Source organism: Vibrio parahaemolyticus (genome assembly GCF_900460535.1).
GTDB lineage: Bacteria > Pseudomonadota > Gammaproteobacteria > Enterobacterales > Vibrionaceae > Vibrio > Vibrio parahaemolyticus.
Map to the genome: position 1 here is coordinate 1,093,896 of NZ_UHIL01000002.1, position 115,343 is coordinate 1,209,238.

The 115,343-nt window shown below is 45.6% G+C and carries 101 protein-coding genes (2 of these 101 cut by a window edge); 45 read left to right on the forward strand and 56 right to left on the reverse strand.

Annotation, left to right across the window (positions count from 1 at the left end; genetic code table 11):
* The 3 genes in view from DYB02_RS22030 to DYB02_RS22040 are tightly spaced (at most 30 nt apart) and all read right to left on the reverse strand, a layout consistent with a single transcriptional unit that may run on beyond the window.
* A protein-coding gene (locus DYB02_RS22030) for an ABC transporter permease (RefSeq protein WP_025525367.1) crosses the window boundary here: on the reverse strand, nucleotides 1–612 show its 5' portion. The gene continues 288 nt to the left of window position 1, outside the view; the window shows 612 of its 900 coding nt (coding positions 1–612); it begins with the start codon at nucleotides 610–612; its stop codon lies off the left edge, out of view.
* Nucleotides 609–1,433: an alkaline phosphatase family protein gene (locus tag DYB02_RS22035; RefSeq protein ID WP_020841822.1), complete on the reverse strand. Its 825-nt coding sequence runs from the start codon at nucleotides 1,431–1,433 to the stop codon at nucleotides 609–611. The genes DYB02_RS22030 and DYB02_RS22035 overlap by 4 nt, the downstream gene beginning before the upstream one ends.
* Before the next feature lie 30 nt (nucleotides 1,434–1,463).
* Nucleotides 1,464–2,546: an ABC transporter substrate-binding protein gene (locus DYB02_RS22040; protein WP_029803761.1), complete on the reverse strand. Its 1,083-nt coding sequence runs from the start codon at nucleotides 2,544–2,546 to the stop codon at nucleotides 1,464–1,466.
* Between the two features lie 209 nt (nucleotides 2,547–2,755).
* Here DYB02_RS22040 and DYB02_RS22045 point away from each other — a divergent pair, with 209 nt between their 5' ends.
* Nucleotides 2,756–3,484 carry a UTRA domain-containing protein gene (locus tag DYB02_RS22045; protein WP_029803760.1) on the forward strand — a complete coding sequence of 243 codons (729 nt, stop codon included), beginning with the start codon at nucleotides 2,756–2,758 and terminating at the stop codon, nucleotides 3,482–3,484.
* A 69-nt stretch (nucleotides 3,485–3,553) separates the two neighbouring features.
* Here DYB02_RS22045 and DYB02_RS22050 read toward each other — a convergent pair whose 3' ends face one another.
* The gene (locus DYB02_RS22050; protein ID WP_005483978.1) at nucleotides 3,554–5,137 is read right to left on the reverse strand and encodes a BCCT family transporter; all 1,584 of its coding nucleotides are present in this window, start codon (nucleotides 5,135–5,137) and stop codon (nucleotides 3,554–3,556) included.
* Between the two features lie 304 nt (nucleotides 5,138–5,441).
* On the opposite strand from DYB02_RS22050, the gene DYB02_RS22055 reads away from it, so the two are divergent.
* Entirely contained in the window at nucleotides 5,442–7,850 is a 2,409-nt protein-coding gene (locus tag DYB02_RS22055; protein ID WP_029803759.1) for a beta-mannosidase, read from the forward strand.
* Between the two features lie 52 nt (nucleotides 7,851–7,902).
* Here DYB02_RS22055 and DYB02_RS22060 read toward each other — a convergent pair whose 3' ends face one another.
* From DYB02_RS22060 to DYB02_RS22095, 8 genes are all read right to left on the reverse strand, one after another.
* Nucleotides 7,903–8,556, reverse strand: coding sequence for a LuxR C-terminal-related transcriptional regulator (locus tag DYB02_RS22060; RefSeq protein WP_029803758.1), 654 nt, complete (start codon nucleotides 8,554–8,556; stop codon nucleotides 7,903–7,905).
* The gene (locus tag DYB02_RS22065; RefSeq protein WP_005479824.1) at nucleotides 8,556–9,371 is read right to left on the reverse strand and encodes a helix-turn-helix domain-containing protein; all 816 of its coding nucleotides are present in this window, start codon (nucleotides 9,369–9,371) and stop codon (nucleotides 8,556–8,558) included. The genes DYB02_RS22060 and DYB02_RS22065 overlap by 1 nt, the downstream gene beginning before the upstream one ends.
* Before the next feature lie 65 nt (nucleotides 9,372–9,436).
* Nucleotides 9,437–10,453, reverse strand: a complete 1,017-nt coding sequence (locus tag DYB02_RS22070; protein ID WP_017447948.1) for a GGDEF domain-containing protein — start codon at nucleotides 10,451–10,453, stop codon at nucleotides 9,437–9,439.
* Between the two features lie 371 nt (nucleotides 10,454–10,824).
* Complete coding sequence (locus tag DYB02_RS22075) at nucleotides 10,825–11,079, reverse strand: hypothetical protein (RefSeq protein ID WP_011106259.1); 255 nt, start codon at nucleotides 11,077–11,079, stop codon at nucleotides 10,825–10,827.
* Between the two features lie 185 nt (nucleotides 11,080–11,264).
* On the reverse strand, nucleotides 11,265–12,767 hold the full coding sequence (locus tag DYB02_RS22080) for an efflux transporter outer membrane subunit (RefSeq protein ID WP_029861963.1): 1,503 nt from the start codon (nucleotides 12,765–12,767) through the stop codon (nucleotides 11,265–11,267).
* The gene (locus DYB02_RS22085) at nucleotides 12,764–15,826 is read right to left on the reverse strand and encodes an efflux RND transporter permease subunit (protein WP_029803753.1); all 3,063 of its coding nucleotides are present in this window, start codon (nucleotides 15,824–15,826) and stop codon (nucleotides 12,764–12,766) included. The genes DYB02_RS22080 and DYB02_RS22085 overlap by 4 nt, the downstream gene beginning before the upstream one ends.
* Nucleotides 15,827–15,836: 10 nt before the next feature.
* Nucleotides 15,837–16,919 (reverse strand): efflux RND transporter periplasmic adaptor subunit, encoded by a 1,083-nt coding sequence (locus tag DYB02_RS22090; RefSeq protein ID WP_029803751.1) that lies wholly within the window; start codon nucleotides 16,917–16,919, stop codon nucleotides 15,837–15,839.
* Nucleotides 16,920–17,023: 104 nt separating this feature from the next.
* Nucleotides 17,024–17,905 carry a LysR family transcriptional regulator gene (locus DYB02_RS22095; protein ID WP_005479816.1) on the reverse strand — a complete coding sequence of 294 codons (882 nt, stop codon included), beginning with the start codon at nucleotides 17,903–17,905 and terminating at the stop codon, nucleotides 17,024–17,026.
* A 112-nt stretch (nucleotides 17,906–18,017) separates the two neighbouring features.
* Between DYB02_RS22095 and DYB02_RS22100 the strand changes: the two genes are divergently transcribed.
* Together DYB02_RS22100 and DYB02_RS22105 are read left to right on the forward strand one after the other, a co-directional pair.
* A complete protein-coding gene (locus tag DYB02_RS22100) occupies nucleotides 18,018–18,377 on the forward strand; it encodes a DUF6559 family protein (protein WP_029803749.1) in 360 nt (119 codons plus the stop codon).
* A gap of 137 nt (nucleotides 18,378–18,514) precedes the next feature.
* Nucleotides 18,515–19,549 (forward strand): ABC transporter substrate-binding protein, encoded by a 1,035-nt coding sequence (locus DYB02_RS22105; protein WP_005373831.1) that lies wholly within the window; start codon nucleotides 18,515–18,517, stop codon nucleotides 19,547–19,549.
* Nucleotides 19,550–19,655: 106 nt separating this feature from the next.
* On the opposite strand, the gene tyrS is transcribed toward DYB02_RS22105, so the two are convergent.
* From tyrS to ppsA, 4 genes are all read right to left on the reverse strand, one after another.
* Nucleotides 19,656–20,915 (reverse strand): tyrosine--tRNA ligase, encoded by a 1,260-nt coding sequence (gene tyrS / locus DYB02_RS22110; protein WP_025442548.1) that lies wholly within the window; start codon nucleotides 20,913–20,915, stop codon nucleotides 19,656–19,658.
* An 82-nt stretch (nucleotides 20,916–20,997) separates the two neighbouring features.
* Nucleotides 20,998–21,804, reverse strand: coding sequence for a helix-turn-helix domain-containing protein (locus DYB02_RS22115; protein ID WP_029803747.1), 807 nt, complete (start codon nucleotides 21,802–21,804; stop codon nucleotides 20,998–21,000).
* 224 nt (nucleotides 21,805–22,028) lie between these two features.
* Complete coding sequence (locus DYB02_RS22120) at nucleotides 22,029–22,808, reverse strand: lipid-binding SYLF domain-containing protein (RefSeq protein WP_029803745.1); 780 nt, start codon at nucleotides 22,806–22,808, stop codon at nucleotides 22,029–22,031.
* A gap of 219 nt (nucleotides 22,809–23,027) precedes the next feature.
* Nucleotides 23,028–25,397 carry a phosphoenolpyruvate synthase gene (ppsA, locus tag DYB02_RS22130; protein ID WP_005479906.1) on the reverse strand — a complete coding sequence of 790 codons (2,370 nt, stop codon included), beginning with the start codon at nucleotides 25,395–25,397 and terminating at the stop codon, nucleotides 23,028–23,030.
* Between the two features lie 216 nt (nucleotides 25,398–25,613).
* Here ppsA and ppsR point away from each other — a divergent pair, with 216 nt between their 5' ends.
* Nucleotides 25,614–26,450 carry a posphoenolpyruvate synthetase regulatory kinase/phosphorylase PpsR gene (gene ppsR / locus DYB02_RS22135; RefSeq protein WP_005464081.1) on the forward strand — a complete coding sequence of 279 codons (837 nt, stop codon included), beginning with the start codon at nucleotides 25,614–25,616 and terminating at the stop codon, nucleotides 26,448–26,450.
* An 81-nt stretch (nucleotides 26,451–26,531) separates the two neighbouring features.
* Here ppsR and ansB read toward each other — a convergent pair whose 3' ends face one another.
* Both ansB and DYB02_RS22145 read right to left on the reverse strand, forming a co-directional pair.
* Nucleotides 26,532–27,596, reverse strand: a complete 1,065-nt coding sequence (gene ansB / locus DYB02_RS22140) for an L-asparaginase 2 (protein WP_005483970.1) — start codon at nucleotides 27,594–27,596, stop codon at nucleotides 26,532–26,534.
* A gap of 413 nt (nucleotides 27,597–28,009) precedes the next feature.
* Nucleotides 28,010–29,266: an adenylosuccinate synthase gene (locus DYB02_RS22145; protein WP_005464135.1), complete on the reverse strand. Its 1,257-nt coding sequence runs from the start codon at nucleotides 29,264–29,266 to the stop codon at nucleotides 28,010–28,012.
* A 105-nt stretch (nucleotides 29,267–29,371) separates the two neighbouring features.
* On the opposite strand from DYB02_RS22145, the gene DYB02_RS22150 reads away from it, so the two are divergent.
* From DYB02_RS22150 to DYB02_RS22160, 3 genes are all read left to right on the forward strand, one after another.
* Entirely contained in the window at nucleotides 29,372–30,241 is an 870-nt protein-coding gene (locus tag DYB02_RS22150; RefSeq protein ID WP_029803744.1) for a LysR family transcriptional regulator, read from the forward strand.
* 4 nt (nucleotides 30,242–30,245) lie between these two features.
* Nucleotides 30,246–30,653: a ribosome recycling factor family protein gene (locus DYB02_RS22155; RefSeq protein ID WP_020834961.1), complete on the forward strand. Its 408-nt coding sequence runs from the start codon at nucleotides 30,246–30,248 to the stop codon at nucleotides 30,651–30,653.
* Between the two features lie 77 nt (nucleotides 30,654–30,730).
* Complete coding sequence (locus DYB02_RS22160) at nucleotides 30,731–31,345, forward strand: LysE family translocator (RefSeq protein ID WP_023583973.1); 615 nt, start codon at nucleotides 30,731–30,733, stop codon at nucleotides 31,343–31,345.
* Nucleotides 31,346–31,536: 191 nt separating this feature from the next.
* Here the strand turns inward: DYB02_RS22160 and DYB02_RS22165 are convergent, their stop codons facing one another.
* The 3 genes from DYB02_RS22165 to DYB02_RS22180 all read right to left on the reverse strand — a co-directional run bounded on the left by DYB02_RS22165 (nucleotide 31,537) and on the right by DYB02_RS22180 (nucleotide 34,420).
* Nucleotides 31,537–32,331, reverse strand: coding sequence for a hypothetical protein (locus tag DYB02_RS22165; RefSeq protein WP_025500342.1), 795 nt, complete (start codon nucleotides 32,329–32,331; stop codon nucleotides 31,537–31,539).
* 427 nt (nucleotides 32,332–32,758) lie between these two features.
* A complete protein-coding gene (locus DYB02_RS22170; RefSeq protein WP_021449383.1) occupies nucleotides 32,759–33,280 on the reverse strand; it encodes a DUF2058 domain-containing protein in 522 nt (173 codons plus the stop codon).
* A 135-nt stretch (nucleotides 33,281–33,415) separates the two neighbouring features.
* Nucleotides 33,416–34,420 carry a helix-turn-helix transcriptional regulator gene (locus tag DYB02_RS22180; protein WP_029803743.1) on the reverse strand — a complete coding sequence of 335 codons (1,005 nt, stop codon included), beginning with the start codon at nucleotides 34,418–34,420 and terminating at the stop codon, nucleotides 33,416–33,418.
* 131 nt (nucleotides 34,421–34,551) lie between these two features.
* Between DYB02_RS22180 and DYB02_RS22185 the strand changes: the two genes are divergently transcribed.
* Genes DYB02_RS22185 through DYB02_RS22195 form a run of 3 tightly spaced genes read left to right on the forward strand, consistent with a single transcriptional unit; the run spans nucleotide 34,552 to nucleotide 36,929 of the window.
* Nucleotides 34,552–35,313, forward strand: a complete 762-nt coding sequence (locus DYB02_RS22185; RefSeq protein ID WP_029803741.1) for an SDR family NAD(P)-dependent oxidoreductase — start codon at nucleotides 34,552–34,554, stop codon at nucleotides 35,311–35,313.
* Between the two features lie 40 nt (nucleotides 35,314–35,353).
* Nucleotides 35,354–35,866 (forward strand): 2,4'-dihydroxyacetophenone dioxygenase family protein, encoded by a 513-nt coding sequence (locus DYB02_RS22190; protein ID WP_025509742.1) that lies wholly within the window; start codon nucleotides 35,354–35,356, stop codon nucleotides 35,864–35,866.
* Nucleotides 35,867–35,870: 4 nt separating this feature from the next.
* Nucleotides 35,871–36,929 (forward strand): zinc-binding dehydrogenase, encoded by a 1,059-nt coding sequence (locus DYB02_RS22195; protein WP_029803739.1) that lies wholly within the window; start codon nucleotides 35,871–35,873, stop codon nucleotides 36,927–36,929.
* An 83-nt stretch (nucleotides 36,930–37,012) separates the two neighbouring features.
* Here DYB02_RS22195 and DYB02_RS22200 read toward each other — a convergent pair whose 3' ends face one another.
* Together DYB02_RS22200 and grxB are read right to left on the reverse strand one after the other, a co-directional pair.
* A complete protein-coding gene (locus DYB02_RS22200; RefSeq protein WP_005483963.1) occupies nucleotides 37,013–38,137 on the reverse strand; it encodes an alkene reductase in 1,125 nt (374 codons plus the stop codon).
* A 10-nt stretch (nucleotides 38,138–38,147) separates the two neighbouring features.
* Nucleotides 38,148–38,777: a glutaredoxin 2 gene (grxB, locus tag DYB02_RS22205; protein WP_029862377.1), complete on the reverse strand. Its 630-nt coding sequence runs from the start codon at nucleotides 38,775–38,777 to the stop codon at nucleotides 38,148–38,150.
* A gap of 199 nt (nucleotides 38,778–38,976) precedes the next feature.
* Between grxB and DYB02_RS22210 the strand changes: the two genes are divergently transcribed.
* Nucleotides 38,977–39,912, forward strand: coding sequence for a LysR family transcriptional regulator (locus tag DYB02_RS22210; protein ID WP_029805866.1), 936 nt, complete (start codon nucleotides 38,977–38,979; stop codon nucleotides 39,910–39,912).
* Here the strand turns inward: DYB02_RS22210 and DYB02_RS22215 are convergent.
* Nucleotides 39,865–40,776 (reverse strand): LysR family transcriptional regulator, encoded by a 912-nt coding sequence (locus tag DYB02_RS22215; protein ID WP_029805864.1) that lies wholly within the window; start codon nucleotides 40,774–40,776, stop codon nucleotides 39,865–39,867. The genes DYB02_RS22210 and DYB02_RS22215 overlap by 48 nt on opposite strands.
* Nucleotides 40,777–40,996: 220 nt before the next feature.
* Here DYB02_RS22215 and DYB02_RS22220 point away from each other — a divergent pair, with 220 nt between their 5' ends.
* Nucleotides 40,997–43,876, forward strand: coding sequence for an MGH1-like glycoside hydrolase domain-containing protein (locus DYB02_RS22220; RefSeq protein ID WP_029862379.1), 2,880 nt, complete (start codon nucleotides 40,997–40,999; stop codon nucleotides 43,874–43,876).
* A gap of 104 nt (nucleotides 43,877–43,980) precedes the next feature.
* Here DYB02_RS22220 and DYB02_RS22225 read toward each other — a convergent pair whose 3' ends face one another.
* Nucleotides 43,981–45,549: a DEAD/DEAH box helicase gene (locus DYB02_RS22225; protein WP_025508887.1), complete on the reverse strand. Its 1,569-nt coding sequence runs from the start codon at nucleotides 45,547–45,549 to the stop codon at nucleotides 43,981–43,983.
* 235 nt (nucleotides 45,550–45,784) lie between these two features.
* Between DYB02_RS22225 and DYB02_RS22230 the strand changes: the two genes are divergently transcribed.
* The 4 genes from DYB02_RS22230 to DYB02_RS22245 all read left to right on the forward strand — a co-directional run bounded on the left by DYB02_RS22230 (nucleotide 45,785) and on the right by DYB02_RS22245 (nucleotide 50,480).
* Complete coding sequence (locus tag DYB02_RS22230; protein WP_023624755.1) at nucleotides 45,785–46,213, forward strand: VOC family protein; 429 nt, start codon at nucleotides 45,785–45,787, stop codon at nucleotides 46,211–46,213.
* 569 nt (nucleotides 46,214–46,782) lie between these two features.
* Nucleotides 46,783–48,138 (forward strand): TackOD1 domain-containing metal-binding protein, encoded by a 1,356-nt coding sequence (locus tag DYB02_RS22235; protein WP_005498149.1) that lies wholly within the window; start codon nucleotides 46,783–46,785, stop codon nucleotides 48,136–48,138.
* Nucleotides 48,125–49,441 (forward strand): glycosyltransferase family 2 protein, encoded by a 1,317-nt coding sequence (locus tag DYB02_RS22240; protein WP_024703083.1) that lies wholly within the window; start codon nucleotides 48,125–48,127, stop codon nucleotides 49,439–49,441. The genes DYB02_RS22235 and DYB02_RS22240 overlap by 14 nt, the downstream gene beginning before the upstream one ends.
* A 1-nt stretch (nucleotide 49,442) precedes the next feature.
* On the forward strand, nucleotides 49,443–50,480 hold the full coding sequence (locus tag DYB02_RS22245) for an HlyD family secretion protein (RefSeq protein WP_025508475.1): 1,038 nt from the start codon (nucleotides 49,443–49,445) through the stop codon (nucleotides 50,478–50,480).
* 49 nt (nucleotides 50,481–50,529) lie between these two features.
* Here DYB02_RS22245 and DYB02_RS22250 read toward each other — a convergent pair whose 3' ends face one another.
* Entirely contained in the window at nucleotides 50,530–51,240 is a 711-nt protein-coding gene (locus tag DYB02_RS22250; RefSeq protein ID WP_029805486.1) for a lipoate--protein ligase family protein, read from the reverse strand.
* A gap of 225 nt (nucleotides 51,241–51,465) precedes the next feature.
* On the opposite strand from DYB02_RS22250, the gene DYB02_RS22255 reads away from it, so the two are divergent.
* A complete protein-coding gene (locus DYB02_RS22255) occupies nucleotides 51,466–51,792 on the forward strand; it encodes a DUF4156 domain-containing protein (RefSeq protein WP_020834976.1) in 327 nt (108 codons plus the stop codon).
* Between the two features lie 95 nt (nucleotides 51,793–51,887).
* Here DYB02_RS22255 and DYB02_RS22260 read toward each other — a convergent pair whose 3' ends face one another.
* Complete coding sequence (locus tag DYB02_RS22260; RefSeq protein ID WP_029805489.1) at nucleotides 51,888–52,916, reverse strand: hypothetical protein; 1,029 nt, start codon at nucleotides 52,914–52,916, stop codon at nucleotides 51,888–51,890.
* Between the two features lie 414 nt (nucleotides 52,917–53,330).
* On the reverse strand, nucleotides 53,331–54,479 hold the full coding sequence (locus tag DYB02_RS22270; RefSeq protein ID WP_021821404.1) for an aminotransferase-like domain-containing protein: 1,149 nt from the start codon (nucleotides 54,477–54,479) through the stop codon (nucleotides 53,331–53,333).
* Between the two features lie 125 nt (nucleotides 54,480–54,604).
* Between DYB02_RS22270 and DYB02_RS22275 the strand changes: the two genes are divergently transcribed.
* Nucleotides 54,605–55,474, forward strand: a complete 870-nt coding sequence (locus DYB02_RS22275) for an AraC family transcriptional regulator (protein WP_021484368.1) — start codon at nucleotides 54,605–54,607, stop codon at nucleotides 55,472–55,474.
* Between the two features lie 107 nt (nucleotides 55,475–55,581).
* On the opposite strand, the gene DYB02_RS22280 is transcribed toward DYB02_RS22275, so the two are convergent.
* Complete coding sequence (locus tag DYB02_RS22280) at nucleotides 55,582–56,619, reverse strand: DUF4382 domain-containing protein (RefSeq protein WP_025638494.1); 1,038 nt, start codon at nucleotides 56,617–56,619, stop codon at nucleotides 55,582–55,584.
* 232 nt (nucleotides 56,620–56,851) lie between these two features.
* Between DYB02_RS22280 and DYB02_RS22285 the strand changes: the two genes are divergently transcribed.
* The gene (locus tag DYB02_RS22285) at nucleotides 56,852–57,091 is read left to right on the forward strand and encodes an HP1242/YdcH family protein (RefSeq protein WP_005479911.1); all 240 of its coding nucleotides are present in this window, start codon (nucleotides 56,852–56,854) and stop codon (nucleotides 57,089–57,091) included.
* A gap of 63 nt (nucleotides 57,092–57,154) precedes the next feature.
* Here the strand turns inward: DYB02_RS22285 and DYB02_RS22290 are convergent, their stop codons facing one another.
* Nucleotides 57,155–58,063, reverse strand: a complete 909-nt coding sequence (locus DYB02_RS22290) for a DMT family transporter (protein WP_025553637.1) — start codon at nucleotides 58,061–58,063, stop codon at nucleotides 57,155–57,157.
* A gap of 98 nt (nucleotides 58,064–58,161) precedes the next feature.
* Here DYB02_RS22290 and DYB02_RS22295 point away from each other — a divergent pair, with 98 nt between their 5' ends.
* On the forward strand, nucleotides 58,162–58,950 hold the full coding sequence (locus DYB02_RS22295; protein WP_017447919.1) for an AraC family transcriptional regulator: 789 nt from the start codon (nucleotides 58,162–58,164) through the stop codon (nucleotides 58,948–58,950).
* On the opposite strand, the gene DYB02_RS22300 is transcribed toward DYB02_RS22295, so the two are convergent.
* Nucleotides 58,945–59,862, reverse strand: coding sequence for a M14 family metallopeptidase (locus DYB02_RS22300; protein WP_025580229.1), 918 nt, complete (start codon nucleotides 59,860–59,862; stop codon nucleotides 58,945–58,947). The two genes, DYB02_RS22295 and DYB02_RS22300, sit on opposite strands and share 6 nt — an antisense overlap.
* 172 nt (nucleotides 59,863–60,034) lie before the next feature.
* Between DYB02_RS22300 and DYB02_RS22305 the strand changes: the two genes are divergently transcribed.
* The gene (locus DYB02_RS22305) at nucleotides 60,035–60,940 is read left to right on the forward strand and encodes a DUF808 domain-containing protein (protein ID WP_025533645.1); all 906 of its coding nucleotides are present in this window, start codon (nucleotides 60,035–60,037) and stop codon (nucleotides 60,938–60,940) included.
* Nucleotides 60,941–61,028: 88 nt separating this feature from the next.
* Here DYB02_RS22305 and pyrC read toward each other — a convergent pair whose 3' ends face one another.
* Together pyrC and DYB02_RS22320 are read right to left on the reverse strand one after the other, a co-directional pair.
* Nucleotides 61,029–62,057 (reverse strand): dihydroorotase, encoded by a 1,029-nt coding sequence (gene pyrC, locus DYB02_RS22310; RefSeq protein WP_005480191.1) that lies wholly within the window; start codon nucleotides 62,055–62,057, stop codon nucleotides 61,029–61,031.
* Nucleotides 62,058–62,214: 157 nt separating this feature from the next.
* Nucleotides 62,215–62,379 carry a YqaE/Pmp3 family membrane protein gene (locus DYB02_RS22320; protein WP_005480188.1) on the reverse strand — a complete coding sequence of 55 codons (165 nt, stop codon included), beginning with the start codon at nucleotides 62,377–62,379 and terminating at the stop codon, nucleotides 62,215–62,217.
* 266 nt (nucleotides 62,380–62,645) lie between these two features.
* Between DYB02_RS22320 and DYB02_RS22330 the strand changes: the two genes are divergently transcribed.
* Nucleotides 62,646–64,463 (forward strand): hybrid-cluster NAD(P)-dependent oxidoreductase, encoded by a 1,818-nt coding sequence (locus DYB02_RS22330; RefSeq protein WP_029805662.1) that lies wholly within the window; start codon nucleotides 62,646–62,648, stop codon nucleotides 64,461–64,463.
* Between the two features lie 85 nt (nucleotides 64,464–64,548).
* Here the strand turns inward: DYB02_RS22330 and nadE are convergent, their stop codons facing one another.
* Nucleotides 64,549–65,379, reverse strand: a complete 831-nt coding sequence (gene nadE, locus DYB02_RS22335) for an NAD(+) synthase (protein WP_029805664.1) — start codon at nucleotides 65,377–65,379, stop codon at nucleotides 64,549–64,551.
* A gap of 226 nt (nucleotides 65,380–65,605) precedes the next feature.
* On the opposite strand from nadE, the gene DYB02_RS22340 reads away from it, so the two are divergent.
* Together DYB02_RS22340 and DYB02_RS22345 are read left to right on the forward strand one after the other, a co-directional pair.
* The gene (locus tag DYB02_RS22340; protein ID WP_025521448.1) at nucleotides 65,606–66,139 is read left to right on the forward strand and encodes a nicotinate-nicotinamide nucleotide adenylyltransferase; all 534 of its coding nucleotides are present in this window, start codon (nucleotides 65,606–65,608) and stop codon (nucleotides 66,137–66,139) included.
* Between the two features lie 13 nt (nucleotides 66,140–66,152).
* On the forward strand, nucleotides 66,153–66,635 hold the full coding sequence (locus DYB02_RS22345; RefSeq protein ID WP_029805668.1) for a hypothetical protein: 483 nt from the start codon (nucleotides 66,153–66,155) through the stop codon (nucleotides 66,633–66,635).
* A gap of 162 nt (nucleotides 66,636–66,797) precedes the next feature.
* Here the strand turns inward: DYB02_RS22345 and DYB02_RS22350 are convergent, their stop codons facing one another.
* Nucleotides 66,798–67,406, reverse strand: coding sequence for a cupin domain-containing protein (locus tag DYB02_RS22350; protein WP_021452487.1), 609 nt, complete (start codon nucleotides 67,404–67,406; stop codon nucleotides 66,798–66,800).
* Nucleotides 67,407–67,598: 192 nt separating this feature from the next.
* Here DYB02_RS22350 and DYB02_RS22360 point away from each other — a divergent pair, with 192 nt between their 5' ends.
* A complete protein-coding gene (locus tag DYB02_RS22360) occupies nucleotides 67,599–68,708 on the forward strand; it encodes a 1-acyl-sn-glycerol-3-phosphate acyltransferase (protein ID WP_005498187.1) in 1,110 nt (369 codons plus the stop codon).
* Nucleotides 68,709–68,820: 112 nt separating this feature from the next.
* On the opposite strand, the gene DYB02_RS22365 is transcribed toward DYB02_RS22360, so the two are convergent.
* The gene (locus DYB02_RS22365) at nucleotides 68,821–69,420 is read right to left on the reverse strand and encodes a hypothetical protein (protein WP_029806477.1); all 600 of its coding nucleotides are present in this window, start codon (nucleotides 69,418–69,420) and stop codon (nucleotides 68,821–68,823) included.
* Nucleotides 69,421–69,627: 207 nt separating this feature from the next.
* Here DYB02_RS22365 and DYB02_RS22370 point away from each other — a divergent pair, with 207 nt between their 5' ends.
* Nucleotides 69,628–69,900 (forward strand): YnjH family protein, encoded by a 273-nt coding sequence (locus tag DYB02_RS22370; protein WP_029806479.1) that lies wholly within the window; start codon nucleotides 69,628–69,630, stop codon nucleotides 69,898–69,900.
* 44 nt (nucleotides 69,901–69,944) lie between these two features.
* Here DYB02_RS22370 and DYB02_RS22375 read toward each other — a convergent pair whose 3' ends face one another.
* The gene (locus DYB02_RS22375; RefSeq protein WP_005488152.1) at nucleotides 69,945–70,244 is read right to left on the reverse strand and encodes a YfcZ/YiiS family protein; all 300 of its coding nucleotides are present in this window, start codon (nucleotides 70,242–70,244) and stop codon (nucleotides 69,945–69,947) included.
* 540 nt (nucleotides 70,245–70,784) lie between these two features.
* On the opposite strand from DYB02_RS22375, the gene DYB02_RS22380 reads away from it, so the two are divergent.
* The gene (locus tag DYB02_RS22380; RefSeq protein ID WP_005481342.1) at nucleotides 70,785–71,246 is read left to right on the forward strand and encodes a TetR/AcrR family transcriptional regulator; all 462 of its coding nucleotides are present in this window, start codon (nucleotides 70,785–70,787) and stop codon (nucleotides 71,244–71,246) included.
* 131 nt (nucleotides 71,247–71,377) lie between these two features.
* Here the strand turns inward: DYB02_RS22380 and DYB02_RS22385 are convergent, their stop codons facing one another.
* From DYB02_RS22385 to DYB02_RS22410, 6 genes are read right to left on the reverse strand one after another with little or no spacing between them, the layout of a single operon-like run.
* Nucleotides 71,378–72,160 (reverse strand): heme ABC transporter ATP-binding protein, encoded by a 783-nt coding sequence (locus tag DYB02_RS22385; protein ID WP_021450666.1) that lies wholly within the window; start codon nucleotides 72,158–72,160, stop codon nucleotides 71,378–71,380.
* Entirely contained in the window at nucleotides 72,160–73,197 is a 1,038-nt protein-coding gene (locus DYB02_RS22390; RefSeq protein WP_029804944.1) for a FecCD family ABC transporter permease, read from the reverse strand. The genes DYB02_RS22385 and DYB02_RS22390 overlap by 1 nt, the downstream gene beginning before the upstream one ends.
* A gap of 9 nt (nucleotides 73,198–73,206) precedes the next feature.
* Nucleotides 73,207–74,076 (reverse strand): heme/hemin ABC transporter substrate-binding protein, encoded by an 870-nt coding sequence (locus DYB02_RS22395; protein WP_029804941.1) that lies wholly within the window; start codon nucleotides 74,074–74,076, stop codon nucleotides 73,207–73,209.
* A 27-nt stretch (nucleotides 74,077–74,103) separates the two neighbouring features.
* Nucleotides 74,104–74,517 carry an ExbD/TolR family protein gene (locus DYB02_RS22400; RefSeq protein ID WP_005454456.1) on the reverse strand — a complete coding sequence of 138 codons (414 nt, stop codon included), beginning with the start codon at nucleotides 74,515–74,517 and terminating at the stop codon, nucleotides 74,104–74,106.
* Nucleotides 74,514–75,212 (reverse strand): MotA/TolQ/ExbB proton channel family protein, encoded by a 699-nt coding sequence (locus DYB02_RS22405; RefSeq protein ID WP_021487040.1) that lies wholly within the window; start codon nucleotides 75,210–75,212, stop codon nucleotides 74,514–74,516. Before DYB02_RS22405 ends, DYB02_RS22400 begins: the two co-directional genes overlap by 4 nt.
* Complete coding sequence (locus DYB02_RS22410) at nucleotides 75,212–75,955, reverse strand: energy transducer TonB (protein ID WP_021487076.1); 744 nt, start codon at nucleotides 75,953–75,955, stop codon at nucleotides 75,212–75,214. The genes DYB02_RS22405 and DYB02_RS22410 overlap by 1 nt, the downstream gene beginning before the upstream one ends.
* Nucleotides 75,956–76,117: 162 nt before the next feature.
* Between DYB02_RS22410 and hutW the strand changes: the two genes are divergently transcribed.
* The 4 genes from hutW to DYB02_RS22430 all read left to right on the forward strand — a co-directional run bounded on the left by hutW (nucleotide 76,118) and on the right by DYB02_RS22430 (nucleotide 79,285).
* A complete protein-coding gene (gene hutW / locus DYB02_RS22415; RefSeq protein WP_029804939.1) occupies nucleotides 76,118–77,488 on the forward strand; it encodes a heme anaerobic degradation radical SAM methyltransferase ChuW/HutW in 1,371 nt (456 codons plus the stop codon).
* A 33-nt stretch (nucleotides 77,489–77,521) separates the two neighbouring features.
* On the forward strand, nucleotides 77,522–78,025 hold the full coding sequence (gene hutX / locus DYB02_RS22420) for a heme utilization cystosolic carrier protein HutX (RefSeq protein WP_029804937.1): 504 nt from the start codon (nucleotides 77,522–77,524) through the stop codon (nucleotides 78,023–78,025).
* Nucleotides 78,026–78,142: 117 nt separating this feature from the next.
* The gene (gene hutZ / locus DYB02_RS22425) at nucleotides 78,143–78,673 is read left to right on the forward strand and encodes a heme utilization protein HutZ (RefSeq protein ID WP_005488117.1); all 531 of its coding nucleotides are present in this window, start codon (nucleotides 78,143–78,145) and stop codon (nucleotides 78,671–78,673) included.
* Between the two features lie 75 nt (nucleotides 78,674–78,748).
* Nucleotides 78,749–79,285 (forward strand): ATP:cob(I)alamin adenosyltransferase, encoded by a 537-nt coding sequence (locus DYB02_RS22430; RefSeq protein WP_005488170.1) that lies wholly within the window; start codon nucleotides 78,749–78,751, stop codon nucleotides 79,283–79,285.
* A gap of 140 nt (nucleotides 79,286–79,425) precedes the next feature.
* Here the strand turns inward: DYB02_RS22430 and DYB02_RS22435 are convergent, their stop codons facing one another.
* Nucleotides 79,426–80,340, reverse strand: coding sequence for a chemotaxis protein (locus tag DYB02_RS22435; protein WP_005457535.1), 915 nt, complete (start codon nucleotides 80,338–80,340; stop codon nucleotides 79,426–79,428).
* Nucleotides 80,341–80,590: 250 nt separating this feature from the next.
* On the opposite strand from DYB02_RS22435, the gene ppiC reads away from it, so the two are divergent.
* Together ppiC and DYB02_RS22445 are read left to right on the forward strand one after the other, a co-directional pair.
* The gene (gene ppiC, locus DYB02_RS22440; RefSeq protein WP_079722410.1) at nucleotides 80,591–80,884 is read left to right on the forward strand and encodes a peptidylprolyl isomerase PpiC; all 294 of its coding nucleotides are present in this window, start codon (nucleotides 80,591–80,593) and stop codon (nucleotides 80,882–80,884) included.
* A gap of 537 nt (nucleotides 80,885–81,421) precedes the next feature.
* Nucleotides 81,422–82,879, forward strand: coding sequence for a DUF3360 domain-containing protein (locus tag DYB02_RS22445; RefSeq protein ID WP_017447905.1), 1,458 nt, complete (start codon nucleotides 81,422–81,424; stop codon nucleotides 82,877–82,879).
* A 365-nt stretch (nucleotides 82,880–83,244) separates the two neighbouring features.
* Here the strand turns inward: DYB02_RS22445 and DYB02_RS22450 are convergent, their stop codons facing one another.
* Complete coding sequence (locus tag DYB02_RS22450; RefSeq protein WP_029845666.1) at nucleotides 83,245–86,763, reverse strand: AAA domain-containing protein; 3,519 nt, start codon at nucleotides 86,761–86,763, stop codon at nucleotides 83,245–83,247.
* Between the two features lie 817 nt (nucleotides 86,764–87,580).
* Between DYB02_RS22450 and DYB02_RS22455 the strand changes: the two genes are divergently transcribed.
* Nucleotides 87,581–89,485, forward strand: coding sequence for a S8 family serine peptidase (locus DYB02_RS22455; protein WP_029806319.1), 1,905 nt, complete (start codon nucleotides 87,581–87,583; stop codon nucleotides 89,483–89,485).
* 91 nt (nucleotides 89,486–89,576) lie between these two features.
* Here DYB02_RS22455 and DYB02_RS22460 read toward each other — a convergent pair whose 3' ends face one another.
* Together DYB02_RS22460 and ati1 are read right to left on the reverse strand one after the other, a co-directional pair.
* Nucleotides 89,577–91,070, reverse strand: a complete 1,494-nt coding sequence (locus DYB02_RS22460) for a VPA0450 family T3SS effector inositol phosphatase (RefSeq protein WP_029806317.1) — start codon at nucleotides 91,068–91,070, stop codon at nucleotides 89,577–89,579.
* A gap of 40 nt (nucleotides 91,071–91,110) precedes the next feature.
* On the reverse strand, nucleotides 91,111–91,560 hold the full coding sequence (ati1, locus tag DYB02_RS22465) for an Ati1 family type III secretion system chaperone (protein ID WP_029806315.1): 450 nt from the start codon (nucleotides 91,558–91,560) through the stop codon (nucleotides 91,111–91,113).
* Nucleotides 91,561–91,806: 246 nt separating this feature from the next.
* Between ati1 and DYB02_RS22470 the strand changes: the two genes are divergently transcribed.
* Nucleotides 91,807–92,337 carry a cytochrome b gene (locus tag DYB02_RS22470; RefSeq protein WP_041953148.1) on the forward strand — a complete coding sequence of 177 codons (531 nt, stop codon included), beginning with the start codon at nucleotides 91,807–91,809 and terminating at the stop codon, nucleotides 92,335–92,337.
* Between the two features lie 125 nt (nucleotides 92,338–92,462).
* Here the strand turns inward: DYB02_RS22470 and katG are convergent, their stop codons facing one another.
* The 5 genes from katG to DYB02_RS22500 all read right to left on the reverse strand — a co-directional run bounded on the left by katG (nucleotide 92,463) and on the right by DYB02_RS22500 (nucleotide 98,583).
* Complete coding sequence (gene katG / locus DYB02_RS22475) at nucleotides 92,463–94,628, reverse strand: catalase/peroxidase HPI (RefSeq protein WP_029805778.1); 2,166 nt, start codon at nucleotides 94,626–94,628, stop codon at nucleotides 92,463–92,465.
* Between the two features lie 127 nt (nucleotides 94,629–94,755).
* Nucleotides 94,756–95,226, reverse strand: a complete 471-nt coding sequence (locus tag DYB02_RS22480; protein ID WP_029805772.1) for a Dps family protein — start codon at nucleotides 95,224–95,226, stop codon at nucleotides 94,756–94,758.
* 238 nt (nucleotides 95,227–95,464) lie between these two features.
* A complete protein-coding gene (locus tag DYB02_RS22490; protein WP_029805769.1) occupies nucleotides 95,465–96,355 on the reverse strand; it encodes a hydrogen peroxide-inducible genes activator in 891 nt (296 codons plus the stop codon).
* A gap of 114 nt (nucleotides 96,356–96,469) precedes the next feature.
* Nucleotides 96,470–97,345: a hypothetical protein gene (locus DYB02_RS22495; RefSeq protein WP_029805768.1), complete on the reverse strand. Its 876-nt coding sequence runs from the start codon at nucleotides 97,343–97,345 to the stop codon at nucleotides 96,470–96,472.
* 257 nt (nucleotides 97,346–97,602) lie between these two features.
* Nucleotides 97,603–98,583, reverse strand: a complete 981-nt coding sequence (locus tag DYB02_RS22500; protein WP_029805767.1) for a hypothetical protein — start codon at nucleotides 98,581–98,583, stop codon at nucleotides 97,603–97,605.
* A 533-nt stretch (nucleotides 98,584–99,116) separates the two neighbouring features.
* On the opposite strand from DYB02_RS22500, the gene DYB02_RS22505 reads away from it, so the two are divergent.
* From DYB02_RS22505 to DYB02_RS22515, 3 genes are all read left to right on the forward strand, one after another.
* On the forward strand, nucleotides 99,117–101,567 hold the full coding sequence (locus DYB02_RS22505) for a M9 family metallopeptidase (RefSeq protein ID WP_029805766.1): 2,451 nt from the start codon (nucleotides 99,117–99,119) through the stop codon (nucleotides 101,565–101,567).
* A 286-nt stretch (nucleotides 101,568–101,853) separates the two neighbouring features.
* Nucleotides 101,854–102,084, forward strand: a complete 231-nt coding sequence (locus DYB02_RS22510; RefSeq protein ID WP_005479230.1) for a PAS factor family protein — start codon at nucleotides 101,854–101,856, stop codon at nucleotides 102,082–102,084.
* A gap of 476 nt (nucleotides 102,085–102,560) precedes the next feature.
* A complete protein-coding gene (locus tag DYB02_RS22515; RefSeq protein WP_021486949.1) occupies nucleotides 102,561–103,910 on the forward strand; it encodes an alpha-amylase family protein in 1,350 nt (449 codons plus the stop codon).
* 68 nt (nucleotides 103,911–103,978) lie between these two features.
* Here the strand turns inward: DYB02_RS22515 and DYB02_RS25785 are convergent, their stop codons facing one another.
* On the reverse strand, nucleotides 103,979–104,272 hold the full coding sequence (locus tag DYB02_RS25785; protein ID WP_005459687.1) for an ArsR/SmtB family transcription factor: 294 nt from the start codon (nucleotides 104,270–104,272) through the stop codon (nucleotides 103,979–103,981).
* A 244-nt stretch (nucleotides 104,273–104,516) separates the two neighbouring features.
* Here DYB02_RS25785 and DYB02_RS22525 point away from each other — a divergent pair, with 244 nt between their 5' ends.
* Nucleotides 104,517–104,810, forward strand: coding sequence for a hypothetical protein (locus DYB02_RS22525; RefSeq protein ID WP_005459692.1), 294 nt, complete (start codon nucleotides 104,517–104,519; stop codon nucleotides 104,808–104,810).
* A 107-nt stretch (nucleotides 104,811–104,917) separates the two neighbouring features.
* On the opposite strand, the gene DYB02_RS22530 is transcribed toward DYB02_RS22525, so the two are convergent.
* From DYB02_RS22530 to DYB02_RS22540, 3 genes are all read right to left on the reverse strand, one after another.
* Nucleotides 104,918–106,876 (reverse strand): monovalent cation:proton antiporter-2 (CPA2) family protein, encoded by a 1,959-nt coding sequence (locus DYB02_RS22530; protein WP_005479240.1) that lies wholly within the window; start codon nucleotides 106,874–106,876, stop codon nucleotides 104,918–104,920.
* On the reverse strand, nucleotides 106,873–107,490 hold the full coding sequence (locus DYB02_RS22535) for an NAD(P)H-dependent oxidoreductase (protein WP_029804080.1): 618 nt from the start codon (nucleotides 107,488–107,490) through the stop codon (nucleotides 106,873–106,875). Before DYB02_RS22535 ends, DYB02_RS22530 begins: the two co-directional genes overlap by 4 nt.
* Nucleotides 107,491–107,725: 235 nt before the next feature.
* On the reverse strand, nucleotides 107,726–108,151 hold the full coding sequence (locus tag DYB02_RS22540; protein ID WP_005459700.1) for a universal stress protein: 426 nt from the start codon (nucleotides 108,149–108,151) through the stop codon (nucleotides 107,726–107,728).
* A 445-nt stretch (nucleotides 108,152–108,596) separates the two neighbouring features.
* On the opposite strand from DYB02_RS22540, the gene DYB02_RS22545 reads away from it, so the two are divergent.
* The 5 genes from DYB02_RS22545 to vmeQ form a co-directional block, all read left to right on the forward strand.
* Nucleotides 108,597–110,168, forward strand: coding sequence for an ATP-binding cassette domain-containing protein (locus DYB02_RS22545; protein ID WP_029804079.1), 1,572 nt, complete (start codon nucleotides 108,597–108,599; stop codon nucleotides 110,166–110,168).
* Nucleotides 110,169–110,374: 206 nt separating this feature from the next.
* Nucleotides 110,375–112,534: a prolyl oligopeptidase family serine peptidase gene (locus tag DYB02_RS22550; RefSeq protein WP_029804077.1), complete on the forward strand. Its 2,160-nt coding sequence runs from the start codon at nucleotides 110,375–110,377 to the stop codon at nucleotides 112,532–112,534.
* 530 nt (nucleotides 112,535–113,064) lie between these two features.
* Entirely contained in the window at nucleotides 113,065–113,856 is a 792-nt protein-coding gene (locus DYB02_RS22555; RefSeq protein ID WP_029804075.1) for a hypothetical protein, read from the forward strand.
* A 90-nt stretch (nucleotides 113,857–113,946) separates the two neighbouring features.
* A complete protein-coding gene (gene vmeP / locus DYB02_RS22560) occupies nucleotides 113,947–115,089 on the forward strand; it encodes an efflux RND transporter periplasmic adaptor subunit VmeP (protein ID WP_029804073.1) in 1,143 nt (380 codons plus the stop codon).
* Nucleotides 115,090–115,099: 10 nt separating this feature from the next.
* On the forward strand, nucleotides 115,100–115,343 hold the beginning of the coding sequence (gene vmeQ / locus DYB02_RS22565; RefSeq protein WP_029804071.1) for an efflux RND transporter permease subunit VmeQ. It continues 2,897 nt past the right edge of the window; only the first 244 of its 3,141 coding nucleotides appear in the window; its start codon is at nucleotides 115,100–115,102; the stop codon falls past the right edge of the window.

A 115,343-nucleotide genomic window follows, 5' to 3' on the forward strand; every position in this document is an offset into this window, starting at 1 on the left:
TTGCGCAGTTCTTGCCCCCAACAGTGCAGCCGCCGCTTGCCAATCATCGCTCAGCGCATCAAAAGCGGGATAAAGCAGTAAAACCGCCAGTGGGATTTGGAAGTAGATGTAAATCGCCAGCAAGCCCCATTTGCCGTACAAGTCAAAATCACCGAGCAAACCATATTGCTTGAGCAACAACGTAATCGCGCCGTTTGTGCCTAAGATGATGATGAAGGCAAACGACAGAGGTACGCCTGCAAAGTTGCTGCTCATGTTGGTGAAGGCAATCACGGCGTCTCTTAGCTTACTGTTTACTCGGCGTAAGGAAGAAACCAACAGCGTCGCAATGGCGAGCCCGAAAATGCTCGACCAAACGGACAGCCATAAACTGTTTCCGAATGCTTGCAGCATGAACGCAGAATCGAGTACTTCGATGTAGTTATCGAGAGCGAACTCTCCATCGTAGATAAAGCTGTTAAACAGCACCCAAATCATGGGCGCGAGTTGAAATAGGTAGAAAAAAAGCGCAAAGGGAACCAGCCAGATTGCGGGTTTGATGCGCTTGAGCCAAACGCTTGTCGTTGGTTTCGCCGCGCGGCTCGCGCTTGGTGATAAAACAGAACTGCTCATAGTGCTAACAACGCTTGCGTGTAAGGTTTATTGTGGTCAAGGTTTAACAACTGACAAACCGTGCCACAAATCTCGGTTTGCTTAACGTGACACTCTTGATGTGTGAACTTGTCGCCAATCACAAACATCGGAACTTCACGCTCTTCAGGGAGAATACCGCCGTGAGAAAGATCGTTGTTCATGCCATGGTCACTGGTGACGATGATCTGATAGCCATCGGCCAACCATTGCACGATGTAATTGGAGAGAATGATGTCTGCACCACGTGCTGAGTTGCGGTATTGGCGAGAATCCAACCCGTGCTTGTGACCCATGTCATCAATGTTCATTGGGTGGATTAGCAAAAAATCAGGCTGGTGAGTGCGACGCAAATATTCCGCGTCTATGAAAAGCGCTTCATCAGGATAATGATCCCAATGATAGAAACAGCCGTGCTGAATATTCATTGTTTCATCGTTCGTAAAACGATCGCGAATCGGCTCAAATGGGGCGCGGTTATAGAGCTCGCTCACCCAGTGGTAAGCCGCCGCCGCCGTCACTTTGCCTTGCGATTTTGCCAAACTAAAGATGGAATCATGATTCGACAGACGAACGATATTGTTGTTCACAATGCCGCTTTCTACGGGGCGAACCCCAGTTAAAATGCACTCATACAGTGGACGCGACATTGAAGGGAGTTCACATTGCACGGGGTAAAGCGTGGCGCGCATTTCTGGTCGTGAATGACCATGTTCTAGTAGACCGTTTAGGTAGCCCATGCAATTGCGGGCTACCTGATAGTTCAGTCCATCTAGAACAACAAGGATAACCTTATTGCTCATGATAAATTCTCAATACTTCTTGGAGGGAGGTTACTGCTGGTGAATCAATACACTTTCTTGCCATTGACGTGGCAGCTTACGTGCTGATTTTTCCCATGCAGAGAAGTCGGTCACTGGGTGAACGTTGCTGTACTGGTCATTTGCAATCAGCTTGTTTTGCACAGATTTTGGCAGAGTAATACTGGTGCGAATTGGACGTGCGTAACCTTCTGCTAGGTTGATTTGGCCTTGGTCACTAAAGATGTACTCACGAGCCAATTTGGCTGCGTTTGGATTTTTCGCGTATTTGTTGATGATGGTTGTGTAACCAGAAATCACGGAACCATCTTGTGGAATCGTGACAGTAAAGCGCTTGCGGTCAATCTTGTCGCGGTAGTTCAGCGCGTTGAAGTCCCACATGATCGCCACTTCAACTTCGCCTTTTTCTAAGTTGGCGATGTTCGGATCGGTAAATGACAAGCGACCTTGTTTCGCCAGTTCAGCGAAGAACTTGATTGCGGGTTTAAGGTTCGATTCGTCACCACCGTTGGCAAAAGCGGCTGCCAAAACCGCGTTGTTCGCTTGCGCCGCAACGCCTACGTCTCCAACCGTCACTTTGTAGTCACCTTTGAGTAAGTCACCCCAAGTTTTTGGTGCGTCTTTGACTAGGTTGTTGTTTGAGATAAAAGAGATAGTGCCAGTGTATGCCAGCGCCCAGTGGCCATCTTTATCTTTCGCCCAATCGGGAATGTCATTCCAAGTGGTCGGTTTATACGGTTGAGTTACGCCTTTTTTCACGGCAACTCGCGCAAATGCAAAACCGACGTCACCGATATCTGCGGTCGCATTTTTCTTCTCTGCTTCGAATTTCGCGATTTCTTGTGCAGAGCTCATGTCAGTGTCTTGATGTTTCAAACCGTAGTTTGATTGCAAATCAGCCCACGTGTCTTTCCAGTTTGCCCAACTGTCTGGCATGCCCACACTGTAAATCGAGCCTTCTTTTTGAGCGGCTTTTACTAGGGATTCTACATTGGCATCCGCTGAAAAAGCAGGCGCCGATAATGTTGCTGTAATTGCGGTGGCTGCAAGCAGTTTGGCAGGCACGGCAGTGGAACGGCTAAGCAAAGTTTTCATTGTCTCTATCCTTCTGGACTAGGTCAGTAAGTTCGCTTTTTATCCTATGGGTGGAATGTGACGGTTTGGTGCAGATAATTTGACAGTTATGATTCACTTCTGTGGCGTTTGTATTTCATTTGATGAAGAAGTGAGCAGGCTGACTTGTCATATTTCTGTTACTTAAGCCTCTTATCTTGTTGAGAAAATATCTATTGGACTAGGTCAGAATGAAAACAACAGGTGCAGGCCAGTTAGGGACGCAGTTAGGAAAAATTAAAACCAGTTTGAGACAGCAAATTCACACTGGCGTGGTTTCTCAAGGGCAAAAACTGCCTTCAGAAAGAGAGTTAAGTGAGCTGTTTTCTACCACCCGAATCACGATTAAAGATGCGTTAGTCTCGTTGGAAACTGAAGGGCTGATTTATCGAGAAGAGCGCCGTGGTTGGTACGTGTCTCCTGAGCGAATCTGCTACAACCCGTTGTCGCGTTCTCACTTTCATCAAATGATTCGTGAGCAGCATCGGATTGCAGCCACCAAACTGATCAGCGTGCGCAGTGAAATGGCGGCAGGGGATTACGCAAAAGCGCTTGATGTCGAGCAGATGACGCCAATCCACATCATTGAGCGTTTGCGTTGTATTGATGGACGAGCCGTGCTGTTTGTTGAAAACGTTCTAAAAGCGAGTTTGTTTGATGGTATTTTGGCAGAGAATCTGACTATGTCGCTGACGGGCATTTACCGTGAGAAATATGGCTACGAAACAATGCGTTCTCGATTCGATGTCATTCCAACGTCAGCACCAGCACATGTGGCGAAAGCATTGAATCTGGCTGAAGGACAACCTGTACTGAAAATTTGTCGCGTGAACTACAAGCAAGATGGAGAGCTAATGGATTGCGAGTTGGAATACTGGCGACCTGACGCGGTGATGATTCGCATAGACAGCGTGGGATAAACAGCAGAATTAAAAAGAGCCCAATTAAGGGCTCTTTGCATTTTATGGGGTTGGATATCTAAACCAGACTTAAACCAAACCTTGATCCTTCGCCATTTGATTGGCAATGCCCGGTGCTTTCAAAATACTAGGTAGCAAAATGAAAGATACAGGAACTGCGGTAATCACAATGAAGGATTGCAGCGCAGTGATGCCGCCAGAACCCATAGAAATCAGCGCGATAGCCACAACGCCCATCATCAATCCCCAAAACGAGCGAATCACGGCGTTTGGCTCTGCAGAACCCGTCATTACCACACTGATGGTGTAGGTCATCGAGTCACCCGTCGTAACGATGAAGGTGGTGGTCAAAATCAAGAACAGCACCGAAATGATCATCGGAAATGGCAGTTCACCAGTGATTGCAAGCAATACGGCTGGAAGGTTGAATCCTTCAAACGCTGAAGAGATCAATCCCGGATTCGCGAGCTCGAATGCTAAACCGCTACCGCCCACAATGCTGAACCAAAAACAGGTGATCAGCGGCGCAGCAATACTGATGGACAAAATCAATTGGCGAATTGTACGGCCACGCGAAATACGTGCGATGAAGATTGCCATCATTGGCCCGTAACCAATAAACCAACCCCAGAAGAACACCGTCCACCAGCTTAACCAGCCAGTGTCACCGCGATAAAGCGCCATCGGGAAGAAGTTATCCACCATGCGGCCTACGCCTTGCACATAGCCATCAATAATAAAGCTCGTTGGGCCAAAGAACAGGATGTAACCGATCAGCAGTACCGACAGGATGATGTTGTAACGGCTCACAAGTTGGATGCCTTTGCTTACGCCACTTAGCGCCGAAAGCGTGTACATCACGATGGCAGCGACAATCACCATGCTTTGGGTAATGAAGTTATCTGGGAAACCAAATAATGAGTTCAGCGCGTAGCTGATTTGCAAACCAAGAAAGCCAATAGGGCCGATAGTACCAGCGGCAACGGCGATGATGCTGCACGCATCCGCCAGGTTACCAATCCAGCCATGAATCGCTTTGTCGCCAAAGATTGGGTAAAGCAACGTGCGTGGTTTAAGTGGCAAGCCTTTGTCGTAGTGCAGGTGCATCAAGACGATGGATGAAAGGCAACCGAGAATCGCCCAAGCCAAAAATCCCCAGTGCATAAACGACTGAGATAACGCATTGATTGCAGAAGTTTTTGGTGAAGCTTCACCATACAAAGGTGGCGCTGTAACAAAGTGAGCAATTGGCTCGGCAGCAGCCCAAAAAACACCACCACCAGCGAGTAGGGTGCACAGTACAATCGACAGCCATTTAAATGTGTCGATGTCTGGTTTCGCTAAGCCGCCCAAACGTACATACCCTGTACGACCAAACGCGAGAGCCAAACCGATAAGGAAATTGAGAAGAAGCAATACTTGCCAGTAAGCTCCGAAATATTTTGTCGCAAACCCAAAGCCTGCGTTAACCATTGCGGTTAGAGATTCGGTGTTCGTCAATGCAAGCAGAACGAACAAACTGAGGAAGCTACCACTCAACCAGAATACTGGATTGGTGAGTTCGAGGCGTTTCAGTAGGGAAGGGGGATGAATGGCAGAATAGTCTGCTTCCTGAATAGGAGTATGGGGGGCGGCATTCGTCATATTTGACATAATTACTTCGCTTTTTAGGGCTCGGAAGCCGTGCATTTCCCCTCACATCAAGTCGATGAAAAGTGTGAGGATGTTCAAAAAGCCGCTGATGGTAACATGTCGAGATAGCGAATATAACCGTAGATTTAGATTAATTTTTAACACTTTAGCCAAGCCTCTGATTTTTTTGCAGAGATTTTGACTGAAATTTTAGCGTGAAGTGCGCCGCATTTCGTTTGTAAATGACATTCCCCTTATTCTTGTAGGGACTCATCAGAATTACATTGAGCCAACCTGTTCTAATAAAAATTAAAGGTCTTACCCTATGGCTCAAATTGAACTCAACGGGACGTGGCAACTTACCTCACCACAGCGTCCAGATATCGATATTCCTATGAATTTGCCCGGCGATAATGTCTCGGCATTATTGCAAGCAGAGCTCATCCCCAATCCTTATTTTGCTGATAACGAAGCCAAAGTCCGCTGGATCGAAGCGTGTGATTGGCATATTGAACGACAGTTTGAAGTGGGCGACTCCACGCTGTGCGCTTCTCATATTTGGATGACGCTGACTCGCGTTGACACTTTGGCTCAGTTCTTTATCAATGGTGAGCGAGTACTAACTAGCAGCAATATGTTTGCCCAGCAACGTGTGGATATTAAACCGTATTTAAAACAAGGTACTAACACAATTCGGGTTGAGTTTGCTCGGGTGGATTTAGAAGGTATCGCAAGAGCAAAAAAACTGCCATTTCCGATTCCATCGGCTATGGGCAACAACCAAATTCCACACATGAATTTGATCCGCAAAACACAATGCCATTCCGGATGGGATTGGGGCATTTGTTTGATGGTATCGGGAATTTACGACCCAATCCAAATCGATGTAGTGACTGACATTTGGTTAAAAAATGTCTCAACCGAGCAACAATGGCAAGCCGATGGCAGTGTGATTTTAGACGCGCTGGTGGAAGTGCAAACCGACAACCAAAGCCATCATGTTACCGTGGAATTTGATGGCGAAGTTCAATTCATTCAAACCGAAGGAAGTGGTCACTATCACTGTCAGTTCCATGTTCAAAAGCCGCAACTCTGGTGGCCAGCAGGTTACGGCGATGCGCATCTGTACACCATTTCTGTTGGTTGTGGTGAGCAAACGCTGTCGCGCAAGATTGGACTTCGTCAGTTGAGCTTAAATAGTCAGGCAGATGAACATGGCTCTGCGATGGAATTTATCGTCAATGGCACGCCTATTAATGCCAAAGGTGCGAACTGGATTCCTGTCGATGCGATGCCGGGTCGAGAATGTGAACACCGTTATCGAGACCTATTGCAAAGTGCGGTTGATGCCAACATGAACATGATTCGAGTGTGGGGCGGCGGTCAGTACGAGAGTGAAACCTTTTATAACCTTTGTGATGAACTCGGCTTGTTGGTGTGGCAAGACATGATGTTCGCCTGCTCATTGTACCCATCAGACGACGAGTTTTTAAAAGACGTAGAAGACGAACTTCGATTCCAAATTCCGCGCCTTAAAGCGCATCCTTCCATTGCACTTTGGTGTGGCGATAACGAAGTGATTGGTGCCATTGGTTGGTATGACGAATCTAAGCACAACAAAGTAAAATACACCGTCAATTATGACCGCCTCAATCGCATGATTGAACAAGTGATTACTCAGCAAGATGATTCGCGCCGCTTTTGGCCGAGCTCTCCCTGCAATGGCGAGTTGGATTTTGGTGACGCATGGCACGATGATAGCAAAGGCGACATGCACTTTTGGGATGTATGGCATTCGGGTAAATCATTTAGCGCGTATCTAAACATTAATCCTCGTTTTTGCTCTGAATTTGGCTTCCAATCTTGGCCGTCTTTCTCGGAGGTGAAGCAGTTTGTACCCGAGCGAGACTGGAACATCACTTCACCAACGTTCGAGCAACACCAAAAGAATCCTCGTGGAAACAGCATCATCACTGAGATGTTTACTCGTTACTTCCGTTTTCCATCGGGCTTTGAGCAGATGTTGTATTTGAGCCAGGTGCAACAAGCGATCGCCATCAAAACCGCGTGTGATCACTGGCGCGCGATTTCTCCAATTTGTCGCGGGATGCTGTATTGGCAGCTCAACGACAACTGGCCCGTCAGTTCTTGGTCAAGCTTGGAGTACAGTGGCCGTTGGAAGCAGTTGCACTACCATGCGAAGCGATTTTTTGCGCCGCAGTATTTGGTGTTTTCTGAGCATACAGGCAAGTTGAGCCTGCATTTGCTCAATGATGCCAAAGAGCCCGCAAGCGTCAATGCACAGCTCAAGTGGGTAGATTGGCAAGGGGAAGAAAAGCAATGTTGGAGCTTAGAACAAACGGTCATAGCAGACAGTAATACGATTTTGTGGCAATTGGATGAATCGTTTGAGAAGGATGAACTTACGTCAGGCTTCTTCTATGTTGAAGCGCAAATCGGTGAAGACAGAATAAGCAACACATGGTTTTGCACTCATGAGCTGAAAACGTTGCCGATGGCGAAAGCCAATATTGATGTCTCGATTGAGGGGCGCCAAATTACATTGGTTGCGGATAAGCCTGCTTTCTTTGTACATGTGGAGTGTGATACCCAAGGTCGTTTCAGTGATTCCAGCCTCACTCTTCTGGTGAACCAGCCTGTAACGATTGAGTTTTTGGGAGACGATCTGGCCGCAATGTCGGCATCATTACGGGTTTACCATTTGATGCAGTAAACACAAACTCAACGTTGAAAGGGGGCTTCCATGCTCCCTTTGTTGTTTCACACTAGAGCAAATTACGTTTTGCCCACGTAATGGCCTGCATGCGGTTTTTGACTTCGAGCTTACGGAAAATACTATAGAGGTGCGATTTCACCGTGTGCTCACTGACAAAGAGCGAATCGGCAATATCAAGGTTTGAGCCACCCTGACACAGTGCAGAGAGCACTTGCATCTCACGACGGGTCAGTTCCATTTCGAGTTTCGTTTCTAGCTCACCGACGGTATTGTTTATGCTCAATAGGTGGCCAATCAGTTGATTGAGAATATCGCGAGAGAGCCAATTCTCTCCGTTCAAAATGCCTTTTAGCCCCATCATTACCTTGTCGAAATCATCCTCAAAATAGAACAAACCTTTCAAGTTTGACCAAGTGAGTAAGCTCTCGACCCTCAGATTCGGTTCTGCGTTGACCAATACAGTCGCATCTACGTGCTCTAACTTACTGAGTGTTTGTTTGACCTCTGGCAATTCAGGGAGAGAGCTATCGACTATCGCTACATAGTGTTCATCGCGGGTGCTAGGGAAATTGACGTCAGCGCCTCGGGTTAAAAGTACGGGTTTTTCTAGGTTCTGTTCAATAGCGGTTTGCAAGCCGCGACCTTGAATGTTGTTGAAGGTGAACAATAAGACGGTGTTGTTGGTTGTGTTGGTATTCATCATCAATGAACCTCCTGTCGAGACTGCATAAACTCATTTCCTACTTGATGAAAGCGATAGAGCACTAGGTCTAACAGCCCATCAAAGCAATATTTCACCATGGGGTTTCCGAAGATTTGTGTGGCGGGGGCTCTAAAGAACGTAACTCGCCGATGTTGATAGAAGTCCCGAATAAAAATGTCGAAGAGAAGTTGTTTAATCACGGGCTCATGAACCGGGAAATGGATGATCGTATTTCCCATGACTTGGAGAATGTCGGTGACTAAGTACTTCAGTATCGAGCGCCCTAAATGCCAAAAGCTGAGAATCCTAAATTCAGACCTCAGCTCTTGATAAATCAAATGGCCAACCAACATGCCTTCACAGTAGTAGAGGCGGGCCTTGCTGGGGGATTCATTGAATTGATTGAGCGTGTCTTCTATTCCGCCGGGCGTGATCAGTTGTTTGTGCACGGCGTTAATTTGCTCATACTCCGTCAAACTGATTTGGCTAAGGGCGCAATTTTTCACATCGGTTACACGGTATTCGTAAACAATGTCTTTAAAGCTCAAATAGATGCTTTTGCTTTGTGAAGCTTTGACCCGTTTGTATTCGCTGGAGGTGTATTGATACTGCTTGCCGATGTAGTGAGCGAAAGCAAGCCGCTTGAGCAAACTGGGCGTTACTTTACCGCTTTCCCACTGGCTTAGTGTGGGTTGATTTAAGCTTTCAAAAGCGCTGTAACTTCGGGCTAGCTCATCCGCTAATTGGCCTTGAGTTAACCCCCTTTCCTTTCGAATAGCAGCCACTGCATGCGAAAATTCTAACTTACTAACCATATATCTACGTCCTGAAATTATTATATTTTTGAGTGCTTCTCAGCGGCTCGGACCGAGCCAAAACTTTATGTTCTTGATCTTTTAGTGAGGTACATCATTTGGTCAGCATGTTGAATTAAGGAATCGCTACAGCTTCCTTCATGAGGAAAGCGAGCCATACCAACACTTAAACCGATGTGAACGTTTTGAAAATGGATAAAAATGGGTGCACTGCATGCGTGATGCAGCAAAGACTGAAACTGTTCTAACTCCTTGGTGTCTTCGATGTTTGGCAGGCACAGAATAAACTCATCGCCTCCGATGCGTGTCGCGAACTGGCCGTCGTCTAACAGATGCAAAATACGTTGGGCGGTGATCTGCAACACCTTATCTCCGGCGTCGTGACCAAATTCATCATTCACGGCTTTAAAGCCATCAAGATCGATGTACAACAGAGTAAACGGTTGGGCACGTTGAATCTGTTGTTCGATCAGTTGATTACCTTTAAAGCGGGAATAGCACCCAGTGAGCTCGTCGATTTCGAGCAATCGTTCAAGCTTTTCCACCTGTTCATATTGTGTTTGCCAAATGCCATGCCAATAACACTCGATAGAGCGTAGCCCTTTGTAAATAAACAGGTTGAACAAAAATAAAAACGTACTTTGAATGAAAAATTCTTTTAAAGCGTGGAGTTTAAAAGGGTCATTCCCAGCCGTTATCAAATCAATGTAAAAGCAAAAAGTCATTGATAAGGCATAGGTAAAGAACGACCAAAAAACACCGAACTCAACCATGGTCAAAAGTAGGTTGATCGTCACCAACGACGAAAAAAGAAAATGTCCGCCTAAGAAAAAGTACAGGTAAAAAGTGAGGGTGTAACCGAGGATTAGGGCAATGACGACAGATTGATGTTTTTGCTCGAGCGTGAAAGTTCGACTTGCCCAAAGGTAAGTAAAACAAGTGCTCGCGGATAACACGTAAGGAAGGTATACAACAAGATTAACCCCTCTGATTGCACAAGCGAATAGGGTAAAAATAATCCCCAAACTTGTAGAGCGCATGTAGTAGCGCGTAAAAATTTTGGTGAACTGCGTTCTGTCCATCGTTATGTCTCTTAGGAACAGCAAATAATGGGCAGTCAGGGAGAGAAGTCTGTATGGACTGAGTGTGAATGGAGGACGGGAGAAACACAGAAAGTGCGCCGTTTAGGTTGGGAAATGCTGGGCGCATATGCTTTCTCGGGCGTTGTTCTCGTCTGCATGCGACACTGCATTTCATAAAGTTGCTCGATACCTACTGCCGTTTTTATAAACTATTCTATGAGGCAGCATGGCATAAAACTATACGGTTTTCGGGAAAATGCTCCGATCTCAATATGTCCGCATAAAAAGTAGGTTAAAAGCCAATTTATTGAATAAAAGCTAAAACTTAAGTGTTAGGTAGGTTGAGATAAATGGTCTTAAAGTTAAGGTTTTTACCTAAGCTTTTGATGAACGCGGTAGCCAACAACGTAGCCAATGTAGAATAACGCAGCGAGCGTAATGAATGCTGTGACGTAGGCAAAAATGCTATTCAGCCCTAGCCCGAAAGCCAGTGTAAATGCGATGCCGTTCACTGCTTCTGCAGGCATCATGTACCAATCAGCATGAACGGAAGATCCGAATAGGAGAAATGTGCAAAGTAAAACGATCGTGCCGCCGAGCAAGCCGACCCATCTGCTGTTGTTCATGTTGTAATCTCAGGGGTTACCGAAGTAACGTAACAAAATATTTCAGAGCCGACATTATACAACCGAGAGAGGGTATAGGTGGTAGAAATATTTGCCTCACAAACTAAGAGGCCATCTAAGTGGCCTCTTTTTAACCGATTTAACGGCATCCGTTATGATGCAAAGGTGTGAGGCTTGTAAGAAACCTAACCTTTGGCATTCGTTTCGGGTTGTGCTTCTGGTTGTAGCGTCCAATCACCACCAAGTGATTTGTAGAGCGCAATCGTAGCTTGTGCGGTTTGCAACTTTGCCGCGACTTGCTGATCTTGCATCATGCGTTGCTGACGTTGCGCATCTAAAACCGATAAGTGATCAATCAAGCCTGCTCGGTACAGTGACTTGGCTTTGTTGACGGCGTTATTGGTGGCTTTCAATGCCTCATCGATTCGGCGCTGATTTTCTTGGCTGCGGCCATAAGTAAACAGCGTGGATTCGGTTTCTGCCAAAGCCGCCTCTACCGTATGTTGATAAGACAATGTCGCCGAATCAAAACGCGCTTGGTTGATGGCTTCAATTGCCTCGCCACGCCCCCCATCGAACAAGTTCCAGCTTACGCCTGCCGCGCCCATCCAACCGAAAGAATCGCTACTGAAAAGATCGTCAAAGCTTGACGCAGACAACCCCGGAGCGCCCGTCAAAAAGAACTTCGGATATTGATCAGCAACGCTTGCTGCTAACTCTTCATTGAGCGCGGCCATTTCGCGCTCGGCTAAGCGAATATCGGTACGACGTTTCAACAGATCAGAAGGTAAACCGACCGGCACCATGTCTTGCATGACAGGTACACTATGTTGCTTAGACAGACGGATTTCGACTTGCGTTAGCGGCTCACCAAGCAATATTGCTAAACGATGTTTGTGCGCTTGTTGTGCAATTTCTAACTGCGGAACGAGCGATTCCATCGCCGCAAGTGTGGCCTTCGCTTGGGCTAAATCGAGATCAGAACTGTAGCCGCTGCGCACGACTTTTCCGACGAGGTCGAGTGTGCGTCGTTGATCTTCTAAGTTCGACTTTGCCAACTCAAGGCGCTCGCTTGCGCCTTGGTATTGCAAGTAGTTGTGAATCAAATCCGCCGTGATCACCGTGTTCAAGCCGCTTTGATAAATCTGAGCTTGTTCGAGACGAATTTGCGCCGCGTTTGCTTGGCGGTCAATGCGCCCAAACAGATCAGCCTCCCAAGCGATACTCGCGCCTGCAAATACGCCATCGTGCTGATTATCCATTAGGGTGACGTTACCAATTTGAGGTGGCAGACCCGACACGGAATCACTGAGTGGATTCAATATCGGACCGAGTGAAGAGTCATTTTTACTGAACTGATAGTTCATGTAACCCGCACCGAGACTAATTGTCGGCACCTTGAATGACTCCACCATGGTTTTATAGTTGTTGGCTATTTTCACCCGCTCGGCCGCCACTTTCAGCGGAATGTTTTGGCTCTGCATGTCTTCAACCATTTGATTCAACACCGGATCGTGAAACTTAGTCCACCAAAACTCAACGTGTTGTGAATCGGTACTCAACCCTGAATTTTCGGCGTTCAAGTAGGTTTCTGCCATGCTGGTGGTCGGTGCTTGGTAGTCGGGGCCCACTGCACAACCTGCTAAACTTAGGGCTAGAACGACAGGCGTTAGAATGAATTTTTTCACGATGACGCCTCCTCTAGCTCAGCGTTGGTTTGTGTGGATGGTGCTTTTTCTTTATAAGCAAGGCGATACAGCGCAGGCATGACAAACAGTGACAATATGGTTGCGGCCGCCAAGCCTCCGATGATGGTTGCCGCCATTTGGTCAAACAGCAGATCTGACAGCAGCGGGATCATGCCGAGCGCAGTCGTTAACGCACCCATAGAAATGGCCATAGTACGGTTGACCGTGGCTTCTTTGATCGCGTCAGACAAGCTCTTGCCATTTGCGCGTTCGAGCTCAATTTGATCCATTAGTACGATGCCATTTTTGATGATCATCCCGGTCAGCGTGATGGCTCCGATCAGCGCCATAAAGCCAAATGGTTTATCGAATCCAAGCAGAGCAAACACAGCCCCTGATGCTGCCAGTGGTAGCGTTGCGAGGATGATGATTGGCTGCTTAAAGCCGTTGAACATCGCGACTAAAATGATCACCATGATCAGCATTGCTTTTGGTTGCTGCTTCATGATGTCGGTGACCGCTTTGTCTTCATCGTAATATTCGCCGCCCCATTTCATGCTGTAACCCGCCGGAAGTTGGATAGCTTCAACCTGATCTTTAATGGCATTTCTTACATTCGCTGGCGTGGAGTCTCGACTCACACCCGCTTGAACCGTGATGGTTTTCACGCGGTCGCGTCGCCAAATCATGCTCTCTTCGGTAACCAGTTCGAATCCATCCACCACTTGACCAAGCGGAACGCTGTTAAAGCCAAGTAGCGAGCGCACAGGTAGCGTTTCTAGTGACGCCATGTTTTGCGATGTGCCACGTAACTGAATTGAAATCAACTCATCATTCAGGTTCATTTGTCCAAGCGGCATGCCGTCTGATGCACGTTTTAGCGCGAAAGCGACATCGGCGCGGGTAATGCCTGCTTGACGCATTTTGTCTTGGTTTAGAATCGGCTTGAGCACTTTGCTTTCTTGGCGCCAATCATCGCGAATGTATTTTGCATCTGGGTTTGAAGCAAAAATCGCTTTCGCTTCTGCCGCTAGTTGATGTAGTACGGTTTCATCCGGACCAGAAAAACGCACCTCAACCGCGAACTTATCTTTGGTTGCCAGCTTAAGCGCTCGGAAGCGAGGTTCGGCATCCGGAAACGCCTCTTTCAGCCAATCGTCTCCACGCGTTACCAAGTGACTGATGCTCTCGTAGTCTTTGGTGTTGATCAGAATCTGACCGTAGGCAGGGTCGAGCGGCTCAGGCTCTACCGTTACCGAGAAGCGAGGTGCACTGGTGCCGACATAGCTAGAGATACTTTCCACTTCTGGTTGTGCGACCAACCATTCTTCAACTTTGCGCATGTCTGCCGAGGTTTGTTCAATCTTGGCACCATTGGGTAGCCAGTAATCGAGAAACACAATTGAGCGATCCGACTGAGGAATAAAGTTCACGGCCACATACGGGATTGCCACGGCGGTGACTAAAATCAACGGAACCAAAGCGGCTAATGCTTTACGCGGGTTGTCCACCGTCCAGAATACCAACTGTTTATAACGGCTCGGTTTAGTCTCTTCGTTGTTAGCTTTTGGCTTGATGAACATCCACGCCATTAATACCGTAAACGTCATCGCGACGATCCATGAAAGCAACAGTGATGACGCCACAATGTAGAACACAGAGCTCGCAAACTCGGCGGAGTCGGTTTTGGAGAACAACACTGGGCTTGCGCCCATAATCGCGATGACAGTTGCGCCTAAAAGTGGCACAGCGGTTTCTTTGACGGAATCAATCGCGGCGCGAGTTCGCTCGATACCTTTGTTGAGCTTGGCGATCATCATATCTGTGATCACAATGGCGTTATCCACCAACATGCCCAGTGCGAGGATAAACGTACCTAGCGAGACACGGTGCAAATCGATGCTGGCGATGTTCATGTATACAAGCGTGAGCAAAATCGTCAGGAGCAAGCTTGCGCCAACGATGGTTGCACTTTTAAAGCCCATGAAGACCAACAACACCACAAAAACAATCGCGACACTTTCAAGCAGGTTGCCAACAAAGTCGTCGATAGACTTTTGTACTTCTTCAGGTTGATAAGCAACGGTCGAGATGTCGACACCCAGCGGCAGTGATGCTTGGTAGTTAGCGACGATGTCTTGAATCGTATCGCCAAGTGACACCACGTTAATGCCTTGAACTGGGCTCACCGCCAAAGTCACAGCGGGCTCTCCGTTGTAGCGGTTTTCTGCCAATGCTGGTGTTTGATAACCCATGGTGATGTCGGCGATGTCACCAAGACGAATCAACCCCGAGCCAAACTCGCCGGTGCCACCATTGATGATTAAATTGCGAATGTCTTCTAGAGACTGAAACTCACTGGTTTGCGCAATACGAATACGCTCTGTACCTGCATCGAATTTTCCCGCTTCGAACGTGCTGTTTTGTGTGCTCAGTTGGTTCCAAACTTGTGCGATCGACAAACCATATTGAGCCAAGCGCTCGTCTGGCATATCGATATGTACAACGCGAGGTTGAATGCCGTGTAGCTCGATCTTTTTGATGCCGTCGACGGCTTTGATTTGGCGTTGCAGCTCTTCGGCGTAGCGACGCAACTCTTCTGGCGCAGCATCTGTGCTGTGGATAGAGAAAAGCATGCCGTAGACTTCAGAGAACTCGTCTTGTACTACGCTGATCTGCGCGCTGGAAGGCAGCTGCAGTTTTACATCGTCCACTTTGCGTCTCAATAAGTCCCATTCCTGCGGAAGTGCTTTGGAATTAAGGCTCTCTTTGAGGTCAACAAAGACCATAGACAAACCTGGGCGAGACAATGAGCGCAAGCGATCCAACTCCGCCATTTCCTGCAATTTGGTTTCCACGGTATCGGTGACTTGGTGCTCGACTTCTTCGGCAGACGCACCCGGATAAAGGGTCACGACTACCGCAGTTTTTACTGTAAAGCTCGGGTCTTCCAACTTGCCTAAGTCGAAGTAAGAATAGATGCCAGCGATCACGCTCAATACGATAAAGAACAGAACGAACTTACGTTGGCGAATCGCGAATTCAGCTAAATTGATCATGGATTCGCACCTACAACGTCTTGATGGTCAGGTTTGGGGCGGCATCGCCCTCGCTCAGATAATGGCTACCGCTGATCACCACATAATCGCCTTGCTCAAAACTTCCGGTCACACACGCTTGGTATGCGTCGATAGAGTCAAGGTTGACCGGCTCTGAATGAATAACCGCATCACGAACCACATTCACGTGCAGAGTTTGTTTCTCACCCAAAATTGCAGAGTAAGGAAAGCAATGGCTTGAGTGACTGGTGTTGAGCGCGGTATTAACCGTGACTGCTTTACCGTTGAATAGCGCACTGGAAATCGAATCGATGTCTAGCGTGACGGTATAGGTTTGTTTGAGCAAGTGTTTCTTCGGCGCGATTTCTGCCACGGTTGCTCGGTAGGATTGCTCCGAATCATACCAAGTCAACGATGCTGGCTGACCTAGTGCGAATTGCGTAATCATATTTTCCGGTACGTCGATGTCGACTTCCCAGCTGTCTTCTTGCTGAATTGACACAACACTGCCGCCCGGCAAGGTTTGTTCATGTGGATCAACAGAAACGTCGGCAACAATGCCAGTGAATGGTGCACGTAGAGTGGCGTAACGTAGGGCATCTTTTGCACGTTGGATGTTTTTCTCAACCACTTTGACGGCAGAGAGGCTACGTTCGTAGCTGCTGATGGCTCGGTCTAAGTTTACGCTGGCAATGGCATCATCAGAAGTCGCTTGTTTTACGCGCTTTAACTCGGCTTTCGCGAGTTTGTGGGCTGATTGCGCTTCTAACATGCGCGCTTGTAATTCTTCTAGTGAGACTTGGTAGTCGTGCTTGTCTAGCGTGGCAATGACTTGGCCTTTTTCTACCACGCTGCCTTTATTTACGAACACGCTTTCCACGGTGCCGGGTACACGAAAAGAGAGTGAGGCGGTTTCTTTTGCTTTTACGATCCCGCTGAATGATTTATTGAGTTCTTCATTCCTTTCGTTGACTTCAATCACTTGAACGGGTCTGGATGCGCTTGGCTCCTCAACCTGAGGTTGAGCTTGATTACAGCCGAGTAGAGAGAGCGCGATAGTGCTCAGCGCAGCGGTTTTGATTTGATGATTCATAAGATGGCTCCATAATTTCGGCGCCATCTTATAATTCACAGATGTTCAGATAATCATGCGTGCGCATGATTCAATGTCACAAATTTTATGACAATAAATGCAAACTACAAAAGCTTTGGGATTTTATTGCACAAATGTTCAATAAGTAACCGGCTAGCTTGGTTCAGCGTTTTCGGTTGAGGATAGAGTAACCACCCCGTTTCTTCTGTGACAGCATATTGAGACAATACTTGCACCAATGCACCGGATTCGAGCTCATTTTTTACCAACAGTTTTGGGATATAGCTGATGCCGCGGTCAAGCACTGTGGAGCTTTTAATAAAGCCGATGTTGTTGGAAATGAGTTTTGGTTTGAGCGCTACGTTTTGTTCCTGAAAATGCCAAAGGTTGTCGACATTGCCATTTGGCCAACGAAAACAAATGCACTGATGATCGCTCAACTCTTCTAATGTGGCGGGCGTGCCGTGAGTTTGAAGATAGTTCGGTGAGGCAACGACACATCGGTCTAGCGTTAAGATCTTTCTCGCGACAATGTCTGAATCAAACAGCATGCCGCCGTGCAGCGCGATGTCCAACCCCTGCTGAAACATATCAATAAAGCCATTGTTGATATTGCGAATGTCGAGTTCAACCTGCGGGTATTGATCCTGAAATTCAAACAAAATGGGTTGAAGATGTTCATAGGTTTCTGGCAGAAGGCCAAGTTTGATTTTTCCTCTGACCTCGATGCTTTCGTTACTGGCTTGCTGGTTTGCCGAATCAAGCAAGGTGAGTACTTTTTGTAGATCTTGGTAGTAGGCATCGCCTTTGTTTGTCAGCGAAAGGCTGCGAGTGGTGCGGTGAAAAAGCTGCGTTCCGAGGTAACGTTCCAGTTCTCCAATGCGTCGACTAACATTTGCTCGTGGCAAGTCCAAAGCATTGGCTGCCGCTGTAAAGCTGCCAAGTTGGACGACTTTGGTGAACAGTTTTAGATCGTCAATTTTCACTCTTGAACTCCATACTCTTTGAGTGCCGTGCTAAACCCTGACACTCTAGAGTATTGATGTGTGGTATACAAAACTTATTATTAATTATCGAAATATAAATAAGGACTTCAACATGTTGAGATTTATACAGCGTCGCCGCATTAAGAAAGTGATTAAGCTAATGAGTACCAGATTGATAGTGGGATACGGCAGTCGTGAGTACTTTTCCGTCGGTCAGGTAAAGACGAGCACCGGCGAGTTAAGCGCGTGCCAACAAAAAATTGCGTTGGCGTTGTATGCGAATCCGCAAGATCTTGATTTGGAAAATCAACCAGAGTTGCAAGCCATCCGCTCTGATGTGGCGCATGACTTCTTCTCTGGTGTCGATTATACCGCTCAAGATGTGCTTCATTTATTCGGAGCTGGTGGCTGGAAAGGCGGCCGAATGGAAGATGGAATGTCTCATCATTTTGGTATGCACAGTCATTATTAAAAACACGCGTTAATTTTATAAATTCGATAAATATTTTTGCTGTTAAAGATTAATTAAATTTTCTTTCAATTGGGTAACAATTACCTAATTATGCACCCGAATCCCAGCGCGTCGCTGGACTGGTTGGATCGCATACCATGAAATTAATCATCAAAGGATTGGGGCTGAGTGCTCTTGTGCTCAGCATGTTTGCTCATGCAGATAGCAAAACGTTGAACGTTTATGCATGGGGTGGCTATTTGCCGGAAGCATCGTTAAAAGCGTTTGAAAAACAAGAAGGCGTTACGATTAATTATTCGACCTTTGAGAATAATGAATCAATGTACACCAAGCTAAAATTGCTAAAAGGTTCTGGTTACGATGTGGTTTTTGCTTCTGCGTACTTCATTGAAAAAATGGGTCGAGAAGGGCTGCTTTCGAAAATAGATCACGCTCAAGTGCCAAACATGCAAGACACAATGGACGGCTTACTCGGCCAAGCACACGATCCGAAAAATGATTACTCATTGCCTTATATTTGGGGCATTACCGGGATCAGCTACAACGAATCCATGGTTGAGCAACCAGTGACAAAATGGGCTGACTTATGGGAGTCGCAATACGAACAACAAGTCATGCTGATTGATGACGTTCGCGATGTGTTCGGTATGGCGCTGAAGAAAAATGGCCATAGCGTGAACACAAAAGACGAAGCAGAAATCAAACAGGCTTTCGATTCTTTAGTGGCACTGAAAAATAACGTATTGCTGTACAACTCAGACGCACCTCAAGTCCCTTACGTGTCCGGTGAAACATCGGTCGGCATGCAATGGAACGGCAACGCATTCCAAGGGCAGGTTGAAATGCCTGAGCTGAAGTTCGTGATGCCGGAAGAGGGCGCGGTATTGTGGATGGACAACTTCACTATTCCGTCTGGCAGTAAAAACAAAGCATTGGCGCATAAATTTATTAACTTTATGTACCAATCAGAGAACCAAGCGGAAATCGTGACCAGTTTGGGTTATGCGTCGGCAACGAACGCTGGGCGTGACAAATTGCCAGAAGAGTTGAAAAACAACCGTACTATTTTCCCTTCATCAGAAGACATGAAAAAAGGCGAGTTTATTAATGATGTTGGCGCAGAAACGTTAGCGATTTACGAAAAGTACTGGCAACGTTTAAGAACGCAATAAGCGACGTCTTTGCCTATTTTTAGGCTTAAAATCGTTCAAATTTGGATTCCCCTCATCACGAAAGTGGTGAGGGGAATTTTTTATAGGCTTTGTACTTCGAGTGTTGCTACGCGGCACGCTTTACGAGGCAAAAGTGCTTTTTACCGCGTTGCAATAACCAGTATTGATCGAACAGTGGGAAGCTCAAACTCGGGTTATCAGCCGACACTTTTTCTCCGTTTACACTGATGGCGTTGTTGCTGATGTGTTCGCGTGCAACACGCTTCGAACTTGCTAACCCCGACTCAATCAACAGCTCAACCAAATCTTGTTGTGCGCTCTCAATGCTTGGTAAACCATCCAATTCCAATTGTTTTAATTCACCCAAACTCAGTTGTTGCACATTACCGCTGAATAAAGCTTGAGTGATGCGTTCGGCGCTAGCTAGGCCTTCTTCGCCATGAACAAACCGCGTCATTTCCTCAGCGAGAATACGTTGTGCTTGTGGCTTACCTTGGCTTGCTTGGTCTTGCGCTTCAATGCTGGCAATTTCTTCGCAGCTCAAGAATGTGTAGTAACGCAAGAAGTGGTAAACGTCGGCGTCTTCTGCGCCAAGCCAGAACTGGTAGAACGCGTAAGGAGAGGTCTTGCTAGGATCTAGCCATATTGCACCACCTTCAGTTTTGCCAAATTTGGTGCCATCGGATTTGGTGATCAGCGGCAGAGTTAAGCCAAATACTTGCTCACCATTTTGACGACGAGTTAAATCGATCCCGCTAACGATGTTCCCCCATTGGTCATTGCCACCGATTTGCAAACGGCAACCATATTGACGGTTTAGCTCGGCAAAATCGTACGATTGCAGCAGAGCGTAGCTAAATTCGGTGAAGGAGATACCTTGGTCAGGGCGTTGCAGGCGTTGTTTTACCGATTCTCGGTTGATCATAGTATTAATCGAGAAGTGCTTACCCACATCGCGGAAGAAGTCGATCACATTGATTGCTTTCATCCAGTCAGCGTTGTTCACCATGATCATTGGCTTGCTCAATTGGTGATTCATCAACTGTTGAATTTGGTTTGAGAGATCGTTAACCCAGCCTGAGACGATTTCCGCTGAGTTAAGACTGCGCTCAGTCGCTTTAAAGCTTGGGTCGCCAATCATGCCCGTTGCACCACCGATCAGAGCAACGGCTTGGTGTCCGGCATCTTGAAAGCGCTTAAGCATAATCAAAGGCACGAGGTGGCCGATGTGCAAGCTGCCTGCAGTAGGATCGAAGCCGCAGTAAACGGTTTGAGGCTGTGAGAGAAGTGTCTGAATTTCTTCCAAATCGCTGGCTTGTGCAATCAAACCACGATCTTGTAAATCTTGCAGTAATGGTGTCGTCATTCTTTTTGTCTGTTTTAGTGGTTGTTGTATTCAGACTAAAACGCGACACCTTTTGTCGATATATCCCTAAAGGGATAGTTTTCTATTTTGAGTGCATGATCAGGTGGTTGAGGAACAATTGAAACAGCTCACTCAACGATGAAACATTAAGCTGAGAATAGATGCGCTTTCGATGGTTTTTTACTGTGCCTTGAACAAGATGAAGATGCGCAGAAATTTCTTTAGTATCAAATCCTTGAGCAAGGAGGGAAGCGACTTCCTGCTCCCGTCGAGTCAGTGACTCTATGCCAAATGAGCTTAACGCCTGCTCAATGGCAACCTTCATATTGCCTGTGTAGGCGTCTGGGCGAACTACGGGCTCTGATAAGTTAAACTCGGCTTGTTTCCAATGCTGTTGGCACAGCGATTGAAGAACAGAAAAATGCGATCGCAAGCTGTTGATTTGCGCGGCAGAGAAGCGTTTACCTTCACGCAAGCAGCCAAAATAGAGAATTACCCAACGACCGGATTCGATTTCTACCAGCATGCTGAGTTCATCTTTCCAACCTGTTTGATCGTAAAACTGCTTTCGATACGTTTGATACTCGATGCCTTTTTTCGCCACATCTTTTAGGGTGAAGATGCCTTGTTGCTTGTTCTGGTTGAGGTTTTGGAAAAACGGATCGTTTTGAAATGAGTTGGTCAGGTAACGTTGAAATAGCAACTCACGTTCATTTTCAATCGAGTCATAAAGATAGATCGGATGTTTGCCTTCTCGGTAACCAAGAATGATCGCGCAATCAAAATCGAAAATTGAGTGAATCACGCTCATCAATTTTGGGGTGAAGTTAGGCGTGTTTAAAGCAAAAATTGCTTCTGCGAGTAGCGCGTTAAAGTTTTGGTTAGGCATGCGATCATCGAGTTGACATGATTTAATTTTGCGCAAGCATAACCAAAAGCAATCCAACGAGAAAGGGAAGTCACCATCTTCTCGTGACTTCCCCCTAAAAAGTTGCTCAGGTACTCAGTTTTGCGTTCTCGATTGTTAATTCTATGATTTTTAATGCTCAGATTTCTATCAATTCCTGTGAAACCATTCGTTGTTGTGAAGTGTTTTCAATCAGAGCAGGTAAATTACTGGGCGTTGGTGAGCTCTTCATTTACCCAGTATTTTGAACCAGATACATTCGCATCGATAAGTAAGCCTTTTGAGTTGAGCTGATAAACGGCAACGCCGCTGTTGAACTGTGCAGAGAACTCTTCGGCATCTTCGCCTGCAACTGCTGAAGCTTCGCTGGTCGCTTCCCAGCCTTCGTTGACGAACGTATCGAAGTCTTGTTTGCTTTCGAACAAAACCACTTGCTGATAAAACTTGCCGCCGAGCCCTAGCGCAACCCCCATACCAAACATGTTCATGTAGGTGCGTTTTTCGGTGGTCTTATCTACCGCCACACCAGAGCCTGAATTAGTGTGGAAAAGCAAAGAGAGCTTGCGAGAATCAAAAACGGCGTAGCCGTAAGCTTTATCGTAAATCGCTTTCGCTTCTGGTTTTTCATTAAAGAGTTTGAGTAAGGTGCTATCGGCCATCAAATCAATCGCTTGACGCGCTTCTTCTGGCGTGTCGCCTTCCATCAACTCATCAATTTTTTTGTCTGCGGCATCTATCCATTCTTTGCTTTTTTCGATACTGGCATCTGTCCATTCGCCAGCCGTATTGATTGCTTCTTCGGACCAATTCGTGAAATCTTGCCACGCTTGTTTTGAAAAGGCTTTAGTGTCGTCCCAAACATCTTGCGCAGTATCCGAAACCGCTTCGCCTAGCTCAGACATTTTGTTGGATATCTCGTCCCAATCTGCATGAGCTGGATAGGTGAGTAACATAAGTGTGGTTAAGATAACGATCGGCTTTTTCATTAGAGCTCGTCCTAAACGTGGTCGGTTTTACTTCATTTTAGGTGAAATTTGGGATAGGGAAAATTGACGATGATTCTAGGTTGGGATTGACGTCACGAACTCACGTACCCTTGACAAGGGCGTGATAGAAGCCCAACAAAAAAGCCCTCAAACCGCAGCTTGAGGGCTTTGTCTCATTGGTTTAGGAGCACTTGTGTTAAGTGGCTTCCTTTCGGCAAATTACTTGCTAACTTTACCTAGCTGTAACCAAGTGTCGATAACGGTGTCTGGGTTGAGTGAAACAGAGCTAATGCCTTGCTCCATCAACCATTCCGCCAAATCTTCATGATCTGATGGGCCTTGACCACAAATACCTACGTACTTGCCAGCTTTGGTTGCAGCATCAATCGCCATTTTCAGCATGATTTTCACCGCTGCGTTACGCTCATCAAACAGGTGAGCCACATCGCCAGAGTCACGGTCTAGACCAAGCGTTAGCTGAGTCATGTCGTTTGAACCGATAGAGAAGCCATCGAAGTACTTCAAGAACTCATCGGCAAGCACTGCGTTTGATGGCAGTTCACACATCATGATGACTTTCAGACCTTGGTCACCACGGCGTAGATCAAACTTCGCTAGTAAATCGATAACCGATGCGGCTTCACTTGGCGTGCGCACAAATGGGATCATGATTTCAACGTTCTTTAGACCCATTTCGTTACGAACGCGTTTGATGGCTTGCGTTTCTAGTTCGAAACAGTCTTCAAACACTGGAGAAATGTAACGAGACGCGCCACGGAAGCCTAGCATTGGGTTTTCTTCATGCGGTTCGTACGCTTTACCACCAACCAAGTTGCTGTATTCGTTCGACTTAAAGTCAGACATACGAACGATGACGCGTTTTGGCCAGAAAGCAGAAGCGATGGTCGCGATGCCTTCCGTCAGTTTGCTTACGTAGAAATCGATAGGATCTTTGTAACCACGAATGCGCTGTTTAATTTCCGCTTTCAGCTCATCGCTTTGAGCGTCAAAGTTCAACAGTGCTTTCGGGTGAATGCCGATCATCTTGTTGATGATGAATTCAAGACGTGCAAGACCAACGCCTTCGTTTGGAATTTGTGCGAAGTCGAACGCGCGATCAGGGTTACCCACGTTCATCATCACTTTTGTTGGCAACAATGGCAGTTCATCAACAGAAGAGCGTTTTACTTCAAAATCCAAGTCGCCTTGGTAAACGTAACCTGTTTCACCTTCTGAACAAGAGACGGTTACGGTTGCACCATCGGTCAGTTTGCTTGTCGCGTCGCCACAACCAACGATAGCAGGAATACCTAATTCACGAGCGATGATTGCTGCGTGACACGTACGTCCACCACGGTTAGTTACGATTGCCGATGCTTTCTTCATCACTGGTTCCCAGTCTGGGTCAGTCATGTCTGTGACAAGCACATCGCCTTCTTGAACTAGTGACATTTGGTCTAGAGAATCAACCAAACGTACTGGGCCTTTACCGATGCGTTGACCGATAGCACGGCCTTCGACAAGCACATCGGCTTTGTTGTTCAGTTCGTAACGTTCAATCACGTTTTGTTCTGTTTGAGAACATACGGTTTCTGGACGTGCTTGAACGATGTACAACTTGCCGTCGATACCATCTTTTGCCCACTCAATGTCCATTGGACGTTGGTAGTGCTTCTCGATGATCATCGCTTGTTTAGCCAGCTCTTTGATCTCTTCTTCGTTTAGAGAGAAGGTGTTGCGCTCTTCTTCTGACGTATCGATGATATCAACTTGCTTGCCGATCTCTTGGTTGTTTGAGTAGATCATTTTGATCAATTTCGAACCAAAAGTTTTCTTAACGATCGGGTGCTCACCCGCTTCAAGCATTGGCTTGTGAACGTAGAACTCGTCTGGGTTTACCGCACCTTGAACGACCATTTCACCTAGGCCCCAAGACGATGTAATGAACACGACTTGGTCAAAGCCAGATTCAGTGTCTAGCGTAAACATAACACCAGAAGAGGCTTTGTCTGAACGAACCATGCGTTGGATACCCGCAGACAGCGAGATGCCACGGTGGTCGAAACCTTGGTGTACACGGTAAGAGATCGCACGGTCGTTAAATAGAGAAGCGTAAACGTGCTTTGTGGCTTCTAGTACTGCGTCGATGCCTTTCACGTTCAAGAACGTTTCTTGCTGACCAGCAAAAGAGGCGTCTGGTAGGTCTTCCGCTGTTGCAGAAGAGCGAACCGCTACCGAAAGCTCAGTGTTGCCTTCGATAAGTTCTTCATAATTATTGCGAATTTCTTGTTCAAGATCCGCAGGGAAAGGGGCTTGTAATACCCATTGACGGATGGTAGCGCCTGTCTTACGCAGAGCTTCAACATCGTCAACGTCCAGTTCATCAAGTAATTGGTGAATACGCTCATCCAAACCTTCGTGGTCAAGGAATTGGTTAAACGCGTATGAGGTTGTCGCAAAGCCATTTGGTACTGATACGCCAACATTAGCAAGGTTAGAAACCATTTCGCCAAGTGAGGCATTTTTACCGCCGACTTTGTCGACATCATCCATGGATAGGCCATTGAACCAGAGGGTGTTCTTTTGCATGTCTTTCTCCAGAAACATTGCAGCTTAGTAGGGGGACTTAAATCAATCCAAACAAAGTATTTGTCTCAATTGATGTCAAAGGCAAACGATTACGTTCTGGCTCAAAAAAATTCTGACGAATTTTAAAAGCTGTGGGGAACCTAACTGAAAGCCAAACTGGTTTATTAATATTATGTTTACCATCCTACTCAAAAGATTTTGAAAAATTAAACAGAAATGCAAATAAATAACCAAAGTCGTGATGTGTTCTATGTTTCTGACGGTACGGCGATAACATGTGAGACGTTGGGCCATGTTGTTCTTGGTCAATTTCCTTTCATTCCTAATGAAAAAACCTTTCCTTTTGTAGAAAGCCAAGACAAAGTTGCGGATGTTGTTAAAGAAATTGAAACATCCTACCAACGCAACGGCGTTAAACCGTTGGTGTTTTTCTCGATTGTGGTGCCTGGTGTACGCGAAATGCTGCTAGAAGCTCCGGCATACAGCTACGATGTGCTTGAAAGCATTGTACAAAAGGTGCAAGACGACATTCAGATGGCACCCGCCCCGAAGTTGCAGCGCTCTCGCAGTGTAGGGAAAGATTCCGATACCTATTTTGACCGTATTGCGGCGATCGAATACACCTTGGCTCACGACGATGGCATTACACTGAAAGGCTTGGAACAGGCGGATATCATTCTGCTTGGTGTATCGCGCAGCGGCAAAACACCAACCAGTTTGTACATGGCGATGCAGTTTGGCTTGCGCGTGGTGAACTACCCGTTTATTGCCGAAGACGTCAAGATGATGCGTTTGTTGCCAGAGTTCGAGGTGCACCGCCACAAACTGTTTGGCTTAACCATCACACCTGAACGTTTGAATGAGATTCGTGAGAATCGTCTGTCGGGCAGCGACTATGCCAGTGAAGAGCAATGTAAGTTGGAGTTGGACACGGTTGAAGCTTTATTCAGAAGAGAAGCGATTCCTTACATCAATACGTCGTCATTGTCGGTAGAAGAAATTTCAACGCGCATTCTTGAGAGAGCCGGGATGAAGCGTCGTTTGTTCGGCTAGTCACTTGGAGGAGAGGAGGTTGCGATCAACCTCCTCTTTACGTATTACTGGTTATCAATTATCAACTTATATAGTTGTTCCTTAGTAGTACTGGAACATCTTCTGAACGTCTTGATAGTTCTTCGTTTGGGTGAGTGACAACATCAGCAAAATACGTGCTTTTTGTGGGTTTAGCGTGCCTGATGCAACAAAGCCGTATTTATCATCATCAATTTCCGCGTCCAAAGTCGTTGAGCCAGTTGGCGTGCGAGAGCTTCTGACGACAACAATGCCATCTTTGCTCGCTTTTTCTAGCTCATTAAAGACCGTGTGGTACAAGTTACCATTACCCACACCAGCACTCACAATACCGTCAAACTTGGCATCAACCAAGGCTTTGACTGGCAAGCTCGACGCATTCGCATAATTATAAACAATGCCTACTTTAGGTAGTGTGTTGAGTTTTGATACGTCGAATGGGGTTTCTGTGGTGTGTTTACGTTCAGGGCTTCTTTGGTACTTTGCATCGCTGTTGTGAATGTAGCCAAGAGGGCCAAAATTTGGAGATTGGAACGTACTTACCGAGGTGGTGTTGGTCTTCGTTACATCTCGCGCATCGAAAATGGTGTCATTCATTGCCACTAGTACGCCGCGGCCTTTTGAGTCCTCATCGGTTGCAGTAACAACAGCATTGTATAAATTGACCGGGCCATCGGCACTCATGGCGGTGGATGGTCGCATCGCGCCCACGATCACAACGGGCTTGTCGCTCTTCACCGTTAAATCAAGGAAGTATGCGGTTTCTTCCAATGTATCCGTACCGTGGGTGATGACGATACCGTCAACATCATCTTGAGCGAGCAGCTCGTTAACCCTTTTCGCTAACTTCAGCCATACCTCATCGTTCATGTCTTGAGAGCCGATGCTGACGACTTGCTCACCAGAAATATCCGCAATGTTGGTCATGCTCGGCACAGCAGAAATTAATGATTCGACGCCAACTTTACCTGCGGTGTAGTTCGACTCAGTGGCAGATTGACCTGCGCCAGCGATGGTGCCGCCAGTCGCGAGGATTTTGATATTAGGAAGATCGGACTGGGCGAACGACAAAGAACTGAGGCACAAACCAAGGGTAATCGTACTGAGGCGGAAAAGATTTTTTGTCATGGGAATCACCTGCTTTTAGGTTAGATGTTGGTTGGGGAACAACCTCTATCCTAAAAACAGAACGGGAGAATTTTTGAGCACAAGCTCAACAAATTGCAGATGAAAATCGTGATCAACTAATCACTTAAAGAATATCAAATCAACCAGTTAACCTAATTAACGTGCTTCTTTAACAAGTGAGATGTACCGGCAACCTGTTCAACATTGAACGAAATACCAGTGATGGATCTGTAAGTAAGAAGTGAGGGCGTGTTTTGCTAAGAGATGTAAAGGGAAGGAGGATAGGAGTTAAGCTTTTAGAAGATTAAATGGCCTGCAAACATAGCGCAAAAAAAAAGCGGCTTTACCCCGGAACAGATAAGCCGCTTGCCAATGATGTGCGATACCAGTCAGAGTTGGTATCGTTTCACATCTTATCGCATAATCATTTGTTCACGACCTGGACCAACAGAGACCATTTTTACTGGTACGCCCATCAGTTCTTCAATGCGTAGAACGTATTTCTGTGCTGCTACTGGTAGCTCTTCAAACTTACGACAACCTGTGATGTCTTCGCTCCAGCTCTCCATTTTCTCGTAGATTGGTGCTAGTGCTGCAGTTTGAGGCCAGATTGGGTTTTCGCTGTGGTCGCCTTCGTAGCCAACACAGATTTTTAGATCGTTAAGGCCTGTCAAACAGTCTACTTTCGTTAGCGCAATTTCAGTTGCTGCTTGCAGTTCAACACCGTTCTTCGTAGCGACTGCGTCGAAGTAACCCATATCGCGTGGACGACCCGTAGTTGCACCGAACTCGCCTGCAAGTTCGCGGAAAGCATCTTGCTCTTCCATTGCAGTGATCAACGTACCAGTACCTACTGATGAGCTGAATGCTTTTGCAACCGCAATAACGCGTTCAGGACGAAGTGCCGGAAGGCCACTACCGATACCCGCGTACATTGATACAACGTTAGAAGATGTTGTCCAAGGGTACTCACCGTAAACAAGGTCACGACCCGCGCCAAGCTGTGCTTCGAACAATAGTGTTTTGTCTTTTGCTTGTAGTTCTTTTAGAGGAAGCGTTACGTTGCAAATTGAATCGCGCCAAGGTGCAGACACTTCTAGCAACCAGTTCGCCATTTCTTCAGCGGTTTGTTCGAACTCGAACGTCGGGTAAAGCGCACGCAGTTGCGGCAGTTTCCAATCCATCATGAACTGAAGGCGTTCAACTAATACTTCTGGTTGCTTCAACCAACCAACTAGGATGCCTTTCTTCATTACGCGGTCACCGTACGCAGGTGCAATACCTTGACGAGTTGAACCGTATGCTTTGTCGCCTAAACGCTGTTCTTCTAGCGTATCTTCTAGTGCGTGTAGAGGTAGACACAGTGTTGCGCGATCAGAGATGCACATATTCACTTTTACGCCCGCTTCTTCAACTTCCGCAATCTCCTGAGACAGCAACGCAGGGCTGATAACCATACCCGGACCTAACACTGCCAAACAGTCAGGGTTGAATACGCCACTTGGAAGCTGGTGCAGCTTGAACGTACCTAGGTCGTTAACCACGGTGTGACCCGCGTTGTTACCACCTTGGAAACGAATGCTCGCAGAAGCTTGCTCTGCCAAAAAGTCAACGATGCGGCCTTTGCCTTCATCACCCCAGTTTGCACCCACAACAACGATAGACGACATAATTTAATCTCCAAAAACAGATGCAAAAATCTTAAGGTGTTCGCCATAATAAGAGAAATTAATTATACTCATTAACTTGATAAGAATCTCATATCGGAATTGGCAATGTTAGATTTGAACTGGCTGCGAACCTTCGTAACTCTTGCAGAGGTAAAACATTTCGGCAAAACAGCGACGGAACTGCACATGACGCAACCGAACGTAAGTTTGCATATCAAGCAGTTGGAGCAGGCTACGCGCACGAAACTGATTGAGCGAAATCCTGTGCAGTTGACGCAAGCGGGGAAGCGTTTGTTAGCTACGGCGCAGCGGATGCTTAATGAGCTGCAAATTTGTCAGTCGGATCTCAATGCCATCAACGATCTTACGCAGGGGACGCTTTCTATTGCGGCGAGCGATATCGTTTCACGTTTACTGCTTATCAAACCATTTCAGCAATTCAAAAGTGAATACCCGGGTATCGACTTGGCGTTGTTCAATACCACGTCTTCTCAAGCGGTGGATTTGGTGAAAAGTGCGCGTGCCGACATCGGCTTTGTTATCGCACAAAAAGAGAGTCAACCGCTGCATTTTACGCCTCTCACGCAGATTCACTGGTGTGCGTTTGGCGATAACATTTTTGAGTGGCAGGACAATCGAAAAGAGAGCCAAACGCTGATTCTGCTAGGGCACGATACTCGAACCCGAGAGCTGATTGATGCGTCTTTACCTGAGTTAAATCTGCCTAAGCATCGCGTGATGGAAGTGGGCAGTGTGGAAGCTCAAATTGACTGGGCTGAAGCGGGGTTTGGGACTGCTATTGTGCCGGATTTCTCGCTCGATCCGAGATTAAAGCTTTCCCGAGAAGTTGCGCCTTTGCCAAGTTTTCCAAACACTGATTTCGGCTACATCGTGCGTCAAAATCAGGTGTTATCCAAAGCGGCAAAACAATTGTTAGCTTGGGTTGGCGAGAATGTGTCGGTGGTTGAGGGCTAAGACGATGAAAGAAAAGGCGGTGAAAGAGACGAAGATTACGATTTCGCTCCCATCCTTGATTCACCGTATTGGTGGCGACCATGCCAAGCGAGCGAAAACACTCGCAGCAGAAAAACAGTGCGATCTTAAGCGAATTAGGCGATCTCGTAACTGGCAGATCTCAGGCGAGGCTTTGGATGTAAAAGCGTTTTTAGATCATCTTAAAAGCGAAGAGGCAGAGGTGATGCGCTTTGCGATCAACAAGATCGAGCAAGCTCTACTCGCTCACCAAGACAAGTTGGAACCTTTGGACGTGAAGTTGATACGTTTGGTGAGACAAAACCCAAACATCACCTTAGCTGAGTTGATGGCAGAAACGAACTGCACGTTAGTTCAAGCTCGCACGGCACGATTTGACGCCGAGTTGCTTTAAGATTGGTTTGTGGTTTACTCACTTTAATGGCGGATGTTAGGGTACTAACCAAAATAACTCACTAAGACCATTTTATTATGGATATTTGGAAGCTTCTCCTTTTTATTCCTGCTTGCTTCGCTCTCAATATGGCTCCAGGCCCAAACAATTTATTGGCAATGAACAACGCCCGCTGCTACGGATTTAGGGCCGCGTTTGTAGCCAGTTTAGGCAGAATTGCCGCTTTTTCAGCAATGATTGCGTTGTCGGCATCTGGCTTGGCCGTGATTTTGTATACGTCAGAAATGTTATTTTTGGCAATAAAGCTGGTAGGGGCGCTGTATCTACTTTGGATTGCATTTAACCTTTGGCGTTCAGAGTCTAGTCCGATCTCTGATTTGGACAACTCGCGCAACTACGCAGGACTTGCGAAACAAGAATTTACGCTTGCCGCTGGCAACCCGAAAGCGATTCTTATCTTTACTGCTTTCTTACCGCAATTTGTTGATGCTAATGCCAACGTTCAAGAGCAGTTCTTTGCACTTGGCTCAACGTTTTTGATTTTAGAAATGGTCGCCATTTCAATCTATGCCATCTTTGGTTTGTACTTAAGACACTGGTTTTCAAACCCGAAAATGGCGAAACGTTTCAATCGCGGGTGTTCGTTATTTCTTGCTATATCGGGAGTGAACCTACTCTTAAGTAATCGATAGGTAGCTTGTCATTTTTGATGATTGCCAAGGACTTTTTGGCGTGATTTTATTAGGTTAAGCTCTTAATAAATCTGGTTGTTTTATCGCCATGTATGGGAATCTCAATAAAAAATCAGAAATATATCAACGACACAATATTGGCCCCCGAGATATTAAATATCGGGGGGCTAATGACTCGATTTAAATACTATTTAGAAAAGGGAGATATTAAAGAGTTCCCCACTGTATGAGTGAATTAATAGTTTTCTTGATTGATGAGAAGGGGTAGTCAGCAAGTTTTTACTAGAAATATCAATAAATACGTCGCACTCAGCATAATCGCTCTTAAGTTCATCAATGGTTCTTGAAAACTGCTCTTGTAATGAAAAACTGAATGGTGAAGTATGATTCTCATATCGATATTCGATAGGGTCTATGTTAACAACCTCTCCGTTGTTTTGTGTACAAGTTAAGAACCGCAACTCGACGTCATATTGATGGTTATTTTCTTCTATCCACTCGACCGACACTATATCTGTTCCATTCTTCTCATTTTTAGAAACGATATTAATAGGGCTAGCAATCTGATCAATGGATGTAGAAGTAACTAAGTCACCATTTCGATACCAATAGAATTCATATGCGGGAGCACCGACTGGTATTATCGGAAAACTGACATTTGGATTATATTTATTGTCAGGTTTATAAACTTTTCCATCTGCATGGATTTCTATGGTATCGATTTGAGATGGAAAAATACCTTGAGAATACCCTGAAGCATAAAACGACGCTCCAGGTCGTATCATGTAATCTGATGTGGTCCGAAGAGAAAAGTTTAAAGTTAACTTATTGATATCATAGCTGCAGGACATCTCGGGCATATTACCACACTGAGACTCGTTGTTGCTGGGCGCAATAGTATTACTGTCTTTCTCGCCACCTTCTCCACCACCGCACGCTGATAAAGCCAAAGACGCGCACGCAACAAAAAATACCTTTCTTTTCATATATTCCTTAATACAACTATAAAAAACTTATATTAACTTATACACTAAAAACATTATGATTTATTTTATGATGTGGCTCGCAGTTGGTGAATTTATATAAGTTAGAAATAGAGTGAAAAGCATATTAATTATTTTTATATAAAAATAAAATAAAGGTAAATGAGTGTGTTTACGAAAGAGGTGAATAGATATCTTAATGTATCGATTTATTATTCAAATAGTGCGCTAAGTGAGCTGGTAATAAACGGATGGCCAATGTTAATATGAGTTTTTATCTGAAAGTAGTTTGTCAAAATACGAAAATAGTAACTTATATCTAAATCTTGCTAAGTAAAAAGAAAATGGACGTAAGCCAATAGGAATCATAGAATACTTTCTGATACAAATTAAAAAAGACCGCGAATACAGCGGTCTTTTAGAATGCGTTTTACCACATCAAATCATCTGGAACGACGAAATCTGCGTATGGATCGTCTTCTGCCGGAATATCAGATTCTGCTTCTTTCTGTTCGATGATGACGGATTCGTCACGTTGAGCAATTTTATTCGCTACTCCGCGCGGAATGACAACGTAGCTTTCACCGACAATAGCAATAGCCAAAATGCCTTTGATTAACTGTTCGCGGATAAGTGAATCTACATAAAGTGATTTCACTAGTGTACCGTGTGTAAAGTTGTATTTGATGTCGCCATCTTTTAGCTCGATCTTGTTCATCTCAATCAGTTGATTGATTTGCGCTTTGATCTCTTTGCTTAGACGCTCTGCGTTTTGTTGTTGGCTTAGCTGTTTGTCTCGCTCTACCTGCTGGCGTTTACTCTCTTCAACCGCCGCTTTAACTTCGCGTGCTTGAACGCGTGATTTCTTTGAGCCTTTTTTCGCTTTCTTTAGTTTTTTCTCGTTAACTAAGCCCGCTTTTAGCATTTGTTCTTGAAGGGTAAGTTTCGCCATGTTTAATCCAGTTAGTGCGCAATTTTCTGTATTTTAACCAGTCATTCTCTGCAAAGAAAGGGGAGTGGCTTTTTAAGCGAGAAAAGCCTCAAGAATTGCCAACAAAACATGGTCTGCTCACCCGTTTAACTCTGCTTATCTAGCCGCTATTTTATCTAACCGCCATTGCCTCGGCGATTTTCCCGTCCAGCGACGAAAGTAGCGGCTGAAGACCGCAGTTTCGGCATAACCCAATTGCAACGCGATATCGGTAATACTCTGAATATTCTCACTTAAACGCTGCTCAGCGAAATCCTGACGCACTTGCTGCAATAGCTGTCGATAACTTGTGCCCTGCTGTTTCAGCTTGCTTTGCAGCATTCTCGGATGCAGGTCCAATGCTCTTGCAACGCGCTCCACGCTGCATTCTCCAGTCGATAGCAAACGACCAATCATGTTTGCCGCTTGGTCGCTGAGATTGTTGGGGTAACGGGTTTGCAGCTCTTTGAGGTGCTGTTGAAAATGGCGCTCTAGTGCGTCTTCATCTTGGTGGTTCTTAGCGTTCAGTAGACTCGCTTTAAGTAGGATACCGTCAAACTTATCACCGAAACGCAGTTTGTTCTGCTGGGCAAATTCGCTCTGTTCTGCCTCGAAGCTTGCGTGTTGGGTGAGGTGTAAAGAGAAGTGGCTCGCTTCAATATCAAGCAGACTGGCAATAAACATCGCCAGATGCGATACACTCAACTGCATCAACTGTGCGATACCGCGTTCGCTGTGCACATCAATACTGAGCGACAACCGTACCCAATCATCTTGTGGCGTCATGTTGAGAGTGACCCCTGACGAATGCAGATAGAGAAAATCATTCACCCGCGCCAAGGCATCACCGACCGTTTCCGCGCGAGAAACCAGCATCGGCAAATCACCCAAACTTTGCAGGTTTTGGCGCTCGGCGAGTAACGCGCCAAACAACGGTTGCTTACAACGAGCAGCTGCTTCCTCCAGCAATTCAGCCAACCTTGAATAAGCGAGATAAGTATCGGGATCGCGAAATTGCGCCGTAGACAGCCCGACAGCAGCCATAATCTCAACCGGATTCTGCCCTAGTTCGGAAACCAAGCTATCAAATTTATCGGCGGCGCCACTTCTTACGATATGCATGTCTCGATTTTTAAATGTTAACAAGTTGTAAATCGCAATATATCAAATTTACTTCGCAAAAGGTCAAGTGAGTGTCAGTGAGTTGATTTAAGTTACATTTTGATAACAACAACGCATGGATGAGAAGCAGTATGGAACTTATCAATAAAACGGCCATTGTGACTGGGGCGGCTGGTGGAATTGGCCAAGCCATCATTGCAAAGCTGAGAGAGCAAGGAGCCAAAGTGCTTGCTGTCGATATTTCAGAACAATCACTGCAAATGTACACAAGTTTTGATTCAAAGCAGTTGGGAACCTTTGTCGCGGACGTCACCGATTACCAACAAGTTGAAGCTATGGTGAAGTGCGCGGTCGAACAGTTTGGCTCGCTTGACATCATGGTCAACAACGCAGGCATTGGCGCGCCGAAACCTCTGCTTGACCACGACCCAATTGCCGATTTTGAGCCGATCTCAAAGGTCAACCAAAATGGTGTCTACTACGGCATTCTCGCCGCTGGGCGACAATTCCAAGCACAAGGCACTCCGGGTGTGATCCTCAATACTTCTTCTGTTTACGCACGAATGGCATCTGAGATGACCTTCACCTACAACGTCAGCAAAGCGGCAGTCGATATGATGACCAAATGCGCCGCATTAGAACTGGCACCATTGGGCATTCGTGTTTGCGCCGTCGCTCCGGGACGCGTTGATACTCCGATGTTAAGGCAATACGAAGAGATTGGCCTATGGAACCACATCCGCAAAGAACAGATGCGTCAAAACTTCACACAACCAGAAGAGATCGCCAACGTGGTGACGTTTTTGGTCAGCGAGAAAGCCAACTGTATCAACGGCTGCACCGTCAGTGCGTCCGACGGTTTCGAGAATTTTAAGTACCCACTCATGGGATAGGCGAGCACGCCACATTACAGCAATAGCGAGGATGTAAGTTATGTCATTACCAGAAGTTATTCAGCATCAAGATTTCCTACTAACTCTTAATACCAATGAAGAGTCGATCATCAAAGACGCGCTACCGGGTGTTGATGTTTACCCATTGTTTCTTGATCCAGAAAACGGTACTTGGGTGGTTCGCGCCAAATTCAAACCGGGTATCACTCTGCCTAAGCACTACCACACTGGTGTGGTGCACTTCTATACCCTGAGCGGCGCTTGGCACTACATCGAGTATCCAGACCAAGTCCAAACCGCTGGCAGCTACTTATATGAGCCGGGCGGTTCGATTCATACCTTCCACTGCCCTGAAAGCTCAGGCGGTGCCGACGGATTTATGGTGATCCAAGGTGCAAACATTAACTTTGACGAAGATGGTAACTTCATCAATATCATGGATGCGGGTTGGATTGAGCAAGTTGTTATTGCAACAGCGAAAGCACAAGGCTTCACCGCGCGCTACATCAAACCGGGTGCGATTGCTGGCCTAAGCGATGAGCTAGCGGAGTAACCTCATGCAACAGATGAACAGTATCGTAATGCAGGATGGTAGTGTCCGCCTGAAGCAAGTCGAAATCCCCAAACCCGCAGCGGGACAAGTGTTGGTTCGTAGTCTAGCTTGCGGTATTTGTGGCTCCGACCTTCACATTACTCGACACGCGGATGAGGTATTTGATGTATTCCACCAGCTCGGGTTGATGCCTGATGAAGCCGGTGAGCACGCTCAAGTGATGTTGGGGCATGAGTTCTGCGCGGAAATTGTCGAATACGGATCTGACACTCAACAGACGTTGGCTGTTGGTAGCCGAGTCACCTCAGTGCCGATGTTGCTCAGTCAAAATGGCGCGGGCGTTGGTGTTACTCCGGGTACTTATGGCGCTTACTCTGAGTACTTCCTGCTTGATGAAGCGTTATTGCTACCTGTCCCAGACGGAATGCCGTCTGAGGCGGCGGCATTGACCGAACCACTGGCGGTCGGTTTGCACGCGGTCAATCGCAGTGAAATCGAAACGGAAGAAACAGCTCTGGTTGTCGGTTGCGGTCCTATAGGGCTGGCGGTGATTGCTGCACTGAAACAACGCGGTGTGAGCAATATTCTTGCGGTCGATCTTCAGGAAGAGAAGCTGCTACTTGCTAGTGAGTTTGGCGCAAATCGATTGATCAACCCGACCAAGGAAGACGAGATCGCCGTTGGTGAGCAGTACGCGATGAACTCACGTCTGGTCATTTATGAGTGTGTGGGCAAGCATACATTGATTGACGATTTTCTGCGCCGCGCCCCTGCCCGAGCGCGAATCGTCATCTCGGGTATCCATACGACACCCGCAATCATTAACTACGCGTACGCGACGGTAAAAGAGCTCGATTTGAGATTCTCTTACTACTACCAACCGCACGAGTTTGAGCAATGCCTACAAGCGATTGCCGAACACACGTTGCCTTGGCAGAAAATGCTCACCGCCAAAGTGGGAATCGACGGTGTCGAAGACGCATTTACACAGTTAATGACGCCAAATGATCACATCAAAGTGGTGATCGAACCTTGGCGCAGCGGCGCGTTAGAAGTGATTTAACTCTTAGCCAGCTTAAGCCAGCCAAAACTAATTTTAGTTTGGTGACAGCCCCAACCGTAGCAGCTAGGTTGGGGCTTTTTTTGTTAGGCCTGTTCTGCGCATTCCTGTTGCAGAGCAGGGTAATCGGTGTAGCCTCGTTCGTTTCCGCCAAACAACGTTGAGCCATCGAGTTCTGCCAACGGATGGTGATGTTGCAAGCGAGAGACTAAGTCTGGGTTTGCTACGAATGGTCGTCCGAATGCGACAAGATCCGCGTAGCCTTTCTCTAACACTTCGTTTGCTCGTTGAGGATCGTAGCGACCTGCGACAATGATAGCGTTGCGAAAGCGCTTTCTAAGTTCGATTCGAAACGTCTCGGGAATCGTTGGTGCATCGGCCCAATCGGCCTCGGACAAGTGCAAGTAGGCAATGTCGCGCTCCTGTAGCTGTTTTGATGCCTCTAGGATCGTTGGCACGATATCTGGGCAGTCCATATCTTTAAACGTAATGAATGGTGCCAATCTCACTCCAACTCGATGCGCACCAACAGCGGCGATAACTGCATCCACTACTTCGATAAGAAAACGGATACGATTTTCTCGTGAACCGCCGTAGTTGTCTGTTCGATGGTTTGAATTGGTTCTTAAGAACTGGTCTATCAGATACCCATTCCCGCCGTGGATTTCTACACCATCAAAACCCGATTCAATGGCGCGTTTGGCTGCGTTCGCGAAATCACCGACAACTCGGTTGATATCCGCTTGTGTCATTGCGCGTGGCTCAACACAATCGACCATATTGCCGTTGCCTTGTTCATCCGCAATCCAAACTTGCGTCTCTACCGGAGCGAGCGCAGATGGTGCGATAGGCTGTTCACCATTTTGGAATGTTGGGTGAGACACTCTGCCCACATGCCATAGCTGACAAAACATCGCTGCGCCTTGTAATTTGACCGCTTGGGTCACACCTTGCCAGCCCGCCACTTGCGCATCGGTGTAAACGCCTGGTGTGAACGAATAGCCTTGAGAATCGTCCGAAATTTGTGTGGCTTCGGAAATGATCAGCCCGGCAGAAGCGCGCTGTTGATAATACGTTGCCATCATCTCATTCGGGATGTTGCCCGGCTGAGTGGTGCGTGCGCGAGTCATTGGTGCCATGACAATACGGTTTTGTAGTGACAACGCTTTCAGTTGAGCTGGTTCAAACAGCTTATTTGTTCTTTGTTTCATGATGCGCTCCTTAGATAAGTACTGGCACGTTGGTCGCTTTACGAGCGGTTGCCATCCAGTGAAGTACGGCTGGATCCCATTGCACTTCGGGCGCACTGAAAAAGCCGCGTAGAATGGAGAACATAATGGCCTGATCAACCAGTGACGTTTGCTTTTCTGAACTTAGGTTGAGCAAGGGTTTAGTTTGTTCTATCAAAGCGGCGACTTCTTTCGCAATCGCAGGTGTATCGTTAATCAAAGCTTCAAAATTTAACGCTTCGGTTTCTTTTTTTGCACGCCATGCTTGTTTAGCGGTTTCTGTTGCAAATTCCGGTAACGTCATGTTTGACCAACGCGGATACCCGACTTTTTGTAGTGGTAAAAACGCTTGTTTTTGCCAGTCTAAAACCAGTGTTGAGGGTTGGCTGTTTTCGCTGGAAGATGCCAATTCAAGGAAGTAGTTGATGATGTCTAAGCTTTCCGCCATGGCTTCACCATCGTCTTTGATCAAAAGAGGAACTTGTTTTGCGCCGATGATGTTTGTGGTGGTGTTCTCGTCGTCATAAGCAATGTTGATGACGTCGAGCTGAATATTCAGCATGCCTGCAACAAAACGGACGCGGGCGCTAAAGGGGCAATGTTCATAAATGTACAGTTTCATTTTTTGTTTCCTATCTCTTGGCTGGGCAGGGCGTGTTGTTGTGCGTTGTACAGCGTTACGGCGTTTAACTTTGCCCTGTCACATAACGTTCTGGGTCTAAACAATGTCGATAGGGTCAGTATATGGATTCGACTTAATTTGATAATTGGGTAATATCTGAATTGATTATTCAGTTTTTCCAAATAATAAGGGCGCGAAGATGGATAAGTTTTCGGATATGACGTTGTTTGTCAGCATCGTTAAACATCAAGGTCTGGCAGCGGCGGGAAGGGAGCTAGGTTTATCTCCAGCGACGGTAACGGCAAGGCTGCAAGCGATAGAAGAACGCTATGGTGTAAAGCTGCTCAACCGAAGCACACGCCACGTATCACTCACGGACGCAGGGGCAATGTACCATCAAGCTTGTCTGAACATCATTGATAGCGTGAAAGAGACGGAAAACTTACTTCAAACTGGTATTTCGGAAGTGCGCGGAACGTTGAAAATTTCAGCTCCACGAGATATTGGCAAACAAATTATTTCGCCGATGGTGTCGGTTTTTTCTGAGCAATATCCGGATGTGACGCCTTATCTTTATCTTAATGACAATTTATCGAACTTGGCTGAATCGGGGCTCGATTTGGTGATTCGTTACGGTGAGTTAGCGGACAGTAATCTCATTTCGCGCAAGCTGGCGTCGAGTCAACGTGTGCTGTGTGCGTCACCTGATTATTTGTCGAAGCAAGGTGTCCCAAACTGCCCACAAGATCTCGCGGTTCATCGCTGCTTAGCCATGGTGCGCAGCAATGAAGAATTAAAAACGTGGCACTTTAAAGATGAAGAGTCTCACCAAACGATCACGGTCACGCCAAAGCGCTTTTCTGATGATGGTGAAGTGATTCGACAATGGGCGTTGGAGGGGGCGGGGATTGCGTTGAAATCGATTTTAGATATTCAGCAAGACCTAAAACAACAACGTTTAGTAACGGTTTTGGATGGGTATATGAAAAACTTCAGCGCCTTTTCGCAAGGCGCTGAAGCGGATCTGCATGTCATTTATCAGAGCCGCCAATATCAACCGAAAAGAGTTCGCCTGTTTTTGGACTTTCTAGTTGAGCAATTTAGCGCGCTGAGTGATGCCAGCAATCAGATCTAGATGCGATTCCGAGGTTTCTCGGCGGTGGCGATAAATCCCGACGGTGCCAGGGTTTGGTTCGTTTTCCATGGTTAAGCTTCGTAAGCCAAAGGATTCCAAATACGGTTGCAGATGGCGGGTATAAGACATCACCGCGACGCTTTCTTTCAGTACATCAATACTGGCGAGCAGAGAATCCACTTCGTAAGTCGGTCTGTCATCCAGTTGCTGCCTTTCGCGTTCATTTTGTTTCGGGATTGGGTTATCGATGACGTGAGCGAATTTCTTAGCGTCATAAGTGACCGAAAGAGCAGGGTATTCGTGCAGCATCTCTTCGGTGACGGTTTTCCCTAGCAGTGGGTGGTTTGGGGAAACAAAATAGGCATCAACCGTTTGAAATAGTGGAATAAACGTAACATCGCATTTAGACGACAAGCCGACAATCTCGTGGCCGATGAAGAATTCAATCTGTTCGTTGAATAATGAATCCATCAAGCCTAAGTGGTTGCCAAATTCGACGTGCGTAGATGCCGAAGGCTGCTTGGTCAGATGTTCATTGAGTGCTTGTTTGACGAATAGCGGCCACCACGCATCGCCAGTACCCATTTTAATTTTTCCGACTTGGTACTGTTTCCGTTCATCAATGCTTTGCATCATTTGGTTGTATTCATGCTGCATCGCGTTGCTATGGCGATAGAGGATGCGTCCGTATTCGGTCAACACCATGCCATTAGGATGACGTTCAAACAGCGTCACGCCGAGATTCTCTTCCAGCTTCTTTAAATTGCTTGTTACCGTTGGCTGGCTTAACCCTGCCATTCTTGCCGCATCGCTGATGCTTTGGCAGCGTGCAACCAGTAAAAATTGCTGCAGAGATTTGTCCATTTTCTTTCCCCTCTAAGAACGAGGGGTATTTTGCACAATTTCATTTATAAATCACAAATCTGTAATCTCATTTGATTGAAATTATGCGCATTTCATAGATCTACATCACTGTTGGGGTTTGACGTATAGATGTTATCTATAGCTCGCTCCTGACTTCCTATTTTCCCCTCAAAAGGGTGTTCTTTAGACTGTCGCCAAAACAACAATCTAAGGGATGAACATGAAACCGAGTTTTATTGCGCTTGCTGTCGCGTCTTGTATTGGTCTTGCTGGGTGTGGGTCAGATTCCTCTGATGCGCCTGTGCCGGTCGACAAACCAATTATTTCAGCCGACTTATATTTACGCGGTTTAAATGGGGATTGGGGCACGGCAGAGCATGCCAAGCTAAACTATTTGGGTAATAACGAGTACGAAACCGTACTGCGCGTCGCTCGAGGTAGCAATCAGTTCAAGATTGCTGATCCGGGTTGGCAGATCCAATACACCTATTTTGAGGAGCCCGCGGCGTTCGATAAAGCTCAAGAGTACCTGCCAAAACCAGGCACGAATGAAGCGTGTATGAACGATGATTGCAACTCTGAGATCACGTTTGAAGACAAAGGGTATTACAAGTTTTCTGTGAGCTTTGCCGATGAAAGTCGCGCGACAATGACTGTGACGAAAGCAACGCAAGAAGAAGCGGAAAAGTACTACTCTGATGCGATTCTCGACCCTGCAATGGTGCATGAAGGGCATCAGAGTAAAGAAGTGAAACTGTTCGCCAATTACGATGACTCGAGTGATACCGTGATTTTCTCGGTGAAAGATCCTAAAGCTGAGCTGCGTGAATTTGGTATTTCAACGACGACAGAATTGCGTGATGCGCTCGACCAAGGCTTAGTGATTAATGAGCAAACAGGGCCGCGAGTGGTGTCGGGTGATGTCGCGTTTGACGCGTTGTTTGCGTTGACGATGAAAGAGCTAGACCAGCTTGCCGTTTCTGAAATCAAAGACGGCAATTACAACTACAACAACCCAATCAAAGCGGAAGTTTTTGAGACGGGCGCGAAGTGGCATTACGTATGGACGCGTGATTTGGCGTACGCAGCAGACCTTTCGCTTGCATTGATGAATCCAACTCGCGTGCAAAATGGTTTGAATTTCAAATTGTCCGCTTTCCGCGACACGACCGATCAGCAATACGATGGCGAGCAGATTGTGCAAGACACGGGCACTGGCGGTAGCTGGCCAATCAGTACCGACCGCACGACTTGGGCGCTTGGTGCAGAACGCTTACTTTCGGCATTGGATGGGGAAGAGTACAACCAATTTGCCGAGCGCGCTTACAAAGCGATCAGTAATACACTTGAAGCCGATCGCCTGGCGGCTTTTGATGCGAAATCTGGTTTATACACTGGCGAACAATCCTTCCTCGATTGGCGTGAGCAAACTTACTCAACGTGGACGCCAAACGATGTCAACGCGATTGGTAGCAGCAAAGCGTTATCGACAAACGTGGTTCATTACCGCGCGATTCAGCTCGCGGCTAAGTTGGCAGAGAAGTACGACTCAACCAACGCGGTCAAATACACCGAGTGGGCTGAGAAGTTAAAAACCGCTATCAACGAGCAGTTTTGGAATGCCGAACGCGGTATGTACGTAAGTTATTTGTTTGATAATGGCAAAGACATCGCGGTCGACAAATACGACATGTTGGGCGAAGCACTGGCGATCATCAGTGGTGTGGCAAGTGATGCGCAGGCGAAACAAATCATGGCCAATTACCCACACAGTGAGTTTGGCGTGCCGGTTTACTTCCCTCAACAACCGGACGTGCCTGTGTACCATAACCGCGCAATTTGGCCATTTGTTACCGCGTACAGCTTGCGCGCCGCGCATCAAACACAAAACGTGGCTGCGGCGAACAATGCGATTCAATCGTTGGTTCGTGGTACGGCAACCAACTTATCCAACATGGAGAACTTAGAGTGGCTTTCTGGTAAGTCATTCATCATCCATAGTGATCATGGCGAAGATCCGAGCTTGGATGGCCCAGTGATTAACTCTCAGCGTCAGCTTTGGTCTGTGGGTGGCTACTTGAACATGGTGGTAGAGACCCTATTTGGCATCCATACCGAAACAGGTAAGTTGGAAGTGAAGCCATTTATCACAAGTTGGGTGCGCAATAAGTTGTTGGCTCAGTCTGAACAAATCACGTTGGAAAACTTTGCCTTTAAAGGAAAGAACTACTCGGTAACCATTGATTTGCCTGAAGTAAGCAAAGATGAAACAGGTTACTACCCAGTTGAAAATGTCACGATGGACGAAAAGGGGCATTTCCACGTGACACTGGGCGCGCTTGTGAATGTAGATAGTAGCATTACTTTAGTTTCTGGGGTGAAACCGTATGTGAGTGAAGACAGTCGCGTTTATTCTCCGCAAGAGCCAACATTGGTGGTAAAAAGCGTTGAGAATTCGGTTTCGATTGACGTGACGAGCAAGTACAACGTGAACTTGTATCGCAATGGCGAGCTGATTCAAAAGAACGTGATTGCTCAATCTTATTCCGATACGCCAACTGGTTTTGCTTGTTATTTGGCTGAAAGCATTAACGATAAAGGCTTCCGTTCTAACCCAAGCCAACCGGTTTGTGTCGGTGAAGAGATCCGCATCAAACTTGATGGCGAATATCAGCCACTCAAAGACAATGTCTCAGTGGTTACGGTGAGCAAAGACAGTGGTATCGTAAAAGGTGCAGAGTCGTTTACAGCTCCTGTAACGGGCACTTACCAGTTCGATGCTTGGTACAACAATAACCTAGGACAACTTAATACCGGCATCACGAACACCGTGAAATTGTTAGAGGTATTGGATGATGCAGGTAAAGTGATTGGTCAAGGTTACTTGCAGATGGGCCATATTGGTGAAAACCAAGGTATGCGTTACTCAACGCCAATTGAAGTGGCGTTGGAGCAGGGGAAAACCTATCAGATCGCGCTGAAGGACCACTTCAATATGAGTTACCTCACATCGAATGAAACCTACATCTACGCTGGTGGTATTGAGGGTGAAAAGAACGAAGCGCAAATCGCAGATATTCGAATCACACCTTTAATGTAGGCTGTTTTAACAAAGCTGCGTCTAAAAACTGTGTTCTAAGAAAAACAAAGCCGCTGAGATTATCAGCGGCTTTGTTGTATTTGCTATCGGGGGCCGTTTACAGATTAGTTTGCCGCCTGCGGACGAGGTTTACGGCGCTGACCTGATGGTTTGTTTCCTGCTGGCTTAGCATTGTTTGGCTTGCGGTTACCAGACGGTTTACCAGCGTTGCCACTCTTATTACCGTTTGGTTTATTTCCATTCGGTTTATTACCATTTGGCTTATTGCCGTTAGATTTACGGTCATCTGGTTTGCTGTTTGCGCGACCTTGGCCTTCACGGTTGCCTTTAGGCTTACCCGCACCGCCTTGGTTGGTGCTGTTTTTGTTGCCGTTGTTACCACCGTTGAAGCGACGTTTAGGTTTGTTTGCACCATTGCCTGCTTTCTTTTCGGTTGCTGGAGCGTTTTCACCCGCAGCATTTGGCGCTTTTGGTTTTTTCGGCTTCTTAGGTTTTTTCGGTTTGATTGGGCGAGTATCCAGTTTAGATTCTGGCACTACATTGGTTGGCGCAAAACCTTCCAACTCTTTACGTGGTAGCACTTCTTGAATCAAACGTTCAATCGCAAACAGCTCAGATGCTTCTAGCGCACATACAAGTGAAATCGCTTTACCTACTTCGCCCGCGCGGCCAGTACGACCAATACGGTGAACGTAGTCTTCTGCCACTTTAGGTAGCTCAAAGTTCACCACTTGTGGTAATTGAGGAATATCGATACCGCGCGCAGCAATGTCCGTCGCGACCAACACACGAATTTCACCCGATTTAAAATCCGCCAGTGCTTTGGTACGCGCGCCTTGGCTCTTGTTGCCGTGGATGGCAGCAGCCGGTAGGTTTTGTTCGATAAGGAACTTCGCCAGACGGTTTGCGCCGTGTTTCGTTTTCGTAAACACCAGCACTTGCTTCCAATCGCCGTCTTTGATCAATTTAACCAACATCGGTGCTTTCTTTTTCACGTCTGCTGGGTAGATGCTTTGCTCAACCGTTCTCGCCGTCGAGTTCGCCGGGTTGACTGAAATCTCAACAGGGTTGTTCACCAAGCCTTTCGCAAGGTCGCGGATTTCATCCGAGAAAGTCGCAGAGAAAAGTAGGTTCTGACGTTGTTTTGGTAGCAGAGCTAGGATCTTACGAATGTCACGGATAAAGCCCATATCCAACATGCGGTCTGCTTCATCCAGTACCAGAACTTCTAGTTGGTCGAACTTCACTGCATTTTGGTTGTACAAATCCATCAGGCGGCCTGGTGTCGCAACCAACACATCCGCACCTTTGCGAAGACGCAGCATTTGCGGGTTGATCTTCACACCACCAAAAACAACCGCACTGCTTAGTGGAAGATGACGGCCGTACATAAACACGTTTTCTTGCACCTGAGCCGCAAGTTCACGCGTTGGCGTCAGGATAAGTGCACGAACTTGGTTAGCACGAACGCGAGGGCCATTCGATAAACGCTCAAGAATCGGTAGCGTAAAGCCTGCAGTTTTACCTGTACCAGTCTGCGCTGCTGCCATTACGTCTTTCCCTTCCAAAATAGCAGGAATTGCTTTTGCCTGAATTGGCGAAGGGGTGTCGTAGCCTTTCTCTTGAATAGCTTTAAGGATTGGAGCAGATAGACCTAACGAGGTAAAACCCATATGTATGATTCTCAATTGTAGAGTTAGATAACAACGCGCCGAAAATAAATCGGTGCGAAAAGTGCGACATTCTGAGGCTTTTGCGCGCAGGCTTCAACTAATTCCGTCATGGATAAATATTTGAACTGGATCTCATTTATTTTTGGCAGGCAAAAATAGGTGCTTTACCTAAACTTAGCTTGAGGTTCTAGAGTTGCATTAACAACAAAAAACAAGAACCCAAAGGAAAACATACATGAACAGTTATGTAGAACACGCCAATATCTCAGTCGTTGACGCACAAAAGATGATCCAATTTTTGACCGCCGCTATCCCTGAATGGAAAGTGCGCGGCGGCGGAAAAATAGATAATTGGTTTGGCAGACCAATTGAGTGGTTTCACGTAGGTGATGATCATTCTTATATTGCCATCTCGTCAGGAGGAAAAGGCGACGCTACTCATTGGACATCACACTTCACAGGTTTTAAACACATAGGGATTGTGGTGCCGGATGTAGAAGCCCTCATCGAAAGGCTAAGCAAAGCAGGTTATGAGCTCGACCACCGAGGCGACGAACACCCATTTAGAAAGAACGTCTACTATCTAGAAGACCACGGTATGCTGTTTGAGTTTATCGAGTACTTCTCGGAGAAAGGCAGCGAACGAAATGACTATAATCAATAAGCGTGATATTTCGATGTTTTTCGTCTGATAAGTAAACTAAATGATTGGATTTATTTTTGTGTTATGCCCTCCATTTTTATCAAAATTAAGCTAGTAATATATAACTAAGTCTCAGATTTGACACTGACTGCTGTGATTAAATACTGAGCAGGATGGAACTTGACTTATACAAATAACAATTAGCTTGATGTGAATACAAGGACCTATTTCGGCATCAATTTCGTCGTATATCAGCTTGCTTAAAAAGGTTTATCATGCTCTTTCTACAACATTGTGCTGTTTACAGCTCACCCTTCTCTTTGCTGAATGAAACACTAGCTTTAACTCACTAAGTTATAGCTAGTTAGTAACTTATTCCTATTGTTCGATTGGGCAAGTAGCAAATTTATGCTGGCTTGACATTTTTGTGCGCACTGATTTTGGTTGGTAGCAAAGAGAGTTTGCCTCACTCTGCCAAGGTCAAAGATATAAGTGTGCTCTCAACTTTGGAAAATATAGGAAGGTTTTATGGTATCTAGTCCTATATTTTATTGTGATGAGCAAATATTTTGGTCGTGAGAACTAATGCAATGTCATTAAAAAATAAAAGTTTCTATTGGGTAGGCGAACCGCCAACAAGTAATTTCTGTGAGGGAGTTATCTTAGTTAATCAGATCGAAGAGGTCCCAGTTGGTTTGGGGGGGATGGTGTGTATTTCCTACTCAGACACTCAGCAGATAAACCATGCGTTAAAAGCATTTTTTAAAGAGAAAGGGCGTTGGTCATGGGCGGTTTATGTCACTGTGGAAACTCCTTATTCTCGATGTATTGCCGACGGTGTATTTGAAGAATTAGAGTCAAAAAAAGTTTGGCGATCCATTCAAAGCAAGATCGACTCCATTGACGAACCGGACGTGTTGGACCCGTTGATTGGTTGGCTTGGAGTAAATCGTCAGCGTCGAGTGAGCGCTTTAAAAAGTTTAGAGTCTACGTCGATTTATTCGTTTCCGATAATTGACCTTCTGTTTCCTGATATTTATTCCACTTATCGATACGTACTCTCCGAGCAAGGCCGGGGAATATTAGAGCCTGAAGCGCTGATTGACAGAATTCGTGTTTGCTCCCATTGCAATAGTGGACACTTGAATTATGTAGAAGTATGTCCTGACTGCAGCAGTATCGATATCGATTCTCAGAGCTCTTTACACTGTTTCACTTGTGGTCATGTTGGTGAACAACATAGCTTTCAGCGTCGTGGAAAGCTTGAATGTCCAAAATGTTTGACTCAGCTACGCCATATTGGTGTGGACTATGACCGTCCGCTTGAAAATCATGTGTGCCATAGTTGCTCTAGTTTGTTTGTCGAGGCTGCTACCATCAGTCAATGTTTGAGCTGTGATTCAAAGATCAAAGTCGAAGAGCTTGTTGTTCGTAAAATTTATCAATATCGACTTGGCGAAGTCGGTGAGTACATCTTCCAGCACGGAAAGTCTATTCAGGCTCCTGAGTTATCGATTAAAGGAAAAGTCGAAGTCAGCTTTTTCCAAAACCTACTGGCGTGGCTAAATAAAGTCGCATTGAGACACAAAGAGCAGCATCTTCTACTTGGATTACACTTACCGACGATTGATGAATACGGTAAGCAATATGGTGATGCCAAATTATTCTCGTTGATGGATCAACTGACGCGCCGTCTTAGCGGCTTGTTTCGAGATACGGACATATGTTGTCAGTACAAACAGGATGTGTTGCTTGTCCTAATGCCAAACACGACCAACGCAAGCTTGTCCGTTTTACAGCAAAAATTATCGGATTTGGGTGATCTTGTTGAAGACGAAGAATTTGAGTTGGACGTATTTGCTTGGGATTTGCCTGATCCGGTCATTGAAGGTGGTGTTTCTGTTTGGATCGAATCGTTGATGGGTGAGATCTATGCTGCAAGATAGTCTCGTTTTACTCGACTATCTTCGAGGCATGCTTCTTCACAATGAAGAACTATGGCTATTGTTGTTTCCAGTAATGATCATCATAGAGTTGCCGCTGTATTTGTTGGTGTTAACAGGGATATTTCGTTGGTCATATATGCGAGAAGAGCCAGAGTTAAAACGATTTCCATCAGTAAGCTTCGTTATCACTTGCTACGGTGAGGGAGAGGCGATTGGGATCACCATCGATACGTTAGTTGAGCAAGTTTACCCAGGTCATATTGAAATACTCGCAGTGGTTGATGGGGCGGTGCAAAACCAAGATACCTATCAAGCCGCATTAAATGGTGAGAGAAGACATACAGGTGTCCGTAATCGTAAAGTTCGTGTCTTGCCAAAGTGGCAACGTGGAGGCCGTGTTTCGACATTGAATGCCGGCTTATCGATGGCCAGCGGTGAAATTGTCATTAACGTAGATGGAGATACCTCATTCGATAACGACATGGTTTTCACCATGATGAAACAGTTTGCGGATAAAAATGTGATTGCTAGCGGTGGTGCGTTAAGAGTTCGCAACCACAACGCCAACTTACTAACCAAAATGCAATCCTTGGAGTACATGCTGTCTATGCAAGCAGGTAAAACAGGGATGGCGACGTGGGGTGTGCTCAATAACATCTCTGGCGCATTCGGAGCGTTTCGAAAGAACCTTCTTAAGCAAGTTGGGGGGTGGGATACGCATACTGCAGAAGATCTCGACTTAACCATGCGTTTGAAGCAATACAAACGTCGTTATCCTGATAATAAGTTGGCCTTTTCGACGCATTCCATCGGCCATACTGATGTACCAGATACGTTGAAAGGTTTGGTATTGCAACGACTTCGTTGGGATGGAGATTTATTGTTTTTATTTTTGCGTAAGCACAATGAGGGGCTGTCTCCACGTTTACTTGGTTGGGGAAACTTTGTATTCACTTTGGCTTATGGCGTGATTCAAAATGTTCTATTACCGCTGCTCGTGGTGATATTTAGCATTTATATGGTGATTGTCTATCCACTTAAATTTGTATTGGCGTTGATGCTAATGCTCTATTTTGTCTACCTCTTTTTATCTGCTCTGATTTTTGTTGTCTATATTGGGCTTGTATCAGAGAGAAAAAAAGAGGATCTGAAGTCAGCGAAATGGTTATTTCTTTACCCTGTCTACCAGTTTTTCATGCGTTTGATTACCGCTTTCTCAATGGTTAACGAGGTTGTGAGGAGAAGTCATGAAGAATCAAGTATGGCACCTTGGTGGGTATTGAAGCGAGGTAAAAAGTTTTAGTATGAAAGTTAACTTTCACTTAGATAAGAAAAACAAACCGCAGTCTGAGAGCGGTATGAAAGTCGTCTATGGACAGGCAAAACGTGGCGGCTATCGTCTTCGTTGGTACCTGATTTTAGCCATTGTAGTCAGTCCACTCTTGTTCATGGCATATTACTTGTTTCGAACTCAGGTGTTAGTGACAGCGCCAGCGATAATTACTTCTTACCCATTAACGGTAACCGCAACTCGCTCAGCGATTGTTGGCCCTATTCCGGTCAATGTTGGTACGGAAGTAGCTCAGGACCAAGCGCTCTTGCTGTTAAAAGACAACGCTCTGAACAAGGAGATTGATTTTATAAAAGAAGAGTTGATTAAATTGTCTAAAAATCAGGTTCAGAGTACGGATGAACTGTATAAAAATGCGATTGGAAGTTCTGAAGATGGCTTGAAAAAAGTACAAGAAATTCAAAAAAAATATGACGTGTATAGAAAAAAGGGACAGGTTTCAGAGGTCGATTATGCTGCAATTGTTAGTGTAAATAACTCTTTGAGTAATCAATTGAGTAGTCAAAAAATTGCTTACGTAGATGCGATGCGCGATTTAGAAGAACTGGAGCTTGCTGGTCCGGTAACTCAAGAGTACCGATCATTAATGCGTGAATTGGTAGTCAAACGCGCGCAACAAGAAAATTTAACTTTTCGTTCTCCTATGAAAGGGCGAGTGCTCGATGTTCATGTACACGAAGGGCAAAATGTCTCTGAAAATACTCCCTTACTTACGATCGCTCGCAATGTTACGCCGGAGATAACCGCTTTCTTAAACCCGAAATATCTCCAATACAGTAAGATGGATACTAAAGCGAAAGTTGTATTTCCTGATGGCAGAAAGTTCAGTGCAACGGTATCGAAGCCGGTTGAAGTGGTGAACAAGCTGCCTTCTGAACTGCAAAGCCCATTCGAAGGTCAACCTGCGTATTTGAAGGTGACGCTGAGTTTTGATGAAGCTCTAGAAAAAAGCCGTTGGATTGAAGGTGTAGAAGTCGAAGTTCGCTTTTAATATCATTAAACAAAAAGGAGCTTTTGCTCCTTTTTGTTTACACCGATTTTTACTCAGTTTTTGCATGCGTTAAAAACGCACTCGTCAATTGCTGAAAGAGTGAATCTACCGATGGGCGGTCGGATATATGATGGAAGAGCGGTGTGTGGACATCACCACGAATATCATCGTCATGACCACAAAGCTGATTACATAATCGTACTGGTTCGACAATCTTCTCGACGTCGGCATCAATCAGAATGCATGCTTGTGACAATACCACTTGTCCGCCGCCTTTTTTAAGTAAAACACGCTGCGCGGTTCCCACGACTTTTTGTCCGACAATGTTGAGGTTGTACTCGCCATCGCAGTAGGAATAAGGCGTAGCATGAACATCCACTTTCACGCCTAGCTGTTCAAAGAAAACCGTTAATATCGCACATAAATCGAGATACGCTTTTTTGATGTTGTAAGGCTCACCTTCTGGCCAGTGATAGATATGGGATAGATTAATAATACCCGGTACCTGAGGGACTGGTGCACCACCGGTTTTACGAGAAAAGAGCTTCCAGCCAGACGTATTTAACGCATGTTCCAATTCATTAGACACTGGCCATTTCTTGCCCGCGGGAAGCACGAGCGTCGGGCTTTTTACTTGCCAAAGTAATAGCACTTGCGAGAGTTGGTTGGATTGAACTTGTTTAATGAGCTCATCTTCTTTTTCAAATGCATCAGCGACTTCCGTAGCTGTGAAGCGAATTAGCTTATTCTTAGCAACCAAAACTCTATCCCTCGTGTGTATTTAATCGTTACTGTTTTATCTCAGATACAGTTTTATTGCTAGGTCTGTGATTGCGAGGTTTTTACTCGTTAGATGCGTGGCCACTTTTTGGGTTTTTCCGTTGTCCATTAGTTCTACTTGAACGCGCGATAGAAATATTTTGTTGGTCATCGCATAAGCAACTCATAAAATCCGCCATCTATAAAATTTTTTGGCGATATGAATATGAAAAAGCGAGTGATGTGTCTCGCGTTAGCGGCATCATTAACGGGGTGTGTGACGTTCCCAACTCAAGAATCTGAGCAAGTACAGGTGCTTTGGGATAATGTGAATGCGATTGAAAACTGTGAACTAATGGGTACCGTGATCGGCTCAGAAGGGCACTTTTACGACTACTGGCTTCACGCAGATAAAGACATGGTATGGGGGACGCTAAACCAAATGCGCATCAAGGCGGCAGATTTAGGCGCAGATACCTTGTATTTATACCAACCGTTAAGCTTTTCTACGTCAGTGACGATGTTTGCAAACGCATACAAGTGCAAACAGTAGCGATTTGCTTGCTCATAACTGAAAGACAGGCGTTGCTCGCCTGTCTTTGACACGCTCAACAAACATGGGTTTGTTCGTTATGTTCTCTCTCGCCGTTAATTCACATTGGCTGTTGCTACCGCGATAGAGTCGGAAAACGACAGCGTGAAATCTTGCTCTGTATTGAGCACTTTGGCCGGAAACTCTAAGCTTAATTGCGCGTGTGGCGCGACTTCTGAAGCAATACTGGTGACGAATTTTCGAGTTTCTCCTGGAGAGATCGACAAGCTGTTTCCACCTTTGGATGAAAGCTCAGCAATGCCCATCGTTTGCAGCGTGTTGCCTGCCGTATCAGCCAGATGCAGTAAAGATTCTGACTTATAGACCAACTCTCCACTTTCGGTGCGATAGGCACTAAATGTGTTGAAGTTTGGCTGCAATGAACCTTGAGAACCTACGTTTGTGACGGAAAACATCACGTTAGAACCATCAAAATTCTCGACTTTCACCAACACGTTACCGTCTTGGTAACGAGCGGCTGCCGCAGCACTTGCTTGCTGTTTCTGCCTCTGTTTTTCTTTTTCAATGTTGCTCAATTGGTTTTGCTCGTTTGCTAGGCGGTTTTCAGCCATCGCATACGATTGATCTACCATTGCCAACAGCGCTGGGATTGAATACAGCGTTAGACCTTCCAAATGGTCAAAGTCGATTTTAGCATGCTGAGTAAGTTCGTGATTCGAGAACTGGCAGTAGCCATCAATCAAGCTAACGAACGCGACTTCAAAAGTGCCCTGTAATCGGCTTACTTCCTGTGCGGCTTTTTCTAAATCTGAGCGTACTTTTCTGATCTCTTCCAATGTCTTTTGTGGCAAATGTCCATTGGGCGATACGTCATTGGAAACCGAGACCAATTCTTCGGTTACAAATGGATTGTTTTGGGCTGGAATCACCGTGGTAATGCGGTTGGATTTGGTGATGTCTTCGCCCAGTAAGACCATCATTTTTTGCGATACGGCGGTTGTGTTGCCCGCTAATACGTCACTACAGTTTGGAGACGTACTCGCATACGCGGCGAATGCGGTAAAAAGTGAAAAGATAACGGACCAGCCAGTGGCGACGAGTCCTGTCGTGGTTCGAGTGTTCATCCTGATAACCCCTCTGTCATTTGGTGCGATTCACTGACGTAATTGCCAATCAAGCGACTGGTTCGCGACATTCAGAATGGTTTTGGTCAATCCTTCGTAGTGGGCATGCCCGCAGATGCTTTCTAGTCGTTTTCTCAATCGCTAAGCCACGATTGAGTAAAGTGTCTGAAATTGAGAGCATTAATGCTGCGAAGTTGATGTCTTTTGTCTGAAAGATAGACGTAACTTTTCTAACCATCAAATACGTGATTAGGTTCTCACTTTTATATGAGTGAGAGGATCAAGAGAAAACAGGCACTTACTGTAGAGAGTTGATTTGAAGGAAAAATATAAATTTTTTTGGGGAACTTTTTTGATGCTGCCTTTGAGACTTTTTTTGAATCTCAAAGGCAGGTTCTAACGCGCGGTACTCAATTACAAAGCGTTAAGTACATCCGCAAGTCGAGTGACAGCCGTCGTCAGTTCTTCTGGTGTGGCATTGGTAAAGTTAAGACGCAGAGCGGCTTTTACCTTGGAACCTTCCGGATAAAATACCGGGCTTGGCACCACAGCAACCCAGTTTTCGAGTAGAGTTTTCGCAAGTTCGAACGTGTCGCATTCTGGAATTTCGACCCAGACAAACATGCCACCATCGACAGGTTTGAGCACGCAACTTTCTGGCAGCTGTTTTTGCAGCTCAGCAAACATGACATCGTAACGCGATTTGTAAAGTGCGCAGATGGTTGAAATGTGTGTTTCGAAATTGTCATGCTGAAGTAGACCATGCAGCAATGCTTGCATAGGAATACTAGAGTGCAGATCTGCTCCTTGTTTGATTTTGATGAGTGGCTCAAGGTAACTGCGCTTTCCGGTTACCACACCAATACGCAAACCTGGTGAGGCGATTTTGGAGAATGAACGCAGCACGATGGAGTGCTGCGGGCAGAAATCCGAAACCAGCGGCAGTGCTTCACCAGAAAAACGCAGCTCGCGGTATGGTGCGTCTTCAATGAATGCAACGTCGTATTGGATACAAAGCTCGGCAACTTTTTGGCGAGTCTCTAGCGCCCAGCATACGCCCGTTGGGTTGTGAAAATCGGGCACGGCGTAGAACATTTTTGGTTGCTGTGTGGAAAAGCATTGCTCGAGTTCTTCAAGGTTTGGGCCACACTCGGTTTGCGAAACGGTCACGATATTGGCTTGAACTAAACCGAATACTTGCATGGCTCCAAGGTAGCTTGGCGCTTCCATCACCACTTTATCGCCCGGATTCACGTACGCACGCGCGATCAAATCTAGCCCTTGCTGAGAACCCGTTGTGATCATCGCCAAATGAGATTCTGGTAGCTGGTAATAATCGGTCAAAAAATTAAGTAGCGGTGCGTAGCCTGCTGTTGCGCCGTATTGAAACACCTCTGGCATGTTCGCGAGGTTTTCGAGCGTCGGTTTCATCAAGTCGATCGGGAAGGTTTTTTCGTCCGGTAAGCCACCCGCAAGAGAAATGACATTCTTATCACTCGCTGCTGCGAGGATCTCTCGAATGTAGGATGACTTAGTTTGTTGTAATGACTGTGCGATTTCCATGTGCTGTGCTTCTCGTAATTGTCTTTTTTTATGTCAGAAATAGTATAGATAAATTGCCAAGCTTGGTGTGTCCATTTATGCTGTTAAACATGTCCATTTATGCTATTTGAGCGAAAGTTTACTCCGTGAGCCATCAACAAGTTTCCAGAATCAATGACGTGCTGTTTTACATTCACCAGGACATTAGCAGAGATTTATCAGCTAAAGAGCTAGCGGACGTAGCAGCCTATTCTGAACAACACTTCCATCGTATTTTTAAAGATGTCGTGGGGGAATCCATCCATCAATATATCCGCCGTACCAGAATGGAATACGCCGCCAATCAACTGATGTTTGATACCGGCTCATCGGTGCTAGACATTGCTAACAAGTGCGGCTTTAACTCGGTATCTTCTTTTAGCCGAGCGTTTAAAGCGACGTTCGCTATGTCACCTGGTGCGTGGCGAAAGCATGATTTACAAGTCGCAGAAAAACCGTATTTGAAGGATCCGGAAGTGGCAGCGGGTTATCATCGGGTTGCGAAACGCGAGTTGCCAGAACCAAAAATTATGGAGGTCCCACAACGCTTTGCGGCGTATGTTCGACATGAGGGCTATAACCGTTCCATTCGCAATGCGTGGTTGATTTTGAAAGCGTGGGCAAGTTCTGAGAATCGGGACTTTTCGGTTCAATATGGTTTGCATCACTCCAACCCTGCTTGGGTTGAGCTCGACAAGTGTCGTTATGTGGCTTGTATGGCGATTGATAAGCCGCTCAAAGTACGCGGTGTCGTGAATCAAATGACGATTCCGGGTGGTTTACATGCTGTTTTTCGCTTAACGGGAGTATATGGTGAGCTTCTTCCTCAACTGAGTATGGTATTAGAGAAGTGGTTGCCTAACTCAGGCTTTAAGCAACGTTCCACGCCCGCTTATGTTCATTATCATAAAAACCATTTCCTCAGCCATGATGAGGCGTTTGAGCTGGATTTCTATCTACCCATCAGTTTTTTCTAAGCATCAGAAACACGCGGCTTGGCGAAAAGAATGCAGTCGCATGGAACGAAAAGGCAGAGCCCAAAACAAGCGCTGCCTTATTTTTAGAATCTCTTGATAGGTGGTGGCTAGAAATTGGCATCCGTATCGGCACCAGCCGATACCGTTAACCCACTTGTTGCTTGATAAATACTGAAGGTTTCTCCGGCGACAATACCTTCTTCAGAGTCATCATTTGCAGTACAGGTATAGCCAACCGAGTAGGTGCCGGGTTCTACAAAGCCAAACTCGTATTCGTAATTGACTTGCTCCATATCTGGAACCACGTTGGCTGCTGCAATTGGTGTGGCTTTTCCGTCTTCGCCAGCAAATGGCCCCATGTCCTCTTTGGCGACGCTGCCTTCATATAAGTAAACGGCGTGCGCATAGTCGTTTGCACTGGACGTATCAATTTCGCAATCTGCGTAGGTTTGTGCGGCGACATCGCCCTGAATTTCACCTGTCGTAACGGTGTTGATCAAGGTCACCGAAGTGCGTTGAATACTGTACCCTTCGTTTTGACCCGTTCCGTCTTTTAAGCCTCGACGCAGATCAAACTCGACTACGAATTCATTGTTATCAGGATTAACCGCAAAGGTGTTGTTAAAGAACAATACCCCAGAGTTAGGCTCTTTACCCACGCCTTGAGGGCAAGCACCATCGCCTTTGACGGTCAGTGGGATTTGATTTCCTGTCGCTTCGTCAATCACATACGATGGGTAGTCGGGGTGATCGCCATCATTGGCAAACACACACAACTTGTAGTTGCCAGAAGGAATCACTTCATCTTCAACCAGCTCTTGAACATCACTGCCTTGATAGTTGAGCAAGTTAACACTTAACGGCAGAGGATCTTCACCATCAGGAATTGGATCGCCGTTTTCATCCACGTAATTGCCTTCTTCATCGGTTTTATACACCTCAAAAATTTGTGGTGATCCGCCATCAAGAGGAAGGAAAGCGACTTTGCTGTAAGTGATGACCACTTCGGAAACGTCGTCTATCGGCGCATCAGAGACGGATAGAGTGACAGGAGTTGTCGTGGTGATGGTATTACTGTCAGAGTTACAGCCAAAGAGTGCTACTACCACCGCTGCACCAACTAGGCTGAATTTTATGGTGTTCATTGGGGTTACCTTCTTAGTGGGAAGTCTATTAAATGTAGTAGAAAATGATAAGATTTTGCGCAGGAGACGGGGGCTTTTGAATACCAAATAGTTAAGATATTGTAAATTAAATACGTTGCGTAAAAGTGTGGTCAACTCGACGATATCACCCCGAATGAAGTGCTATGGTTAATGTTGAATTGCTTAAAAAACAAGCAAGACAAACATCAATAACGCCACTCAAGAGGTCTCTATGTTAGGTGAAAATCACTCATTAACCCATGAATTCCCAGAACATTTGGATACCATCACTCAGCTTAGCCAAAACGATGCATCATTTGCTGAAAACGTTAAAAACTATAACGCACTCGATAAAGAGATTCGTGTATTAGAGCTGCAAGGCAGCCCGATAGACGACCACGCCATGAATGTGCTCAAGCATAATCGAGCGGAGCTAAAAGACTGGCTGCACTCCCGAATTATGGGTTCTTAACTAAGCAATGAGTATCGGCTCGTATCAACGAGCCGATTTTAGAAGAGGGAGGGGGCCAACAAATTAACGAGTTGTAGTTGTCAACGATTCGGATACCATAAGATCTTGCTTCTTCCGTACTTTTATCTGCGACAGAATCACGCCGGAGATAACCATCAAGCCGCCGATAATATGGTACACGTGAATCTCTTCACCGAGCAGTGTTGACGCTAAGGCGACAGAGACCACAGGCATTAAGTTCATGAACATGGCGCTGGAGTCTGCGCCAATCAAATCTATTGCTTTTACCCACATCAATGGAGCGAAAATAGACGCTGCGATACCAGCATAAGCGATCAGTGGAAGCGCCTCTTGGCTAGGAAGCAGTTGTTCGCTTGAAAGCCACAGTGGAGTCAGCATGATGACAGAGAAGAAGCCTTGCATGTAAACCAATGTTAGGCTGTTAAATGGCATCTTCCAACGTTTTAAAAGCACACAATATGCGGCATAAACTAACGCGGCCAGTAACATTAAGCTGTCGCCTTGCGTCATATCTTGATGCAAGAAGTAGGTGACGTCACCGTGCCCAAGCATAAATGCTAAACCACCAAGTGAAATTACCCCACCGACAATGCTTAACATAGAAACCGATTTACCCAATAGAGGGACGCTTAAAAACACGCTGATCAAAGGCACTAATGACGTAATCAGCGCCATGTTTGAAGCCGTTGTAGTCAAGCCTGCGTAGTAGCCTAACGACTGGTTAAGTACCATGCCGAGTAGGGCTAAAAATGCCAGTTTAGTCAGGTATGGGCGAATCACATGACGCTGTTTGATTACGGCTGGCAAGCAAAATGGCGTTAGGAGAAGCATCGCAACAAACCAACGATAGAAGCTCATTGCGCTAGGTTCAATCGTGCTTGCCGCCATTTTGTTTACGATAGAATTTCCACCCCAAATCATGACAGTAAAAAACGGAAGCAAATAAACCATGAGAACCTCATCGCACAATAATTGATGGCGCTAGTCTGACAGGTCTTTATAATGAAAAGTATCTCTTAAAAGACATCGTAAGCGATAGGAAGACAATTTTGAAAAAGAGTGCGAGAAATCTTCATCCTTCATTATCAATTGATCGTGCGCCATCGGATGTTTTTATGAATTTTGAAGCGTTTCTTTCCAATACGGAAACCCGGATTCATAGCCATCCTTGGGGGCAAGTGCAGTTGATCAGCGGTGGGATTTTGGAAATGGATGCGGAGGACACACGATTTTTAGCGCCACCTCATTTGGCAATTTGGGTGCCAGCGGGCATTCGTCATACCAGCTACAACCGAAAACCAATCGAATATTGCTCATTGAATATTGCTCCAGAGCTGACGGCGCATTTTCCAACCAAAACCAGTTTAATCAAAGTCACACCCATCGTTTCTGCCATCATTGAGGACTTTCGTCAGCGTGACATTAACGTCGCGCAGAGCGATGAAGACAAACGCTTGGTGCGAGTGTTGTTGGATCAACTGGCGAAACAAGAAGTGGAACATCACTTTTTACCGACAACCGACAACAAATATCTTCAGCCAATCTTAAAAGCGGTAGAAGAATCGCCAACCGATGAAATCAGCTTGGCGGAGTGGGCGGCAAAAGTGCATACCACAGAGCGCACGTTAGCGAGACATTGCCAGAGTGAGTTAGGAATGAGCTTTACTGAGTGGCGTTTACGTGTGCGGTATTTACACTCGATGGAGTTGCTACGCAAAGGGCAAACCGTAAAAGAAGTCGCGCTGACGTTAGGTTACAATCAAGCCAGCCCTTTTATCGCGATGTTTAAGAAATACTCCGGCATGACACCGGAGCAATATAAGAATCGCTTGTTATAGCTGAGCGAGGACGTAATCCAGACCACCCACAACAGCAGCGACTTGTGCATCATTGCACTCTTCGTCCGTTACTTTCGGGCTGTCTGGGTAAACTTCTGTGGTGGTGCCGTAAACGCAATTTGTTACGCCGCCACACAGACCCAGTTTCACCATTGGGTAGTTGATAACGCCAAATTGTACGACTGGTGAACCAATGATCTCGCCGTGTTCATCTGCTGGTGCAATGTGAGTCACTTTTGCTACCGATTCAATGACTGCTTTTTGGAAGTCAGGTTGAGGGTTTTCAGTATCTCCCACGGTGTAAAAGCCATCTGGGATCATACCTTCAATGTACTCAATACCATCACGAGCAGCTAAGGCAGGACGAAACTCAGTTTCGTCAGAATCTGTCGTCTCGTGCAAATCAATGTGCATTAACACGTCGCTCAATGTCGATACGAGCTTGATCAAGTTGGCTGACTCTTCCGCTGGGCTATTTGCATAGAAAGAGCGGTTTGGATCAATCGCGTTTGGATTCCAACGGTTGATCACTTCGTAACCCCAAGGGCTCACGCAGGGTGCCACCACAATATTGAAGTGCTCTGCGTAATGCTCTGCTTCTGTTGCTACGAATTTTAGCGCGCCGTGTACGCCGCTGGTCTCGTATCCATGCACACCGCCAGTTACAAGAACAATCGGTTTTGCTGAGTCCCAGTTACGTGTTTTGATGCAAAACAGTGGGAAGCGAGCTTGGTCGTAAGAAAGCGCACCATATTGTTCTACATCGAAACGGTCGCGTAACGCATCAATTTTGCTGACTACTTCTTCTTGGTAGCTGCGTTTTACTTCGCGCTGTGCCAGCCACGCTTTACGTTCTGCTTCGCCCCAAGGTTGGCCTGGGGTACCGATTGGGTAAGAGTATCCGCTTTTCATCTATACTTTTTCTTTTGTGTGCTGAAAGGTATGACAAGACTAGACCTGTCTTATCTTATCGGCAATACAAAACACCAATTGTGACGGTATTCTTTGCAAAATCATCACTTTGCCAAGGGATTTAATAGTGTTACATTTTGTTACTTACTCAATTTCATATAAGAGATAAAAAATGGCTGGAGCAAGTTTACTCACACTGTTGGATGATATTGCCGCGGTATTGGATGATGTTGCGTTGATGTCAAAAATGGCGGCAAAAAAAACCGCAGGTGTATTGGGTGATGATTTAGCGTTGAACGCTCAGCAGGTCTCGGGTGTCGCATCTGAGCGAGAAATTCCAGTAGTTTGGGCGGTGGCCAAAGGTTCATTTAAAAACAAACTGATTTTGGTGCCTTCTGCGTTATTGATTAGCGCAATTATTCCTTGGTTGATCATGCCATTGCTGCTAATCGGCGGTTTGTTTCTCTGTTTTGAAGGGGCTGAAAAAGTACTCGAAAAACTGTTTCCACACTCACATCCCCATGAAGAAAAAGAAGAGTTGGTGGACACGGGCGAGTCGTTAGAGGATTACGAAAAGCGAAAAGTTGCAGGTGCGATTCGAACCGATTTTATTCTCTCAGCGGAAATTATTGTGATTGCGTTGGGCACCGTGACTGGGGCGAGTCTTGTGACGCAAATCTTAGTGGTGAGCTTAATTGCAGTCATCATGACCATTGGTGTTTATGGCTTAGTAGCAGGCATCGTGAAATTGGATGACTTGGGCTTTTACCTTGAAATTCGCTCAAAAGGTAAGGGCTGGATGGCGAAAGTTGGCAGTGCTTTAGTTGCTTTTGCACCAAAGCTGATGAAGTTGTTAACGATTGTGGGAACTGCGGCGATGTTTTTAGTCGGTGGCGGGATTGTAGTGCACAACGTACCCGCCATTCACCACTTTGTAGAACCGATTATTATGAACTTTAGTGGTCATTCGGTTGCTACAGCGATTCTGCCTATTTTGCTTAACGGCATAATCGGTTTTGTAGCGGGTTTGATTGTGGTTGCTGTATGGGCGGTGGTAGAAAAGCTTCGCGGTAAATAATCCACATATCAAATGAAAAAGGGCCATGCTGTCTCTAATGCGGAGAACGTCATGGCCCTTTTTTATGCACGTTATTTACGTGAAGCGATTACTTCACTTTCCACTCAATTTGTTCGTTTGCACGAATAGGCACAACGATGTCGTTGCCAAATGGCATGGATTCAGGAACATCCCAAGCTGATTTTTCTAGCGTCACCGTATCTGCGTTGCGCGCAATACCGTAAAAATCGGGACCGTTGAAGCTTGCGAACGCTTCCAAGTTTTCCAGCTTGCCTTCTTTTTCAAAGACTTCTGCATAAAGTTCTAGCGCCGCGTGCGCAGTGTAAGAACCTGCACAACCGCAAGCCGATTCTTTCGCGCCTTTTGCATGCGGAGCAGAGTCAGTACCTAGGAAAAACTTTTTGCTACCACTGGTTGCGGCTTCGATTAGCGCTTGCTGGTGGGTATTGCGCTTTAGAATCGGTAAGCAGTAAAAATGAGGCTTAATGCCACCGACAAGCATGTGATTGCGGTTGAAAAGAAGGTGGTGAGCAGTAATGGTAGCGGCAACATTATCAGACGCGTTGTTAACGAACTGTGCTGCGTCGGCGGTGGTGATATGTTCTAGAACGATTTTAAGATTAGGGAAGTCATTAACGATAGGAGCGAGGACGGTATCAAGGAATTCTTTTTCTCGGTCGAAGATATCAACGTGGTGATGAGTGACTTCTCCATGAACCAAAAGCAACATCCCGACTTCTTCCATGGCTTCGAGAACGTGGTAAATGTTCTTCGCGTCGGTCACACCAGAATCTGAGTTAGTCGTTGCACCTGCAGGGTAAAGCTTCGCTGCGACAATTTTACCGGTTGCTTTTGCTGCGCGAATCTCTTCTGGCGTGGTGTTATCGGTTAGGTAAAGCGCCATCAGAGGTTCGAATTGTTCGCCGTGCTGCTCTTTCAGAATTCGATCGCGGTAGGCAAGTGCCATTTCGGTATTGGTAACAGGTGGGACGGTGTTTGGCATGATCAGCGCGCGGCCATTGTAGCGGCTGATATCGCGAACGGTGTCTTTTAGAACTTCACCATCGCGTAAGTGAACGTGCCAGTCGTCAGGACGAGTAATAGTCAGTGTTGTCATTAATTGCTCCCACCATTGAAAAGTTGTCTGATTGGAGCCTAAACGCTGCATTTGCCTTTTGGAGCAAACGCTTGCGCTTAGGCGACAGGATGATAGAGGAATTGCCCTCACATTTCATCCCATTTTTCACTTTTCTACAGAGTAGGAGTGTAAGTGGTTACTTCATCGTTAACCAAAGTGCGTGAATCGTACCTGGTAGGAAGAAGAAGAAAGTTAGGATCAAGTTGATGAAGAAGTCTTTATTCAGACCTTTTTCCATGTAAACCGCTACCGGTGGAAGAAAGATACACAGCAAAATTAGAATCAGTTTTTTTGTATCCATAGGTAAAGCTCCAAGTCAATGAATGGGTGTCGTCAAAAATATGGCGCATTATGTGTTTCGTATCACACTTTATCAAATAGTATTTGGTCAGAGCAGTGTTAAAAAATGTGAATTCTGAGTGTAGTAAAGGCATCTCAGTAAATACAAGCCGTTTTCTCTCTTAAAGGATTGATTTTGGGATAAATGCTAATGCGTGAATCTGCATCTTAATGTCATTTAGGTATACAATACTGCAACAATTAAAGATCACCCGTAGGAAGAAGGCTATGTCGCAACCCGTTTTATCCAAAATCAATGTTTTTCCGGTTAAATCAGTCGGAGGTGTGTCGCTTTCGTCCGCATGGGTAGAAAAACAAGGGTTGAGTTTTGACCGTCGTTTTATGATTGCCAAAGCCGATGGTTCGATGATCACTGCGCGAAAGTCCCCTCAAATGGTAACCGTGAAATCAGCGTTGCTTGCCGATGGGGTGGTGTTCAGTAGCTTGGGAATGGAGCCACTTAAAATCCGTTATCAAGATTTCAAAATGCAGGAAACACCCGCAACGGTTTGGAAAGATACCTTCACCGCTTACACGACTACCGATGATGCGGATGATTGGTTTAGTCAGGTATTGGGACAGCGCGTAGAGTTGCTTTTTAGCGGTGAACAATCCAATCGTGTCCGTGAAAGCCTGGGACAAAATGTGAGTTTTGCTGACGGCTATCCAGTGTTGGTGATCAGCCAAGCTTCGCTAGAGGAATTGAACAAAAGAAGTTCTGAGCAACACTCCATGGATCAGTTCCGCACAAACTTAGTCGTATCTGATACCAAGCCATTTGAAGAAGATTCTTGGAAGCGCATCCGAATAGGGGAAGTGGAATTCGAATCTCTCAAACCTTGTGAGCGTTGTATTCTTACCACGATCAATACTCAACGTGGCACTTTCCGTGAAAGCAAAGAGCCGCTCAAAACGTTGCAACAGTTCCGCGCCAATGAACGAGGTGGTGTGTTCTTTGGACAAAACCTTGTGGCGCGCAATGAGGGCATTATTCGCCAAGGCGATAAAGTTGAAGTGCTCGAATATAAGGAGCCGGAATTTTATCCGGACAACTCACCTGTGCGAATGACGCTGACGTGTGTTGAGCGTGAAGAGATTGCTCAAGATTTCGTGACCTTATGGCTAGAACCGAGCAAAGGCTCTTTACCAAACTACTTACCGGGCCAACATTTGCCGATTGAGGTGGATATCAATGGTAAGAAAATTGGTCGTCGATATACCTTATCGTCTAGCCCATCTCGCCCTGGTCGCTATGCTATCTCCGTTAAGCGTATTGCGGGTGGCCGCGTGTCGAATGCCTTGTTAGACAACCTACAAGTCGGTGATGTATTAGAGGCAGAAAACCCAGATGGTCAGTTCCACCTTAAAACGCATGATGCGCAGCCGCTACTATTGCTGTCGGCGGGCAGTGGTGTTACTCCAATGCTGTCGATGGTGCGCTATCTTGCAGATCACAATCAACTGAATGACGTGGTGTTTTATCATCAATGCCGTACTGAGCAGGATATTCCATGTCGCTCAGAGTTAGAGCAATTAAAACGCGAACATTCAGGGCTAGAAGTGAAAATCTGTTTAACGCAACCAGCGGTGGATTGGTTTGGTCTTAAAGGGCGTTTAAGTCTGTCTCATATCAAGCAAATCAAAGACGTTGAACAACGCCAAGTGTTTGTTTGTGGGCCCGACGGTTTCATGCAAAAAGCCAAGAACTTATTGTTGAAGAAAGGTTTGCCAGAGGCGCATTATCATCAAGAAGCCTTTGGTGTTTCTGCTGTGGAAGCAAGACCAGAAAAAGAGGTTGAGATTGAATTCAATGGCTTGAAGATCCAAGGCAACAATCAAAAAACGCTTTTGGATCAGATTGAAGATGCAGGGAAAGTAGTGAGCAATAGCTGTCGTGCTGGCTTGTGCGGTGCGTGTAAGGTACAGCTCACATCAGGACAAGTTCATCACCCAGATGTACCAGCCTTGACGGATGAAGAACGCGCAATGGGAACGGTATTGGCGTGTTGCGCGATTCCAGAAACGGATGTCACGGTAACGGAATAACCGAGAAGGTGCGGTCACTAACCAACAAAAAACGCTGCTAATTTTAGCAGCGTTTGGAGTTTTAAAAGCGAGCAAAAAAGATCACTTAGTCGTAAATCGTTGGAATTGGCTGACGCTTGTGCTGAGTTGCCTTGTAAATCGAAACCAAACGATCGACAACTTGTTGAGAAACTGGCTTACCTTCTAAGAAGTCGTCAATCTGCTCATAAGTTAGGTTTAGTGCATCTTCATCTGCTTTCTGCGGTGCCAGTTCTTCTAGGTCTGCGGTTGGCACTTTCTTCACTAACACCTCTGGCGCGCCCAACGTTGCGGCTACTTCGCGCACTTGACGTTTGTTCAAACCAAATAGAGGGGCAAGGTCACACGCGCCATCACCAAATTTGGTGTAGAAACCAGTGATGTTTTCTGCAGAGTGGTCAGTACCTAACACCAAGCCACCGACGTAACCAGCGATCTCGTATTGAGCGATCATACGAGCACGTGCCTTTACGTTACCTTTTACAAAGTCTACTTTTGCCGCGTCTTCTGGCATTAGCCCTGTGCCTTCTAGTGCAACATTAGAAGCGGCATGCATACCATCAACACCTTGTTTGATGTTCACAGAGATAGAATGCGTAGGTTTAATGAATGACAACGCCAATTGCGCTTCATCTTCGTCTTTTTGCTCACCGTAAGGCAGACGTACTGCGATAAACTGGTAATCGTTGCTGCCAGTTTCTTCGTTAAGTTGGTCTACAGCAAGTTGGGCAAGGCGACCTAACGTGGTTGAGTCAACACCGCCACTGATGCCAAGCACAAGTGACTTACAACCTGCTTCTTGTAGCTTACGCTTAATAAAAGCAATACGGCGTTTAATTTCGAAATGCGGGTCAATTGACGGCAATACACGCATTTCGTCACGGATGGATTGTTCCATTTAGGGTTCCTTTTCCTGCAAATATCTTAGACACAAAAACTGCTTCGAGTGGTCATTCACCAAAGATCAAACAGTGTGACGTCGTTATCGAGCTAAATAAAATGGTGATAAACCATTCAATTAAGGCTCGTAAACGTCGCTTTAGTGTCAAAAGCTCTAAAGATTAGTAGTATCATACCGAATTCATCAGATTAGAAAACTCTCTTCAACCAGGTAATCACCGGATATGAAAAAAATCGCCATTTTTGGTAGCGCATTTAACCCTCCTAGTTTAGGTCACAAGAGCGTTATTGAGTCTCTGAGCCACTTCGATCTCGTGCTACTCGAACCTAGCATTGCACATGCATGGGGCAAGAATATGTTGGATTACCCAATTCGGTGCAAACTGGTTGATGCCTTTATCAAGGACATGGGGCTTTCTAATGTTCAACGCTCAGACCTAGAGCAAGCTTTGTACCAACCGGGACAAAGTGTGACGACCTATGCGTTATTAGAAAAAATTCAAGAAATCTACCCAACTGCCGATATAACTTTTGTCATTGGTCCGGATAATTTCTTCAAATTTGCTAAATTTTATAAGGCGGAAGAAATTACGGAACGTTGGACTGTCATGGCGTGCCCAGAAAAAGTTAAAATCAGAAGTACGGATATCCGCAATGCACTCGTAGAAGGCAAAGATATCAGCACCTATACGACACCAACTGTCAGTGAACTGTTGCTCAACGAAGGCTTATATAGAGAAACATTATCTGGTAAATAAGAGGTCGGTTTTCATGGTCAGAGTAGCCGTATTTAGTGCATGTGCGCTGCTTGTGGTGACGCAAGCTAACTCCGCATGTAACTATCTTTCTGATCGCTCCGTGGTGTTTGAAGACAACACCATACCCATCTGTGAAGAAATTTTTGATACTGTTGGTGTGCTTAGTACCGATACCTTAGATTGGTATGCTGCTGAAGCGACAGCAGAAGGACCAACAGAAAACTACTGGGAAGAGTGGGCAATCAAATCGCAAGACATTCCGTTTCTTACTCAAAACGTAGACAAAAACTATTTTGGTCTTGGTATTTGGATGCCAGAAGAGCTACGTGAAGAAGAAAACAAAATGACCACAGAAGAGTGGCTTCGCAGCCATGGTCTCATGTTCAGCATCGGTTTTGGTAATAAAGCTGATGGTGAGCCAAGAATGCGCTTCGACTATCGTTGGCACGAGTATTACGACGCCGACTGGATGATGCAAATTGAAGTGCCATTTTAGTTCATCGTTTTCACCAATCGTTCGATGTGTGTCGTGCTTGGGTTTGCTTGGGGAAATATGTGACCCTACGTGAGGCAAAGAATAAGAAAAGGGCGTACCGCAAAGTACGCCCTTTTCGATCTTGTGTGAGTCTCGTGTGAGAAAACGCTATACACCGCTGACTTATAGCGCCTCACCAAACACTAAAAAGCAAAGCTGTTCGTATTCTTCTGTGTTGCCAGCAAACAAGTGCTCAACAATTTGAGATTCCTTTTTCCCAGACAACTTCATTTTTCTTGCTTCGCGCAGCGTAAGCACCAAACAAAGCTCTCTCGAAATGCGAGCTTCGCATCCTGGCTTCCACTGATTGATTGCCAGGCTGAGTGCCGAGTTTGATAGATTTGGTGAAATCGCCAGTACTTCGTGTTTAACCACAGCGAGCAAATCTAACTGGATATCAGAACGCGTCTCCGTCTTCGCCAGCTTTTCAATTAAGGCTTTCAGCAAAATCGATGGTTTGATAAAACCGGCCTGTTGAGCAAATGCATCATTCAAACGCACAGAAAAATCACAACGATGGACATGAGTGTTAGGTAAAAAAGTGAGTGAGCTCAAACATCCTTGAGGAATCCAAAAATACTGGCCGGGTTCAATGGCATACTCTTGCTTACCCAATTTGATGATCGCTAATCCGCTTACGACAGACAGTAAACTGTGCTTTAGCGATTTTTTACGCGCGGCAACGTTCAGAAAAGGGTAATTAGCGTCGTGAAATTCAATAGCGTAGTTCATTATGATCACCAGTGTTTTTGGGGCGCTAAGGGTAACGCTAAACCTAAACGATTCCAACCAGCTAACCGTAATTTTTAGCATGAGAAATTGTAGCCTAACTGGTATGACCATGTTAAAAGTATGGGTTGAAATGCTGCGAGACAGCAAAACTATGCGTAAAATGTGCCAGCTTTTTTTGATATGTAATGAATAATGACTGCCAATACCGATCCTTATATTGAAATTCGTCCTTACAATGACGAAGAAATTCCAGCAGCGCTGGATCGTCTAATCCAAGATGATGAATTTATCACTGCGATTCTCGATCACCGTTTTGAAAACAAAGCGAAATGGTTCAAAACGCTCATGAGTCCGTTCCTTCGCATTTACCTAAAAGCGAAGTGGAGCAAACTTGACTCCGTAGAAGCGATCCAAATCGAGGTGAAAAAATACCTTCAAGATACGTTGAATAAGACAACGGATGGCGTCACGTTCTCTGGTTTAGACAAACTGGATAAAAACACCTCCTACTTATTCGTGTCTAACCATCGCGATATCGCAATGGATCCCGCTTTAGTTAATTACGGTTTGTACCAAAGTGGTCACCGCACTGTGCGTATTGCAATCGGCGATAATTTGCTGAAAAAACCGTGTGCGACAGAGCTGATGCGTTTGAACAAGAGCTTTATTGTTAAGCGTTCTGCAAAAGCGCCACGAGAGATGATGAAAGCGCTTGGACAGTTGTCTGGCTACATCAAACACTCGCTGGATACGGGCAACTCTATTTGGATTGCTCAAAAAGAAGGGCGCGCGAAAGACGGTAACGATTTTACAGATCCTGCGATCCTAAAAATGTTCCATGTTGAAGGTCGCAAGCAAAAGGTCGCGTTTGGTGAGTACATGCGCTCGTTAAAAATTGTGCCGGTCTCGATTGCTTACGAGAACGATCCATGTGACATCGCTAAGGCAAAAGAGCTATTTGAGAAAGCAGAAAACGGCCGTTATGAAAAAGGCGAGTTTGAAGACATCGAAAGCATCATCCAAGGCATTGTTGGTTACAAAGGTCGTGTTCATGTGGCATTTGGTGACGTGGTTGAGCAAGAGTTTGAAACGCCTGAATCGCTAGCGAATGAAATCGACCGTCAGATCCACGAGAACTATAAGTTGTATCCGATCAACTTGCTTGCTGCAGGTCGTGAAGATTCAAGCATTATCACAGAAGCGGTGAAACGTCAGCTTGCTGATAAGCTAGAACAGCTACCAGAAGGCGCAAGACCGTATCTTGTTGCGAGCTACGCTAACCCAGTAAATAACCAAGATTAGTCGCTGCGTATGCTGCCCAAATGAGTTGGGCGCATTCCAACTACTCCAATGCAAAACACCTCGTATTGAACGAGGTGTTTTTGTCTCTGCGTATCTCTTTTTGTCTATCCAATTAGCGCGCGACTGCGCCACCTAAGGTCAGATTCTTTGGCCACTTGATTATCTTATTGCCACCCAAAAAGATGTTGCCTTTTACCGTCATTGTGTCGGGAAACTCGGTCAGGGCCGAACCACCAATGTAGAGGTTGCCATCGACCACCAAGCCTTCTGGTAGCGCTTTCAGTGGCGTTCGGATCACACTCAAATCACCTTTTACTCGAAGTTTTGCCGGAAGTGTTTTTAACGGAGTATCGGTCAGGTTCAAATACCCTCCCAGCTTTACCCCTTTGGGCCAGCTTTCAATCTTACTACCTAGTAAGTTAGCGTAACCTTTGATTCTTACGCCCGACTTGATTGTTTTCAGAGCGCTATTTTTCGCGTCTAAGCTGCCACCAACGTCTAAGCCCTTAGGCAGCTGAGTAATTGGCGTTTGGGAAATGTCCACATTCCCTTTTATGACCAAGCCAGATGGGAGTTCAGTGTATGGCTTGTTTCGAAGATCTAGATTGCCATAGTTGTCGATATGGCCAAATTTGGAATAGTAATCGAGCTCGTAAGCACTAGGAGACGAGCTAAATGCAATTAACGCAAGGGCGAAAGGGATGAAACGCATAACGATTACTTTCCAATAAAAACGACAAAAGCATAACCTAAAGAGTCAGTGACGGCTATATCGGCCTGAACTTAACTCGCCGTTGTTCGTAACGACGTGGAGGAATATCTGAGAATTAGAAGTAAGAACAAATTGCTAGAATATGAGATTCTGCCAAGAACCTGAAATACTTCCTTGCTAGTATTGTTCGGGCATAAGGGGATATTCATGAAGTTTAAAAGAGTTTCTATTTTTACTCTGAGCGCCATGGTCGCGCTATTGTCTGGTTCAGTTTTTGCCAAATCTTACAGTACGCCGGAGTCAAAGGCTTTGGTGGTTGCTGATGGTAAAATAGGCCAGCGAATTTGTTACTACGAAGATAAAGCCTATACCGTTGGTGCGGTAATCAAAGTCGATGATGTGCTTTTGGTGTGCTCTGATGAAAACGACTACGAAACCAATGGGTCGTTAAAGTGGGTCGTGTTGAAGCAAAAGAAGTGATTTAGATAAGAATAAAGCGAGCTCGTTGCTCGCTTTAAATTGAATTAACGCGCTAGAGAGCGAGTTTTCAGTTCAAAAATAAGCTTTTCTGCACTTACTTCAAACTTGAATCGAGCGGTTAGCTCTTTAGATTCTTCTGTCAGCTCTGACACATTGTATTCAACGCCAGCGCAGACTGATTTAGCTAGTTCGATGTATTTCGCTAACTCAGACTCTAATGCATCTTTAGTCTCTGCGAAAATCGTTACGTCAGCAACCTCGTCGCCTTCTTTGATGATGAAACCAATCTCACCAGCACAGCCACAAGCTTCACATACTTGGCTTTCTTCTAATTCGACACTCATAACGAATCCTCTTGTAAAAACTAAGGGTATTCTAGCAGGTATTTGATCTGTATCTACAAAAATGAGCAGTTTCGTATAAAAATACAACAGTATGTTGTTTTGTTAATTGCCGGTTAACGATTGGGTGAGTAAGTCAACAATAACGTTAATGTGATATGTATCAACATTTAAGAGCAATTAACCAACATACTAACGAGATTTGGGTCAGGCCAGTTGAACTAGGGGTAAATTTATAAGACTATTTCTTGATTGATTATTTCTACATAATTATCATTCTTGGTCTTTGAATAGTTTCAATGAATAATTTGGCGCAAGGTTTTGATGCAATTCACTTTTCGCCTGATTTTAAGCGACGTGTATTGACACAAATATCACCGTAAATTGCACGTTACGCAGTGCAATTTCGTTATGATTGAGGGCCTAACGTTACGTTACGTTACGTTACGTTAGGAAAGCACAGTACATAATGCTGAGGATGATTTCATTCTGGCCTCATTTAATTGTGAGTTAGATGGATTTACAAAGAGAAGAGCTTAAAGTATGCCAAAGCGTAGTAAAGAAGATACCGAAATCACTATCCAGAAGATCATGGATGCCGTTGTTGATCAATTGCTAAGACTTGGTTACGACAAAATGTCGTACACGACGTTGAGTCAGCAGACAGGTGTATCGCGTACAGGTATTAGCCACCATTTTCCTAAGAAAACGGACTTCACCGCAGCACTAGATGGTCGTATCTTTAAAATGTTTATCGAACATCTAGAGTTCGAAAAAGGTTTAGATGCGTTTTCACAGAGCTGGATTAAAGCTTTAGAAGACTCTGAATTCTTAGCGATTTTACGACTACTATTCCATCACATTGTTACGTCTGAAAGCGCTCACGAATTTGCAGCAAATGGCATTGATCGTCTGTACAAGATGGTAGAAAGCCAGTTTGGCTCAGGTGGAGATAAAGAACTGGAATGGTTGATTGGACGCTCGCTGATTCAAATGAGCAAATAATCAAAAATTACAAAAAGCCCCGCTAATTATTAGCGGGGCTTTTGCGTTTCTGAGGGGAAATTTAAACAAGTGAGTGGCAGACTGGCTAGTGCTCGAAAGCGCTTCTTAAAGAGGCTCTGCGCCTCTTTAAGCTATGCCGCAGCGTGGACTTGAGGAAAGTCCAGAGTCGGGTGTTTTGTCACGATAGATCGATACCCATAAACTTGTTCAATACGTTCGGGCGTTAGGGCTTGCCAAGGGTTGTCATCGCATACAAGTTTGCCGTTATGGAGCAACACAAGTCGGTCTGCGTATTGTGAGGCTAAGTTCAAGTCATGCAATACGACAACCACCGCAGCGTTCTGCGCTTTTGCCGCCTCACGAGCAATTTTAAGCGTGTTGTGCTGGTGGGCGAGATCCAGTGCCGACGTAGGCTCGTCCAACATCAGAATCTTTTTGTCACCAGATTGATGCAGTTGCGTTAGCACTCGAGCCAAGTGCAAACGTTGCTTCTCTCCGCCTGAGAGGGCAGGGTACAAGCTTTCCGCTAAGTGCAGAACATCGGTTTTTTGCATGTAGTGTAGGGCAAGCTCAGTCGTTTCTTTGTTTGAAAGTGACAAAGGGATCGCACCGAGTTCGACCACCTCTCGTGCCAAAAATGGAAAAGTGAGCGTGCTGTGCTGGGGCAACATGGCGAGGTGCTTTGCTATGTTTTCAGGTTTCCAGGCTTCTTTAGGCTCGCCAAAATAGTCAATCTCGTTGTGTGATGGAATCTCACCACACAGAAGTTTAAGTAGTGTACTTTTCCCCGCGCCGTTTGGCCCCAATAACGCCGTCACTTCGCCGGCACGAATATCGATGCTGATGTTATCAAGTACTACTCGATGGCCGTATTTCATTGAAATATTCCGGCCAGATAAAACCACGTGATTCATTACAGAATCTTCCCTCTTTGCTGGAACAGTAAGTAGATGAAAAATGGCGCACCGATGAGCGCAGTTACGATTCCGACAGGTAATTCGGCTGGTGCCAATAACACTCGTGCGATCATGTCTGCACAGGTCAGCAATAAAGCTCCCAACAACGCCGAAATAGGTAACAGTGTGCGATGATCAGGGCCTGCTAGCATGCGTCCGAGATGTGGGATAACCAAACCGATAAAGCCGATTGCTCCGCAGATACTTACTGTGACACCAACGCCTACGGCGGAAAGCAGAATGAGCTGACGCTTCAATTTTTGTACTGGAACGCCCAAGTGGCGAGCTTCTGATTCACCAAGCAATAATGCGTTTAAAGACATGGCTTTTTTGTGAAACCAGAAAAGTAGCACCACGAGAGTCACAGAAGCTAAGCCAATGCCTGCCCAGTTTGCACCCGCAAGCGAACCCATCGACCACAACGTTAAATCGCGCAGCATTTGGTCATCCGCAGAAAAGTTGAGAAAGCCGATCGCGGCACCTGAAAGTGCACTGATCGCCACGCCAGCGAGCAGCATGATCGTGACGGACGTACCAAACTTGTTCGTACCGAGCCAGTACACCAGCACCGTTGTCAGAGCACCGCCCAGAAAAGCAAATAATGGCAACGCTGCTAAGTTCATGAGTTGAGGATGGTTTTGGCTAAACTCAGCAAAAACGACGATGGCAAAAGCGCCGCCCAGCGCCGCCCCAGCAGAAACCCCGATAATGCCGGGTTCTGCCAATGGGTTTCGGAAAAGCCCTTGCATGACCACCCCACAAATGGCGAGGATTGCGCCGATGAACATACACAAAATCGTACGAGGTAGGCGTATCTCATTGATAACGAGTTGAATGTGTGGTGCCTGCTCTGAATGTGCGCCAATTAAGCCGCGCAGACTGTCTGTGAAACTGATGTTCATCGGGCCGACGGTTATAGAAGCAATGGCGATAAACGCTAAAAATCCAGACAGCGTAATCAGCGTGGTTGATAAAGGAATACGTCGTAACAGCATCGAAAATCTCTATGGGTAAAGCAAGGTATTGAGACGTTTAGCCTCTGACAGGCTTTTTAGTCCCAAACCGCCAACCAAAGCGTGTCCATCAATGGTGATGATGTTCTTTGTCTGGCCTGCTGGTGTTGCTGCAAGTAACGGCATCGCATTTAATATGGCGTCTGCACCGCCCATGGTCTCATAGCTTCGGCCACTAACTAAAATGACATCGGGTTGCATCTCTACCATCGCTTCGGTTGACAGTGGTTTGTAAGAGGTCAGTTTTTTCGCTGCTGGATTGTCACCGCCTGCTAACGCGATGATGGCGTCTGGCGTGGTATCCAAGCCTGCAACATTGGCTGGGCGACCTTCGTGAATAAGCAAAAACAGCACTTTCTTTTTAGCAGAAGGTGCAGGCTGATTCGCTTGCAAAGATTCGACTTGCGTTTTTACCTCTTGCTTCAAGTTTGCTGCTTGAGACTCACGGTTCATGATCGTTGCAATCTGGTCGATACGATGCAAAAGCCCGTTAACGTTGGCTTCTGTATTGACTATCTCGACATCCACACCTGCCGACTTTAGTTGATTTAAGGTGGTAGTTGGTCCCATCTCATCAGAGCCAATTAACTTGGTTGGGCTCAGTGCCAACAACCCCTCTGCTGAAAGTCGGCGATGATACCCAACGTCGGGTAACTCCATGCCTTGCGGCAAAGAACTGGTTACATCAACGGCGACCAAGCTGTCTTTCGCATCGAGCGCAAGTAATAGTTCGGTAACGGCGCTGCCTGCACTGACGACTCGTTCTGAGGTTGGGGCGTTGTTGGCAAAAAGGTTCGTGCTTGCAAGTAACAGAGCGGCAGCAGTCAACGCTGTGCGCACTGGTGATAATGTGTTCTTCATGAAAATGTTCTCAGTTTTATGTTCTTGTTATGGCGACTCTTCAGTGAGCAATTGAGTCGCCTGAATTCCGTTTTCTTGCAAAAAGCCAAGAAGCTGAACAAGTGATTGAATATTAGCTGTTTTTTCTGCACCGATCACAATAGGTTTATCGGTTGATTTACTCTCTTCTAACAGCGCGAGAGTGAAGTTTTCCCAATCGATGTACGTTTGTCCGTTGATCGCCCAATAAGGCTCATCCTTGAGGATATTAACGGTAATCGACTGCTTATCGACCTCTGCAACGGCCTGCGAGTCGGTGCTTGGCAGCGCGACATCTAATGAGTCGAGTTTGACTGCGGCGGTAAGCATCAAGAAAACCATCACAATAAAAATGATGTCTAACAGCGGTGTTAAATCTGGTGTTAAGCCGTTGCGGTTATTGTCCTGTGGTACTTTGATCATGAAGCTTTCGCCTCAGCCGTTTTGGTGATACTTGCCGTTGTTTTTGTTTTTTCTGGAGACACGTGCTGCAGGGAAATGCCTTCAAGCCACAAATTCACGTAGTTGAGAGTATGCTCAAGTTTGGCGAGTACGCGGTCAGCCCACAAACCGATGATTTGTGCGCCAGAAATAGCGGGTAGGGCGATGATCAAGCCAGCGGCCGTTGTGCGCATGGCTAAACCCAAGCCGTCAGCCAAATCGTTAGGTGTGATGTTCCCAGTTGAAACCGCGATGCCTTTAAACATCTCAATCAATCCCAATACTGTGCCGAGAAGACCAATTAGCGGGCTGATTACGCCGATCAACGTCAGAAGGCGAAGACCAGAATGCAGTTGATGACGCTTTTCTTGCAGCCACATGCCAGCCGCGTCTTCACGCAGCGATTTAGCGAATGAGTGGTGAGCCAATAGCATTGCTACACCGCGATAAAGTAGGGGACGCTTTCCCGACAACTCATCGGCCAGCGCTTCAATATCTCGGCTGTTCGTTGGGTCCAGACTAGCCAAATGTTGACGAATGGCACTTTTGCCAACGCCAAGACTGATGAATACTTGGAAGAGTCGTTCCGCAATGATCATGACGGTGAGTGCCGAGCAAATGATCAAAGGCCATGTCATAAGACCGAACTGAGTTTGTAATTCTTGTAGTTGTTCCATTATCCTTCCAACTTAAAACGAACTGGTATTTGTACTCGGTGAGCCACTTTTAGCCCGCCTAAAATATGTGGTGTAAATTGCCATTGTTTAATAGCTCGCAGCGCTGAGGCATCCAGCGACTCGGTGCCAGACGATTCAAGCAAAACATGTTTGATTTGGTTGCCATTCTCATCGAGCCATACCTCATACAAGGCTGCGCCTTCGATACCGCGTCTTTGCGCAGACCTTGGATAGCGGGGCTGCGTTGGTTGACTCACAAACGTTGGTTTGTCGACCAAAATAGGCTGAGACGTTGCCCCTTTGGATTGGCTCGCTGATGCAGTTTGCTGAGTAACCGTATCTTTCTTCACCGGTTCTATTTTTTTCTTCGGTTCGGCTTTGGGCTGAGTTTCTTGCTTGGCAACCGTTTTGGTTGGTTCCACTTTCTTAGGTTGCTTAATTGGCTCTGGCTTTTTCTCGACCACCTTTTTCTTCACCGCCTCTTTTTTGACAACCTGCTTCTTAACGACCTTCTTTTCAGGCTCAGGCTGTTTTTGAGGCTGTGGCTCTTTTGGTGGTTCCACATTCTCTGGTGTGGGCTTTTCGAGCGTTGGTGGTGGTGCAGATACAAGGTTGAGGCTTACCGAGCTTGCTGGGTTTCCAGCAGGCATTGCGAACACTTTGTTCTCTTGCGAGACAAAAAGAAGTGCGGCATGAATGACGAGAGAGGCGCCTCCTGCAATGACATATCTTTGTACGTTCACGGGTTATTCTCGGTAGAACTATGAAAACTTGAGGCGATTATTACTTACAATCGAAATAAGATCAATTATCAATTGCATTATCATTACGGTCAAATTATGATCCTTGCAGTTTTTTTGAGATTAGCCTCTATCCCTTATGTGGTGGGGTTTAAGTGAGTATATATGAGCGTCGATATTGATAAATTTGACGAATCAGTTCTGGGCAGCGATAGCCCTGACCCCCTGAGATTTGCTTTTGTGAAGAAGCACTCGGCTCATGCTGGCGGAGCGAGTGTGCCAGTACCGCCACCTCAACAAGCAGGGGTTTTGTCGAGCATTACTTCTGACCGAAACGCGAGAAACAACAAACGCTGTTTGTACATTCACGTACCATTTTGCCGTGTTCGCTGCACTTTTTGTAACTTCTTTCAGAATGCGGCCAGTCGCAAACTTGTCGATGAGTACTTCGCTGCCTTAATGCAGGAGTTGAAGGAGAAAGCTGCACTTCCTTGGACGCAAAGCGGTATCTTCCATGCGGTTTACATTGGTGGTGGAACGCCGACCGATCTTTCTCCCGAACAAGTTCGTGTGCTGGGGCAGGCCATTCATGATTATTTCCCTCTCGCGTCTGATTGCGAAATTACTTTAGAAGGGCGCATCAATCGTTTTTCCGATGAGTTGTATCAAGGTGCGTTAGATGGCGGCTTTAATCGCTTCTCTTTTGGTGTGCAGAGCTTCAACACTCAAGTTCGTCGCAGTGCAAAGCGTCTTGATGATAGAGAAGACGTACTTAAACGCGTTTCGGAACTGGCGAAGGAAGACAAAATCCCAGTCATCATCGACTTGTTGTACGGCTTGCCTTATCAAACCAAAGAAATACTTGAACAAGATCTTAACGATTTTATGTCGACAGGCGCGCATGGCTTGGATTTGTATCAGTTGGTCGTGGGTGGAACTGCGCCAATGCTCAATCTCGTTGAAAAAGGCAAGATCCCACTACCAGCGACGACGCCAGAGAAAGCGGGCATGTATGAGCTAGGTGTGAACTTTATGGCGAAGCACCACATGAAGCAGTTGAGCGTGAACCACTGGGCCGTCGATAACCGTGAGCGTAGCCTATACAACAGCTTAGCCAAGACGTACGCAGAAGTGTTACCGATTGGATGCGGTGCTGGTGGCAACATTGGCGGCTACGGGATGATGCTGCACCGTACTTTAGACACCTACATCAAAGCGGTGAATGAAGGGCAAAGTACGATTGCGATGATGATGAAGCACAGCCCATTAGAGCCATTATTTGCAGCGCTAAAATCCGGGTTTGACCGCGGCATTGTTCAGGCAAGTAAATTGCCGGTGTTTATGGGTAGCGATACGTTCGATTTTCTCATGCCGATGTTTAAAGTATGGCAAGACAAAGGCTTAGTTGAGCTTCAAGAGCGAAGCTTAGTGCTTACTTTAGCGGGCAGTTTTTGGGCCGTTTCGTTAGCGCAAGCCTGTATTCAGGTACTGACATCAGAGATGAACGAAAGCGTGCCAAAAGTATCCAATAATTAATGAAGACAAATTGAAGAAAAGATGGAAAACAAAATGGAATCAATCAAGCAACAGGTAGAAGCTCTATTGGAACAAGAACCTCAACTTCTGCCTGCCGCAATGGCAGAGCGTTTAGGTGTGACAGAATTTGATGTTGTCGCAGCACTGCCGCAAGAGATGGTTGCGATTGCTCCGGGTGAACAAGCGCAAACAATCCTTGAAAGCCTAGTTGGCTTTGGCCCAGTGACGACGATCGTACACTCCTTCGGCTCCATTTTCGAAGTGAAAGCGCCTTTTCCGAAAGGCAAAGTTGCGCGTGGTTATTACAATCTAATGGGGCGAGACGGTGAGCTGCATGGTCACCTCAAATTGGATAACGTAAAAAATATCGCGCTGGTCAGTAAACCGTTTATGGGACGTGAAAGTCACTACTTTGGCTTTTTCTCTGAATGCGGCAGCAATATCTTCAAAGTGTACTTAGGGCGTGACGAAAAACGCGAACTTATTGCTGAGCAGGTAACAGCGTTTCGCGCCATGCAAGCTGAGCTAAATCATTAACAAAGACAGCCAGTCGTCGCGGCTTTACGTTCAAGAACGTGAGAAGTCGCGACCACGAACATACATAACCGAACTAGAATTCGGGACAAATAAATAGAAATAAAGTCAGGTATCAATATGGATCAACAAGTTAAACAAGAGCGTTTGCAAGGCCGCCTAGGGCCAGAGATTAAGGAATTTCGTCAGGAGCGCCGTACTTTACAGCTTGCAACGGTAGACAGCGAAGGCCGTCCGAACGTAAGTTACGCGCCTTATGTTCAGAATCAGGAAGGTTACTTCGTTTTGATCTCTCAGATTGCTCGCCATGCTAGAAATCTGCTAGAAAATCCAAACGTTTCACTGATGATGATCGAAGATGAAGATTCATCCAAACAGCTTTTTGCACGTAAGCGTTTGACGTTTGATGCGGTCGCAACGGTTGTTGAGCGTGATACTGAAATGTGGCAATTGGTCGTTGGTCAAATGAAAGCGCGTTTCGGTGACATCATCGACGGTCTAAGCCAGCTTGAAGACTTTGTACTGTTCAACCTAAAAGCTGAGAAAGGTTTGTTCGTAAAAGGGTTCGGTCAAGCGTATCAAGTCTCAGGCGATGACTTGGTTGATTTTGTGCATCTACAAGAAGGCCACAAGAAAATCGAAAACGCCTAATGCGGACGTCGTTTTTATGATTACTAAGAGGGAGTTAGGTTATACTGGCTCCCTTTTTTATATTGGAACAACAGCATGAGACCTGTAAGCAAGGAATTGAGCGAGATCTGTTATCCCTTTATTTACGAAGACAGCCCTGTGTGCGATTTCGAGATCACCGCAGACGAGTTGTGCAGCCGGATTGGGTTGGTGCTGTCGATGGAATTGGACGACTTCAGTCGAGATATTCTCACGCGCCTTCAGCCTAATGTTTACCATCTCAATGGTTCGGTGCGTGGCAAGTTAGCGATTACAGAATCGGAAGTTGAAGAGCTTAAAGCAGACTATGAGGCCGTAAAAGCGCGCATAGACGGTGGTTTTAAAGGTTTCGTGCTGCCGGGAGGCCATGCTACGTCTAGTCAACTGCATTTGTGCCGCTGCCAAGCAAAGAAAACCGTTCGAGCACTCGTCGCGATAGAGCATGCTGGGAAAAAGCAACCAGCGCCGATTCTGTTCCGTTACGCCAACTTAATGGCCAATGTCATTTACAGTTTGGCTTCTTACATTAATCATGTTTACCAAGTGGAAGAAACTGAGTTTGTGTCTCGCAGCTACGCTATGCCAAAGAAGTAAACGCTGTAAACAAGTCGCTTTAGTACACGTGCCTTAAGCGTCGCAGTGTCATCAATAGTCAGCAATAAATCGTTGAAATGACGACAAAGTGATAACGATTTCGAGTGAACACAAAGCCACATATTATGTTCAGTTAAACGTTAAGAAGCCATGGCATTGGCTTCTAGCTCTTTTGCCCCGCGGAGCATAGCTTCGATGAGCTCACCAGCATTAAACTTTTCTAACGCTTCGTGAGCGCCAACTTGATGCGCTCTATCGACACAAATCTCACTCGACAGTGAAGTATGTAGAATGCGGTACGAGTGATTAAGAGCTGAGTCATTTTGCACTTCAAACGCTAACTCGTAACCATCCAACCCCGGCATTTCAATATCACTGACCAGAATATCTATTGGGCGGTTTGCTTCTGCCTCATTTTTCATCAACTGCAGTGCATCTGAGCCATTTTTACAAATTTGATAGGAGATATTGATGCTATCTAGCGCGTCACTTAATTGCTTACGCGCAATTGATGAGTCATCCACCAACAAGATATTCAGTGCTTTGAGGCGTTCACGCTCTACATCCGTCAGCATCGGGATATTCGCGTTTTCATACTGCGGATAAATTTTAGAAAGCAGTAGCTCGACATCGAGCATTTGAACTGTTTGATCGCCATAACGAGTGATACCCGTCACGAAGATGTTTTTTCCAGCGCTTGCTGGTGGCGTTTCAATGGCTTTCCAATCGCATTCGATGATCTTCTCTATGCTACGAACCATAAACGCAACCACAGTGCGTAAACAGTCGGTCACGATGAGGTAGCAGTTTTTGTATTCTTCTTGCGTAATTGGACGAAAGCCAACCGCAGCTGACATGTCGATAACAGGAACGGTGAGATCACGAATGGTCACCGTACCAATCACATGGTGATGGGAATACGGGATTTTTGTGGTTGGCATGTAGGGTACAATTTCACGAACTTTAAGTGTCCCTATTGCGAAGTTTTGTTGCAGGGTGAGCTTAAACATCAACATACCCTGAGATTGATTCGCCTTACTAACGACTTTTGCCATGAAATAACCTTATAAATGCCACCGATTTGTGTCTAATCATATCTTATAAAGCGACAGCTTCAACCGTATAGGAAGTAAATGTGAGCTTTTTAAGCAATCTCTTTATAAATCGAGGTCAATATTACCCGTGTTGCACTGGTTTTCATCACCTAGCCAAGTGTTTTTGGGGCAAGCCATGGCCTAAAATGGGTTAGGTGGAGAAATGTTTGGCGCAAACCAGTGTATTCGGTAAACTTGCGCCACCAGAATAGTGAGAGATAAACACATGGCAAACACAGCAGCCGCATTGCACATTCTTGTTAAGCACAAAGAACAAGCTGAAGACATCATCAAGCAACTGAAAAAAGGCGCTAAATTCCAAACACTAGCGAAAAAGTATTCAACTTGCCCGTCTGGCAAACGTGGTGGTGACCTCGGTGAGTTCCGTCGCGGTCAAATGGTGCCTCAATTCGACAAAGTTTGTTTTTCTGGTGAAGTGTTAACTCCGCACTTAGTCAAAACAAAATTTGGCTGGCATGTGGTCAAGGTTCTCTACAGAACATAGCCTCTACCCAGAGCTCATGAGCTGACTTTCGAGTTTCTCGAACGCCAGTACATACGAGCAGAAATCATGGTAAGCACGAATTGGCTTACCATGATTCACTTATTCTTGCCCAAAATCATTCAGAGTCAGAAACTCTATTTAGTTCCTTTCACACGATTACTTCTAATGGCTTCAAGCTGACTGCAAATAGACAACGTACCTCAATAGCAACCATTACGTTCCCAAAAAATTTAGTCTTTAACAAACATAAGTTGGAGCGACGACCGTTCTCCCTTTGGCTTACCTTGAGAAAACAACTCATACGAGATCAACGCACACTAACGCATTGTTAAATTAATGTTTAATAAGTGAGAGTTTTGTTGCTCTTTTACTAATGTCTAATATTCCTATCGATAGCAACACATGCTTAATAAGTGCAAATCAATAAAGGTGCTCGATAGCAGCTAGGATGTGGTCTCGTATTGGTCGAAGGTTTGTGTACCTCGCGAAACTCTAGTTGAGATGGTTCAGCTTTGAAACGTAAAAAAGGATAACTCAATGTCTGACTCAAGTAAGACTTTTTACAGGGATGTGCGCAAGAAACCGCATGAATTTGAAAGCCGAGAAGACTTTCTAAACCATGATTTAACCGTCATGAGCTTTCGTCGCTGGGGTATTCATTTGCCATCGCGTGATTACAGTATTGAAATCGAAGATTGGGTACCAGCGTTAGCCGCCACCATAGGAAAAGTTGTTATGGTGACCGCCATGGTTGCGGCCTTTGCTGCTCAATTCGGCTTATCTCCGGAGTTCGTTGCAGAAAACGTGCGTTACGAACTGCTTATTGCAGGTGCTCTGTTCGTTATCCTGTTTTCCGCCATCCTAAACCCGAACGCAAACTTAGCCGGTACTCATGGCCCAATGATACCGCTGATTCCTATGATTGCCGCCGCTGGCGGGCATCCTCTGGCTCTCGGTTTGATGGTCTGTGCTTTTGGTTTAATTCTCGCTTTTACTAAAGGCGGTTCAAAACTTATGACCCTGACTGGCATTGGGGTTAGAGGTGGGTTGTTGATCTACCTTGGCGCAGTAGGATTGATCGGACAAATCAATAAGACAGAAGCGTGGGCTGCAAGTACCGACCAAGGTTATATCTCATTTGTGGTCATTGGTCTAACGGTTATGGTTTATGCCTACTTAGCCAAAATCAACAAACGTTGGTTGGCTATCCCACTGTGTTCTGCGCTAGCGGGTATTGTCGCTTACGCGATGGGGGCTGAGTTTGCTTTTACCACGGAGCCGGGCCTGCCTAATTTCAGTCCATTCTACTGGTGGGGTGAAGATACCGGCTGGCAACTAGGCTGGCCAACGTTAGAGCACTTTATTGCTGTTACGCCATTTGCTCTATTAGCCGTCGCTATGTGGTCTCCTGACTACCTTGGGCATCGAGTTTTTCAAGAACTTAACTACCCAAAAGAAGCGAAAGGCGTACTAATGGATGTCGACGATACGATGGTCGGCGCGTCTATTCGTCAGGGGGTTGGTTCACTACTAGGTGGCGGCAACTTAGCCTCTTCTTGGGGTACGTACATGATTCCAGCCGCAATTGCCAAACGTCCTATTCCTGGCGGTGCGCTGTTAACTGGCTTAATGTGTATTGCGGCCGCGGTAATTGGTTACCCAATGGATCTCGCGATGTGGGAACCAGTTCTACGCGTTGCGTTGATTGTCGGCGTGTTCTTACCACTTCTTGAAGCAGGTATGCAGATGATCCATAAGCATAAAGATTCACTCAGTGCGGGTATCTGTATTTTTGCTTGTGCATTCGTTAACCCAGTGTTCGGCTGGGCTATAACTATGCTGCTGGATAACCTCGGACTTATCGGTGACCATGAGCGCGCTAACGAACTATCAGGTAAAGATAAATACCTGATCCCTGGCGTGGCCTTTATCATTTGCGCTGGTTCCCTTGCTGTCGTTGGTCAGCTTCCGGGTATTCCCGCTCTAATTAGCTAATAGACTCTCGTTCACACTCTACTCTTGTCCAAAGTCCATCGGATATTAGATAAGATTATTGGTTCACTTCTTTAGTGCTGAGTTAAACTCGATAAAGAGGGGGAAGCCAATTTTCACTTCAGTGCCATAGTCATTCGGAAATGGGGACTTGATGTTGATGTAACTGGTTTATGCCCCATTGTCATTTTCGCTCATAAAATCGCTTGCTCTTCTAGTTCCAAATTTTCCCCAATAAAATTCATCTGAAAGGAATGCAACTCACTTCGTAATTGCTAATTAAAAATGATTAATTAGCAATTACCTGTCTGAGGGTATGCTGAAAATGATTTTGAGTCACTTCGGGACAAAAGAGTGACGCTTTGTGTCTACGTCACGGGCTGCTTGTTTGTGTTGCAGCTTCGGCTATTTAAGAAGTCGAGTTGAGTTTTGATCTCCTTCTCTAACTCACCGACATAGATTAATGATGTCTCGATATTAGCGTATTTTCCGCTTCTGCTTGCACTAAACCAATTGAATGACCCCACCGCCATATACCGATCATCAGCAAAAACGCTTTTACTATGGACACCATTTATCACATTGATAACGATACCAAGCTGTTCCAAGGTCGCGCAGCAATGTTGAAACGCTTTTACTTTATTAGTATCCGGGTGGTTTGCGACCGTGGTATTGAAATGTCTGTCGGTGTGTATGGTTATCTGGACACCTTTGTGCAGTGCTGTTTTTAGTAGTTCTAACTGACCAGTTGATTGCAGTTTGTCTAGCAGTAACCAAGGCGAGACGATATCTATTTTTCGTTGTACTTCCCTCAGCAGTTTTGATAAGAACGCATCGTGCTCTTCGGCATTGGTTAGCAGTTTCGGATGGCCGCATATTTGTAATAAATCGGGGCGTTGACCAACACTAAACTCAAGCTCATTTCGCTCGTCAGTGAAGAGATACTTGGCGAGTAATCCTCGTGGAGAAGATGATGGCGCAGCTTCAATGATATCCAAATCACCAAACACCAAGAATGCATCTTTGGCTCGAGAGACAGCGACGTTGAGCATTGACGGATCCATATCGATAAACCCGCCATCGTTGTGTCTGGTGTACACCTGGGAAAAAATAATGATTTTGCGTTCAGCACCTTGAAGAGAGTGAACGGTGCCAACGGTTAGTTGGTCATCCCCCTTGCCTGCTTTGATATCGAACTCACCACACGCGGTCTTGATCTGGTTCACTTGAGCTGAAAATGGAGTAATGATACCCACACACTTGGCCAGTGGCTCGCCGTAGTAATTCTCTATTTCAACCTTATTGGCATGTAGCCATGCAGCGATAGTTTCTGCTTCTAACTTATTGCGTCGGCTGCCGCTAAATGATTCCGCGATACCGTCGACGTGCAAATGACTGAAAGGGGAGTAGAGGCTATCTTCGGTCGCTTGTCCTCGCTTGGGGATCAGGATACCTTGATAGCAAAGGTCATTGCAGTATGAGATTAATTCATCGTAGCAGCGTCTATGTTCTTGCAAAAACATTCCAGGCTCAGCTTCCGGCATATAATGAAAGCGGCTTGCTTGTTGCGCTACATGCATCACACTGCCAGTTACTACACTTCGGCCAGCCTCTTGAATGGCTGTGTATTCATCATCAGAGTTGATGACTTTATGCTGCTTTAAATTACCTCGATCGATTGATGAACTCACATTTCTAATTGGCGGGATTTGGTAAATATCACCAATCACCAAGGCTTTTTTGGCAAGTGCGAATGAGGCCGCGGCAACTTCTGGAGCTACTTGGCCTGCTTCATCAACGATCAAAAGGTCGATTTCATTAAGCAGATATTCAGTTTCAAATTCATTATTCCCAACGTGAGACTGGTAAGTCATATGAGAAGGCAGAGAATGGAACGTTGATACAATGCAAGGAGTGATCATCATTCGGCGTTGCCAGCGAGGACGAACCGTTTTCAAACCTGTTTTCCGGGCCTGCTTGTTCAACTCTTGACCCAAATCTCGGCAATTGAGCAGCCAGCATGCTTCCCAGTAATGGACCGCTAAGCGGAACATTCGAAAACGGGTCGTGATATCTAAAACCGAATCGATGTCAGTCAGTTGTGGAATAGTTTGCTCTGGAGAGTCTTCAGTAAAGTTATTGATAGAATCAAGCCAATTCAGTTGTGATTGCTCAAACTCTTGATACTGCTCTAGCCAAGATTGATACCGATTTTTTTGATCATCAAAATCGTCTTTTTTACTAGAAAATACTTGCTTGAGTAGGCTCTCAAATCGGTCTGATGACAGATTTTCAATTTGCTCTTCATCGTGCTCAATAAGGTTATACATGAAACTCCTGCGCTGGAGTTCAAGTTTATTCTTAATTGGCGGTAACCACTTAAACAGAGTTAACCATGTAGATTCATTGCCGAGGTAGCTTCGCCACGCAGTTAACTGTTCTTTGGCGTTATCTTTCAATGCTTGCGCATTAGAAACGGCTTGTTGTTGATCTGCCAATGTTTGTTGGGGATTGTTCCCCAGCCGAGAATGGATGTCATTTAGTTGGCGGTTGTAGTGATGCCAATTGTTTTGGATGTGATCTAACTGGTTTTGATGTTGGCGCAATTCGGCAAGGAGATACGCTTTAACTTGCGTTACATCAGCAAAATTCTGTTGTGGAAACGCCTGTTTTGCTCTATCCAAATAATGCGCTTGGGCTTGATCGAGAAAATCCAACTGCTCGACTTTTTCATAGAAATGCTTAGTTTGGTAACTTTTGGCTGCTTCCAATTCTCCATACGCCGATGGCAGGTAGCCACCATAGCTAAAAATGTCGGGCAACCATCGGCCTGATAGTTCGTCGTCGCCTTCATCGAAGTCTTTACCAAAGGCATCAATGATGTTGGTTACTGCTTGATTATTAGTCGATGCCGCAATGATTAGCGGCGGCTGACTCTCTTTTAGCGCAGATTCAATCCACAGTGATGCGACTACAGATAGAACAAACGTTGTTTTACCTGTGCCAGGAGGACCATTTACCGCAAGAATATCGCCTTCTTGCATGGCTAAGGTATGGGTCAAGGCATCGCATTGCGCTTTAGTTAGCGGGAATTGACTATTTGAGTGGCCAAAACGCGAATGCACTGTCTGAGATACTTCAATACATTCATCGTGGTTGGTTACTGTTTTTGCCGCGTAACTATCAAGCAGAGGCAAGGCTGTGCTTGAATTGCTCAGGTTATCGTACAGTTTTAAAATATGCCTTGAAGCTCCCAAGCACTCGCTGATTTTGTTGACTAAGCCACGACTTTCAATGTGTTCGTAGAACTGCTTGATTCGGTTTCTATCGCAGTAATCGGCAAATAGTTTTTGGGTGAGTCCGTAGTAGTTGTGCCAATCTTTTTGATGGTTCTGATACTGTTCTTCTTGTTCGAATTTGGCTGGAATACTTTCAGTAGACTGCGCTGGAATTTCATTTGTTGTTAGGAATTCATCGAGCTTATCGACGTCAGCGATAGTAAAGGTGTCATTTCCTTGAGGAGCAAGCAAATCACGAGGTATGAATGGCGTGGTGTTGGGAAATAGTAGTCCTTCACGATTGACCCATAAAGAGCAGACAATTGGTGTCAGTACACCAGGCATATTGCCGCTGTAATCTTTCCCATGAACTTTCCGAAGATAATAGGTGACCGGTCGATGATGAATTTGTACGGCGGTTAGGGTATCTGCTTCATTGCGAAACAGATCTTCTAGCAATGTAGAATCAGGTTTAAGCTTACCTTCTTTGAACTCGTCGGTTGTCGTTCGCACATAATTTTTCAGGTCTTGCTTTTTTAATGCACCTTTCGCGCTATCGGCATCGGCAAGAGAATTACGCCAATAGTGAATCCAGCCCTGATTATTCATACCCGGTCCTTGAAATTTTTGCGATAAGCATGTGATTTTAGTCGAATATCCCCTTGCCAAGGGAGTGTTTTTTGTTAGAACTTTGAACAATTTCTTACTTGTCGATCTTTTAGTCATTCGGATGATGACTATTCGAGCCGTCGAAGAATTGGGGCAGGGGTATTAAAGTCTATTTCTCCTAATGTTATATGAATTTAATGATTAATTATGTGAATGTTTGGCTGCTGGTGACTTATGCATGTATAAACAACTAAAATGTTGTTTTTATGCTGATGGACAACTTTTAAGTTGTATTGGTGGCTTCTGGAAGTTATCGCAAACATCGCACTTGTTGGGCAGGTCAAATCCAGAGCATTGCTGCGTGATTAGTGCGTGAGGTACACGTTTGTCTGTTCTTCACAGCTAAATCAGAACACTTTTGCATTTATATTCATCTTAGATTTAGGTAATTGATGAAACCGCAATAAAAAACTAATGTGCTTGGAGTAATCGTTAGCTGCAGACCTAACTGATTTCTGTCCAAAAATGCGTTTAGAACGCTCTTCTCTTCCCAAATTTATGTGGTTACAGTGTTTTACCGACCAGAAACATTTTTCTGTTTTTTCAAAGAACATAATTAACCCCCGCCCATTTCCTCACCGTTGCTATCGGTCTATTGCATGCCTTAGATGCCTTCCTTACTGGTAAATTTGTCAGTAGACTTCTATTCTAAGCTAAAAGGTTTTGATGGGGGCTGAGCCGTACCCGCTGCCGTTTCATCTGGCAAATGGAGTTCCTCAGTCAAGGAAGGGACTTATCCAACACGGAGTATAGTGCCATGCATCATTCATTATCCTTGCCGATTTTATTGTTGTCGTCTGCGGTTGTGCAGGCGGCGGTTCCAGAAAGCCTTGCTATACCGCAGGCTTACCTCGATAGTCATCCTCATCCCGTTCATACAGCTCCACCTCCGGCTTATGCCGTGGATCGTATTCTCGTTAAATTCCGTCCCGGTGCAGCGGCGTCTGACGTAGGGGAGTTGATGCGTGAGAGCAGAGCCAAATCGCTCAAAGTCATTTCCGGCATTGATGTGCATGTTTTGCAAGTACCCGTTGGAACAGTGGAAGCGCAGTTAGCCCGTTTTAACCAGAACCCGAATGTGTTGTATGCAGAACCTGATATCAACCACATTGTTCAGTATGTTCCAAATGAAGGTCTCGGTGGAAGTATCTATGCTAGTGACTACTTTTCTGAGCAGTGGGCGCTCAATAATACTGGGCAAGTACATTCTACCGTGGTGAATGACCCACTATTTGGTCCGTATCTGGATGAGGCCTCTGGCTTGCCTGGTGCAGATATCAATGCTCCCGAAGCTTGGGATATGACGAAAGGTAGTTCTGCCGTCAAGATAGCAATTCTCGATTCCGGTATTGATTGTCGTATGGCAGGGGATAGCGTGAGTAGCATTGAGTTCGGGAACGGAAAATGTGTTGAGCAGCAGAAGTTCGTCACCGATTATCAAAGTGATACGTTAGAGGACGTGGTTGGACACGGCACCCATGTCGCAGGTATTGCGGCGGCTCAGACAGATAACGGTATTGGTATTGCTGGGGTCGGTTTTAACAGTTCTGTTGGCAACTTGAAGACGTGCTACGAATATCTGATTTATAGCTGCGACCCATTTTTTGGCTGCTTCCTTATCGCTGCGACGGGGGTATGCCCGCTATCTTCCTCCATTGATGCGATCACCTATGCTGCCGATAACGGCTACCACGTGATTAACATGAGTTATGGCTCTGATGAAATCGATGAAGAGGGCAACCCGATTAGCTTAGTCGGTTATAGCCAAGCGGAAAATGATGCCGTTAACTACGCTTGGGGGAAAGGCGTGTTGTTAGTGAGCGCAGCAGGGAACGCCGGAGACCCGATAAAGAACTACCCCGCAGCTTATGACAACGTGATTGCCGTAGGTGCGACGGATGACGATGACAATCGTGCCAGTTTTTCTACTTTCGGTAGCGATTGGGTGTCGCTAATGGCACCCGGTGACAGTATTCTCTCAACGATGCCAAATGAGCAGTGTGGCACCTTCGATTACGATAATGACGCCTGTCTGCATTGGCAGTCGGGTACATCAATGGCCAGCCCTCATGTTGCTGGCGCAGCTGCGTTACTTTGGGCATACAAATATGCGGATCAGTTATCCGATCCTGCGACTTGCCAAGATGCCTCTGGCGTACCTTGTAACCAGATGATTCGTATGATGTTGGAACAGGGAGCGGATCCAATAGGGGCTGATGGGCAAGACTTACAGAGCATCTCTCAATACGGACGACTTAATTTGGTGGGAGCTCTGACTGCAACACCTTCGGAACCGCCACCGCCTCCTCCTCTAGTCGTTAAGGCACCAGAAGCTCTTTCCATCTCGATCACCAATAGTATTGTCTTTCTCACTTGGGACTATTTGGGGGATCAAGATGCCATTGCAGGCTTTAGAGTCGAACGCGAGAGTTGGAATGCAAAACGTAATCGATGGCAAAGCGTAAGCAGTTGGGATGTTCTCGACCCTACGGCCACGATGTTTGAAGATTCCAGTGCCAATGGCGAAGTACATTATCGTGTTGGCACCATTCAGCAAAGCGATGGTTCTTTGTTCTGGAGTGGATGGAGCGATAACATCACGGTTGCTGGTTCTGGTGGTGGTAAGGGCGGCGGAAAAGGTGGAGGCAAGCCGAACAAATGAACGCCATGAAAAAGGCCCGAGAAGAGGGCCTTTTTGTGTTTTTAACTTTCTATGTTTTCAATATCGAACAGAGATAAATACGGCACTGTGGCTAAAGATTTGCCACGAATTGTTTATTAAACTCAGCGTTTACTTTATCGCTTAGCTGTTCGTATTTTTCGCTCAACGCAATTTGCTGCGCTTGTAGATGAGTTGGGTTCTTAGCAAGATCAGAGGCATGAAGTTGGCTCATCTCCTCCATAAAGCCGCTAGTTAGCTGGCTGAAGATCGCGTCTTTACCGATAATAAAGCTCGCAAAATTCTCTTTCACGAATGCTTGTTCATTCGGGTTTAAGTTTTCTAAACCCAGACGTGCTTGGTTAGCAGAGGTCACATCATCAAACGTTGCGTTAGCTGGGTTCGTGCCTGGCTTCAGATAGGCGGCATCATTTTTAAAGTCATTGGCATTTTGAGTAAACGCGTTTTCAATCAACTTTTGAGAAAAGCTTCTGACTTCGAATGTTGACTGCACTGGCTTATGGTCGCTGACATTCTCAAAACCATCAGTGATAACACTGGTTTGGTGGTTCTGTAAGTTGCCCGTTTTGTTGGTTACACCAGTGTTATCCAGCTCACCGAAGTCAGGGCGATCTCGGCCTTCTTTCTGCTTAATATTGCCAGTGTGCTTATCTAGCTGCATGTAAGTATGGCTATCGAGTGGTTTGAACTTAAAGCCATGTTTCGCTAAGTGCGTATCATCGTGGGCAATTGGGTCGTACAGCACATCAGAGCCTTCAGCAACGCGCTTCTCACGTTCATTGAGATCGCCAGTGATCAGAACTTCCTCATTTGGATTAATGCCTTCCATCAACTTGTTGCCTTCGAACTCACGTTTGACTTCTTTGTTGGAATCCAGGTGTGCAGAAATGACGTTTAAAGGTTGTCCATTGATCTCCAAAGCTGTTTTCACGCCGCCTTTATTACCCGTGATGCCCATGAAGAATTCCATGTTTCGTCCACCGATGCCGTGACGATATTCAGACTCATTTTTCACGTTAATATCGACGCCATCTTTCGCAAAAACAGACATCGAAGTGTAGCTGACACCTTCACCAAGCCCTTTGGTCATGACTTTCATTTTGTTTTGGCTAAGCAGGTTCATGCCATCGAGTTCTAGGTCGTTAGCAAGCAATTTCGATTCTTGTTCGGCAAATAAGACCACATCATAGTCACCCTTTTGGATAAGGTTTTGGAAGTAGTTCTTCGTCTCTTCAGGCATCTTTTGGTTGGCTTGGTTGTACGTTAACGTCAGGACTTTAACGTTGCCGTTGTTCTCTTTTTTGTGCAGTTGTTGGTTCATCAAGTTCAGCTTTAAGTCGCTGTTTTTCGATGAATCTGTTTTGCTAAAAAAGCGATTAAAAAAGCTGCGATTTTCTTTTTGTTTGAGGCTAATTTCACCATCATTGCTTTTGGTAACGCTGTATTCTTTACCAAATACAGAGCCAAATTTAACGGTATCGCCTTCTTTCGCATTGGTTTTGATATTTTGAATATCTGCGAGGTCTAAATTACCTCGATGTTGACTATTAATTTGAATTGTCGACATAAAATAAACTCATTTCTAAACATGGTCGTTTTTAGCGGGATTAAATGAAAATCCCAGCAGGTAATTGTTCTGGAATTGCTGCTTCGTTATCGGTTTGTTCAATGAAGAGGTGCCACTGCTCAATTTTTTCTAGCAGTTGTTGGAATGTGTTTTGAACATAACTTTGAGGCTTATTAGCTAAAGAAATAACCTTATAAACGGTCAGTCTGCGGCTATCCGGCATTAAACCAACACCGAAACCACCTCGAAATGGTTCTAGCGCGTGTTCACCGATTGCAATTGCGATGGCTTCTGGCAGAGGTGTTGGCAACTCAACAGGGCTGGTCAACGACATGTGCAAATTGATGGTGGTTTCGTTCTTAAATATGGTTAAGAAATGCGCTTCATCATGGTCATTTGTATTCGATGATAGTTCGCATTGAAATAATCCGTTTGCATCGAAGTTCGCGTCGTTACCTAAAAAACTGATGCTTTCTTGGTAGATATCCATTGTTTTCCCCTCAATCTAAAAATTTATTATGGTTATTACTCATTTTGGGAAAGAGTATAAGAGTGAGGGTGTGGAAGGATATTGAGTATGGGCGTAAGTTTTTATTTTTATCGTATCAACACGGACCACAACTAGAGGGCGGCGACCTGTTTAGTTCGTCTGAGAGTGGTTTGTCTGAATAAAGTATTCATCTTTTATTCATGGCTCATGTGAAGAATAACCATGTCTTTTACATGGAGAAAGAAGATGGACGCGAAAACGAACAATGCAATCTCAAAATCAATGATGTTTTTCCATTGGGTTATCGGGCTTGGAATGATTGCGGTACTCATTTCTGGTCTAGTTATGGATGATGAATCAAACAACTTACTTTTTAATGCTCACATGTCATTCGGACTTTTAGTCTTAGCCTTGAGCGTGCCTAGGTTAGTTGGGAGACTCATTGCGGGTATGCCAAAACCTATGACTGAAAGAAGTAAATTTGAGTCTATCGCGGCGGCTGTGGTTATGTACTCTCTTTTGGCCTTAACTGTGGTGTTGCCTTTGTCTGGCATCGCGGTTTCTGTAGGAGAAGGGTACGGCCTGAGCCTGTTTGGTTTTGAATTAGTGAGTTCTGGCAGAGAAATACACATGCTGAAAGAGTTGGGCGAGGGGATCCACGAGCTTAGTGGTGAAGCGTTGTTGCCATTCCTATTGGTTTTGCACCTTGGTGCCAGCTTTATGCATCACTTTATTAAGCAGGACGGAACGTTGCTGAGAATGTTGGGCAAAGCTTGATAAGACAAAACAAGAATGTGCTTCGAAAGTTTCTGAGCAACAAAATGGCAGGTAGGTGATACCTGCCATTTTTATATAAGCGAAAGGATGTCTAATTGTTAAATTATGCTTCGCTTTGGATGATATCAAAATCGGTCGGCGTTCATCACTTTGGTCCACGCGGCGACAAAGTCTTCAACGAATTTTCCTGCGTTGTCATCTTGTGCATACAGCTCGGCATAGGCTCTGAGTATTGAGTTTGAGCCGAAGACAAGATCGACGCGGGTCGCTGTCCATTTTACATCTTTGGAGCGACGGCTACGGATTTCGTAAAGGTTTTCGCCAACGGGTTCCCACGTGTACTTCATGTCGGTTAGGTTAATGAAAAAATCGTTGGTAAGTTGGCCGACTCGGTCTGTGAACACACCGTGTTTGCTACCGCCATGATTTGTGCCAAGAACGCGCATCCCTCCGACGAGCACCGTCATTTCAGCGGCAGTTAACCCCATCAATTGGGTGCGATCCAACAGCATTTCTTCTGGTGTTACAACGTAGTTTTGTTTGAGCCAGTTTCGATACCCATCGTGCAACGGTTCTAACACCTCGAAAGACTCAACATCCGTCATCTCCTGTGTTGCGTCGCCACGTCCTGGAAGGAACGGCACAGTGACGTTAACACCCGCAGCGCTGGCGGCTTTCTCAATACCGACGTTACCTGCTAATACGATCACATCAGCGACGCTAGCTCCCGTATCTTTCGCGATGCTTTCCAACACCGGTAGTACTCGGGCTAGCCGCTCTGGCTCGTTACCTTGCCAGTCTTTTTGTGGTGCTAAGCGAATACGAGCGCCGTTTGCGCCACCACGTTTGTCAGACTGACGGAACGTGCGTGCACTGTCCCAAGCGGTTGTGACCATGTCACTGACCGATAACCCACTGGTTGTGATTTTGGCTTTTACCGCGTTCACATCGTAGTTTGCGTTGCCGTGAGGAACCGGATCTTGCCAGATGAGGTCTTCTTGCGGGACATCAGGGCCGATGTAGCGAGCCTTAGGTCCCATGTCTCTGTGCGTTAATTTAAACCAAGCCCGAGCAAAGGTGTTGGCGAAATAGGCCGGGTCGCTATGGAAGCGTTCTGAGATTTTGCGATACTCCGGATCCATCTTCATCGCCATATCGGCGTCTGTCATGATTGGGTTATGCCGAACGTTAGGGTTTTCAGGATCGACCGGTTTGTCTTCCTCTTTAATGTCGATAGGTTCCCATTGCCATGCGCCGGCTGGGCTTTTTTTCAGTTCCCAATCGTAATTTAACAGCAGATGAAAATAGCCGTTATCCCATTGCGTTGGCTGGCTTGTCCATGCGCCTTCAATCCCACTGGTGACCGCGTTGTTGCCTACGCCGCGGGTTGTCTTGTTTAACCAACCTAATCCTTGGTCGTGAATGTCGGCACCTTCTGGCTCTGGGCCTAAATTGGCTGCATCACCGTTACCATGCGCTTTACCTACGGTGTGGCCACCAGCGGTTAGGGCAACGGTTTCTTCATCATTCATTGCCATTCGAGCGAACGTAACTCGTACGTCGTGCGCGGTTTTGAGTGGATCCGGCTGTCCATCGACGCCTTCTGGATTGACATAAATTAAGCCCATCATCACAGCGGCGAGTGGGTTCTCTAAATCCCGTTCACCTGAGTAGCGACTGTTAGGGTTGTTGGTAGGTGCCAGCCATTCTTTTTCTGAGCCCCAATAAATGTCCTTTTCTGGGTGCCAGATGTCTTCGCGCCCAAATCCGAAGCCGAACGTTTTCAACCCCATGGATTCATAAGCCATCGTACCGGCATACGCAATGAGATCGGCCCAGCTCAGTTGGTTGCCATATTTTTTCTTAATCGGCCAAAGGATACGTCTTGCTTTGTCGAGATTAGCGTTATCTGGCCATGAATTTAGCGGGGCAAAACGTAAATTACCGGTGCCCGCACCGCCGCGACCATCTGCGATTCGATAAGTCCCTGCCGCATGCCATGACATACGAATCATCAAGCCGCCATAATGTCCCCAGTCAGCAGGCCACCATTCTTGGCTATCGGTCATTAGTGCGATGAGGTCTTGTTTGAGTGCAGCGAAATCGAGTTTTTTGACTTCTTCTTGGTAATCAAAATCACTCGGCATTGGATTCGTTTTAGCGTCGTGTTGATGCAAAATATCGAGGTTGAGCGACTTCGGCCACCAGTTCTTTTCTGTTCTGTCATTGGTGGTCATGGAGCCATGCATTACGGGGCATTTGCCTGCGGAATGCGCTTTTTCTTGTGTCATGTTAATTCTCCCATTCTTGCGTTTTGCGAGTGCTAGTCGGTACAACTGGTGAACAAACACGGGCATCCGTTATTAATTACTGATGTTTTTAATACAGAGCATTATCCTTAGGTCGTTTCGCTCGGCGTTATTTCTGCAGCGATCGTAACATCCATGCTGTTTTTTCATGGATGCGCATTCTGTCCGACACCAACGCCACGCTAGATTCGTCATCCGCTTGTTGGGCTAGCTTTAACACTTTACGTGCGGTCTTTACGACTTGTTCGTGATTGTGTGTGAGTATGTCGACCATTTCCGTCGCGCTCGGAACGCATTCAACCTCTTCAATTACACTGAGTTTGGCGAACTCTTTAAACGTGCCGGGTGCGGGAACGTCCAGTGTGCGTATGCGCTCGGCAATCTCGTCTACAGCCGTCGCAAGTTCGGTGTAGTGTTCTTCGAACATGAGATGCAGTTCTCTGAAGTTTGGGCCTTCCACATTCCAGTGGAAGTTGTGCGTTTGCAGATAGAGCGTGTAAGAATCTGCCAAGAGCTGCTTCAAGCCCTCTGCGGTGCTTAATCGGTGCTCTCTATCAATGCCGATATCGATGTGCGTCATGCTAGCTTCCTTCATTCCATCTGGTTTCACGACTTTTTGTAAGCCGTCAGCAAACAACTAAAAAAAGTATTGGATAGATGTTCTGATTTGTAAAAATGATAAAAATGAATGTAACGTTCGGAAATTTTGATTACTGAATGGAAGGCGTTGTCTATAGCAAATACCAACGCCCACAAAGCACACAAAGCACACCGAGGTAACGGCGCGCCGCTGGGTTTAAACGATTTTGATTTCGAGATTATTTGAGAGATTGCTTTGCGATACGGGAAAGCGCTTCGAGACTGGAAACGTCCACATAGTTTGGGCGAAACACGAGGGCTATTCTGCGGTGAGGGCCGGGCTCATTTAAATGCACTGCCGATAATACTGGGTAGTGCGTGACGAGCTGTTCCAGTGCCATTTCCGGGATCAAGGTTGTGCCCATTCCACTCATTACCATTTGAATTAACGTGTTTAGGCTGGTGGCACGGTATTCCTGATTGGCGGTTTGTTCAGAGAGGCGGCAGGCATCCAAAATATGATCTTTGAGGCAGTGGCCTTCTTTAAGCAGCATGAGGTTGGTTTCTTGTAGTTCTTCGGACGTAATGCTGCTTTTGTCTGTGTGCATTTGCCCATCGAGCGCGACCCAGTAAAAGTCTTCTTGCCAAAACTCTAACGTTAACAAGCCGTCACAAGGGTAGGGGATGGCCAGCACGGCCGCGTCAATCTCACCGCTGTGAACCATGTCGACAAGGACATGCGACTGTTCTTCGACGATGTCTATTTTCGCGTTGGGGTACTGCTCTTTTAAGGTGAGTAACAACTTTGGCAGAAGATAAGGTGCAATGGTAGGGATCATGCCAATGGACAACGGAAAGCAAAAAGGTTCGCCGCAACTGTGGTCGAGGTGTGCCATGTCTTCTAGTTGAAGCATAATGTTGCTGGCTTTGTCCAAAACCTCACGACCAAGTGGCGTGACGAGCACTTTTTTATTGTCCCGCTCAAAAATCTTAATGCCTAGCTGACGCTCCAGTTCACTGACGCCTGTGCTCAACGTTGATTGGCGAACATGACACAAATCTGCTGCTTTACGAAAATGCAGCGTTTTTGAGACAGCCAAGGCATAAGATAATTGTTTTATCGATAGCATAGCGTTTATCCATCCGTTGAGTCTTCTCGCCGTTCAAACTTCTCGTTCTAATGATCAAGCTTAGAAGATGGCTTTTTGTTGTTCGAATTTCCCTAACGTTGTTCCTGCCTTTATCTACCATCCTTTCGCTCGGCATTGCCGTTCGATTCTGAGCGCGACTTGTTGTACTTGGTGATCAAGATAATCGGTCGAGCTCACCATTTGTCGCATGTCTTCAACAAAATGAGCGGGGCGAATCATCCGCAAAGTGTTTTCGTTTTTGCAAATAAAGTCGACACGCGGAATGCCAAGTTCATCCTCGTATTCAATGATGTAAGTTGCGGCGGTTTGGTGATTAAGTTGTGTGTTGAGTTCGAACATCCAATTGAGATACTGCTCTTCAATCCAACTTGAATAGTGCTGCTGGAAATAGTTTTTAAGTGATTGATAGTTAGCACTATTGAAATGGTGATATGTATTTCGTACTGCCGATTGCGGCTCACTTGTCGTTGGTGTGTACAGTTCTATGGGTAATTGATAGGGGTAGCGATCGTGGCTCCAATCTTCGATCACCGATTTAACGTGATTCAAAATGTAGTGCAGGGCACTGAACAATCTCGCATAAACGAGGCGAGACCCGTAGAACAGGCGTAAATGTTCACCATTGTATTGATTGATGTAATTGAGCGGAATTTTATAATTCACGCTCAAGTCGTCTTCATTAGTTGCAGTGACCGGATCATTACTTTGCAACAACCAGTGTTGGTGCTTGCGCCAAAAGGCAATGTCGGCCGATAGCATGTCCGGCCAAGCGGTGATCGGGAGGTGCGAACGATGGGGGTCACTAAAAGATATGAGGTCGTTACCCTCACCGTGCAGTTTTTGTAAATCGCTATTGAGCTGATAAATCGTGTTAGGGTCAGCTTGCTGCCATAGGCGCTGCTTTTCTTCTTCACTATTACTTTCTAAGTACCCAGGCAGATAACGTTCATAAAGTCGTTCTTCTAACATAACTACTCTCTGAAAAGGCATCTGTTGATAGAAAGTATATACGCAGAAATGGGAAGCACAGTTCTTTACGATGTCTCATGAAGCCGATAAAAGCTCTGGATGAGATCGTGACGAATGCACCTCCTAAGTGCTTGATGAGCAACGTTGTGCTTATCTCGATTATGATAAATGAGCTTGTAGTCAATAAGTTGGTTGTTTATCGGGCAGGGCAATATTTTCAGCTTTAGGGCGTTCTAGTAATCAACGCGTAAAGTCGTTCAAACTGCCGTTGTCACCACCACAAACCGCTCATCTTGTCCCCATCTTGGTTCCGCATTCATTAAATTGAGCTCCAACGCCGTTTGGTATGGGTCAACGTCAAAATGGTTGCTTACTAAACCCCAGAGCATCCAGTTGATTGCGGTTTCATTCTCGGTAAGCTCTTCGAGTGGCGCTCGGAGGAAAAAGTATTCATCCAAGCCATCGTCACCAAGACTGCCATAGATAATGTTACGTAGCTCTCGATCCAAATCATGTTGGAGATTGATTGAGTCGTACAGTTGTTCTTCTGTTGGGCCATTCTCATGGCGATAAACATTGCGTTTTGACTCTTTGCATAAAGTACCTGAGCCTGTTTCAATACTTACGTTTTTTTGCGAGTGTTGTTCTAGTGCTTGGATAATTTCATTCTCTAATTGGGCGAGTTTACTCAGCAAAATTTGATCATCGATGTTGTGCTCGTGAGTAGTCATTTTTTGAAAAGCCTTTACTCTCTCATAGACTGAATTCCCGTGAGTAAGAGCTGCAAAGCACTGCTCTCTGAGTGCTTCATTGGCTTGCCAAATGCCTGAGTAGAGCCCGTAGTCATATCGATACGGTGGAAGATCTTCAGTATCTTCGCCTAATATTTCTCTCCAGTGCCTTTGCCACTTTTCATTTTTTTCTTGTTTTACACTTGCGTATTGGCTAACCCAATGGTTACGAAGTGTTATGCCTAAAATGGCAAGAGGCCATGGAGCGAGCAAGTAAAAATAATAGTGAGAAGAGTTATCCCAAAAGTAACCGTAAATATAAATACTAAATGCAATCACCCAAGTTCCCATAGTGCAAACAGTAATCCCTGACATTATCGATGATTGGCGTTTTGTTTCTCTTAATGTATTACCTTCCGCACATAACCAAAAAATGCCGCCAAAAACAAAGGCAAACGTCATTAATAAGTAAGCAAGCCCCGCTCCTAAAAATCCCCAAAGTGACATGGTTTCTGATCCTTTTAAGTCCCACTTCTTTCTGGTGTGATGGAAGGGGATATGTAGTCCTAGTTCAGTGCCGTGATTTGCTCGATGCAGGTTTTACTCTCATTGATATTACGTTTCGACAAAAAAGGATGATGTCATTATGCAATAGAGTATTAGGCACGACGTGTGGCGAGAATTTACCATCATCCATTGCTTTCATATATGTGTTTTGATGCTTATTTGGTTCATGTCTCATAATGAAAACTCGTTTTCAATGGTTCTCAGTTGAGCTAATAACTAACTTTTTGGTCTGGTGCGATAAATTTCATTTTTTGAGTCACTTTTGACTCATGTTGACTTATTTAGAAAAAGGTAAATTAATGTTTTTATTAATAATTATTGAATCTTCCTGTGTGGGATTGGTCCCATTAAATTAGAGTAATAAGTCTATTTTTGGGATCGGTTTCATAAATTTTATGATACTGATTTCACTGTTTGAGCTGTAAGGAATATAAACCCCACTCAATTTATTTTTATAATCAATGAGTGTTGTTATGTCTCATATCCGTTTTTTCCCGCGTCATCGTTTGGCGCTTGCTTGCATGTTAGCGAGTGTTTCTAGCTTCTCTTTTGCCCAAAATCAGTGTGCTGTTGCTGATTTACAACAATCGCGTGATTTGGCCGCTGCCGTTTCTGGCGCTGAATATGATTGCTACCACGCTTGGTTCTCTGCGCCTTCAGCAACGCTGAATGATATTTATAGCGAAGCAAGTTTAAGTCGCATTCAAGTCGCGTTGGATCAAGAAATTGCACGCTATCGTGGTGAAGCAGAACAAGCTCGCGTTCTAGAAAATCTAGGCGAATTTATTCGTGCGGCGTATTACGTTCGTTACAACGCTGGCACTGGCACACCTGAGTTTTCAGAAGCATTGAGTCAGCGTTTTGCTCAGTCAACGAACCTGTTCCTTAACAACCCTCATGCTTTGGATCAAGGTCGCGAGCAAGTTGGTGCAATGAAGAGCCTGACTTTGATGGTTGATAACGTGAAGCAGTTGCCGCTGACCATGGATAGCATGATGGCAGCGTTGATGCACTTTAATCGTGACACCGCGAAAGACACCCAATGGGTTGATGGCCTGAACAACTTGTTCCGCTCTATGGCAGGTCACGCGGCGAACGATGCGTTCTACCGCTACATGGCAAACAACACTCACCATATTGATACGTTAGCGCGATTCGCTTCTGACAATGCATGGGCGTTAGACACAGATGCAAATTTCATCGTTTTCAATGCATTACGTGAAACTGGTCGTCTACTTGCGAGCCCAGATCAAGAAACCAAACGCAAAGCATTGGCTGTTATGCAGCAAGTGATGCAGCGTTACCCATTGGGCAGTGAGCACGACAAACTGTGGCTTGCCGCCGTTGAGATGATGAGTTACTACGCGCCTGAGGGTTTGAATGGTCTAAACCTAGAGCAAGCGAAGCAAGATCTAGCAGCACGCGTGATGCCACATCGTTTCGAATGTCAGGGACCTGCCATCATTCGCTCTGAAGATCTCACCGATGCTCAAGCTGCGAAAGCGTGTGAAGTGCTTGCTGCGAAAGAAGCAGACTTCCATCAAGTTGCGAATACTGGCAATCAACCAGTGTCGGATGACTTGAACGATCGTGTTGAAGTCGCGGTGTTTGCAAGCAACGACAGCTACGTTGATTACTCTTCATTCCTGTTTGGCAATACAACGGATAACGGTGGTCAGTACTTAGAGGGGACCCCGTCAAGAGCCGATAATACGGCGCGTTTCGTGGCTTATCGCTACGCGAATGGCGAAGATCTATCTATTTTGAACCTTGAGCACGAGTACACTCACTACTTGGATGCACGTTTCAACCAATACGGTTCATTCAGCGACAACTTAGCTCATGGTCATATCGTTTGGTGGCTGGAAGGCTTTGCGGAATACATGCATTACAAACAAGGTTACAAGGCCGCGATCGATCTGATCCCAAGTGGCAAACTGAGCCTTTCAACCGTGTTTGACACCACATACTCGCACGATAGTAACCGCATTTACCGTTGGGGCTACTTGGCGGTTCGCTTCATGCTAGAAAACCACCCTCAAGATGTAGAGAGCTTGTTGGCGTTGTCTCGTTCAGGTCAGTTTGCACAATGGGCGCAGCAGGTTACTGTGCTTGGTCAACAATACGATGCGGAATTTGAGCGTTGGTTGGATACGTTAGAAGCGGTAGTTGAACCGGAGCAACCAGGAACGGACCCAGAAGAGCCAAGCGAACCAACAGAACCTGAAGTGCAAGTGACGGAGCTGGCGGCGAACCAAAGCCTTCAACTGAGTGGCGAAGCATATAGCGAAAAACTGTTCTATGTTGACGTGCCTGCTAACACCGTTCGCTTTAATGTCTCTATTGAAGGAGCGGGTGATGCCGACCTTTACATGAGCTACAACAAAGTGGCGCATTACTACGACTTCGAAATGAGCCAGTACGCGGACGGTAGCAATGAAGAGATTCAATTTGCGCCAGAGCAAAATGGTTACGTTAAAGCAGGCCGTTACTACATCAGTTTAACAGGGCGTGATAGCTACGACTCCGTAAACCTTGTGGCTGCGTTAGAAGTTGAAGCGCAAACGCCACCAACACAAGTGCAAGACGATTTAGCTCCTGTGGTTTTGGAATCAGGAGAAGCGAAAGTGCTAACGGTTCATCAGCAGCGTTATGCCGCCGTTTATGTGCCTGAAGGCGTGAAAGAAGTACGCGTTTGGATGTCGAGCCAATCAAATGCGAACGACCCATACGGCGCTGGTAATGTGGACTTGTACGCAAGCCGCAAACACTGGCCGACAGCAGAGCAACACGAGTACGCATCAAACTATGCGGGCAGCAACGAATATCTTGCTATCCCAGTGACTGAAGCGGGCTATGTGCACTTTTCTCTTCAAGCCCCTCAACAAGGTGATGATGTAGAGATGTTGGTTTATTTCTTCTAATCGACGTTAAGTTAGTTTCGTAACACAAAAAAACACGCCGCCATTTTTGGCGGCGTGTTCGTTTTTCCTGCTTTTGGTTGTATTCAAACAGTGTTAAATACCAAACGTTTGCATGATTTCGAGATGTATCTGTCAATTTTTGTCGAAAGCGTCTCAATTTTGTGTTGGCATATCCTTCTCACATAATCTTTTTTAGCGCCGCGTTCTGTGACCTAGCTTCTGATTTGTGGTTTCTAAACGGATACAATATATATGCACCCCGTGCAATAAAATTAAAGGGAATGACATGAAAACGCTTATTTATGACACGTTGATTAGCCTTGCAAGCCAAGAACCAGAACAACATGCACGTATCCGACAAAACCTATATGAACAGTTGGATCTGCCGTTCGATAAGCAACTGGCTTTGTACTCTTGTGCCCTTGGGCCTGCGAGTTCAGGTAAGCTTGAGAGCAGTCAAGGTATCAACAACGCTGTGGATTGCGCCGTTAAACTTCTGGAAACACCAGAACGCTAATCTACTTCGTTGTCTTTATCACGGCCCAATACCCCAAGGGCCGTTTTTGTTTCTGCGTTTCCTCAACACACTTTTCGACGCCAATCCCTTCTCACCAAACGTGATCTAGTTGCCAGTTTGCTTTTCTTAACTATTTGTTACGTCAACGCATTTTATAACCTACTCATTTACAGCGAGTGGGTTAGGGCGTACATAAGGTTTTGTTGCTTGGAGTTTGTGTTTGGATTTTATATAAATAAAAACAATGACTTATTTTTGTTTTGTTTGCGGATGGCAAGAGCTGTCATCGACTGGAGGAGATTCACAGACTCTCATTGTGCTAGGCAGGGCGTATCTACGCCTCGATTTTCAGCCTTGAGTTAAGCGCAAAAGGGTGAGGGCGTATCGCGAATAGCTTTTATAATTTCGACTATTGAGTTCATTCACACAAAACAACCAAACAAGTAATCGTGAGTGGAAACGAGTAGGAGAACAACATGAGTGGCTTACAGGAAACGCAATCAGCAGGTGCAAACGTGATTTTGCACGCCTTTGATTGGAAGTACGCTGACATTGCCCAACGAGCAAATGAAATCCACGAGCTAGGTTATGGCTCGGTGCTGGTTTCGCCACCAATGAAAAGCGCCCACGATGAACGTTGGTGGCAGCGCTATCAACCACAAGATTACCGTGTTATCGACAACGCGCTCGGTGACACCCAAGACTTCATCTATATGGTTCGCGAGCTCGAACGCGTAGGCGTTTTGGTATACGCCGATGTGGTGTTTAACCACATGGCTAACGAAGCACATTTACGCCGTGATCTGCAATATCCTCGTCAGGACGTATTAGATCAATACCGACAAGACGAACATAAATATCAGTCTTTAAAGCTTTTCGGCGATTTATCCAAACCGCTATTTAGCGAAGAAGATTTTGTTGAAGCGTTTGGTATCAAAGACTGGAAAGATAAATGGCAGGTCCAAAATGGCCGAATTACAGGTGGGCCAACCGATCCTGGTTTACCAACCCTTCGCGTTTGTGAACATGTTGTCGAGCAGCAGCGAGCTTACTTAAAAGCATTGAAAGCGATAGGTGTGAAAGGCTTCCGTATTGATGCCGCGAAGCACATGACGCTTGAACACTTAAAACGCGTATGGACAGACGACATAACCCAAGACGTGCATATTTTTGGGGAAATCATTACCGATGGCGGTGCAACAGAAGAAGAGTATCAACTGTTTCTTGAGCCGTATTTACAAGAAACCCGTTTAGGTGCGTATGATTTCCCGCTGTTTTCGACCATCTTTAAAGCATTTTCAAAAAAAGGCAGTTTCAAGTCTCTGATTGACCCTTACTGTTTTGGCCAAGCGCTTTCAAACGGTCGAGCCATCACTTTTGTGGTGACGCATGATATTCCCAACAACGACGTCTTTCTCGATTTGATAATGGATGAAGAGGATGAGTGGATCGCTTATGCCTACATTCTTGGTCGCGATGGCGGCGTGCCTTTGGTTTATACCGATTTGGATACCAGCGGCATTAAGAACAAAAACGGAAAGCCAAGATGGAAAGACGCTTGGAATGATCCTCGTATGGCGAAGATGATCGCGTTCCATAATGTGACTCATGGCGAATCAATGACGGTACTGGAAGGGAATGACGATATGCTAGTGCTAAAACGCGGAGAGAAAGGCATTGTAGTGCTAAACAAATCCACGCGCGCACAATCGCTATCGCTAAAGACAGAGTGTGATTGGTTCGATTTGATGTCAGATCAAAGCGTTAAAGCCGGGATAGAACTGAAGGTTCCGGCAAAGTCGTTCATGTTATTGGTGCAAAAATAAAAGCGGCGACAGAAGACAATAAAAATGAGCTCAATAGGAGCTCGTTTTTATATGAATCGTCAAAGCCGTTATTGGCATTCATTCACGCAACATTCGGCACGAAGAAAGTCGATGACATCGTCCAAACATTCGTATTCAGCAACACAAAAAAGAATACGGCCTTCACGGCGCTGAGTAATGAGTCCTGCAGAGGCTAAACTGGAAATATGATGAGAAAGTGTGGATGCAGGAATACCGAGTTTTTCTTGCACACCGCCTACCGCAATGCCTTTGTAGCCCGCTTTAACGACTTCTTTATAAATGCATAGACGGGTAGGGTGCCCTAATTCTTTTAATGCTTTAGCGACGGCTTCTAGCTCCATACTGACCTCTAAACTGACCAACGTTAAATGTGTTTCGATAATAGGGAAACTCGCCTTGAATGCCAACTTTTCTGGTTTGACTCTGTGTGATTTCAGGCGAGTTTCATACCGACTCATACTGTGATGACAAAAATTGTCTCCTCCAATGAGACAGATCAATCTTCATTATTATTTCACCCCACGTTCAAACTTCCTCTCCTACACTCTTTGATGAGTTGTCAGTTGGCAGAACAAGGAGGCGGCCATGATTGCAGTTCATCGAGATTATTGTTTGTCTAGCAGTTCAGAGTTACACGCGCACGTTAAAGTAAACCCTGTTGGAAGATTGGAAGTTGAAATTATCGAACTTGAAGAGCGTCATACGACCGAGTTTGATGATTTATCTTTTGAAAGTCGTGGGTGTGAAACTCGAATTTGTGGCAAAGAAGACGCAACCCCGTGGCAGTTCAATCTTGCAGTTACCGACGCGTTAGAGCTTTCTCATTTAGTTGAAGAAGCGAATGAAGAGTATGAGATTTTGATGAATGACCTCATGTAGCTTTCATTATGGATGAAAGTCACTGTGGTGATTTAGGGCGGCGTGCTGACGTACAACCGACAAAAAACCTCCCAATGGTGGGAGGTTTTTGTATTTCTGTTTTTGCGTTAAATCGCTTCTTCTTTTGGTGGCGTAATATCTTGCACGTTTTCACCGTCAAAGTTTTCAGCGTAACCTTTTGGCGGTGGCGTCCAGCCTCGCTCAGAACGCGATAACTTATCGTGACGATCTTTGCGCATCTCTTCCGCCATTTTCTCTTCGAGCTGGATGAATAGCTCGCGGAAGTTGTTATCGAAGCGCTCACCTTCCGAATCATCTTCCCACGCTTGATATAACATTTCAGATTTACGAGCTTCTACGCGCTTGTAAGTGTCTTTTTGCTGTTCAACAAAGAATGGGTGAATGCCCAACGCTTTCATGGCATGTCCACCCATTTCCAGTGCCGAGTGATAAGTTTCCGATTCGATCACATCGGCGCCAGCTTGACGCAGCAAGTAACCATGACCGCGGTCGAAAGCGCGTGCGATGATTTTCACTTTCGGGTAGGTGTGCTTCACGTATTTCACCAGTTCCACACTCGATTCTTGGTTATCAATCGCGACGACCAACGCAGCCGCATGCTCGATACCTGCCGTGTGCAGCATATCTGGTCGGGTAGCGTCACCAAAATAGGCACGAGTGCCAATCTGGCGCATGTTATCGACTTGGTTGGCTTGATGGTCAAGCACTACCGTTGTTACGCCGTTTGATACTAATAGGCGATTCACAATCTGACCAAAGCGGCCAATACCAGCAATGATGACTGTGCCAGTTTCTTCAATCGTATCGCTTTCGCGTTCATTCGATTGGGTTTCAAAGCGAGGCAAAATCACCCGATCAAACAAAATGAACAAGCCCGGGGTCAGGAACATTGAAATCGCAACGACCAGTGCAAGAGTTTGCGAGAGTTCAAACGGAATGACGTGGTTTTGCACAGAGAAGCTTAGCAACACAAAACCAAATTCACCCGCTTGAGCCAAGCTTAGGGTAAACAGCCAGCGGTTGCTGCCTTTCACTCTAAATATCAGCGCGAGAATAAACAGCACCAAGGCTTTCAATACCATCACGCCAATGGTCAGCGCCATGATCAGCCAGAAATCACCAAATAGAACCGAGAAGTTGATTCCCGCGCCAACGGTAATAAAGAACAGACCTAGCAATAAACCTTTAAATGGTTCGATGTTGGACTCTAACTCGTGGCGGAATTCACTGTTTGCCAATACAACGCCAGCCAAGAAGGTTCCAAGCGCAGGAGACAAGCCCACTAAACTCATCAGCGCAGCGATGCCAATCACCAGCATGAGCGCGGTCGCCGTAAAGATTTCGCGCAAACCAGAGCTCGCCACGTACTTAAGTAACGGGCGGCTTAAAAAGTGTCCGCCAACCACAACAATTGCAATCGATGCAGTGATGACAATTCCGTATGCCCAGCCCGGCAAATCGGCCACGAGGTTTAAATCGTCATGATGCTGCGCAGCAGTTTGAACGGCATTTTGTGCTTGTTCGACTAACTCCGGCAGGGCCAACAATGGAATAAAGGCCAACATCGGGATAACAGCGATATCTTGAAAGAGCAGAACAGAAAACGCGTTTTTACCACCTTCTGTTTTGGTTAGCCCTTTTTCGCTAAAGGTTTGCAGCACAATGGCGGTTGATGACAGCGCAAAAATTAGGCCAATCGCCAGAGCAATCGTCCAAGGTTGCTCAAAGTACAAGGCGATACCCATAATCGCGGCGACAGTGCCGCCAACTTGCAAGCCACCTAACCCCATCAAGCGATTACGCATCGCCCACAGCATTTTAGGTTCGAGTTCTAAACCAACAAGAAACAGCATCATTACAACGCCAAATTCCGCAAAATGTTGGATCGTTGTGGTCTCTTCGCCTACTAGGCCGATGATTGGGCCAATCACCACGCCGGCAATTAGGTAGCCCAGTACAGAGCCTAAACCTAAGCGTTTTGCTAACGGAACCGCGATAACGGCGGCTACAAGGTACACAAAGGCTTGTAAGAATATTCCTGTCATGACGCCTCCTTGATGAGCTTCGGCAATGCACTGTTAAGTTTAATGAGCGAAGCGGCGGCCTCGACATCCAATCGGTCTTCGACCAGTGCCGTTAAGAGCTTTTTATAGCGTTCAATATGGCGCGGGATACGACCTTCTTCGGCTGCGGTACGCGAACCAAACAAAGCAAGAGGCGCAATATAGTGCATGCCCGTGAGTGCGGACATTTGCTCGATAGGAGCGAGCAGTTCCCGAATCGTAAAATGGTTGTAGCCTTCGGCTTTGTAGGCTTCTTCTTTGCCGCCGGCAGAAAGCACGCACAGCATGGTTTTGCCTTGCAGTTCGGTTCCTTCGGTGCCATATGCAAAGCCGTATTCCAACACCAAATCTTGCCATTCTTTCAAAATCGCTGGTGTTGAGTACCAGTAAAGCGGGAATTGGAAAATCACCACATCATGTTCACGAAGGCGTTGTTGTTCTCGGTCGATATTGATGTTGAAACGAGGGTACTCACCGTACAAGTCAACGCATGTCACGCCTTCGATTTTTTGAGCTTCTTTGAAAAGTGGAGTATTCACTTCTGAACGATGCTGGGAAGGATGAGCAAAGAGAATCAGTACTTTTTTATTTGTCATAGGGATCCTTGCTTTCAGCATGGCCTTATCCGAATGGAGAAGGTGGGTGAAGAGACTGACGTGCTATGTCCGTCTCGGTCAGTTACAAAATGTAACGCATAAACGTTAACCTATCTACCATGTAGGAATAGATAAACTGATGATGTATTAATAAAAAACCACCAAACAAGTTGGTGGTTTTATAAAATGAGACAAGTTCTCTGAGCCCGTGGGGCTATTTCATGATCACGCCAATTTATTCGTGAATAGGCACCACTAAAATATCAACGGGTGATTTGTTGATTAGGTGTCTTGAGTAAGAAATGATCTTGCTCCAGAAATCTTGGTGGTGACCACAAATCAACAGATCCACTTCTTGTTCTTTAATGGTGACTTCCAATTTATCAGCTAAATCACCTGTGCCTACAAAGAAGTGTTTAAGTGGGTAGTCCATGTAATCACTGAATGTTCTTAAACATTCCATTGAATGCTCATTCAACGGCCTTTGATCCGGGTTCTCTTTAATGTCTACAAGCTCGCGATAGATTTCTCCGTGCGTACCATCAATATGGATAAAGGAGATATCGGAGTCGAGATAGTTTGCCATTGATACCGCTCTGTCGATAAGCACGGTGCTTTCATCTGACAGTTCCAGTGCAACAAGGATATGTTTGTATTTCATAACCACGCCCTTATGTGGATTATCTTTACCCTAAGCATAGTATGGCTTGGGCAAAAATTGTGTTGATAAGATCTCGAAATTGTTCAAAGTTTTGTTAAAAAGTTAATACGATATAACAACTTGCTGTGAAACTTTCTCTTTGTACTCATTTGGTTAGAAAGCTTGCGTTTTGAACAAAAAAGCCGCTACACTTTGCGTATCATTTCTCTAGGAGATTACGCCAACATGAAGAACTAAACCTGTCATCCATATTTTTACTTATTTTTTGGATCTGCAGGGTTAGTAGGCGTAGCTCACTTTCCGATATTTCTTTGCAACAAGACGACTTTCTGATTTGACGTTTATCGTCGAGCTTTACATAGAGCTTAATACGTTTGTGCACGCGTTTTGTTGCAATCTCAAATCATAGCTACGGCTGTTGTCCCTGTCATACAGGAGGCAAATTATGCCAGTTTTACAAGCTTTTAATGTTAGCCATCAGTTTGATAATGGCGAGACGCTATTTCAGTCTATTTCTTGTTCCATGACTAAACGACGTGTTGGTTTGATTGGGCGCAATGGCATCGGTAAGTCGCTTTTGGCTTCCATTTTGGCAGGCGAAACTCAGCCAGCCAGCGGTGTTGTGACTTCTCCCTCTTCTTTCATGATGTATCGCCAGCAGCCGTCTGATCTGCTTTCAGGTCAGCAATCGATCGCCCAGTTTCTGGGAACAGACTCGGTCTTGCATGCTTTGAAGCAGATTGAACAAGGTGATGTTTCTGAGCATTGGTTCGAACTGGTTGGCGAACAGTGGGGTATTGAACTGAAACTCAAACAGCAGCTTGCTGCGATGGGCTTGCCGCAAGACCCTGATTTCTCTTGTGCTCGGCTCAGTGGTGGTCAGTTGGCGCGTTTGCAGTTATGGCAGTTGTTTGAAAACGAAACGGAACTTTTGATTCTCGATGAGCCATCCAATCACCTCGATACCGAGGCGAAACAATGGCTGATAGAGTCTATGACTCATTTCGGCGGCGCGATTTTACTCATTAGTCACGATCGTGAGCTGCTGCGAGCAATGGAGGAAATTTGGGAACTATCGGCCCTAGGTTTACAGGTTTTTGGTGGAGATTACGATGTGTATGCCGAGCAAAAACGCACTGAACTGCAAGCGGTCGAGAGGCAGTTAGCGCAAGTCGATAAACAGAAAAAACGATTAGCCGAGCAAGCCCAGAAAAATCGCGAAAAAGCAGACCAACGCGCCGCGCAAGGGAACAAACTGCGCAAAGACGGCAGTCAGCCCAAAATTTTGCTTGATGGAAAAAAGGATAGCGCGACCGCCAGCGCCTCAAATCGCAATAAGAATGAGCAACTCAGACAAGCGCATTTACAAGCCAAAGAACAGGCGTTGCTATCGCGACATGAGCAGCTCAAAGCGCAAAAGCTTTATCTTGCAGATAATCCGAACCGTTCGCGAAAAGTGTTGTCGATACAAGAAGGTATATTGCCTTTTGGGGATTCTACTCCTATCACTTTGCAGATTTTTGCGAACGATAAAGTCCATCTCAGAGGGAAAAATGGCTGCGGAAAGTCAACCTTGTTAAAGACGTTGCTTGGCGAGTTGTCGTTGCTGAGTGGTGAGCTGCAAGTGAATACACCCTTGTATTATCTCGACCAACACTTTGGCGCAGTGAATCCAAATCTTTCGTTACTTGAGAACGTAATGGAGACCTGCCAAGAGATGACGGAAAGTGAAGCGAGAACCTTATTGGCGGGGATCGGTTTTCGTCGAGACGCTGTGTTTCGGTTGGGATGCATACTCAGTGGTGGCGAGAAGATGAAGCTCGCAATGCTGATCGTCAGCCATCAACACTCCCAGCCTTTGCTGCTGCTTGATGAGCCAGATAATCATCTCGATCTCGAGTCAAAAATAATGCTTAGTCAGGCGTTAAATACATACAAAGGTGGATTTGTTCTGATTAGTCACGACCAAGATTTCGCTTCTGAGTCTGGGGTTTTGCGTCAAATCGAACTGAATTAAACGAAAGAGAGTAAACGCCATCGTAGCTCTTCAGCGTTGTTCCTAAGCTCTACACCGCCACTTACCGATATGTAGAATTGGCGGGAAATGAGGGAGTTAGGATGGCTTTCACAACTCGTTTAATGAAATTAGATTCATTTTGTCGATATATAGTAGAGTTCTGATGTATTGCACAAAAAGACAACAGAAAAATAAAAAGGAATTTCATGAAAAAGAACACCCTAGCATTCGCAACGGCTCTCGCACTCGGAAGTGTGTTGTCTGTGGCGCATGCAAATGAAGCGGCGCAGTCGTCGGTTGAACAGGTAAACCCGAAAGCCATCACGTACCCAACCACACAAAAAGTGGATGTTGTCGATGACTACTTTGGTACAAAAGTGAGTGATCCTTATCGCTGGTTGGAAGACGATCTCAGCCCAGAAACCGCAGAATGGGTGAAGGCACAAAATGCAGTGACGTTTGATTATCTGTCGAAAATCCCTTACCGCAAGCAGATTGAAGAGCGCATTACTAAGCTCATGGATTACGAAAAACAAAGCCAACCGTTCAAAGAGGGTGAGTTCACTTACTTCTACAAAAATGACGGGTTACAAAACCAAGACGTGCTTTATCGGCAGCTAGGTGATGGTGAAGCAGAAATTTTCCTCGATCCAAATACTTTTAGTGAAGATGGCACCACATCGTTAGCGGGAGTGAGCTTTTCACGAGATGGATCTTTAGTTGCATACAGCATTTCGGAAGGCGGTAGCGATTGGCGAAAAGTCATAGTTCTAGAGACAGAAACCAAAAAGCCCGTCGGCGAAACGCTGGTGGATATTAAGTTCAGCGACATCAGTTGGCTCGGCAATCAAGGCTTCTATTACTCAAGTTATGACAAGCCACAGGGGAGTGAACTCTCCGCGAAGACAGATCAACACAAGCTCTACTTTCATACCCTTGGAACAAAACAAAGTGAAGACCAGCTGATTTTCGGCGGGTTTGAGGAAGAGAAATACCGTTATGTTGGCGGTTATACGTCGGATGATGAACGCTACTTGTTTATCTCAGCCAGCGTATCGACATCGGGGAACAAACTGTTCTTTAAAGATCTGAGTAAGCCAAACAGCCCGCTTAAAACCATTTTAGATAACACCAGCTCTGATACTTGGGTGATAGACAACCAAGGCACGAAACTGTACTTGGTTACGAACCTTAATGCGCCGAACAAACGCGTCGTGACGGTGGATGCGAGTCAGCCGCAGCCCAAAAACTGGAAAGATTTGATTCCTGAAACAAAGAATGTGTTACGCGTTTCTACCGCGGGTGGCAATTTGTTTGCGAGTTATATTGTTGATGCGATCTCGATGGTGAAGCAATACGACATGAACGGCAAACTCATCCGAGAAATCAAATTGCCTGATATTGGCAGCGCATACGGTTTCTCGGGTAAAAAAGAAGAAACCGAAGTCTACTATTCTTTCACCAACTACAAGATGCCAAGCACTACGTATCGTCTGAACATCAAAGATGGTGATAGCGAGGTGTACTACAAATCTAAAGCGCCATTTGATCCAGCTTTGTATGAATCTCGCCAGGTGTTTTACACCTCAAAAGACGGAACAAAAGTGCCGATGATCATCACCTATAAAAAAGGGACACCGATGGACGGCAGCGCACCAACCATCCTATATGGTTATGGTGGTTTCAACATTAGCCTCACACCATCTTTTAGCCCGACACGTGCGGCTTGGCTGGAGCTTGGTGGTGTTTACGCGGTAGCAAACATTCGTGGCGGTGGGGAGTATGGTAAAGAGTGGCACAACGCTGGCATTCAAATGCAAAAGCAAAATGTGTTTGATGACTTTATTGCGGCGGCTGAATACCTAATTGATGAAAAGGTAACGTCATCAAACAAGTTAGCCATTAACGGTGGATCGAATGGTGGCTTGTTAGTGGGGGCTGTTATGACGCAACGTCCAGAGTTGTTTAAAGTGGCGCTGCCAGCAGTCGGCGTACTGGACATGCTGCGTTATCATACTTTTACCGCAGGTGCTGGTTGGGCGTATGACTACGGTACGGCAGAGCAAAGTAAAGAGATGTTCCAATATCTGAAAGATTATTCGCCAGTGCACAATGTAAAGGCGGGGGTGGAATACCCAGCAACATTGATTACAACGGGTGATCATGATGATCGTGTTGTTCCTGCTCACTCTTACAAATTTGCTGCTGAGTTGCAGTCAAAACAGGCGGGTTCAAATCCGACCTTGATTCGCATCGAAACCAATGCAGGGCATGGTGCTGGCACACCAACGCGTAAAATAATTGAGACAAATGCAGATATTTATAGCTTTGCACTGTTCAATATGGGGATAGAGAAACTGCAATAGTGCGAATCGTTTGCGTTTTTAGTTAACGAAATTCATCGGTGCTTTTGCACTCGAAAATAAAAGGGAATCACAGAGTGTGATTTCCTTTCAATTTATTGTGGAGTAACTATTCTAAATTGACCTCAAGGCTAATTAAATTAAGGTATTTGCAATTTATTACAACTCTCTTCTTTACCTGAAGAGTAATTTTCGATACAAATAAAAATTGATCGCGATCACCTAAAACCATTGCACTCCTTATTTATATGGTAAATTTAATTAATCATTTATTCTAATGATAATTGAATTTTCATAAGTTTTAATATTCCCTTCTTCGTAAAGATTACCAAATTTCAAGTTATATAAGATATAAGTAGCAGTGATTGAACTTTTACGACGCTTTATTTTATTTTAATTAAAACGTCTAATGTTTCGTCATTATTAAATTTGCTTTGATAATTTATATTATCCAAAGCGAGTTGTGTTGCTTACTATTTATGATGACCTCACGACGTGAATAATTTTATAATCATTAAAATGGATACAGTTTTATGAATTTAGTGAAACCGTCTGTTGTTATCATGGCAGCAGCCCTTCAACTCGCGTCTTCTGCTTATGCTCAGACAAATAATGACGAAGAACTACAAGATATGTCTGACCCACTTGCGGTTTACACCCAAGCGGGCTTTGGTATTACTGACAAAGGCGCGAACATCAAAATCGGTCAAACTTACCAATCTAGCCAGCCTGGCACCATGGCGATGAACATCATCGAAATGAAAGGCATTGGTGGTGAGCTATTTGGCATTCGCGACAATGACGATCCAATGTATGCCAATGTTGATGACAGCATTGACTCTTTCCGACTACGTAATTTCCAAGTAGAAGTCGCAAAAGGTCTAGGCCGTCAATTGGATGTAAACTACGATGTTGATAACGATAAATTAGATGCATCTTACAGCTTTATTCAAGGCCTACCTAAGTTTGGTATGTTGCAGCTATTTCCTTTGGCTGGTGCGGGTGTCACTATTGCTAATGATTTTAGTGGTGATGACAAAGGTTATGAAATTCCAGGTATTTTCACCGTTGTCGGTATGTACTCAAAAATTGAATTAACCGATAAAATCTGGATTAACTACAACCCAATGTATATGCATACACTGTCAGGGTCTAGTCAATATAAAGATACTTATTACGCGGGTGAAGATAATATCTTAACTCATGAGTTTGCGTTGTCTTATCAAATTAATCCTCGCGCAAATATTCGTTACTTTGCAAACTGGAATGAGCACGTTAATTTCGGTGATGGTGATCACCGTATCGAATTTAACTACCAATTCTAACTCCCTCGTTTATTTCCAGAATGGAAAGTGTGTTTATCCATATATTTAAATATTTAGGCTAGGGCACTTTCTACATAAAGTAGGTTTATCATGAAAGCCAAATATAAATTTGCGTTGGTATCTATTGCTATATCTTCTGCATTACTATCAGGATGCAAAACTGGCGATATCGCAACGAAAACTGCCCAAGAACCCTCTGTTGAAACCGTTACCCTAACCGAAACAAAAATCACTCCTTATCATACTTTTATCGGTCGAACTGAAGCGGTAAATGACGTTGATATTATGCCTCGAGTCGGTGGCGAATTAACCGCGATTCATTTTAAAGATGGCGATATGGTCGAAAAAGGCCAATTGCTGTTTGAAATCGACGACCGTCCTTACAAAGCGGCACTGGCGTATGCAAAAGCGTCGTTGCAAAAAGCAAAAGCACAACTCGTTCAAACTACGCGTGATGCAGAACGTGTGAAGAAACTCATCAAAGATAAAAGCATCAGTGAGCAGCAATACGATGACGCCATTGCCGCGCACGCCGCAGCGATTGCTTCGGTAGAAGAGGCGAAAGCGACGCTGGTTTCAGCAAGGCTCGATCTTGAGTTTAGCTCTGTGCGTGCTCCTTTCTCTGGCCGCGTGGGTTTCAGCAACTTCCGAGTGGGTGACCGTATTTCGAAAATTCAACTCGTTCCTCTTGTTTCGATCACTCAAATCGACCCAATTCGCTTTGGCTTTGATGTGGATGAGAAGCTCTACCGCCGAGTAAGAAGTGCCATTGATGTGGCTCATCGTAACGATGACAAACTGGATGTTTATTTAACACTGACGCTTTCAGACGGTTCATTGTATCCACTTGATGGCAAGATCTACGCCGTTGGCAACAAGATCGATTTAGAAACAGGCTCAATTCGAGCAGAAGCACAATTTGATAACCCAACTTACGCGCTAATGCCGGGTGAATATGGCAACTTGACCATCAAGCTGCGCAACAAAACCATTGATGGTTTGCTTATCCCATCGGCGGCTGTTCAGCAAGACCAAGCGGGTGACTACGTCATGGTGGTTGGTGATGATCACGTGGTGTCTCGTCGTAACGTTGAACTCGGTCAGACCTACGGTGTGAAACGTGCTGTGCTGACTGGTTTGGCGGCTAACGAAAAAGTCATCGTCAATGGTCTACAAAAAGTGCGTCCGGGCGCAACGGTGAAAGACGTTGAACTACAGAGTGAACAAGGCTGAGTGAGTACTGATGTTAAGTAAATTTTTCATTCACCGGCCGAAGTTTGCTTTGGTGATCTCACTGGCGATGACATTGATGGGTATGATCGCCCTGAAAGTCTTGCCAATTTCTGAGTATCCTCAAATCTCTCCGACGGTAATTACGGTGAGCACCATGTATCCGGGTGCAAACGCGAACGTGGTTAAAAAGACGGTTGCACAGCCGATAGAAGCCAAAGTCAACGGCGTTGAAGACATGATTTACATGTCTTCTG

Coding starts and splice junctions, on each gene's coding strand:
- DYB02_RS22055 (WP_029803759.1), top strand. CDS start 5,442: ATGGCTCAAATTGAACTCAACGGGACGTGGCAACTTACCTCACCACAG.
- DYB02_RS22240 (WP_024703083.1), top strand. CDS start 48,125: ATGCTGCAAGATAGTCTCGTTTTACTCGACTATCTTCGAGGCATGCTT.
- hutW (WP_029804939.1), top strand. CDS start 76,118: ATGAGCGTCGATATTGATAAATTTGACGAATCAGTTCTGGGCAGCGAT.
- DYB02_RS22500 (WP_029805767.1), bottom strand. CDS start 98,583: ATGTCACTTTGGGGATTTTTAGGAGCGGGGCTTGCTTACTTATTAATG.
- DYB02_RS22155 (WP_020834961.1), top strand. CDS start 30,246: ATGAAAGAAAAGGCGGTGAAAGAGACGAAGATTACGATTTCGCTCCCA.
- DYB02_RS22505 (WP_029805766.1), top strand. CDS start 99,117: ATGTCTCATATCCGTTTTTTCCCGCGTCATCGTTTGGCGCTTGCTTGC.
- DYB02_RS22245 (WP_025508475.1), top strand. CDS start 49,443: ATGAAAGTTAACTTTCACTTAGATAAGAAAAACAAACCGCAGTCTGAG.
- DYB02_RS22515 (WP_021486949.1), top strand. CDS start 102,561: ATGAGTGGCTTACAGGAAACGCAATCAGCAGGTGCAAACGTGATTTTG.
- DYB02_RS22270 (WP_021821404.1), bottom strand. CDS start 54,479: ATGGAAATCGCACAGTCATTACAACAAACTAAGTCATCCTACATTCGA.
- grxB (WP_029862377.1), bottom strand. CDS start 38,777: ATGAAACTGTACATTTATGAACATTGCCCCTTTAGCGCCCGCGTCCGT.
- DYB02_RS22040 (WP_029803761.1), bottom strand. CDS start 2,546: ATGAAAACTTTGCTTAGCCGTTCCACTGCCGTGCCTGCCAAACTGCTT.
- DYB02_RS22360 (WP_005498187.1), top strand. CDS start 67,599: ATGACTGCCAATACCGATCCTTATATTGAAATTCGTCCTTACAATGAC.
- katG (WP_029805778.1), bottom strand. CDS start 94,628: ATGACACAAGAAAAAGCGCATTCCGCAGGCAAATGCCCCGTAATGCAT.
- DYB02_RS22350 (WP_021452487.1), bottom strand. CDS start 67,406: ATGAACTACGCTATTGAATTTCACGACGCTAATTACCCTTTTCTGAAC.
- DYB02_RS22330 (WP_029805662.1), top strand. CDS start 62,646: ATGTCGCAACCCGTTTTATCCAAAATCAATGTTTTTCCGGTTAAATCA.
- DYB02_RS22490 (WP_029805769.1), bottom strand. CDS start 96,355: ATGCTATCGATAAAACAATTATCTTATGCCTTGGCTGTCTCAAAAACG.
- DYB02_RS22160 (WP_023583973.1), top strand. CDS start 30,731: ATGGATATTTGGAAGCTTCTCCTTTTTATTCCTGCTTGCTTCGCTCTC.
- DYB02_RS22435 (WP_005457535.1), bottom strand. CDS start 80,340: ATGGCAAAAGTCGTTAGTAAGGCGAATCAATCTCAGGGTATGTTGATG.
- DYB02_RS22190 (WP_025509742.1), top strand. CDS start 35,354: ATGTCATTACCAGAAGTTATTCAGCATCAAGATTTCCTACTAACTCTT.
- DYB02_RS22225 (WP_025508887.1), bottom strand. CDS start 45,549: ATGGGTTTTACCTCGTTAGGTCTATCTGCTCCAATCCTTAAAGCTATT.
- DYB02_RS22170 (WP_021449383.1), bottom strand. CDS start 33,280: ATGGCGAAACTTACCCTTCAAGAACAAATGCTAAAAGCGGGCTTAGTT.
- DYB02_RS22060 (WP_029803758.1), bottom strand. CDS start 8,556: ATGATGAATACCAACACAACCAACAACACCGTCTTATTGTTCACCTTC.
- DYB02_RS22075 (WP_011106259.1), bottom strand. CDS start 11,079: ATGAACAACAGCAGATGGGTCGGCTTGCTCGGCGGCACGATCGTTTTA.
- DYB02_RS22365 (WP_029806477.1), bottom strand. CDS start 69,420: ATGCGTTTCATCCCTTTCGCCCTTGCGTTAATTGCATTTAGCTCGTCT.
- DYB02_RS22290 (WP_025553637.1), bottom strand. CDS start 58,063: ATGGTTTATTTGCTTCCGTTTTTTACTGTCATGATTTGGGGTGGAAAT.
- DYB02_RS22280 (WP_025638494.1), bottom strand. CDS start 56,619: ATGAACACCATAAAATTCAGCCTAGTTGGTGCAGCGGTGGTAGTAGCA.
- DYB02_RS22255 (WP_020834976.1), top strand. CDS start 51,466: ATGAAAAAGCGAGTGATGTGTCTCGCGTTAGCGGCATCATTAACGGGG.
- DYB02_RS22375 (WP_005488152.1), bottom strand. CDS start 70,244: ATGAGTGTCGAATTAGAAGAAAGCCAAGTATGTGAAGCTTGTGGCTGT.
- DYB02_RS22185 (WP_029803741.1), top strand. CDS start 34,552: ATGGAACTTATCAATAAAACGGCCATTGTGACTGGGGCGGCTGGTGGA.
- DYB02_RS22510 (WP_005479230.1), top strand. CDS start 101,854: ATGAAAACGCTTATTTATGACACGTTGATTAGCCTTGCAAGCCAAGAA.
- DYB02_RS22390 (WP_029804944.1), bottom strand. CDS start 73,197: ATGCTGTTACGACGTATTCCTTTATCAACCACGCTGATTACGCTGTCT.
- DYB02_RS22200 (WP_005483963.1), bottom strand. CDS start 38,137: ATGAAACAAAGAACAAATAAGCTGTTTGAACCAGCTCAACTGAAAGCG.
- DYB02_RS22540 (WP_005459700.1), bottom strand. CDS start 108,151: ATGAAATACAAACATATCCTTGTTGCACTGGAACTGTCAGATGAAAGC.
- DYB02_RS22450 (WP_029845666.1), bottom strand. CDS start 86,763: ATGAATAATCAGGGCTGGATTCACTATTGGCGTAATTCTCTTGCCGAT.
- DYB02_RS22480 (WP_029805772.1), bottom strand. CDS start 95,226: ATGACGCACATCGATATCGGCATTGATAGAGAGCACCGATTAAGCACC.
- DYB02_RS22530 (WP_005479240.1), bottom strand. CDS start 106,876: ATGACAGGAATATTCTTACAAGCCTTTGTGTACCTTGTAGCCGCCGTT.
- DYB02_RS22050 (WP_005483978.1), bottom strand. CDS start 5,137: ATGTCAAATATGACGAATGCCGCCCCCCATACTCCTATTCAGGAAGCA.
- DYB02_RS22145 (WP_005464135.1), bottom strand. CDS start 29,266: ATGTCGTCTATCGTTGTTGTGGGTGCAAACTGGGGTGATGAAGGCAAA.
- DYB02_RS22305 (WP_025533645.1), top strand. CDS start 60,035: ATGGCTGGAGCAAGTTTACTCACACTGTTGGATGATATTGCCGCGGTA.
- DYB02_RS22210 (WP_029805866.1), top strand. CDS start 38,977: ATGGATAAGTTTTCGGATATGACGTTGTTTGTCAGCATCGTTAAACAT.
- ansB (WP_005483970.1), bottom strand. CDS start 27,596: ATGACAAAAAATCTTTTCCGCCTCAGTACGATTACCCTTGGTTTGTGC.
- DYB02_RS22400 (WP_005454456.1), bottom strand. CDS start 74,517: ATGATCAAAGTACCACAGGACAATAACCGCAACGGCTTAACACCAGAT.
- tyrS (WP_025442548.1), bottom strand. CDS start 20,915: ATGACGACACCATTACTGCAAGATTTACAAGATCGTGGTTTGATTGCA.
- pyrC (WP_005480191.1), bottom strand. CDS start 62,057: ATGACAACACTGACTATTACTCGTCCTGACGACTGGCACGTTCACTTA.
- DYB02_RS22460 (WP_029806317.1), bottom strand. CDS start 91,070: ATGTCGACAATTCAAATTAATAGTCAACATCGAGGTAATTTAGACCTC.
- DYB02_RS22550 (WP_029804077.1), top strand. CDS start 110,375: ATGAAAAAGAACACCCTAGCATTCGCAACGGCTCTCGCACTCGGAAGT.
- DYB02_RS22345 (WP_029805668.1), top strand. CDS start 66,153: ATGGTCAGAGTAGCCGTATTTAGTGCATGTGCGCTGCTTGTGGTGACG.
- DYB02_RS22380 (WP_005481342.1), top strand. CDS start 70,785: ATGCCAAAGCGTAGTAAAGAAGATACCGAAATCACTATCCAGAAGATC.
- DYB02_RS22065 (WP_005479824.1), bottom strand. CDS start 9,371: ATGGTTAGTAAGTTAGAATTTTCGCATGCAGTGGCTGCTATTCGAAAG.
- DYB02_RS22405 (WP_021487040.1), bottom strand. CDS start 75,212: ATGGAACAACTACAAGAATTACAAACTCAGTTCGGTCTTATGACATGG.
- DYB02_RS22525 (WP_005459692.1), top strand. CDS start 104,517: ATGATTGCAGTTCATCGAGATTATTGTTTGTCTAGCAGTTCAGAGTTA.
- DYB02_RS22395 (WP_029804941.1), bottom strand. CDS start 74,076: ATGAAGAACACATTATCACCAGTGCGCACAGCGTTGACTGCTGCCGCT.
- DYB02_RS22045 (WP_029803760.1), top strand. CDS start 2,756: ATGAAAACAACAGGTGCAGGCCAGTTAGGGACGCAGTTAGGAAAAATT.
- DYB02_RS22370 (WP_029806479.1), top strand. CDS start 69,628: ATGAAGTTTAAAAGAGTTTCTATTTTTACTCTGAGCGCCATGGTCGCG.
- DYB02_RS22285 (WP_005479911.1), top strand. CDS start 56,852: ATGTTAGGTGAAAATCACTCATTAACCCATGAATTCCCAGAACATTTG.
- DYB02_RS22085 (WP_029803753.1), bottom strand. CDS start 15,826: ATGATCAATTTAGCTGAATTCGCGATTCGCCAACGTAAGTTCGTTCTG.
- DYB02_RS22385 (WP_021450666.1), bottom strand. CDS start 72,160: ATGAATCACGTGGTTTTATCTGGCCGGAATATTTCAATGAAATACGGC.
- DYB02_RS22470 (WP_041953148.1), top strand. CDS start 91,807: ATGGACGCGAAAACGAACAATGCAATCTCAAAATCAATGATGTTTTTC.
- DYB02_RS22555 (WP_029804075.1), top strand. CDS start 113,065: ATGAATTTAGTGAAACCGTCTGTTGTTATCATGGCAGCAGCCCTTCAA.
- DYB02_RS22090 (WP_029803751.1), bottom strand. CDS start 16,919: ATGAATCATCAAATCAAAACCGCTGCGCTGAGCACTATCGCGCTCTCT.
- hutX (WP_029804937.1), top strand. CDS start 77,522: ATGGAATCAATCAAGCAACAGGTAGAAGCTCTATTGGAACAAGAACCT.
- DYB02_RS22300 (WP_025580229.1), bottom strand. CDS start 59,862: ATGAAAAGCGGATACTCTTACCCAATCGGTACCCCAGGCCAACCTTGG.
- DYB02_RS22165 (WP_025500342.1), bottom strand. CDS start 32,331: ATGAAAAGAAAGGTATTTTTTGTTGCGTGCGCGTCTTTGGCTTTATCA.
- DYB02_RS22100 (WP_029803749.1), top strand. CDS start 18,018: ATGTTGAGATTTATACAGCGTCGCCGCATTAAGAAAGTGATTAAGCTA.
- DYB02_RS22455 (WP_029806319.1), top strand. CDS start 87,581: ATGCATCATTCATTATCCTTGCCGATTTTATTGTTGTCGTCTGCGGTT.
- hutZ (WP_005488117.1), top strand. CDS start 78,143: ATGGATCAACAAGTTAAACAAGAGCGTTTGCAAGGCCGCCTAGGGCCA.
- DYB02_RS22535 (WP_029804080.1), bottom strand. CDS start 107,490: ATGACAAATAAAAAAGTACTGATTCTCTTTGCTCATCCTTCCCAGCAT.
- DYB02_RS22445 (WP_017447905.1), top strand. CDS start 81,422: ATGTCTGACTCAAGTAAGACTTTTTACAGGGATGTGCGCAAGAAACCG.
- DYB02_RS22230 (WP_023624755.1), top strand. CDS start 45,785: ATGAACAGTTATGTAGAACACGCCAATATCTCAGTCGTTGACGCACAA.
- DYB02_RS22545 (WP_029804079.1), top strand. CDS start 108,597: ATGCCAGTTTTACAAGCTTTTAATGTTAGCCATCAGTTTGATAATGGC.
- DYB02_RS22070 (WP_017447948.1), bottom strand. CDS start 10,453: ATGGACAGAACGCAGTTCACCAAAATTTTTACGCGCTACTACATGCGC.
- DYB02_RS22320 (WP_005480188.1), bottom strand. CDS start 62,379: ATGGATACAAAAAAACTGATTCTAATTTTGCTGTGTATCTTTCTTCCA.
- ati1 (WP_029806315.1), bottom strand. CDS start 91,560: ATGGATATCTACCAAGAAAGCATCAGTTTTTTAGGTAACGACGCGAAC.
- DYB02_RS22115 (WP_029803747.1), bottom strand. CDS start 21,804: ATGCCTAACCAAAACTTTAACGCGCTACTCGCAGAAGCAATTTTTGCT.
- ppsA (WP_005479906.1), bottom strand. CDS start 25,397: ATGCAAAAGAACACCCTCTGGTTCAATGGCCTATCCATGGATGATGTC.
- ppsR (WP_005464081.1), top strand. CDS start 25,614: ATGCAAATAAATAACCAAAGTCGTGATGTGTTCTATGTTTCTGACGGT.
- DYB02_RS22260 (WP_029805489.1), bottom strand. CDS start 52,916: ATGAACACTCGAACCACGACAGGACTCGTCGCCACTGGCTGGTCCGTT.
- DYB02_RS22035 (WP_020841822.1), bottom strand. CDS start 1,433: ATGAGCAATAAGGTTATCCTTGTTGTTCTAGATGGACTGAACTATCAG.
- DYB02_RS22495 (WP_029805768.1), bottom strand. CDS start 97,345: ATGTTAGAAGAACGACTTTATGAACGTTATCTGCCTGGGTACTTAGAA.
- DYB02_RS22105 (WP_005373831.1), top strand. CDS start 18,515: ATGAAATTAATCATCAAAGGATTGGGGCTGAGTGCTCTTGTGCTCAGC.
- DYB02_RS22235 (WP_005498149.1), top strand. CDS start 46,783: ATGTCATTAAAAAATAAAAGTTTCTATTGGGTAGGCGAACCGCCAACA.
- DYB02_RS22430 (WP_005488170.1), top strand. CDS start 78,749: ATGAGACCTGTAAGCAAGGAATTGAGCGAGATCTGTTATCCCTTTATT.
- DYB02_RS22215 (WP_029805864.1), bottom strand. CDS start 40,776: ATGGACAAATCTCTGCAGCAATTTTTACTGGTTGCACGCTGCCAAAGC.
- vmeP (WP_029804073.1), top strand. CDS start 113,947: ATGAAAGCCAAATATAAATTTGCGTTGGTATCTATTGCTATATCTTCT.
- DYB02_RS22120 (WP_029803745.1), bottom strand. CDS start 22,808: ATGAAAAAGCCGATCGTTATCTTAACCACACTTATGTTACTCACCTAT.
- DYB02_RS22220 (WP_029862379.1), top strand. CDS start 40,997: ATGAAACCGAGTTTTATTGCGCTTGCTGTCGCGTCTTGTATTGGTCTT.
- DYB02_RS22150 (WP_029803744.1), top strand. CDS start 29,372: ATGTTAGATTTGAACTGGCTGCGAACCTTCGTAACTCTTGCAGAGGTA.
- DYB02_RS22180 (WP_029803743.1), bottom strand. CDS start 34,420: ATGCATATCGTAAGAAGTGGCGCCGCCGATAAATTTGATAGCTTGGTT.
- nadE (WP_029805664.1), bottom strand. CDS start 65,379: ATGGAACAATCCATCCGTGACGAAATGCGTGTATTGCCGTCAATTGAC.
- DYB02_RS22195 (WP_029803739.1), top strand. CDS start 35,871: ATGCAACAGATGAACAGTATCGTAATGCAGGATGGTAGTGTCCGCCTG.
- DYB02_RS22340 (WP_025521448.1), top strand. CDS start 65,606: ATGAAAAAAATCGCCATTTTTGGTAGCGCATTTAACCCTCCTAGTTTA.
- DYB02_RS25785 (WP_005459687.1), bottom strand. CDS start 104,272: ATGGAGCTAGAAGCCGTCGCTAAAGCATTAAAAGAATTAGGGCACCCT.